This is a genomic window from Methylorubrum populi (assembly GCA_036946625.1).
Taxonomy (GTDB): Bacteria; Pseudomonadota; Alphaproteobacteria; order Rhizobiales; family Beijerinckiaceae; genus Methylobacterium; species Methylobacterium populi_C.
Map to the genome: position 1 here is coordinate 1 of JAQIIU010000002.1, position 112877 is coordinate 112877.

Below are 112877 nucleotides of genomic sequence, written 5' to 3' on the forward strand. Positions count from 1 at the left end.
ATCTCAAGACCGTCCCGACGGCAACCGGCCGCAAGGACCCGACGACCCGGCCGGCCCGACCCTCGATCGGAGAGGCTTGCGTGGCGAAGACGACGGCGGACACCGAGACCAAGCGGTTGGCCAAGCGCGCAGGCAAGGACGCCGGCCAAGCGCGCAAGTAAGCGCACGGGCAGGAAGGAAGCCCGGAAGGCCGTGAAGGACGCGGCCGGTGCGGCGGGATCGGCCGCCGCCGAGGCGGAGTCTCTCCATCACGAGGAGGATCTCGCCGTCGCCACCGTGCGCAAGGTGGCGCTGGACGGTCGAAGAACCCGCCCGGAGCACGACCTGCTCGGCGACGGCGAGGTGCCGGCGGACGCCCTGTGGGGCCTCCACACCAAGCGGGCGGTGGCGAACTTTCCCATCACCGGCGTGCCGGTGGGCCATTACCCGGACCTCGTGCGGGCGCTCGCCCTGGTGAAGCAGGCCGCGGCGCGGGCCAACCACCGGCTCGGCTACCTGCCGAAGGCGAAGGCGCGGATCATCGACGAGGCCTGCACCCTCGTCGCGAGCGACCCCCTTTACGCCGAAGCCTTCGTGGTCGACGTGATCCAGGGCGGGGCCGGCACCTCGACCAACATGAACGCCAACGAGGTGATCGCCAATGTGGGCCTGAGGCTGATGGGGCGGGCGCCCGGCGACTATGCCGCGCTGCACCCCAACGACGACGTCAACATGGCCCAATCCACCAACGACGCCTACCCGACCGCCCTGCGGCTCGCGGTGATCTTCGCCACGCGACCCCTGGTGAAGGCGCTCGACGACCTCGCCTACGCCTTCAAGAGCAAGGCGGTGGAGTTCGCCGACGTGCTGAAGATGGGCCGCACCCAGCTTCAGGTACGCGGTGCCGATGACGCTGGGCCAGGAATTCGACGGCTTCCACGCCACGATCAAGGAGGACGTGGCGCGGCTCACCGAGATCGTCGGCCTCTTTCGCGAGGTGAATCTCGGGGCGACCGCGATCGGCACCGGCATCAACGCCGACCCGCGCTACGCCGCGCTCGCGGTGGAGGAGCTGTCGCGGCTCTCCGGCCAGCCGATGGTGCTGGCCTCGAACCTGATCGAGGCGACCTCGGATCTCGGCGCCTTCGTTCTGTTCTCCGGCACCCTGAAGCGGGTCGCCGTGAAACTCTCCAAGATCTGCAACGACCTGCGCCTGCTCTCGTCCGGCCCCCGCACGGGCCTCGGCGAGATTCGGCTGCCCGCGGTGCAGGCCGGCTCCTCGATCATGCCGGGCAAGGTCAACCCGGTGATCCCGGAGGTGGTCAATCAGGTGGCCTACATGGTGATCGGCCACGACCTCACGGTGACGCTCTGCGCCGAGGGCGGCCAGCTCCAGCTCAACGCCTTCGAGCCGACCCTCGGCTACTGCGTGCTGAGCTCTTTGCGGATGCTCACGGCCGCCATCGACACCCTGACCAAGCGCTGCATCGAGGGGATCGAGGCCGACCGCGAGCGCTGCCGCAGCCTGGTCCAGGGCTCGGTCGGCCTCGTCACGGCGCTCGCGCCGACGCTGGGTTACGAGGCGAGTTCCCGCGTCGCCCGCCGGGCCCTGAAGGAGAACCGGCCGGTGGCCGAACTGGTGCTGGAGGAGGGCCTGCTGACGGAAGCCCAGCTCAATCAGCTTCTGGAACTCGAAGCCATGACCCACCCGACCCGGCGGCAGAAGGCCGGGACGGCGGGGTGAGGACGGGCCCGGTCGCGATCCGGCCGGCGAGCGCTATCGGATGACGGGCTACGCCTGGAGCCGCGCCAATGCCGACGGCCTCGGCGCCCGGCCGACCTCCCGGCGCCGGGCGGGCGCTCAGACCAAGCCGGTCAGGTAATAGACCCCGATCACGAAGAACACGGCCACGGTCTTGATGATCGTGATGGCGAAGATGTCGCCGTAGGACTGGCGGTGGGTCAGGCCGGTGACGGCGAGCAGCGTGATCACCGCGCCGTTGTGGGGCAGCGTGTCCATGCCGCCGCTCGCCATGGCGGCGACCCGGTGCATCACCTCCAGGGGGATGCCGGCCGCCTGCGCCGCCTCGACGAAGCGGCCCGACAGGGCGCCCAGCGCGATGGAGAGCCCGCCCGAGGCCGAGCCGGTGACGCCGGCCAGCACGTTGACCGTCACCGCCTCGTTGATCAGCGGGTTGGGGATCGCCGAGAGCGCGTCCGCGATCACCTTGAAGCCGGGCAGCGCGGCGATGACCGCGCCGAAGCCGTACTCGGTGGCGGTGTTCATGCCGGCCAGGAGCGAACCCGCCACCGCCGCCTTCGAGCCGTCGGAGAAGCGATCGGCGAGGTTGCGGTAGCCGAGGATCACGGTGGCGAGGATGCCGAGAAGCAGCGCGCCCTCCACCGCCCAGATCGCCGCCACCGTCCTGACCGGCACGGTGACGGGGTGGGCGGCCATCTCCGGGGTGAGCGCCGCGCTCGCCTGCTCGCCGTAGGCGCCGGTGATCCAGGCGAGCAGCAGCCGGTTGCCGATCCCGACGACGAGGAGCGGCAGCAGCGCGACCGCCGGGTGGATGACGACCCGGTCCTCGGCCGCCTGCGGCTCGTTGGCGTGGCCCTCGCCGTAGCCCTCGTCGCCGGCCCGGCGGCGGCGCCATTCGAGATAGGCGACGCCGACCGCGAACACGAACAGCGCGCCGACGATGCCGAGCCAGGGGGCGGCGTAGGCGTCGGTCTTGAAGAAGGAGGCCGGGATGATGTTCTGGATCTGCGGCGTGCCCGGCAGGGTGTCCATGGTGAAGGTGAAGGCGCCGAGCGCGATCGTGCCGGGAATCAGGCGCTTGGGGATGCGGCTGCGGCGGAACAGCTCGGCGGCGAAGGGATAGACCGCGAACACCGCCACGAACAGCGAGACGCCGCCGTAGGTGAGGATCGCGCCGACCAGCACGATGGCGACGATCGCCCGTCCCTCCCCCAGCAGCCCGGTGACGGCACCGACGATGGAGCGGGCGAAGCCCGAAATCTCCACGAGCTTGCCGAACACGGCGCCGAGCAGGAAGACGGGAAAATAGAGCTTCAGGAAGCCGACCAGCTTCTCCATGAACAGCCCGGAGAACAGGATCGGCACGGCGGCCGGATCGGTCAGCAGCACCGCGCCCATGGCGGCGACGGGCGCGAACAGGATCACCGAGAAGCCGCGATAGGCGATTCCCATCAGGAAGACGAGCGCCGCGAGGCAGATCAGGAAGCTCAAGGATGCGCCCTCCGGCGCACCGATTCTCTCTTCGCGTGCGCGACGGTCAGTCTGCCCGAAGCGCGGCCGTGTTCAATGGAGGGAGTCGTACGCCATCCGGTCGATGCGTTCGGCCTGTCCTGCGTCCTTGCGGGGCGAAGCCGTGGCCATCCAGGGCGCGGACATGCCCGCGCCCTGGATCGCTTCGCGGCCGCTCGCGATGACGGAGGGGGGCCAGACCCGAGGCGATCGATCGGAAACGGTATTACAGGCCCCGGTGCATCACCAGCGCGTCGACGGCCCCCCGCGCGGGATGGCGGAACACGCCGGGCAGGCGGCCGACCTCCTTGAGGCCGAGGCTCGTCCACAGGGCGACCGCGTGGGTGTTGGTGGCGACGACCAGATTGAACTGCATCGCCGTGAAGCCCAGCGTCCGGGCGGCCCCGAAGGAGTGCAGGCCCATGGCGCGGGCCACGCCCCGGCCCCGTGCCCGCGGATGCGTGGCGTAGGTGCCGTTGGCGACGTGGTCGCCGGGGCCGAGCTGGTTGGCGCGGACGTAGTAGCTGCCGAGGATGGCGCCCGCGCTTTCCGCGACGAAGACATGGTGGGCCGGCGAGAACCAGTAGGCGAGCGCCCGCTCCCGGTCCCAGTCCCGCGGCAGGGCGTAGGTCTCGCCCTCGCGCAGGATCGGCTCCAGGATCGACCAGATCGCGTCGTGGTCGCGGCTTTGCGCCGGGCGGATGGCAAGGTCGGTCATCGTGTTCGTGGTGTTCATTGGGAGCGCGCCGGTCTCGGAAGTCCGATCCGCGCGCTCGTATCACGGATCGGGCCCTGCGACCGCCCTTCGCCCGCGGCGCCCACCTGGGGCAAGGGGACCTTCTCGGTCGCCGACAGCCCGAAGCTGGATTGTGCCGGCCGGCGGCAGGGCGACGTGGCCCTTCCGGACCGGACGCCGTCGCGGCGCCGAGCCTCGTTCCGGGGCCGGCTCAACCGGAGACGGGACCGGGTGCCGGGCGGCGCTCCGGACCCGTCGTCGGGGCCGCCTTGTCCGCGTCGCCGCCGGGGATCAGGGTGATCCGGCCCCAGCCCGGCAGCTTCAGGGCCGGGCGGCGCCAGTCGAGGCCCGCCACCGCGCCGAGCAGGTTGATCTCGAACCCGTCCACCCAGCCCAGCGTCAGGCCGACATAGCCGCGCCAGGACAGGCGCAGGCCGGTGCCGCTCGGGGTGCGCTCGGCATAGCGGCCCGGGGGCGTCCAGTCCTTGCCGAGCGCGGTCGGCGGCAGCGGCACGTCGTTGCCGGGGATGCGCGCGACCACGTGGGCGGCGAAGGTGTTCGAGTTCGGGCCCGGCCACGCCCGGTAGGAGCCGAGGCTGCGGTAGGGATAGTCGGCCACCGCCGAGCGGATCTCGGGAATCGCCCGCGCCGCCGCGGCGCCGTCGAGCGCCAGCACGATCTCCGGCGCGTTGCCGAACCAGCGCCCGTCCGGCGCGTAGGCGTCGGTGCGCACCGGCCGGCCCCAGCCGACCACGTCGTAGCGGGTGTAGCGCGGGGCGTTCGCTTCCTTGACCACCACCCAACTGTGATGGGCGAAGATGCCCCGCCAGCGCCCGACCCGGGCGGCGTAGACCCGCACCATCGCCCCCGGCACGGCGGCGGCCGGCGGCAGCAGGCCCGCGCTCGACCAGTCCGCGCTCGACCAGTTCTCCGCGCGTCCGCCCTTCGCGGTCCACCACAGGGCGTGGGTCGCGAGCGGAACCAGGAAGAGAAGGACGAGGAGAGCGAGACCGAGGAGGAGGAAGCGGAGGGCGGGAAGAAGCACGTCGGCAGACATCGGGTTCCGGAGATGTCGAGGCCCCGGCAGGCGGCACCTGCCCTCCGGGAGACTCGATGTGGCCTCCGGCCCCGCTCGGCACAAGCGCCTGCGGTGCCGCGAACCGGCCTGATGCAGGCCGGCCACACACCGGGCCCGGATCGTCCCTGCCCGGGCAAGCGGAGCGGACAGGCCTTGCAACATTGTAACACCTCGGTAATGAAACATTGTAACGTAGCCAGGCTGGATCGACGGGAATGCGGCGCGGACGCTCGGGACGGATGCTGCTGGCGGCGGGGGCGGTGCTGACGGTCGCGCCCGGCACGGTTTCCACGGCGCGGGGGCAGGAAGCCGCCACGCTGGAGGAGATCGGCGTGACCTCGGTGAGCCCGATCCAGGCCGAACCGGCCGCCACGGCGGTCCCGCCGGCCACCCTCGCCGCGCGGGCGGCCGAGCTGCTGCCGGTGGTGACGAACACCTTCTCGCCGGTCACGGTGGTGCCGCAGGAGCGGATCGCCCGCGACCAGCCGCGCACGCTCGGCGACGCGCTGTTCGACCGGCCCGGCATCTCCGCCTCGACCTACGCGCCGGGGGCGGCCTCGCGGCCGATCATCCGCGGCCTCGACAACGCCCGGGTGCGCATCCAGGAGAACGGCATCGTCAACGGCGGCGTGTCGGATCTCGGCGAGGACCACGCGGTGCCGGTCAACCCGCTCAACGCCGGCCGGATCGAGGTGATCCGCGGCCCGGCGACGCTGCGCTACGGCTCGGGCGCGATCGGCGGCGTGGTCTCGGCCGAGAACAACCAGGTGCCGACCTTCATCCCCGCCCGCGGGATCACGGGGCAGGTCACGACCGGCACCACAAGCGTCGACAACGGCCGGACCGGGGCGGCCAGCGTCGATGCGGGGGCGAACGGCATCGCGGTCCACGCCGACGGGTTCAGGACCGCCACCGATTCCTACGCGATCCCCGGCGGCATCCAGCGCAACTCGGCCACGCAATCGCAGGGCGGCTCGGTCGGCATCTCGGCGATCGGCGAGCGCGGCTTCGTCGGCCTCGCGTTCAGCCACTACGACGCGCTCTACCAGATCCCCGGCGGCGAGGCCGAGGCGGCGCGCACCCGGCTGACCCCGAACCAGGACCGCCTGCTCGCCCGCGGCGAATATCGGCCGCTGAACGGGCCGTTCGAGGTGCTGCGGTTCTGGGCCGGCGGATCGGTCTACCGCCACGCGGAGATCGGCATCGGCGAGGACGGAGTCGAGGGGGTCCAGGCGATCTTCAAGAACCGCGAGGTCGAGGCCCGCTTCGAGGCGCAGCACGTCCCGGTCTTCACGGCGCTGGGCACGCTCACCGGCGCGGTCGGCGTGCAGGCGGGCCGGCGCGTGCTCAACTCGCAGCTCGAGAGCTTCCTGCCGAAGACCGAGTCGCGGATGCTCGCCGCCTACCTGTTCGAGGAACTGGCGGTGGGCGGAGGCCTGCGCTTCCAGGCGGCGGCCCGGATCGAGGGCGACCGGCTCAACAGCATCGCGACACTGTTTCCCGGCGATGACCTGCCCGACGGCACCGATCCGGCGAGCTTTGCCCTGACCCGCCGCTTCGCCCCGAAGAGCGCCAGCTTCGGCGCCCTGCAGGATCTGCCCTACGGCTTCGTGGCGAGCGTCAACGGCTCCTACGTCGAGCGCGCGCCGACCGGCTACGAGCTGTTCTCGCAAGGCCCGCACGACGCCACCGCGACCTTCGAGATCGGCGACCCGACCCTGCGGCTGGAGCGCGCCCGCACGGTCGAGATGTCCTTACGCCGGGCGGAAGGCCCCTTGCGCCTCGACGCCACCGGCTACGTCACGCGCTACACCGGCTTCGTCTACAAGCGCGACACCGGCAACCGCTGCGACGACGACTTCGCCTCCTGCGGCAGCGGCGACGAACTGCGCCAGGTCGTCTACTCGCAGGCCAACGCCACCTTCACCGGCGCCGAGATCGGCGCGCAGCTCGACCTGTTCGCCGTCGGCGACGGCTGGGCGGGGATCGAGGCGCAGTACGATTTCGTCCGGGCCCAGTTCGACGACGGAAGCTACGTGCCGCGCATCCCGCCGCACCGGCTCGGCGGCGGCGCCTTCGTGCGGGCGGGCGGCTGGTTCGCGCGGATCAACCTCCTGCACGCCTTCGACCACGTCGAGATCGCCCCGTTCGAGACGACGACCCCGGGCTGGAACGACCTGCGGGCCGAACTCGCCTACACCCAGGCCCTCGACCCGGCGATCTACGGCGCCACCGAGGTGACGCTCGGCCTCCAGGGCCGCAACCTGCTCGACGACGACATCCGCAACGCGGCCTCGTTCAAGAAGGACGAGATCCTGCTGCCGGGCCGCAACGTCCGCCTGTTCCTGACCGCGCGGTTCTAAAGGCCGCGCCCCTCCCCCCGCCCCTACTTGCCGCGGGCCGGCTTCACCGCCGGCCGCTCGGGCGGCGTGACGGCGCCGGCCGCCGTCCAGTGGCACACCGCCGTGCCCTTGAGCGCGAGGCAGTCGTAGGCGCGGCCGTTGAGGGCGACGTGGTCGGCGAGCCCCGTGACCGCCGCGCGGTCCACGGGGCTGCAGCCGAGATCGGATTTCGGATCGGCGGCGAGCGCGAGCGCGGCGGCCCGGTCCTCCCCCGTGCTGCGCAGGAGGCTGCGCAGATTGGCCAGCGAGGTGCAGCCGATCACGGCGGCGGGCCGGGCCGGCGCCTTCGGATCGCTCGTCCTCGCCCCCACTCCCTGCGCGGCGGCGCACGAGGCGGACAGCATCAGGGCGATGACGGCCGGGGCGGCCAGAGTCCGGAGGACGGAGAGCGGCAGGCGGGACATGGATCGGTCTCGGACGGCGGAAGCCTCGCCCCGAACGGCGGCTGCCGGCCCTCGGAACGGTGTGCTCACGCCCGGCATACCATGCCCGGCGCCCCGGACCGAGCGCCGCTCGCCCGTGGCCCCGTCCCCCTCTCACGAGGCCTCACGATCCCGCACGCGTCCCCTGCGCCCGCAGCTTGGCGTAGCGCTTGAGGGCCCGGTCGCGGCGCAGCCGGGTCAGCCGGTCGATCCAGAAGATACCGTCGAGCTGATCGATCTCGTGTTGCAGGCAGGCGGCGCGCAGGCCCTCGGCCTCCTCCTCGCGCCCGGCGCCGTCGAGGTCGCGGTAGCGCACCCGGATCCGGGCCGGCCGCTCCACCGGCTCGACCACGCCCGGCATCGAGACGCTCCCCTCCGGATGCGAGGCCCGCTCCGGCGAGGCCCAGACGACGGCGGGATCGACGTAGACCGCGTGCGGCTCGTCCGGCTGGAGGCGGATCACCACCACCCGCTCCGGACGCCCGACATGGATCGCGGTCAGCCCCATCGCCGAGACGGCTCCGAGAGTGTCGAGCACGTCCGCCGCGAGCGCGCGCAGGGCCTCGTCCGACACGGTGAGGGGACCGGCCGGGCGGTGCAGGCGCGCATCGGGATAGAGGATCAGCGGCAGGGCGGGCATGGGCACGGCTTCCGGGACACGAACGGCGCGGGGATGGGCGATGTCCGCGGCGGGACACGCTTCGATCCCCCCCCCATACCAGACGGTGAAAGGGTCCGATGCGCCGTCTCCGCCCCCGGGTCGGGCCTCCGTGATCGGCCGCGATGCCGGCCGCGGCAAGACCGGCCGCGGCAAGACCGGACACGTCCGGCCCGCAAACGAAAGATCGAAGAAACCCGCTTTGGCCGAGAGGGACCGCGATCGAGATCGATCTATCCGCGCCGATCCGGGAGGATCGGGCACATGTCGGAACCGCGGCGGCACCGATGCATTGGTTTCCCAAGCCCAGAGGGAGCACGACATCATGATGAAGACCGTGACGAGCCTGCTCGCCGGCACCATCGTTGCCGCGACCATGACCGCCGCGCTGCCGGCCTCCGCGCAGTCGATCATCATCGGCCCGGACGGACGGCCGGGGATCGATCTGCGGTCCCGGGCGCAGCGCGAACGCGATTTCCAGCGCGAGATGCGCATGCGCGACCGGGACGACTACTACCGCGAGCAGCGCTTCCGGGATCGCGACCGTCACGACCGCCGTTACGACCGGCGCGGCTACGATTACTGACCGGAGGCGGGACGGGTTCCGCACCCTCGGGGAGCGGTGCCTCGATCCACGGCGATCGGGCACGGCTTCCGCAGCGGAACGACGGGACGCGGCCGGGAGACCGGCCCCTTTTTCGGGCCCTGCACCGGCGCAGCCCCTTCCCGCATTCCGGACAACGGGTACGCGGCCCATTTGCCCAGCCCGCAACAAATGATGTCATAAGGCCGGCACTCGGTCGAAATTCGCACCATTTCAGCGTACTCGCCCCGAATGGCCAAGGTTCCGCCACGGATTTCCGTCCTGAACGCAGGGCCGCGTCGGCGGGAAACCTTTGCGCCGCTTGCACGGTTGTCTCATCGAACATAGCTTTGACTCGTCGATCGGTGGCCGACCCCGACAAGGCCCTCGATGTCCCCGGAAGGGGCGCGGCACCGGCTCATCTCCTCGCTCGCTTCGACGAACGGGACGGCCTTCCGGCCGATGGCGGGACGCGTTCCGCTTGGGGACGCTGCGGCGAGTGGAGGAGGAACCCGGATGAATACTGGTACGGTGAAGTGGTTCGACGAAATCAAGGGTTACGGGTTCATCCAGCCCGATAACGGCGGCAAGGACGTGTTCGTGCATATCTCCGCCGTCCAGCAGGCGGGCCTGCGCGGCCTCGCCGAAGGGCAGAAGGTCAGCTTCGACATCGAGAACGACCGTCGCAGCGGCAAGCCGGCCGCGGTCAACTTGCAGGCCTCCTGACGCGGCCGGCGGCCCGGGAGACCGACCCTGTACGGCAACAGGCTCGAAAAATGTCACCGAAGTCGCCCCGAACAGGGACGGCATCTGTTGCGTGTCGCGACGCACTCGTGCATCGACTGCGCCGGTTCTACAACGGCTCGCGCCGAGTCCCGGCCGCCCGGAACGTGATGGATCCGGCGGTCGGCCGTATCACCGCATGAGAAAGGTCATATGAGCGCATTCGACTTCAGAAACTTCGAAGACCGCCGTCAGAACTCCCAGGCCGCCAAGGCGGCATTGCTCGAAAAGTTCAAGGCTCGTCCGCCTCTGGATGATCCGGAGATAAGGGCCAAGGCCCAGGCCCGTGCCGAGGTCGCCCGCGCCCGCGGCGAACGCGCCCGCGAGCGCGAACGCATCCGCATCGAGACCGAGCGCAGGGCGGCGGAGGAGAAGCGTCAGCGTGAGGAGGCGGAACTCGCCGCCCAGATCGCCCGCGAGGCCGCCGAGGCCGCCGCGCTCGCCGAGCGCAAGGCTTCCGAAGCCGCGGAAAAGAAGGCACAGCGCGACGCGCGCTACGCCGCCCGCAAGGCCAAGGTGAAGATCCGCCGCTAGAGCATCGTCCCGAAAGACGGCCTCCGGCTTGTCTGAAAAGACGATGCAAAGTCTAAAACCGAGAGCCTCGTCCTGGATCCGATATCCAGGACGAGGCTCCGGATGCGTCGGTCCCGGCCTCCGGGACCCCCGCGGAATATCCGGCCGAGCAGTCGACCGCTTCGAGACGATTCTACGCGCCGGACGCTTCGAGCCCGGCGCGTTTTCTTTTGCCCGGCCCTATTCCCTGTGGGCAGCCTACGCAGGCTTCCGACGAAACCTCTTGGCAGCGCCCGGTAATCCGCAACCTTGTCCTCCATGCTTCCGAATCGCCGCAATCTCGTCGAGGCGAACCGGGAGCGAACGGGAAGGCCGAGGGACAGGCCCGTGAAGAGGGAAGGCCAAGTTTTGCGCAGCATCGTCTTGCGGACCATTCGCACCCGCCTCGGCCCTTCGGCGCCACGCCGACGGGGCTTGACCAAGAACTTGACCAAGAACTTGGCGACGAGCTTGGCGGCCGGCCTGCTCGTCGGTCTCGGAGCGGGCCTTGCCGTGTCGCCCGCTGCCGCGCAGTCCGAGCCGCCGATCCGCAGCGCGGAGGACGCGTTCTGCCGCAGCGAGGCCCGGGCCCAGGTCTTCTCCACGCCCGACCCGCTCAATCTCGGCCTGCGCGAGATCGGCCGCCGGATCTGGGCGAGCTGCATGGAGCGGACCAAGCGCAAGGGGCGGACACCCCACAGGCGCCGCCGGCACCGCTGACCCGCGGGAGAGGGCCGGTCCCGTCGTGCATCGCGGGTGGATTCCGGGTTTCGCTGCGCGACCCCGGAATGACGGGTCCGTGCAGGAGGACCTGCAAGAGGAGCGGTCGTCGAAAGCCGCCAACCCGGGTGCGCAGCCCTGCCGGTCGGCACCCAGCTCTTGCCTTCGCGAAAAAATCCCTTTAAGGGCGCGGCCTTCGCGTTCGCTCCGGCCGGGGGCTGAACGGGCGGTGCCGCAAGGGACGACCTCTCGCGGCACAGGGTTAAGTCACCACTGACCGATCCCGTCGTCCGGTGTTCCCGCCTTCGATCAACCGCTCGGGCCATCTTCACGGCTCGAAGGGCTTGGCGCCGAGAGAACGCGGGACGAACGGCCCGACACACCCGCGACACGCGGGCGGGCTTCCTTATGGCAAGGAAAGGCCCAGAAATGCCTCTCTACGAGCACGTCTTCCTGGCGCGCCAGGACGTGACGTCGCAGCAGGTCGAGACCATGGTCGAGACCTACAAGGGCGTCATCGAGGCGGCCGGCGGCACGATCGAGAAGATCGAGTCCTGGGGCGTCAAGTCCCTCGCCTACCGCATCAAGAAGAACCGCAAGGCGCATTTCACGCTCCTCAACATCTCCGCTCCCCCGGCCGCCCTGGCCGAGATGGAGCGCCAGATGCAGATCTCCGAGGACGTGCTGCGCTTCATGACCATCCGCGTCGAGCAGTTGGAGGCCGAGCCCTCCGCGATGATGCAGAAGCGCGACCGCGACGACCGCAAGGACCGCGACCGCGGCGACCGTCCCCGCCGCCGCGACGACGATTTCGGCGGCGACCGTGGTGACCGCGGCGACCGGCCCGAGCGCAACTTCGGCGGGGAGAACTGATCATGGCTTTCGGTGCTGGTGGCGGCGGTGGCCGTCGTCCGTTCTTCCGTCGTCGCAAGAGCTGCCCGTTCTCGGGCGAGAACGCTCCCAGGATCGACTACAAGGACGTGAAGCTGCTCTCCCGCTACGTCTCGGAGCGCGGCAAGATCGTTCCCTCCCGCATCACCGCGGTCTCGGCCAAGAAGCAGCGCGAACTCGCCCAGGCGATCAAGCGCTCCCGCTTCCTCGGCCTCCTGCCCTACGTCATCAAGTAGGCCTTTCTGCCCGGCCGTCTCCTCGGGCGGCCGGCGATCACCGCGAGGGCGGCTCTCCCGTAAAGGGGTCGCCCGATCGCTGGGGCATCAGCCCCTAACCCTGCCCATCTCAGGGACAGCGGGACAGCGGACTTCATGACCAAGGATATCCCCGTCGGCGCGGGCGCCGGCCTCGTGGCGGCACTGCTGTTCGGCGTGCTGCTCAAGGCCACGACGCTCGCCATCCTGCTCTACCTGCTCGCCCCGCTGCCGATCCTGATCGTCGGCTTGGGCTGGAGCCATCGCGCGGCGCTGGCCGCCGTCGTCGCGGGTGCGCTGGCGCTCGCCCTCGTCGTCTCGCCCTCTCTCGGACTGGCCTTCGCCGCCTATCTCGCGGTTCCCGCGTGGTGGCTCGCCTACCTCGCCGTGCTCGGCCGCCCGAGCGCGGACGGCGCCCTCGAATGGTACCCCACAGGCCGCCTGCTGGCCTGGGTGGCGGGCACCGCGGCGCTGGCCTTCGTGGCGATCGCCGTGATCGCCGCGCCCGACTACGACACGTTCCGCGCCCAGATCTCGGCGATGAGCCGCCGGGTGGTGCAAGTCCAGGTGCAGCGCGGCCGCATCCCCGCGCCGACGCAGGGCGATACCGCGAACGAATCGGCGGCCGGCACCGACGGGAAGGCCGCCGGGCCCCAGCCGCAGGGCGGTGGGCAGGACGGCGACCCCCAAGGAAAATCCGACGACCTCGCCGGCGAGGTTGCCGACGCGCTGGCCACCGTCGCGCCCGCGCTCGCCGCGCAGGGCCTCACCGTCCTGTTCACCTTCTACCTCTGGGCCGCCGCCCGCATCGTCCAGATCTCGGGGCGCCTGCTGCGGCCCTGGCCGGACCTGCCCGCGACCCTGATGCCGCGCACCGCCCTGCTGGTCTTCGCCGCCGCGCTGACGCTGGCGATGCTGTCGGGCTATCCGGGCGTGCTCGGCATCGCCCTGATCGGCGCCTTCAGCGCGGCCTTCGCCCTCCAGGGCCTCGCCGCCTTCCACGACCGCAGCCGCGGCCGGCCCGGGCGCTTCGCCCTGCTCGCCGGCCTCTACGTGCTGCTGTTCCTCACGCAAGGGGTGGCCATGCTCGCCCTGATCCTGTTCGGCATCGCCGACACCGCCCTCGACCGGCGCCGCCCGCAACCCCGCGGCGGCGCCTGATCGAAACCCGCTTCCGACAAACCCGAAGGAGAAGTCAGATGGAAGTCATCCTGCTCGAACGCGTCGCCAAGCTCGGCCAGATGGGCGAGACCGTGAACGTGCGCCCCGGCTACGCCCGCAACTTCCTGCTCGCCCGCGGCAAGGCCCTGCGCGCCACCGAGAACAACAAGAAGCACTTCGAGGCCCAGCGCGCTCAGCTCGAGGCGCGCAACCTCGAGCGCCGCAACGAGGCCCAGACGGTGGCCGAGAAGCTCGACGGCCAGAGCTTCGTGCTGATCCGCCAGTCCGGCGAGACCGGCGTGCTCTACGGCTCGGTCTCGACCCGCGATCTGGCCGAAGTCGTCACCAAGGAGGGCTTCACGGTCGAGCGCGGCCAGTTCGTCCTCAATCAGCCGATCAAGACGCTGGGCCTGCACACCGTGCCGGTGACCCTGCACCCCGAGGTCGAGGTGAAGGTGAGCGTCAACGTCGCCCGTTCGCCGGAAGAGGCCGAGCGCCAGGCTCGCGGCGAGTCGGTCACCGAGCGCGAGCAGTTCAACCTCGACGACCTCGGCCTCGAAGTCGGCCAGGCGCTGGCCGATGCCGGCGAGGGCGCCGACGACCGCGGCTAAGTCCGGGTTCCCAAAGGGATCATCCCTTTGGCGGGGTATCGGGGCGGCGCCCCGATGTTTTCCCAGGGCTCCGCCCTGGACCCGCGAAAGGGCTTGCCCTTTCGAAACCCCTGACTTCGGCCGCGCAAGCGGCATAAGCGGTGGAGAACGGGGATGCGCCGGCCTTCGGCGTTGACTTGTTCTCAATCCGTTCCAGCATGACGCTCGTGATTCCCGCTGCCGGGAGCCGCGGGCGTTGCAGCCGCCTCCAATCGGCTCGGCTAAGGAAGGCTTCACCATCCCGAGGCAAGGTCCGGCGGGCATGAGACGGGGCGGCCGATCGGGCCACCCTTCGAAACGGAGCGACGGACAAGCGCCATGGCCCTGCCCAACGCCCTCACGGCCAATCTGGAGGCGGTGCAGCCGGAATACCGGGTGCCGCCGCACAACATCGACGCGGAGCAGGCCCTGCTCGGCGCGATCATGGTCAACAACGACGCCTATTACCGCGTCTCGGACTTCCTTCTCCCTGAGCACTTCATGGAGGCGGTCCACCGCCAGATTTTTGAAGTCGCGGTCTCGCTGATCAAGGCGGGCAAGCTCGCCACGCCGATCACGCTCAAGACCTATCTGGGCGATGCCGATCTCGGCGGCGTCACGCCGATGCAGTACCTCGCCCGCCTCGCGGCGGAGGCCACCACCGTCATCAATGCGGGCGAGTACGGCCGCACCATCTACGACCTCGCGATCCGCCGCCGCCTCATCACCATCGGCGAGGATCTGGTCAACGGCGCCTACGAGGCGCCAGTGGAGGCCGCGCCCCGCGACCAGATCGAGGCGACCGAGCGCCGGCTCTACGAACTCGCCGAATCCGGCAAGTACGACGGCGGCTTCCAAAAATTCTCCGACGCGCTGACCGCGGCCGTCGACATGGCGGCGAAAGCCTATCAGCGCGACGGCAAGCTGTCGGGCATCGCCACGGGGCTCACCGACCTCGACGCCAAGATGGGCGGGCTCCAGCCCTCCGACCTCATCATCCTCGCGGGGCGCCCGGCCATGGGCAAGACCTCGCTCGTGACCAACATCGCCTTCAACATCGCCAAGGCCTATCGCGGCGAGAAACAGGCCGACGGCACCATGCTGACGGTGAACGGCGGCATCGTCGGCTTCTTCTCGCTCGAAATGTCGGCCGAGCAGTTGGCCACCCGCATCATCGCCGAGCAGTCCGGCGTGCCCTCCTACAAGATCCGCCGCGGCGACATCCGCCCCGAGGACTTCTACAAGATCACCGACGCGGCCCGGGACATGCAGACGATCCCGTTCTACATCGACCAGACCGGCGGCATCTCGATCGCCCAGCTCGCCGCGCGCGCCCGGCGCCTGAAGCGCCAGAAGGGCCTCGACCTCCTCATCGTCGACTACCTCCAGCTCCTGTCAGGGAGCGGCAGGCGCAGCGACAACCGCGTGCAGGAGATGACCGAGATCACCACCGGCATGAAGGCGCTGGCCAAGGAGCTGGGAGTGCCGATCATCGGCCTGTCGCAGCTCTCGCGTCAGGTCGAGAACCGCGACGACAAGCGCCCGCAGCTCGCGGACCTGCGCGAATCCGGCTCGATCGAACAGGACGCCGACGTGGTGATGTTCGTGTTCCGCGAGGAGTACTACGTCGGCAACAAGAAGCCGCGCGAGGGCACGGAGGAGTTCTTCGCCTGGGAGGCCGAGATGCAGCGCGTCCACGGCAAGGCCGAGGTCATTCTGGGCAAGCAGCGCCACGGCCCGACCGGCACGGTGGAGCTGCAGTTCGACGCCAACATCACCCGGTTCTCGAACCTCGCCCAAAGCGACCGGATGCCCGAGCGGATGTGATAGGGTCAGTCCGTGCAGACGGATCGGAGAGACGACTTGGCTCTCGCACCGAAGGCGCGGTCACCCGCGCATCCTACACTGAACGAGGTCTTCGAGGCCGAGCAGCAGCTTGTCGGCCTCATCCTGGCGGAGCCCGCCGTCCATGCCCGGATCGCCGCGATCCTGCGCGACGAGGATTGGACCGAGCGGCTGCATCGCGGCGTCTTCGAGGTCGCGGGACACTTCATCAGAGAAGGCCGGCCCGTCTCGCCCGACTCGGTGTTGCCGCGGGTCAGCGACGTGGCGCCCGATGGCGGACCGGCCGATCGCTATCTCGCGGCACGCGTCGCGAAGGCTCCGCCTCCAGCCCTCGCCGAGCCCCTCGCGCATCTCCTGGCCGAGGCTGCGCACGCCCGCACGGGTCCCGACCACCTCGACCGTGACCTCTATGCCTGGGCCTACGAGCAGGCCCAGGCGCTCCGCCGCGGGCAGTTCGCCGCCCTCGACGCGCTCAATCTGGCCGAGGAGATCGAGGATTTGGGCGGCGAGATCTACAACAAGCTGGAGAGCGCCTTTCGGATCATCCTGATGCATCTCCTGAAGTGGGATCATCAGCCAGGACGGCGTTCGCGGAGCTGGACGATCTCCATCCGCGTCAAGCGGGTCGATGCCGAGCTTCTTCTCGAACGCTTCCCGAGCCTCAAGCATCGCCTGCCGGGCGCCGTTCGCGACGCGTATCGCCGGGCGCGCATCGAGACGGCCGGCGAGACCGGCCTCGACGACGATGTGTTTCCGGCCGAATGCCCCTACACCTTCGAAGCGATCATGAACCGGCCGGTGCCATGGCCACCGGAGAGCGGGGAGTCCTGACCATCTCCGGAGACAGTCCCGTGCCCTCGGGCCACGGCGCCCGCCTGACGGTCGATCTCTCGGCTCTCGTCGCCAACTGGCGGACCCTCGGCGCCTGCGCCCCGCAGGCCGAATGCGGCGCCGTGGTGAAGGCCGACGCCTATGGCTGCGGCCTCGCCGCCGTCGCCCCGGCCCTGTGGCGGGCGGGCTGCCGGACGTTTTTCGTGGCTCACCTCTCCGAGGGGATCGCCGCGCGAAAAATCCTGCCGGACGCCGCCATCTACGTGCTCAACGGCCTGGTGCCCGGCAGCGCGGACATCTTCCGCGCCCATGCCTTGCGCCCGGTTCTCGGCAGCGGGGAAGAACTCGGTGAATGGGCCGGCGCCACGCGGGGCGCGTCACCGGCCGCGCTCCACGTCGATACCGGCATGAACCGGCTCGGCCTGCGGGCCGAGGAGGCCCTGGCGCTGGCGGGCGATCCGGTGATCGCGCGCGCCGGCATCGATCTCGTGATGAGCCACCTCGTCAGCGCGGAACGGGCCGACGATCCCGTCAACGCGCGGCAAGCCGCCGATTTTCTTCGCTTGCGGGACGCCTTCCCCCACTTGCGCGCCTCGCTCGCCAATTCCTCGGGCACCTGCATCGCGAAAAACGCGCGCCACGACCTGCTGCGGCCGGGCTACGCCCTGTTCGGCGGCAATCCGGAGCCGGGAAAACCGAACCCGATGCGGCCGGTGGTGCGGCTCGACGCGACGATCCTGCAGGTCCGCGACGTCGAGGCCGGCGAGACCTGCGGCTACAACGCCCGCTGGCGGGCGCCCGACCCGCGCCGGCTCGCCACGCTCTCGCTCGGCTACGCCGACGGCTATCCCCGCTCGGCCAGCGACGGCGGCCACGCCCTGGTCGGCGGCGTGCTCTGCCCGATCCTCGGCCTGATCTCGATGGATCTCATCATCCTCGACGTCACCCACGCGCCCGGGGCACGCCGCGGCGGCACCGCCACGCTGATCGGCGACAGCCTCGACATCGACACCGTGGGGCAGGCGGCGGGCACCATCGGCTACGAGATCCTCACCGGCCTGGGTTCCCGTTATGTTCGCTCTGCTGTAGAGTGACGCCGCAACCTGGTCGTCCCACCCCCGCCCTCATCCTGAGGTGCCGAAGCGCAGCGGAGGCCTCGAAGGGTCGTCCAGGGATCGCGCGCTTCCTGGAGGATCCTTCGAGGCTGCTTCGGCACCTCAGGATGAGGACGCGGGTTGGACGTCCCGAAAACGCTCGGCCCCGAAGACATCCTGCCCCATGGCCAAGATCCAACAGACCTTCGTCTGCCAGTCCTGCGGGGCGGTCTACAACCGCTGGCGCGGGCGCTGCGAGGCCTGCAACGGCTGGAACACGATCCAGGAGGAGGTTCCCAGCGCCGGCCCGCAATCCGGCCCGGCCGCGACCCGTCCGTCGCGGGCGCGGGGCCGCGTCTTCCCCCTCGAAGGCCTGACCGGCGAGGCCAAGGAGGCGCCGCGCACGCCCTCGGGGATCGACGAGCTCGACCGCGTCGCCGGCGGCGGCTTCGTGCGCGGCTCGGTGATCCTGCTCGGGGGCGATCCCGGCATCGGCAAGTCGACGCTGCTGATGCAGGCCTCCGCCGCCATGGCCAAGCGCGGCGAGCGCGTCGCCTACATCTCCGGCGAGGAGGCGGTGGGGCAGGTGCGCCTGCGCGCCGAGCGGCTGGGACTGGCAAGACACCCGGTGGAACTCGCGGCCCAGACCAATGTCGAGGACATCGTCGAGACGCTCTCGCAGGGGCATCCCCCTTCCCTCACGATCATCGACTCGATCCAGACGATGTGGACCGAGACGGTGGAATCGGCGCCGGGCACCGTGACGCAGGTGCGCTCCTCGGCCCAGGCCCTGATCCGCTTCGCCAAGACCACGGGCACGGCCGTCATCCTCGTCGGCCACGTCACCAAGGACGGGCAGATCGCCGGGCCCCGCGTGGTCGAGCACATGGTCGACGCGGTCGCCTCCTTCGAGGGCGACCAGGGCCACCACTTCCGCATCCTGCGCGCCGTGAAGAACCGGTTCGGGCCGACCGACGAGATCGGCGTGTTCGAGATGACCGATTCGGGGCTCGCCGAGGTGCCGAACCCCTCCGCCCTGTTCCTGGCCGGCCGCGATCACGCCGCGCCGGGCACCGCCGTCTTCGCCGGGATGGAGGGCACGCGGCCGCTGCTGGTCGAGATCCAGGCGCTGGTCGCCCCCTCCTCCCTCGGGATGCCGCGCCGGGCCGTGGTCGGCTGGGACCCGAACCGCCTGTCGATGGTGCTCGCCGTGCTGGAGGCCCATGGCGGCATCCGGCTGGGCGGCCACGACGTCTACCTCAACGTCGCGGGAGGCTTACGCATCTCCGAGCCCGCCGCCGATCTCGCGGTCGCCGCGGCCCTGGTCTCCTCGCTCTCCGGGGCGGCGCTCCCCTCCGACTCGGTCTATTTCGGCGAACTCGGCCTGTCGGGCGCGGTGCGGCCGGTCTCGCAGGCGCCCGCCCGGCTGAAGGAGGCGCTCAAGCTCGGCTTCGGCAAGGCGATCACCCCCCAGGGGCGGGGCGAGACCGGCGAGCGGGCGCTGCCGACGGAGGCCCTGCGCCACATCGCCGACCTCGTCGCCGGCATCGCCTCGGGCGCGCCGCGGCGCGTCGGGGGCAAGCGGGAGAGGGTGCGCGACCACGCGGTGCCGGACGATCCGTTCTGACGGGCGGCTCCGCATCTCGGGTCCTGCTCCTGCAAGGCGACAACCTTGATTTTGTGCTGCCCCGTGCGATGATCTCCCGGCAGACCGACGTGCGCGAACACTTCGGTCGTCCTCGGGATGCCATGGCACATCGGCTTCCCGAGGAGTGGGCCGAGAGACCGCGAAGTCTCCCGACCCGTGTGGTGATACCGCGACCCGAGCGATACGCGGAGGATCAGGTGAACGCTGGTCCTCCGCACTCGGCGGAACATCACACTCACGCGGATGCGTGGCACGAACCACATCATCGTTGTGCTCCTTCGTGCGATCAGACGATGCCGTCGCCCGCAGGCGCCCGGCGGCTCACCGGGCGCGAGGCCCGTTCCAGCCCTGGCGTCTCCGCGCAATCGCACGCGCAACCCTCGCGCGCACATGCCACAAGCTCAACCTTGGGGATTTGCATGCAGAGGCAGCCCGCATCGCCGTCCGCCCCGAAGGTGACGGCCGAGGTTCGCCGGGGTATATCGTTAAGGATCACTGAGGACGCGCGGGCCGGGGGAACCGTCGCGATCCGGCAAGGCTGCCTCGTCCCGCCCCTGCGAACGCGTATCCTGCAATGCCGTTTTCCGTCCTCGATCTCGCGGTGCTCGGCATCGTGCTCGTCTCGGCGCTGCTCGCCGCCGTGCGCGGCGTGACCCGCGAGGTGCTCGCGATCATCGCCTGGGTCGCCGCCGCCGCGGTGGCGTGGTCGCTGCACCCGCTGCTCCTGCCCACCGTCAAGCAGCACGTCTCCAGCGACACGGTGGCGCTGGTCGCCTCCATCGCCGCGATCTTCCTCGGCACCCTGATCGTGGTCTCGCTGGTGACGGTGAAGATCTCCGATCTCGTGCTCGATTCCCGCATCGGTGCGGTCGACCGGTCGCTCGGCTTCCTGTTCGGGGCCGGCCGCGGCTTCCTGATCTGCGTGATCGGCTGGGTGTTCCTGGCCTGGCTGGTCCAGGGCAAGGTGCCGGACTGGGCGGCGCAGGCCAAGAGCCGGCCGATCCTGGAGAGTTCGGGCGAGGCGCTGGTGGCGCAACTGCCCGACAATCCGGAAGGCTTCCTCAAGCAGTTCCGCAAGCCCAAGGGCGACGGAAAGGGCGACACCCCGGCCGAGGAGCCGCCGCCGGAGACCGACCTCCCCGCCCAGCGGCGCAGCGATGCCGGGCCTGCGCCGAAACGCTGATATGCTGGAACCGGTCTTGGTTGCGACGCGATCCGCGCCTAGGTAACGGTTTCACGACGGTCCCGGCGTAACCCCTCGCGGCAGAGGCCGCGGGCGGCGGCGCCTGCGGCCGTGCCGGACGTGAGGCTTGCGGTTCCGCGCCGCGCCCCCAGGATTCGAGATCGACATGTCAGTTGTCTGCGCGAGCGCCGATGTCCGCGACTGGGACATCGACGGGGACACGCTTCGCGAGGAATGCGGCGTGTTCGGCATCTACGGGCACGACGACGCCTCGGCCATCACCGCGCTCGGCCTGCACGCCCTGCAGCACCGCGGCCAGGAGGCGGCGGGCATCGTCTCCTACGACGAGGGCGTGTTCCATTCCGAGCGCCGCCAGGGCCTCGTCGGCGATTCCTTCTCCGACCGCGCCACGATCGAGCGGCTCGCCGGCCGCTCCGCCATCGGCCACGTGCGCTACTCGACCACCGGCGGCACCATCCTGCGCAACGTGCAGCCGCTGTTCGCCGAACTCGCCGGCGGCGGCCTGGCGGTCGCGCATAACGGCAACCTGACCAACGCGCTCTCGATCCGCCGCGATCTCGTGCGCGACGGCGCCATCACCCAATCGACCTCGGACACCGAGGTGATCCTGCACCTGGCCGCGCGCTCGCGCAAACCGCGCATCGTCGAGCGCTTCATCGACGCGCTGCAGCAGATCGAGGGCGCCTACGCCATCGTCGCGCTGACCAACAAGAAGCTGATCGGCGCCCGCGATCCCCTCGGCATCCGCCCGCTGGTGCTCGGCGAACTCGACGGGCGCTACATCCTCACCTCCGAGTCCTGCGCGCTCGACATCATCGGCGCCCGCTTCATCCGCGACGTGGAGAACGGCGAGGTGATCGTGATCTCGGAAGCCGGCGTCGAGTCGATCCGCTTCTGCGACAGGCAGCCGATGCGGCCCTGCATCTTCGAGTACATCTACTTCGCCCGCCCCGACTCGGTGGTGAACGGCAAGAGCGTCTACGCGGTGCGCAAAAGCATCGGCCAGGAACTCGCCCGCGAGGCGGCGCCGGAGGCCGACGTGGTGATCCCGGTGCCCGATTCCGGCGTGCCGGCGGCTTTGGGTTTCGCGCAGGAGGCCGGCCTGCCCTTCGAGATGGGCATCATCCGCAACCACTATGTCGGGCGCACCTTCATCCAGCCGACCCAGACCGTGCGCGAACTCGGCGTGCGCATGAAGCACTCGGCCAACCGCGCCGCGGTGGAGGGCAGGCGCATCGTGCTCGTCGACGACAGCCTCGTGCGCGGCACCACCTCGGTGAAGATCGTGCGGATGATGCGCGATGCCGGCGCCCGCGAGGTGCATTTCCGCATCGCCTCGCCGCCGATCACCTATCCCGACTTCTACGGCATCGACACGCCCGAGCGCGAGAAGCTGCTCGCCGCCACCCACGACTTGGAGGGCATGCGCCGATATATCGGCGCCGATTCGCTGGCCTTCCTGTCGATCCCCGGCCTCTATCGGGCGATGGGCGAGGAGGCGCGCAACGGCGCCTGCCCGCAATACACCGACCACTGCTTCACCGGCGACTACCCGACCGGCCTGACCGACCTCGCCATCGCCGGGCCGAAGCGCTTCGCGATGCTGGCCGAGGCGGACTGAAGCCGATGGCCGGCAGGATCCTCGACGGCCGCGTCGCCGTCGTCACCGGCGCCTCCCGCGGCATCGGCCGCGCCGCCGCGCTGGCGCTGGCTCAGGCCGGGGCCCACGTCGTCGCGGTGGCCCGCACGCAGGGCGGGCTGGAGGAACTCGACGACGCGATCCGTTCGGACGGCGGGAACGCGACCCTGGTGCCCCTCGACCTCACCGATTTCGACGCCATCGACCGCCTCGGCGCGGCGCTCGACGCGCGCTGGGGCCGGCTCGACGCGGTGGTCGGCAATGCCGGCATCCTCGGCAACCTGATGCCGGTCAGCCACGTCACGCCGAAGGTGTGGGAGCAGGTGATGGCGATCAACGTCACCGCGAACTGGCGCCTGATCCGCTCGTTCGACCCGCTGCTGCAGCGCTCGGATGCGGGCCGCGCCGTCTTCGTCTCCTCGGGCGCGGCCTCGAAATGCCGGGCCTATTGGGGGCCCTACTCCGCCTCGAAGGCGGCGCTCGAAGCGATGGTGCGCACCTACGCCGCCGAGAACGCGCGCACGAAGGTGCGCGCCATGCTGCTCAACCCGGGCCCCCTGCGCACGCGCATGCGCGCGGCGGCGATGCCGGGCGAGGACCCGGCGACGCTCAGGACCCCGGAGGATCTGAGCCCGCATTTCGTGCGCCTCGCCTCGCCCGCCTGGAACGAGACGGGCAAGCTCTACGATTTCCCCGGCGACCGGGTTCTGGATTTCCGCAGCCCCGCGTAAGGGGGTCCGGGGCCTCAGGCCCCGGCGGGGTTGCGGGCAGAGCCCGCTTTCTTTGTTTCTCGGGTTCCAGCCATGATCGACGTCCGCTGCATCTGCGCCATCGGCCAGCGGGGCCAGCTCGGCCTCGACGGGCAGCTCCCCTGGGAGGGCAACACCGATCCGGTCTTCGTCGAGGACGTGACGCGCTTCTTCGCGCTCACCATGGGCCACGTGCTGATCGCCGGCCCGAAGACCGTGGCCTCGGTGCCGGACTTCGCGTTCGAGGACCGCACCATCGACGTGATCCGCTCGCACGAGGATCCGGAAGCGGTGCTGAAGCGCTATCCCGGCCGGCGCATCTTCGTCGGCGGCGGCATCGCGGTCTGGAACGTCTACGCGCGCTACATCCAGCACTGGGACATCACCCGCCTGCCCTACGACGGCGAGGCCGACCGCTGGTTCGACCCGGCTTGGCTCGTCGGCGGCCCGCTGCGGGTGCGCTAGACTCTCGTTTTTGCATCGTCTTTTCAGACAAGCCGGCAACCCCCTTTCGGGACGATGCTCCCAGCGCCGCTCAGGCGCCTCGAATCCGTGTCGGAGCCTCACCTGTGCGCCCGGCGGCGGCCGAGCGCCTGGCCTGCCGGACGACCTCCTCGGGCGTCGGCGGGTTGGCCGGATGGTAGCTGAGACAGAGCGGCGTGCGCAGCTTGGCCGGCCGCCCCGAACCTTCGGTCGCGAAGTAGAACTCGCCCGCGCCGAGCTTGCCGATATCGGCGGCGGCTCCCCCGCTCGCGGCCAGAATCTCCTGGGCGGCCGCGATGGTCGCGGGTGCACTCTGCCGGCCGAAGAACTGCGTGGTGCAGTTGGAGACGACCTGATTGTGGATGCCGCGGGGCACCTGCGTCGCCACGATCATCCCGAGCCCGTACTTGCGGCCCTGCGCCACCAGCTTGATGCCGCTGCCGAGGCTCGGTGAGGCCTTCTGGGCGGGCAGGAAGGTCTGCGCCTCGTCGACCACGTAGAGCATGCCGCGCGGCGACGGGTTCTTCTTGATCCAGCCGAACAGCGTCATCTGGAGACGGTTCACGAAATCCTCGCGCGCCGCCTCCGAGGCGAGCCCCGACAGGTTGACGACCGAGATGCGGGTGCGGGCCGGGTCGGGCCCGAAGAACAGGTGGCGCGGGTCGAGCACCGTGCCCTCCACCTTCAGGAGCGGATTGGTCGCCACCGCGGCGTGAAGCTGATCCGCCATGCCGGCCCCGAGCCGGGCGGCATGGCCGATCCGGCTGATCCCGTCGGGCAGGTCGCCGAGCAGGGCGATGAGAGCGTCGAGGTTGCCTCCGTCCCGCTCCGCGAAGCGCCGCAGTGTATCGGCGAGCACGCCGCGCTGGAGCGCGTTCTTCGCGCCGGCGAGCGGCCCGAGGGTCTCGGCCGCCATTTCGATGGCCTGCTGGCGCTCGTCCCGGTCCCCGCTCAGGTCCGAGAAGTCGGGCAGGACGGAGAGGAACAGCGGGTTGCCGGCATGCACGCCCGGCGTCCAGACCACGACCTCGACCCGCGCCCGGTAGGCGGCGGCCTTGCGGTCATCCTCGTCGGAGAATCCCTTCGGCCGCTCGGGCCAGGGCGCGCCGAGCCGCGAGAGGTCGTTGTTGGGATCGATCACGATGGCCGGAAGCCCGGCCAGCGCGGCCTCCTCCACGAGGCGGCGCAGGAGCACGGTCTTGCCGGAGCCCGACCCCGCGATGATCGCGGTGTGACGAGGCAGCAGATGGAGCGGCAGTTCGACGCCGGATGCGTCGGGCGTGAGGCGATGCCCGACCGGGATCGCATCCGATCCGGCCCCGGTCGTCCGCGCTCCCGAAGCGGCGCGGATCGCGGTGACGGGTCCGGAGCCGTGCGCCGTCGGCGCACCGGTCTCCTCCGCGACGGGGCGGGACGCGTCGGACCCATCCGCCGCGCCTTCGCGGACGGAGTCGGCCGGGGCCGGGACATCCGGCGCCCCGCCCGCCAAGCCGGCTTCGCCGCTCGGGTCGTGAGCGAGACCGGCCATCCGGAAGAAGGACGTGTGCACGATCGGCTGCGCGGCGCGAAGCCAGCGCTCGAACCGGTCGGAGGCGCCCTCGGCCTGCGCCTGGCTCCGCAGATCGCGCAGGGCCACGAAGACTCGCAGATCCTCGTCCAAGGGGTCGATCAGCAGGCCGCCGGCCGCCGTGAAGGCGTCGACGAGCTGCCGCGTCTTGGCTCCGCCAGGCATCGGCCCGCGGCGGACCAGCAGCAGCGCGCGGTCGGGGATGCGCGCCGAGATGCCCGAGGCCGTGAGCGCCGCGCGCAGGCGGGCCTGGAACGCGATGGCGTTCCGGTGCTGGAGCGCCCGGTAGCAGACGTGGCGCTCGCGGTCGTTCTCGTCCCGATGGATGAAGATCAGTCGGCCGTGCAGCGGCGGGATCTTCTGGTCGGGCTCGCCCTTGCTCGCGACGTCGAGCGCGTCGTCCGGGTCGTCCTCCAGGGCGTAGAGGTCGAAGGCGCCGCGGAGCACCTGCCCGAGCCAAGTGTCCTCGTCGCTGCGGATGCCCGCGATGTCGGCCCGTTCGCACGCGGCGGCGAGGTCGAACTCGGAGGCCGGAGGCGGGGGCGCCGCGGCTTCCGAGGCTTCGACGAGGCTGTCGCAGACCGTGGCCGCCCCCGCCGCGAGGCAGCGGCGACGGAACGCGTCGCAGCGCATCAGCAGCGTGCGCGGCATCATCGCCGCGGCCGCGGCCTCGGCGATGGCGCGCTCGCTGAACGGCCATGTCGGGGATGGCGATGCGAAGCCCGCCTCCGCATAGGCCGGCTGCAACCGGCCGGCGATGAGCGCGATGGCCGCGGCCCGCTCGTTCATCCCGACGAGAAGCGTCGGCTCGGCGAAGCGCTGCAGCATCGGCTGCAGGCTGCGCGCGGCGAGGCGCTCCCAGGATTCCTGCAGGCAGGTCACCATCGTCATGCTGCGGTCGCAGACGACGTGGACCTCGAGGAGGCCCGCGGCGAGCACCTCGGCGAGACCGGCCTCCGCCTCGATCCCGTCCTCGGCCGCGAGCCGGCTCGTCTCGATGATCCCGTCGATCTGATCGACGGCGATGAGCGTCGGACCACTGAGCGCCATGATCCAGCCCATGCCGCGCACGAGTTCGACCGGGGCCGGCGGCGGCGTCCGGAAGCCCAGAGCGGCCCGCTCCGCCGGATCGGCCTCGTAGCCCTGGAGCCAGGCATGGGCGAGCCCGACCACGGCGAAATCCTGCGAGCGCAGCAGGCAGAGGGCGCGGAAGACGTCGAGATGCTTGAGCGCGCGGGCGGCATCCACGCTCATGAGCGCGCGCACCAGAACGTCGACGATCCGGCGCGCATCGATGTTCGGGGTGTTGAACGCGGCCTCGACCTGCGCCTCGACGCCGAAGCGGCGCGCCACGCCCGCGAGCACCGCATCCGACTGCCGCCGCCCGTCCGGCATGGTCTGCAGCAGGGCGGTGACGAAGCTCAAAGCCGCGCTGCGCCAGAAATCCGTGAGGCCGAGCACGTCGAGGGGCACGAACCAGCCGCCCGTGCGCCAAACCTCCTGCCGGAGCCGACCGACGAGATGGGTCTTGCCGACGCCGGATTGGCCGACGAGCACGCGGCCCATGGCACGGTCGGCCGGCGCCCGAGCCTTGCGGTGCAGCTCGGCGACGATCTCCGGGGCGAGCCGCTCGTTCGGGCCGCCGGTCGGCGGCGTGTCGATCCAGATGCTGTCGAGCGTGCGCACCCAGTCGAAATCGACCCGGCGCAGGGCGTCGAGGGCATCGCTCATGACTGGATCCAGATGATGTGGAAGGGCTCGCCCGCCGGGCCGAACGCCGCCTCGCGCTCGGCGGGGTTCAGCGACTTGGGATCGCTGAACTGGCTCAGGCGCGCCGTCTCGTCGCCGCGCAGGATGGCGGCGAGACCGGAATCGACCGTCGCACGGTCGAGGTCGCCGAGTTGGGCGCGCAGGGCACTCAGGCGCACGGCCTTGGCCTTCGCCCCGCCCGTCAGCGCGAGATAGGCGGCCTCGATCCGGGCACGGAGCTGCTTGGGGCCGAGTTTCTTCGGTCCCGACGTCGCGCCCTTGGCAGCAGGCTTGCGCGTTCGAGCGGGCGGGCCGGCCGGCGCCGGCTTCTCGGATGGTGTCCCGACGAGCTCGGCGAGCGTCCGTCCCGTCGCGGCCAGATCGGCCTGCATCCGCTCCAGCCAATCCTGCAACACGCGAAAACTCGGCGGCAGAGGCTCGCGCATATGCTCACCCGCCCAGTTCCAGCCTTTGTCGGTGACGGTCAAAAGCAGCGAGCGGCCCTGCTTCTCGGCCGCGAGATAGCGGCCGGCGATCAGGGCCTCGCGGTCCGCCTTGTCGATGCGCGGCACGAGCGCGCTCTGCAGGGCGCTGCCGTGCCGGCCGAGGAGACACCACAGGATCAGGGCCTGTTTCGGCGTCGGCGTCCCGCTCATCGCTCAACCCTCGTTCATGCCGCGCCGCAGGCGCACGACGGCGCGTATCTTCTCGATCGCCAGAGGCAGGTCGGCCGCGACCTGATCGTTGGTCAAGCGCAGCACGAGATAGCCGGCAGTCAGCAGTTCGTAATCCCGGTGACGGTCGTTGCCGAACTTCGGCTCGGCCCGGTGCTCGGGGCCGTCCAGTTCCACGACGACGCGATGCGCGCGGCAGAGCAGATCGACACGGGGCGCGGCGCCCCAGGCCCCGACCGGCACCGACGCGTTGCCGACGAACAGGCCGGCGAGGTCGGCATCCCGTTCCAGGGCGGCCGCGACCCGCCGCTCGATGTCGCTGGCAGGATGCGCTCCAGCCGGCGCGATGAAACGCGCGACCGCCGCGCGCTCTTCCCGGACGAGTTCGCAGGCGCTGTAGAGGATGCGGTCATAGGGAGTGATCTCGGGCGGCTCCACGGTCAGCGCCGTCACCACGGCCGCTCCATGCCGCATGCACCATTCCAGCGCCTCGATGACCGGACGGGCGCGCGCCGCCGAGGCGGGATCGATCTCCCAGACCAGAAGGACGCCGGCAGGATCGATCGCCCCCAGCAACTGAGCGAGTTCGAGCTCACGTGCCATCCGCCGGACGCGTGGCTTGAGCCCGAGCCTGGCACGCTTCGAGGCCGCCTTCAGCCAGGGATCTGCCGCGAGCGGATCGACGCTCTCATCTCGGCCATGCCATCGCGGCCAGTGGTCGAGCGCCAGTTCGGCGAGATCATCGAGAAGCCGGTCGATGAGGGCGGAGGCTGTGAGCGGCCCCTCGCACGAGACCAACAGCGCGCTGCGTCTGCGATCGGAGACCGCCGAGACGAGGTCGCCGATGCCCTCGCGGCCAATTCCTATGACGACCAAGCGCTCGCCCGGAGCCAAACGGGCGATGCCACGGGCGAGATCGTCTGCCGTGGTCTGCCGCCGCGTCGCAGCGTCGGGATGGGTAGACGATGACAAACTGAGACCGTGCTGCCGGGGCGACCGCCGACGTTCGAGCGTCGAGGCGTCTTCGTGCGCTGAGTTCAGCACAGGCTTTCGATCCTGGCTACCGGATTCGCATCCTCAGGTTGCCCGTGCTGTGGAGGCCGCCCTGATGCTTCTCCGAGGGCTTGGGCCTTTGCAATCGCCCGACGCTCTCGCACACGCCGTCCGCCTCCAAGCGCTTCAGCGGTGCCTCGATGGGCGTCCAGCGGCATGACGCGCACTCGACACGATTCGAACGTGTGACCTTTGCCTGAGGAGTATCACGTAGCCATGCCTTTGAGCGACCATGCCTTTGAGCGACCATGAGTTTCGATTGCCTCGATCAGCGCCGTTGCGTCGGCTGCCCAGTTGGGCTACTCACGAGCCACGGTCAGCACCCGTAGCTCAGCTGGATAGAGCGTTGCCCTCCGAAGGCAGAGGTCACAGGTTCGAATCCTGTCGGGTGCGCCATTTTTCTCTCATATTTGCGGTGGTTTAGCAAGGTCGGCCATGCCGGCCGAGCGACCTTATTTGGGCCACGGAAGCACTACGGAAGCAGGATCGCGCGCACGGAAGCGCGGGCTGGCGGAGGGAGGCCGGATAAAATCGGCGACTTCTCTTCGACCCGATCATGTTGGTTGCGTCAGCCGACCAGCCATTTGGCTAGGCGGATGTCGGTCTCGATCGACAGGCGTGACCTGCCTGTCAGGTGATTGAATGCCGCCTGCGATATTCAGCCGGGGTGACGCCGACTCGCCGTAGGAAGGCACGCCTGAGCGTGTCCGGCTCGTTGAAGCCGCAGGCGGCTGCAACCTGTTTCGGCACGACGTCGCCGCTTTCAAGCATCCGACGTACTGCCTCAATGCCCACGGTTTCTACAAAGACAGCCGAGGCGAGTCAGCGACGATCGGCAGCAGCCATTACGACGATCAGACGGCTCAGTTCGTCCTTAGCCTGCGAAGGCGTGATCTCTCCTGTCGCAGCAGCTTTCGACAGCGCCTCGGCCGCGCCTAGCATCGCCCAGAGACCGGCGGTCGTCACCTTGCCGCTTCCCGTAAGAGGGGCAAGCGCGGCACGACACTTTTCCATGAAGGCCACCAGATAGGCGCGCTTCGTAGCCTCCAGTTCCGGCGATCCGGCGAGCGCGGCTAACACGTCGGGGATCTCGCGCCCCTGCGTGAGCACGCAGTCGACATAGGACGAGGCGATCACGGCGGCCGTCTCCGAAAGCGTATGAACGCTCTTGGCCAGCGCCGCATCCATGATGGCGGTCTGGCGCCGGTCGAACGCCTCGTAGAGTGCGACCAGCAAACCGTTCCGCGTGCCGAAGTGGTCGTACACCACCGGCTTGGTGACACCGGCCTGTGCCGCGAGATGGCCGAGGGTCAGGGCATCGGTGCCCTCCTCGCGGATGATGCGCCACGATACGTCGAGGAGTTGTTGCAACCGGTCTTCGCGCGTGAGGCGAAGGCGGCGCGGTGAGGCAGGCGCGGTTGACATTGCTATGTACCGATCGTAACTTACCTTCAGTATATAGAGGTAAGGGCCGTGCTGCAACCCGCCGGAGCGATCCGCGCGGCACGGGCGGTCTTGCACCCACTGCCCGGAGACGCCCGACCATGACCGACGCCGCCATACCATCGTCTCGCAGGAGGTCGTGGCTCGGCCTTCTCACCGTGCTCAGCCTCGTGCTGCTCGTCGCGATGGACGGATCGGTCCTTTACCTGGCGATGCCGCGCATCATGGCCGCGATAAACCCGACGGCGGATCAGGCGCTCTGGATCCTCGATATCTACGGCTTCCTCGTCAGCTCGCTGCTGGTCGCCTTCGGCAACATCGGCGACCGCTACGGGCGTCTGAGGCTCATGATGGCCGGCGCCATCGTCTTCGGGCTGGGCTCGCTCGGAGCGGCTTTCTCTGAAACGCCCGCAGCGCTGATCGCATGTCGGGCGCTTATGGGGCTCGGCGGCGCGACCCTGCTCCCGTCCGGCCTCGCCATCGTCAGCGCGCTGTTTCCCGACCCTCGCGAGCGGGCGCAGGCGATCGGTATCTTCGCGGCGACCTTCGCGGCTGGGTTCGCGATCGGCCCGGTGCTCGGCGGCCTGCTGCTCCAATCCTCCGACTGGGGTGTCGTCTTCCTCATCAATGTGCCCGTCGTGCTCCTCTTCCTGATCGCGGCACCCGTTTTCCTGCGAGAGGTGCGGGCGACCGGCAGCGGCAAGATCGACCTCGCCAGCCTGTTGCTCTCTTTCGTCGGCCTGCTGCTCTTCGTCTGGTCGGTGAAGACGGCCGCCGCCTACGGGATCGGAGCTTCTCAAGCGGTGATCGGCATCGCTGGCCTCGGGGCGCTGACGCTGTTCGTCGACCGTCAGAGGCGGATCGACGACCCGTTGCTGGAGCTCGCCCTGTTCCGCGATCCGGTGTTTGCCATAGCTATCCTCACCGGTCTGCTGTCGCTCGTCGTTTGGTCGGCTACCGGCTATCTGTCGGGCATCTACCTGCAATCGGTGCTCGGACATCCGGTGCTCGGCGCGGCGTTGCTGACGCTGCCCGGTGCGATCACGCTCACCGTCACTTGCATCGGCACGAGCCGGATCGTCGAGCGCATCGGCCGCAAGGCGGCGCTGGTGGCGACGCACGTCCTGATCGGCTGCGGCGTCCTGCTGATCCTTCTTACCACCGTCGAAGCCGGCGCGGTCGTTCTCGTCGCCTCGACCGTCATAGCCGGTATCGGCTACGGCCTGTCGTTCAGCCTCGTAGCGGAGATCGCCGTGTCCGCCGTGCCCGTCGAGCGGGCCGGCGCGGCGGGCTCGATAGCCGAGACGAGCAACGAGCTGGGCAACGCGCTCGGCATCTCGCTGCTCGGATCGGTAGCGGCGGTCTGCTTCCGGCTCTTCGGTCCCGGCGTGGCTGGCACGCTCAACGAGACGCTGGCTCATCCTGGGATTTCGCCGGAAGCGATCTTTCAAGCCAAGCAGGCATTCCTGACCGGACTGCACGCCGCCGCCGGTATTGGAGGCGTCATCACGCTGCTCGTAGCGCTCGCCGCCTGGGCTTGGCTCCCCCGAAAGCTGCCGACGTGAGTGTCGATTCCCTACCTGCCATCATGATCGGGGAATAACATGTGGAGGGCGAAGCCGCTTTCCTCGATCGAGCTTCGCCACCTCCGCTATTTCCTCGCTGCCGCCGAGCATGGCAGCTTCCGCAAGGCCGGTATCGCGCTGGCAGTGCAGGAATCCTCGGTCAGCCGTCGTATTCGAGACCTTGAAGACCAGCTCGGCGCCTCGCTGTTCCAGCGGCACAACGGCGGTGTCGCCCTAACGCTAGCGGGCCAGCGCTTCCTCCTTCAAGCCCGCACCGCATTGAAGCATCTCGGGGACGGGGCGAAGGATGTCGGCGCGATCGGTCGAAGCGAGAGCGGCCACATTCGCGTCGGCATCTTCTCCTCGCTCGCCTCCGGTTTTCTCTGTGACCTGTTCCAGGCCTACGACGCGGAGCGGACGGATGTGCGGATCGATTTCAGCGATGGCCATCCGGCCGAGCACATCGCGGCGGTGCGCCTGCACCAGCTCGACGTCGCCTTCGTCACGGGGACGGCGGAGTACGCCGGGTGCGAGACCACGCAGCTCTGGTCGGAACAGGTGTTCGCCGTGCTGCCGGTGGCTCACCCTCTCGCCGAGCGGCCATCGCTCACATGGCCGGATCTGATCGGCGAGACGTTCATCGTCAGCGAGCAGGCGCCGGGACGCGAGATCCACGACTTCCTGGTCAAGCGCCTCTCCGACCTCGGACGCTATCCCGAGGTGTATCGGCAGAATGTCGGCCGCGACAACTTGATGTCGCTCGTAGCGATCGGGCGCGGACTTACGCTCACCAGCGAGGCGACGACGTCCACCTGCTTCCTCGGCCTGGTCTATCGGCCGATTGTTGGCGAGACGCTGCCGTTCAGCGCCGTGTGGTCGGCGAAGAACGACAACCCCGCCCTTCGCCGGCTGCTCAGCATGGCGCGTACCCGGCGCAAGGTCATCGAGCCGATCGAAATGCCGATAGTATTGCCTATCCGGCCGTCGAGCGCCGCGCCTTCGCGAACGCGCGATCGGTCGCCATGAAGCGCTCCAGCATGGGCGCGATCAGGCGGAGCGGATCGGCGGCAGGCTGCCCCGTGTCGCGGGCGAGCACCTCGGCATAGGCGGTGAGATCGCGATGGAGTTCCGCCGGCAGTTCCAGCGTGACCTTCACTGGCTTGTCGTCGGCGATGGGGCCGAGCTTCAGCTTCGTCATGTGTCAGTTCCGATAAGGTTCGAGGACGAGGTCGCGGGTGACGATGACGCGGACCGGGAAACCCGGCCGGATGGTGAGCGTCGGCGCGATGTCGAGCTGGCGGCCGACCACCTGCCGGCCGGTCTGACTGATGCCGTCCGACGCGCCTTGGCGGAGTGCGCGGACGAGGTCGCCCTGCTCGCCCGAGCTACCAGCCTGCGCGCCGACCGACAGGGATGATCCGCGCCGGCATCCGGGGATTGCCCTTGGCGAGAAGATACGCCTGCTCGTGCTCGTAGCGCAGGAACCGCGACGACGACGCATACCGCTTGCGGAACACCAGATGCCCGACGATGCGGAAGCCCGCCGCGCGCCACGCCTCCATGAACAGGTCGACCTTGTTCCAGCCGTAGAAGCTGACCGCGAACCCGCCGTCCTTCAGCACCCGGTGGCATCTCGGCGAAGGCGGGCTTGAGCCAGCGGCCGTTGTCGTCATTGGCGACGCTGCGACCCTGCCGGTCATGGTAGCGGGTGACGTAGGGCGGGTCGGTCAGGATGAAGTCGATGCTGCCGGTGTCGAACGCCTGCATCACATCGATGCAATCGCCGTTGAAGATCGTGTTGCGGGGAGCGCTGGCGGTGCCGGTCATGGCTTTGTCCTTTGGGTCTGAAGGTCAGCGTAGCGAAGCGCCGCGCCTGACCTTCTGGCCGTCGCCGAGACCGGGTGTGCAACCGGAGGGGCGTCTTCGCGGGGAACCGGCTGCACGAAGCCGCAGGCGTAGGAAGCTGGGCGGAAGATGATCCGAAGGGCGCCGAGGGCGGAGCCCTAAGCACCGGAGCGGAGCGAAAGAGCCAAGTCTCGCCAAAGGCGACCGCTCGGACTGGGGCGTTGCGGGTTTCTCCCGCAGAAGGGGTCGACCGAGACAGCAGGCTCGGGCGCAGGGGAAGGCCTTCCCCTCATCACCGAAAGCGGATTGTCGGAACCTCGGCTTTCCGGTTTTCAGGTTCTTCGGATGGCCTTATGCTCTTGGATTGATAGACCGAAACGGAAGCCAGGCATCGCAAAGCACAGGCTAAGCGCATCCTCTCCTGGACGTCTTTTGAGGAGTGGAACGATGCCGAGGGGCAAGCCAGTCGTTTTGGACACGCGATCATTTGACAACCAGAAGATGGCAACCGCGTTCTTCAAGTCGATGCTCAATAGATACCGGCCGAAGCAGCGGGTTTCAGACGAGGATGCGGCCGATCTTGCTGGGTTGCTGAAGCGCCATGCTGAGTATGAGGAGAAGGTCGGAGTTGGTATCGATCATTTCGAGGTGATGAGCGCGGAGTTCGGAACGCAGTGCTTCCGCTTGGTGCGCGTGGACGGCACGGGTGAGGACTTCTCTTACCCGCACTGCATCGCCGGCGGGCAGGCCAAGTGAGCCATCCGTTCGGGATTTATCTCCCGCGTGCCTAACTCCCCCATGCCCCCGCCGCTACTGCGGACTGTCGTCAAGCGCGTTCAAGATGTGCCGGGACTGGCTGGCGTTTGTGCGGGCTTCGAGGCGGGCGAGTGGCGCTACGACCAGTTGGCCGAGCACATCGTCGAGTGGTTGCCCGAATTCGCGTTGAACGAACGGGAGTTCAACGCCTTATCGGGCGCGAACGCGCGGCGGGCTCTCCGCGCGGCGGCCGAAACGATCTACAAGTCGGCCAAATACGCGACCCGTGGCGAGGTTGGCGAAATCCTGCTCCATGCCATCATCAGGCAGGAATTCGGCTCGGTGCCCGCGATCAGCAAGGTGTTCTTTAAGGATGCGCCGAACGACACCGTGAAAGGTTTCGATGCGGTCCATGTGGTCGAAGCGGCTGATGGGCTGGAGCTTTGGCTCGGCGAGGTCAAACTGTATCAGGATGTCGCGAGCGCCGTGCGCGACGTGGTTCAAGAGTTGAACCTGCACACGCGCATTCCATACTTGCGTTCCGAATTCGCCGCAATCTGGCGGAAAGTCAATCACGACCATCCCCACCGGCAGGCAATGGAACGATTGCTCGCGGGTAACGTGACGATGGACGAGGTGTTCGAACGCCTCTGCATTCCAGTCCTGCTGACCTACGACAGCACGACGGTAGCCGGTCACGCGCGAACAGACGCGATCTACGAGGCCGCGATCACGGCCGAGTTCGAGAAGCATCACAAGCGGTTCAGGAGCGCGCAGTTGCCTGGCGAAATCAGGATTATTCTGATCCTCCTGCCGATGAACAATAAGGCCAAGCTGCTTGAGCGCTTCGACGCGAAGCTGAAGGGCATGATGGCATGACCCTTGAGGAAACACTTACTGCCCTCAGAGCCCCGTCGCGTACATCCGGGCAGGCTTTCGCCATCTTGCAGGCAATCGCGCGAATGCTGGGCGAGAAGCCAGAAGATCCTGTTGCGCAATCGCTCCTGATTCGAGCCCTTGAACACCGCGAGGACTTCGCGGCCTGCTCTTCGTTTCTTAATGCGCTTCTGCGCGAAACGGGGCTGTATCCATATGCCGAGCCGAATGAGCTTTCGACGCGAGATCGATTGGCGTTCGAGTTTCATCGCCCAGACGGACGGTTGGCCGATGCCGGTATGGTCTTTCATCGCGTGCAAGCACAGGTTTACTGGAGACTTGTCGATGGCGAGAATGTCATCCTCAGCGCTCCAACCAGCTTCGGCAAGAGCTTGGTCATCGATGCGCTGATCGCATCGGGCAAATTCAGGCGTGTTGCGCTGGTCGTTCCGACGATCGCCCTCATCGACGAGACTCGCAAGCGACTTTCCCGCTTCGGGGATGCATACAAGATCGTCACACACGCATCGCAGCCGGCAGATCCGAAACGCGGCACGATCTACGTTCTGACGCAGGAGCGCGTGATCGAACGCGAGGACCTCGAAAGCCTCGACCTGTTCATTATCGACGAGTTCTACAAACTGGACCCGAGCGGCGGCGGTGCCGACCGCGCTGCAATTCTGAACCATGCCTTTTACAAGCTTTTGAAGACGACTCGGCAGTTATCTTCTTGGCCCCAATATCCGGACCGTGCCAACTGACTTCCAGGATCGGTTCGAAGCGAGGCTCATAGTCAGCGACTTCGTCACGGTGGCCAGTGACGTGCGGCGGGTAGACCAGACCGGAGGTGCTCGCGAGGCACTGGTTCGTCTGACCAAGGAGTTGGACGGATCGACGTTGATATACTGTCAGTCACCGGGCAGCGTGCGTCGTGTGGCCCAACTGATGGTCGAGCGTGAGGTATCGCCACCCGCGCCAGAGTTGAACGATGTGGTCGATTGGGTCGGGCGTCATTTCCACCCTGACTGGATCGTGGCACGATCTCTGGCACACGGCATCGGCGTTCACCACGGCCGGCTGCCGCGGGCGTTGGCCCAACTTCAGGTGCGTCTGTTCAATTCTGGTGCGCTCAAGTTTCTGATTTGTACGTCCACACTGATCGAGGGTGTGAACACGGCAGCGAAGCACGTTGTCATTTACGACAACAAGATTTCGAAGAAACCGTTTGACTACTTCACCTACCGGAACATCCTAGGGCGCTCCGGCCGCATGTTCAGGCACTTCGTCGGTACGGTCCATCTGTTCCATTCGCCACCGCAGGCGGACCTTCTCGACGTTGACTTTCCAGCGTTCAGTCAAATGGATGCGGCATCGGACGGACTGCTCGTTCAACTCGACGAGGACGATCTGGGCGGTGACAGCCTGCGGCGTGTCAACAAGCTGAAGGGGCAATTCGATCTCAGCATGGAGACAATCCGTGCGAATGCTCACGTCGATCCTCAGCAACAGATTAACCTTGCCCGCCATATTCGCTTGCATGCTCGTGAGCTTCATCCTGCGCTGTCCTGGCGCGGGGAGCCGTCGAATGACCAAATCTACAAGGTCTGCAATTTACTGTTCGAGACCTTGCTGGCAGGTGTCACCCGTGACGTGGTGCGCAACGATCGGCAACTCGCTTTCCTTATCACCCAGCTCCGGCAACTGGGGGCGACTGGATTCATTCAAGCGCAGGCTCATACGACGAATTCTCGGGCGCCCTCTGACCCGAGCGACCGTGTAGAGAATGCCTTGGAGTTCTTGCGGAACTGGGCGTCCTTTCATTTTCCACGCGCCCTTACGGCGCTGGAGCGCATCCAGGCTGAGGTATTCAGCCGGTTGGGTCTTCCTGTAGGCAGCTACGCATCGTTCGCGGTCAGGGTTGAAAATCTTATGCTGCCGCCGGCGTTGGCAGCGCTCGACGAGTATGGGTTGCCGCTCCAGCTTGTCGCCCGTCTTGAGGCACTGCTTCCGGCCGCCAGCGATCTCGACGCGGTTATCGCCGTGCTACGGCGGCTCGATACAAGTCAATTGCGGCTCAGTACATTCGAAAAAAACCTGCTTGATGAAGTAAAATCAACGCTATAATTGCACGACAGCTTCCGGATCTGAAGGCTGATCCACGCGACGGCGTACCCTCGAACCATCAGTTCAATCCATCGTCAGCCGATAATCTGTGCCATCACGTTCGTCACGAAGTGCGATGATGTTATCCGGCTCGGAGGCGAACCACGCGAAGCTTCGCCATGCCAATTGCGCGACCGTCTTCTTGAACCCGGCCGACTGACGATCCTGATAGGCAGTCAGGAAGGCGACATTGCGACGCTCGAACCCTGCGGCGTCCGTTAATGCATACAGCGCATCCTGCCGGCGCGGCGTGACGGCTCCATCGGTCGCCACCACCTCAATGAAAACGATCAAGGGTTCCTTCGGACCGAGATCGGCGAGGATCAGGTCCGGCAGATTCTTGTCGGCCTCGATCTTCAGGCCGATCGCACTGGCGAGCTGGTCGTCGCGCACGACGACCTTGTTGCCGCTCTCGCTCAGCCACAACACGGCCGGCGCTTCGAGAAAGCGCTTGGCGAAAACCTCCACCACGGCCTTGGCGATGAACGAGCTTGGACCGGGAGCGAGCTGCCGCGTCTCGCCGTTCGGAAACGTGACGAGGACACCGGAGGCGGTGGCGGCAGCCCCCGAGCGCATGATCGTCACGCGCGCGAGCGCGCTCTTGCTGAGATGGGTCGCCTGAAACCCAGCGATCGACTGTTCGAGCGCCGTTCCCTGAAGCAGCGGATCGAACAGTGCTGCGAAATCGGCCTTCAATGCGTAGCGGGGCAGCCCTGACGTGGTCGGAAGGTCTTCCCGGCGGGTCACGGCACCGATCGCGACCAGCCCGTCCCGCAACGTCTCGTCCCGGATGGGTTCGCGGGTGTTGTCGGCATACCAGCGTTGCCCCGGCACCTGCACCGTCTTCTTGAGAACCGCCGCAGCATATCCTTCGCGATCCGCAGCGCCCGCCTGGGCGGCCTGCTCGACCGTCATCCGATAGACATGGACCGGTCCGAGATATCGTCCGCTGCCCTCGACCGCGCCGATATAGAGAGCCGCGAACACCGTGCTCGCCGCCAGTTCGCGCACGCAATAGGTGCGGTTGGGCGTGCCATCGGGAAAGATCAGAGGCAGCCGTTCGGCGACCAGATCGCGGCTGACATAGGCGGGCAGCGTCATGCGGTGCCCCGGCCATAGAGGCGGTCGCACTCGGCCTGCACGGTGTCGGCTGCGGCACCGTCCGCAAGCATCGCGGCCAGCGGCGCCAACGCCGACGCATCCGGGAGGGGAAGCGCCTCCAGCTCGAAGGCTGACACGGCGACGCTGCCGTTCATGCAGCGGAACACCTGGTCGAGGACGTCGCTGTTCAACAGCGCTGCCACCACCGTGGGCGGCACTGCCGCATCGCCGTGCGCACGGACCATGTTGAGGTGATTTTCCACGACCACCCCGCCGTGATCCGTCACGAAGTCCGCAGGCAGTTCCGCCGCGATCAGCCGGCGTGCCTGTTCCTTGGCGGTGGTGCGCTGGACCAGGACACAAGGCCGGTCGACCAGCAGCCAATCGTCCCGCCGTTCCATCTTGAAGAAGGGTGCGTGGTTCTTCTTGAGCGCACGAAACAGGAAGCGGCCATCGGCGGTCACGCTCTCCGCCCAGACGAGCGGTCGGGTATCCTTTCCTGCCCGGTCGCGCAGTTGCGCCTTGAACCGGTTCCAGACCAGTGGGCCGGTCGACACCGAATAGCCCCAGTCGGCCAGGCGCGCGGACATGCCTTCGACGTGCCGGATAAGTTCGGCATGTTCGGGTGAGCGCGGAGCCAGCCACGGGTCGGCCGGATCGGCGGGCAAACCGATCGTTCCGTTGCGCGTGACATGGGCGTCGCATTCGCTCGCGACATGAAGATAATGGACCTGCGCCCGGCTGGCCGTCGCCCCCTTCCGATAGACCGCGAGCAGCGTCTCCTGCAGGACGTCCTCGAAGACGCCCTTGCGGGCATGGACGAAATCCACTGCGATCGGCGGTGCTTCCTGCGCCAGCAGGCGGCGGAGCGCCGAATAATATTGTCCTGCGAGGAAGCTGGTCGGGGTCAGATATGCGATCAGACCTCCGGCCTTCGCCCAGCGCACCGCGATGTCCGTGAAAACGCCGTAGAGATTGGCATGACCGAACAGGCCGCGCCGGAACTCGGTGCGCTGCGCCGGCGTCAACGCCACGCGGCCATAGGGCGGGTTACCGATGACGAGGTCGAAGCTGCCGTTCGGCTTCTCGGCCAGCGTATCGCAGACGCGGACGAAGTTCGGGACGGGCAGCTTCGCCGCCTTGGCCAGATCGGCAAGGACGATCTCCATCGCCGCCTGAGCGAGCGCAGCCGCATGTGGATCGATCTCCAGTCCGAGCAACCGGACGCCCATCTGGCGCAGAACGAAGGCCGGTTCGGCCCCCTTCAGTGCTTCGCGTATCCGGAGGGCTGTGCCGATGAGGAAAGCGCCCGCGCCAGCGGCCGGATCGAGCACCCGCGCCTGCGTCCAGTCCACGCCTTGCTCTTCCGCCTGGTCGAGCAGTCGGGCGGTCAAGCATGGTGGTGTATAGAACGCCCCCAACGCGCTGCGGTTGTTCGCCGTCAGCAGAAGCGGATACAGTCCGGTGACGAAGTGAAGCCCCTCGGCCAGCGGCAGATCGACGGCGTCCGCGCCGATCGTGACGGCAAGTCGCTCGGCGGCCCGGTCCAGACGTCTGGCCGGCGCGATCGGGGCGGCGGACAGCACGATATCCGCGTCGATCCTTGCCGCGAACGCCTCAAGCGCATGGCGCGCGAATTTCGCCGCCATCGTATCGCGCCGCGACGCGGGTACGGTTTCGATCCAGGCGCGGCACAGCGGGCGAGCGCGCGCGAGTTCACGACGCAGCTCGTCGACGGATCGGCTGTTCGGCCTGCGATCGGATTCGCGTGCTACGCCGCTGTTCTGCCTACCCATCCATATTCTCGTGAGACCACATCCGGTTCGCTTTTCGTTCCGAAACTGCCTGAGCCGCTACCCGATCGCAAGCGGATTGACGGCAGCGCGCATCGTCGCCGGCTGCATCGGTATATTATGCGGGGAAGCCGATAACACCGCACGCCATATCGGCAATGAAAACGCCGGGGGCTCACCCCCGGCGTCCATTGTTACGCCGCCTGCGCCTGCCGCACGGCACCGAGCGTCTGCTTGAACAGGCGGTCCATCGCCGCCTGCCGCGAGGCGCGATCAAGGGCGTAGGAGGTTCGCCGGAACTCGACACCATCCAGGAGTCCTCGGATGTACCCGGCCACGGCGTCAGCGGCCATCACCAATGCCGTATCGATGGTGTGGATGTAACGGCTGGTGATCGTCCCGCGCGAGTGGCCTACCAGCGCGGCTATGGTCGTCTCGGTGAAGCCGAGGTCGTTGGCGATGCTGGCGAAGCTGTGGCGCAGGACGTGCGGAGTGATGCCCTCCAGCGCCGAGCCCTTAAGCAGCTTGATCCACAGCTTCGGAAAGCCGATCAGCGGCTTGCCCTCCTCGGTGCCGGGGAAAACGTAGTCATCGTCACCCTCGGGCAGAAGCGGCTCCAGCAGTTCGATCACCGGCAGCCCGACCGGCCGGGTCGAAGCGCCTTCCTTGCTGTCGCGTAGCCGGATGCAGCTCCGTTCCAGATCGACCTCGCCGGAGCGAAGGCGCATGATCTCGCTCCGCCGGCATCCGGTCATGGCGATGGCGCGGATGATGCGCGTGGTGGTCGCAAACTGGGGGTCGTCGGCGCGAACGGTCAGGATTTCGCCGAGCAGCCGGTATTCCTGCTCGGACAGGCGCCGGTCGCGCACCTCGTCGGCCGCCTTGCGGATGCCATGCGCCGGGTTCTTCTCGATGATCCCCTCGCGGATCGCGTAGGTAAAAATGCCGCCGATCAGGCCGACGCCGCGCGTGCCGGTGCCGATCCCGCCGCGCACGATCGCGCGGCCGTGCTTGCCGGTCTTGATGTCGGCGCGAGTCTTGCCGTCCGCCACGTCGCGCAGGAAGCGGGTGATGTCGGTCGAGGTCAGATCCTTGACCCGCCGGTTGCCGAGCAGCGGCAGGATGTGGCGATTGATCCGGCTGCGATCGGTCGCCAGCGTCGAGGGGCGCTTGGGCCGGCGCCCCTTGCCCAACACCAGCCCGCGCTCGCAATCTGCGAGGTAGCGTTCGCACAGCTCACGCACGGTGATCGCCTGCGTGTCGAGGCTCTTCTGCTCGGCCGGGTTCTCGCCCTGCGCGATCCTGCCGAGCAGGACACGCGCCTCCTTCCGCGCGGTCTCTGGCGTCCAGACACCGTGTAATCCGATCGTGAACCGGCGGCTGCGTCCGGCCGAACGATACTGGACGAGGTAGCTGCGCTTGCCCGAGGTAAAGACGCGCAGACCGAAACCGGGCAGGTCGTCGTCCCAGATGAAATAATCCGCCGACCGCGGTTCGGACTGGTCGACGAGGCGCTTGCTGAGCTTTGCCATCTCACATACTCCACGGCACGAAGCCGCTTCCAAGGGTCATTCCGCGGAAGCACCACGGAAGCACTCGGAGGGAAATTCGCGGCTGTGACCGGATACGCATTTCGGAGTTGATGCAAGAAAAGATGTTGCATCGCAGTGGTTTAGCGTGCCGTAGCGTGCAAATAGAAACCGTGGCGAAAACCGTCTTTTCTAGCTCCGAAGGCAGAGGTCACAGGTTCGAATCCTGTCGGGTGCGCAAAATTTTCTTATTTGGAACAGTGACTTAGCCGATCTGCCGATGTGGCAGATCGGCGTTCCCCCACCAGCTGCAACCACACTGCAACCAATTGGGCCGGAATCACAGCGCTCTTGAGCGCGTTCGGGCGCCCCGTGGCGTACTGCTTTGATCGCAATGCCGCTCATGCCTCGGTCTCGATGCGGTAAACGGCGCCGCTGCCCAGCTCGCGGTAGAAATCGACGCGCGCGCCGTTCCAATGGTAGTCGAGGTGCCGCCCCTGAATGGGGTTCGCCGCCAGGTCGGGGTAGAACAGCGCGACGCACTCGCCCCCCGGCTGGCGGCAACTCGGATAAGCGATGCCGTCCGAGCCGGCCGCGCGCAGGTCGGCTGCCAACGCTTGGCTCTCAACGTAGCTGTCCGGCGTCAGCGCTTCGCCGAAGCGAGCCGGATCGCCGCGCAGATCGTGTGCCCGCAGGTCCACGTCGAGAACGATCTCGCGGAACTGCGATGTCCAGCCCTCCGGCTCGGCCGTGCTTTCCATGAAGCGCTCGTGGTGGTGGATGGTCTCGGCGAGCGCCGTCTCGAAGCGGTCGGCCGCGTAGAGCACGCCGTAGCCGCCGTTGGTGAAGCGGCTCGGACGGTCGGGGCTCACGTGCGTGAACGGCGCCATCAGGTAGCTCGCGCCAGGACCACCCACGCGGCGGGCGGCCGGAACAAGGTCGAGGTTGCCGATCGTCTCCATCAGCCGGGGGCTCGTCTTCTGCTCGGCCGAGATGAGCAGCGGCCAGTCTTCCGGGTCGGCGATGTCCTCGAACAGGTCGATCGGCGGATAGAGGCTGCGAATAATCCGACGCGCTCCAGCCCACGCGACCGGCGTGACCGGAACCGCTCCATGGTCGATCACCAGCCGCCGCGCTCGGCATCGAGCAGGCGGCGCACACGCATGAGGTCGGTCAGTTCGCCGCCGAGCATCACGTCGAGCGCAGAGCGGCCGCCGAAGCTGTTATTCCTTGCCCGGATCCAGCGGTAGCCGCGGTCAGCCTCGCTGAAGATAATGCGGAGCGCCTTGTGGATGCCCATGAGGTTAGAGAGCCGAGCCCGCGTGTCTCGGTTGATTCGACCCTGCTCCCCCGCCTTCCAGCGGGCATAGGTTCGGATCGGCAGATCGAGCAGCGTCGCCGCTTGCTCGTCGGTCAGTTCCCAGCGCCTGAACAGGTTGACGACGGCGCGGAACATAGCGGCAGCCTCTTCGGGGCTGATTGGTTCCGGCGCGAAGTCTCGCGGTCGGGTGTCAAGCAGGACAGCAACAGTCACGTCCGACTCCTCATCTGGCATAGATATTCCATTATGCCGCCAGTTGGCAACACATGCGTTGGTCGCTACGTCGTCCTCGACCTACAAGGCTGGGTGAGCAGTCGCAGGCACAAACCAACGGGAGCGGGTAACCCTCGACACGCTGAGCCCGGAGCGGGCGCTCAGATTGTCAACGCAGTTTCAACGGCCATCCTCGCATCATCGGTTCCGAGCGCTTGAAGACGTCCCGAGCCCCACCGCCAGACGGTATAGCCATCAGCCCCATGTTTGCCGATCTGACCCGTCTGGGCAATGTTCCACTGTCCTGCCGATATGAGGCGTAAAGCAATCCGCGCTCGTTCCCCCGTAGAGTCGATGTCGAAGAGCTTACGCCGACTATCCTCCGAGAGCAGATGGTCACCCTTAGTATCTATCGCCACGACGGTGCGATCGATCCAAACGAGAAAGTCCGGTCAGAAGGTCGCGGTCGACCCTCGGTCCAGCAGTGGGATGAAGTAGCCGGACCCTTCCGGGTTACGGCACCAGACCCGCTGCGTCCGGTCGAGCGCTCGGGCGATGTCGAGCTCCAGGTTGTTCAGCCCGCTGTAGTGACCGTGGAGCGCATTGGCGAACGTGACCGCGTCGGACGGATTGATCGCGACCGGGCCGACAGCATACGGCGGATCGTCGTCGTTCTGCAGCAGCCGGCTGTGCTCGATGTAAGCAGAGACGACCTCGGCCGCGATCTCGCGCACGTGCGTCGCCGCGAGGCTGTTGATCTCTACGAGGGCATCGAACTTGGGGAGCTCGATGTCCACCAGGTTCACCGGTCCCCCGGCGCGCCGGAGGCCGCCGGGGAAGAGCCGCTGGAGCTCGCGCCGGAAGATCGAACGGACAGTCACGCGATTGCTGTGCTCGCGCGCGTTACCTCGGCGGCACGCTCTGGACCGACTTCCGGCTCGGGCCGTTCGGGCTGCACGCCACCATGCGCGCGGCCCCAGGGACGCGGAGGCATGAACGACTACCGCCGGATCCGGAACGGACCTCGTTCGCGGCACCGGATCGAGCCGGGCGAGATCCTCGCCCTGCACCGGACCACGCGCGCGTTCCTGGAGGCGACGCTGGCGGCGGAGCACGACGGCCCGACTGTCGTCGTGACCCACCATGCCCCCACCCCGACAGCCTGCCGGGCCCGTACGCCGAGCTAGGCTGGTGCTACGCGTCCGACCTACGCGACCTGATCCACGCGCGGGGGCCGGACCTGTGGGTCCACGGTCATGTCCACCAAGCCGCCGACTACCGTGTCGGCCGAACCCGGATTGGCCTGCTGCCGGTTTCACGGACACCCGGTTTGGGTGTGATGATGAGACCGGAGGTACAGGATGCAGCGGCGCAAGTTCGGACGTGAGTTCAAGGTCGAGGCGGTTCGGCTGATCCGGGAGCGCGGGGTGAGCGTCGCCCAAGCGGCCCGCGACCTCGACGTGCACGAGACGGTGCTGCACCGCTGGGTGAAGCAGGCTGCGGCCGATCCGCAGCACGCCTTCCCCGGCCACGGGCAGATGCGGCCCGAGCAGGCCGAGATCGACCGGCTGTGCAAGGAGGTCTCCCGGCTGCGGGCGGAGCGTGATATCCTAAAAAAGGCCACCGCGTTCTTCGCGCGGGACGTGCTATGAGGTTCGCCTTCATCGCCAAGCACCGGACGGTCTGGCCGGTGGCCTGGATGTGCGCGGCGCTGAACGTCTCCCGTTCCGGCTTCCACGCTTGGCTCACTCGATCCCCCAGCCAGCGTGCCCGTGACGACGCGGCGATCCTGACCAAGGTGCACACGAGCTTCGTGGGCAGCGACCGCACCTACGGCGCGAGGCGGGTCTGGCACGACGTGCTGGCCGAGGGCGTGGCGTGCGGCCTGCACCGCATTGAGCGGATCATGCGCGAGAACGCGATGCGAGCTCGTCCGCGGCGACGGCGCGGGTTGCCGAAGGACGAGGGCGTGCGGGCTGCGGCGGCCGCCAACCTCCTGGAGCGGCAGTTCGCGGCCGATGGGCCGAACCGGAAGTGGATCGCCGACTTCACCTAGATACTGTCGGCGAATCAGGCGGCCTGTGCCAAGGCTGCGAAGCGTGTCGTGCGCGTCCTGGCTCGCGGCACTGCCGCCAACCAGTGTACGACCCGCGCGGCGTTCATCGCTGCGGCCACGCACACCTGCTGCAGTCCGGTCCTGGCTTGGCCGATGTATCGGCTCCTGCGTAGTCCGAAGGCCCGCACGCCCTGCGAGAGCGTGCCTTCGATCCCGGCGCGGATGCGATACCGCTGCTTCCAGGCTGGATCCTGCATCCGGTCTCGAGCGGCGTTCAGCGCCTCGTATTCCGGGCGCGGCAGGAAGTAGACGGAGCGGCGCGCCTCCTTCGACGCGGTGCAAAGCGCTCGCGTCGCGCAGGCGCCGCAATCGGTCCGGCTGAACACCGCCTGGAAGCGCGGGGCACCGACCTCGTCGCGGGTAGCGCGCCACGTCACTGACGTCTTGCCCTGGGGACAGGTGACCCGCTCGCCTTCCCAGTCGATTGCGAAGTGGCGCTGTTCATAGGTCTGCTCAGCCTGCGTCGCCCGCCTCGGCATGGCGCGGACCGGCCCTTCCAACGCGACGTCATGGTCGCGTCGGCTACCGACCAGCAGTCCCGCATCGACGTAGCCGGCATCCACGAAGTGCTCGGCCGGCAGAAGGTTCTTTGCCGCCAGCTGCTCGTGGATCGCGGCCGTGCTCGCCATGTCCGGCTGCATCGCCGGACAGGTCATCACGTTTGTGATCAGATGGGCCGCGTCCGCATCGCAGACTTCGGTGACGTGTACCTTGTAACCCGACCATTCCATCTGCCGCTTGGTGCTGTAGTGGACCTCCGGGTCGTAGGGAGACTGCAGTCGCTCGCCGACCGGCGGCAACTCGGCGCCGCTGCGCCACCGTGGCGGCCCGCTTCCCTCGCGGGCATAATGCACTCGCCATACATCGCGCAGCGTTCCCACCATCGGCACGGCCCGCACCTCAGGCGGTGCCGCCGGCGCGTCCAGCGCTTCGAGTAGGGCAAACCCGTCCGTACCGATCGCAAGAGCGAGTGCCTCGCGTTCCGTCCGAGCCCTGGGCAGGCGATAGTCCTCCACCCGGCGTCCATAGCGCTCGAACCAGACCGGTCGGCGTCGGCCGCTTGACGGTCGCTCAGGTGCTCGGAGAACTGGAGGACCGTGACCAGGGCCAGCCGCCAGGGCGCAAGACCGGGCTGGCCGCGGGTCGGATAGAGATCGCGGAAGTCCTCGTCCTGGTAGAGGGCGCTGAACTCATCGCGCAACCGCGTCGCGACCGTCCCTTTGGGGAAAGCCGCGCGCGCCACGCGCGCCGTCTCGACGGGGATCGCGCCGATCGGTTCCGGTCGCAGGCTCATCGCGCACCTCCGTGCCAACACCCCCGACCATCTGATTCGCCGACAGTATCTCACCTACATCTGGACGGCGGAGGGCTGGCTCTACGTCGCGGCCGTGATCGACCTGTTCTCGCGCCGCGTGGTCGGCTGGTCGATGCAGGCGAGCATGACGGCGCAACTCGTGGCGGACGCGCTCGTTATGGCGGTCTGGCGCAGGGGCAGGCCGGACGCGCTGCTGCATCACTCCGACCAGGGCAGTCAGTACACGAGCGAGCCGTTCCAGCGGCTGATGGCCGAGCACGGCATCGTCTGCTCGATGAGTCGGTCGGGCAACGTCTGGGACAACGCGGCGATGGAGAGCTTCTTCTCGTCGCTGAAGACCGAGCGAACGGTCCGGCGAACCTACCGCACGCGGGACGAGGCGCGAGCGGACGTGTTCGATTACATCGAGCGCTTCTACAATGCGGCACGGCGGCACTCGACGCTCGGCTACCTCAGCCCCGTCGAGTTCGAAAACCGAGCCAAACTAGCTTAGGCCGGCGTCCACCAAACCGGCAGCAGGCCAGGCGCGTAAACGGCTCGCTCGCGAGGTCCTCGCCCAGAGCCAACCGTACGATGTAAGCTTCCTCCGCCTCATTACGGCGTGCCGCCATGGTCGCCGCAGTAAAATCTCGAAGTATACGTTGCGCGTCATAGTAAAAACGTGAGCCGACGTGCGTCAACCATGTGCGACGCGTTGTGCGTTGTAAAAGCTTTACGCCAAGATCAGCTTCGAGGTTCCGGATTGATTGGCTGAGCGGCGACTGCTCCATCCTGAGCCGTTCAGCAGCACGGGCAAAATGCAGCTCTTCCGCAACAGCTACGAAGTGGCGGAGGTGACGCAGTTCCATTTCAGCACCTCACGATTTCGGTCACAGGGTCAACAATCGACGGTCCGGCGGTGTAGCCGGCCCTGTCGCCATGAATTTCATCAAGGCGTCGAAGCGATTAAGGCGATGGCGAAGGAGCTGCTCTCAGCCGCTCGATTGATTTCGGCGAACGATCAGCTCCGGCGCACCTCGCTATTGAATTGCGGCTGAAGGCCCAAGCGGCGACTTGCCGAGCGACGACCACTGAAGTCACGATCATTCAAGTATTAATCATCAAAATCTAAACCAAAGCAGGAGTTGATGATCGCCTCGATAGGTCTTTGCACCTCAAGTGGACTCGGCCAAGGCGCAGTGTTCGCCGCCCCCCGATGCCGGGCAGATAGTTCGTTTCCTAAAAGCGCGTACCACGCGGTACTTAGATCGAGCGCCCTACATGGTGATCTAGTCCCAGTACCACTCAATTCATTAGATTGGTCCTAAACCAGTCGATGGCGGCGCCCGAGGCGGTGTCAAACTCGCCCAGGTAAGGGTCGAAGTGGCCGCCGTTGATCATGACCAGCCTTTTCGGATGCAGCGCTTTCTCGTAGGCCTTCAGCGCCAAGTCGGTGACAGCGATGTGGTCCTGCTCGGCCACCAACATCAACAACGGCGTCGGGGACACCCGGTCCACGAAGTCGCCGGGCGCGTACATGCGGGCCCAGCGGGTGGAGCGCACGGTGATCTTGTTCTCCCACACGCCGGCGGGCATCGGGCGCAGGTAGAAACTGACCGCGTCGGCCGCGCTGTAGGACGGACTGTTGGCGACTTCCTCGCTGACGACGACCTGGGTCATTGGCGGCTCGCCGCGCAGCTGGGCGCGCTCATCCTCGGCGAACTTCTTCTCCAGATCGGCGATCGACTCCGGCGCTACGCGCCGCAGACCGGCGGCGAAGCCGTCGATGGTCGGCACTTGGGAGACCACAGCCTTCAGCCGGCGATCGGTGGCGCCCAGCACGATGGCGTGGCCACCGGCGAAACTGGTGCCCCACAGGCCGATGCGGCTCTCGTCCACTTCGGGGCGCTCCTGCAGGTAGGAGATGGCGCGCCGCCAGTCGGTGATCTGCTGCCAGGGATTGATGTCCTGGCGCGGCTCGCCGCCGCTGTCGCCGAAGCCGCGATGGTCGTGCACAAGAACCGCGAAGCCCTCCTTGGCGAAGGATGCCGCCATCGGCTCGATCCCGTGGTATTTGGTCCCGCCATAGCCGTGGGCCATGGTGATTCCGGGGTGGGGCCCAGCTCCTTCGGGCAGGAACAGCCAGGCCGACAGGTCGATCCCACCCTCAGCGGGGAAGCGCACGTCTTCTTTCTTGAAGTTGGACATCGGGGTCTCCTTAATCAGTCGGTCAAGGCGCCGAGCATGCGGCCGAGGTCCATCTCGGCGTCACGGGTTTGGAAGCCGCCCTTGAAGGCGGCCTGGATGCGCTGTTGCGCTTCAGGGTTCTTCACGCCCTCCCCGAACAGGTCGGAGTCGCGGCGGAAGTCTTCAGCCGGCGCCAGGGAGATCGCGTTGACCCGATCCTTGACCACGCCGTGGCCGGCGGCGGGGAAGCTGGCGATCCGCCGGGCGAGGTCAGCCACAAACGGACCAAGCGCCTCGGGATCGAAGCTGCGATTGACCCAGCCATAGCGTTCGGCCAGGTCGGCGTCGTAATCCTCGGCGCTAAGCATCACCTCAAGCGCCCGGCCACGGCCCATCAGCCGCACGAGGTGCTGCGCCGCCCCGCCGCCAGGAATAAGACCGAACGCCGGCTCCATCTGGGAAAAGACGGCCCGGCCGCGCGCTGCGAAGCGCATGTCGCAGCCCAAGATGAATTCGCTGCCGGCGCCGCGCACGCGACCCTCGACCTGGGCGATGGTCACCGCCTTGGTCTGCGACAGCCGAAGGAACAGCAGGGCGATGGACGCCTCACCAGTGAGCCTGGCTGCCTCCTCGCGATAGGCGGCAATCTTGGTCACGTCGACATGGGAGATGAAGTAGTCGGGGTCAGCGCTCTTGAAGACCACGACCTTGTGGGGCTCGCCGCGATCAAGGGTCTGGATCAGCGACACCAGGTCCCGCACCAGTTCCGGGCCCAGCATGTTCATCGGCGGAGCGTCGATGGTGGCGAACAGCACCGCGCCCCTCTGCTCCAGCTTGAGCGTTTCGTAGCCAGCGGCCATGAGAGCCTCCCGCTGTGGTTCTAAGATCGAACCGTTTGCGATGTAAGCCGAGCGGTTCTATATTGCAACCACTTTTGCTGCTCGTGATGGATTGGATTGTGAAAAGGACGCCGCTGACCCAGGACCCCTGTCCGATCGCCCGCTCGCTCGATCAGATCGGCGACTGGTGGACCCTGCTGATTGTGCGCAACGCGCTGCATGGGGCCCGCCGGTTCGGCGAGTTCCGGAAGGAACTCGGCGTGTCCAAGAGCATGCTGTCCACTCGCTTGGCTCAGATGGTTGAGCACGGCATCCTGGAGCAACGGCCGGACCCGAACGGCTCGGCTTATGGCGAGTACCACCTGACAGAGAAGGGGCGGCAGCTGTGGATGGTTCTGGTCGCGCTACGCCAATGGGGTGAAGCCAACCTCTTTCAGACGGGCGAGGCGATGACTGTCCTTCAGGACCGGCGCAATGGTTCACCCACCCGCCGCCTTGCCTTGATGGCGGCCGACGGCCAGGTGCTACAGCAAGCGGATACGGACGTGCGTTTAGGCGTCGCCGATATTGGACCGCGGTCTGAATCAGAAAAAGAGTTTTAGAATGCGGATGAATACGCGAGTTGTTCAATTTCAACAACTACTCATGACGTAGATCGCAAGATTATAATTTCTAAAATGGATATCTGGAGCGAGCTGCGCCGAAAGCATTCAGACTTTTACGTTGCGCAGACTGTGACGCTCGCTTATCCCGCATGTAGTCAATCGCCCTGCGGATGCGTTGCTCTCCGATGCTTTCACCGCGCGTCGCTCGCAGGGCTTTCGGTGTGTCGGCCGCCCAATGCAACAGGCGGATCGCAATCGCGCTGACCAACGATTCGGTCAGCAACCGTCCGGCACGCGGACCGCCGCTCTCATCCGCTCAACGGGATCGCGAGCATATGGTGGGTGAAGCCCGGAAGGGCGAAAGCCGGGCACATCCTTCAGAAATTCGACCACCACTACGCCGTCCCCGCGTACATCATGCACGCGCTCTGACGACACTCCCGTCGCGCTGACGTGTTCACGGGGGAGATAATTCGAGCCATGGCGCTGCTTCTGGCTGCGCTACCTTAGAAGTCCGAATTTTCCGACCACCTTGCCAACTGCCTTGCGCGAACCAAAGACTCCGACGCCCACATAGGTTAGCGCGTTGGTCTCCAATTCAGCGACGGCGGACCGAAACGCCTCGTAATCGGTGGTTTCTTGTCCCTGGCTAGGGAAATCCACCACGTCAAGTCCACGGCCGATAGCCTTCTCACGAAGAATTCCGAGCTCTCCCACAGGAGCGGCCAGCACGGCTATTCCGATAGGGATTAGTCCCGGATGCGCATTGTTTGACTTATCGATAAGGTCAATGCCGGCGAGGTGCGGATGGCGTTTGCCAAGTGTCAGGGCAATCACGGCGGCTGCGTTAGCGGCGCGGCCCACGGGAAGATCAGCATCGACCACAATCACGCAGCGCTGAAGTTCGCCTTCTTCCACAGCTTGCCTATCAGGCATTGTCAGCCTACATCCATAGTTATTGCGTTGCAATCTACAATCATCTCTAATCAATTGATTCGACGACTCGAGTTCATGAGCCGCTCTCAGCGCACTGGGATGTGTATGTCGAAGTCCCAAGGCATCACTGCGCCCCAGAACCTGTTGGCTCCTCGATTTTATGAGGCCGATTCTCGGGCAAATAACGCATTGCGATATTGCATCTTGTGTAACGTGCGCCGAATTCTCGCATGATGTCGCTGTCGTGCACAAAGCCGGCTTTTTCGTACAGATGCACAGCCGCAGCAGATTTCGAGTTACTCAGTAGGTAAAGTAACTCAGCACCCAGTGCCTCGGCGCGCTGAAGCACAGCCTGGAGTAGGAACTCTCCGGCCTTGCGGCCCCGTGCAGCCTCAAGAACTCCCATCTTGGTGAGCTCAAAGCGCCGTTCGCCCACTTTTTGCAGAGCGCATGTTCCAACTACTCCAAGCCCTTCTGCTTCTACAAAAAGAATTGTGCCGCCCCGCGAAATGATATGCTCTCGTGGATGCGACAGGATCTCGATATCTGTCGGTTCCAACCGATACATCGAGCCAATCCACTCTTCGTTGATCAAGCGGAAGTTATCCGCAAGCTCATCGCTGAATTCGAGAATACGAAGTCCGGATTGAGAGTGCGCAAGCATACGTGAGCCGAAGGACTTCTCGTCCATCCGGCTCTCCGCAACGGATACCTGATCCAGCATCGGCCCCGAAAGCCCCCCGAACAGCTCGCGCGCGACGGCTTCAACGTAGGGCCAAAGGACTGCACGGGCCTTCTCGAGTGTGCTCACGCCTTCTAAAGTTAAGGTGACAGTCTTACAGCGCTGATCCCGGCCTGCTTTGGTGACGGAGACGAGCCCAGCTTCAGCCAGCCGCCCGACCGCCCGCGTTACGCTCGGTTGGCTCACCTGCAAGGCGTCACTCAGCGCGCCAATCGTAATCGGGCCATACAAATCAAGCGTCAGTAGGATGGGATGCTGGCTTGGTTGCAGCTCCAGGCCAGCGCGACCACTGACCCGCACGATCTCCCCCTGCATCCGCTCGGCCAGGCGTTTCAGCCTACTGCCCAGGAAAAGGAATGGATATTCCTTGACGACGTCGCCAGGCATTATACACCTCTATATAACTAGTTATATATCGAGAGCGACCCAGGGGCAAGGGGTGCTCGCCGTCCCAGTTGGTTCTGGTCGGTATCAGAAACCCCGGCCGCATGCCGAATTGCAAGAAGTCCGCCGTGCCCAGGAGTGGCCGCTATGGAGAATGGAATCGCTTTTTGGCGAGACTCAGCGCTCGGTGTTCGCGGGGTCGACCTGCTTGTGGCACACGAAACTGGCCATCAATTTCCAGAACATTTTCACGACGAATTCGTCGTATCCGTATTCGAGGCTGGATGCCAGCGGCATAGGATCAGTAATCGAGAGTCCTTTGCTACGCCTGGAAGCCTCGTTGTAATCAGACCCGGCGAGCCACATACCGGCGAACCTGCTGTTAGCGGCGGAAAGTGGTCTCACAGAGCCTTCTACCCAGATGCCGAGACACTGACAGTTGTCGCGAACGCCACGTTCTCTGGACGTGAAACAAGCAACATCGATCTACCATCGACGGCGGTATTCGATAACTATAAGGTCAACGATCTCATCGCCGCCTGTCACCAAGCAATCTGCCACATGCCACTTGAGGTCGTTGGGCTTCAGCACGCCTTCATGAGGGCGATGGAGCTTCTGCTTGTCCACTACCTGTTTTCAGGTCGATCTCGTCGGAAGACCGGCTTTGAACCGCGTGCAGTTCAGGCTGCCGTCGACTGCATGCGCGCTCGTCTAGATGAGACCGATCTCAGTGTTGCCGATATAGCAGAATCAGCAGGGTTGAGTCGATTTTATTTCATGCGCAGCTTCCGCAAAACCACTGGAATGTCCGTGCACAAATATTTGACACAGATCAGGCTGAACGCGGCTCGAGGTCGTCTGGCCCGTGGGGAATCTGCCGCCGACGTCGCGTGTAACTGTGGCTTCTACGATCAAAGTCATCTGATCCGTCACTTCCGCTTGGCCTATGGCACTACGCCAGGCCGATACACCTGCGATTCGCGGAGACGTTGAGCTCGATCGTGCGCTGATTTTCCGCGATATGCAGGTCTCTCTGCTGGGTGGTGCTCAGTGTGAGAGCACTCTCGTCCAATCCTTATCATCGTTCGCTCGCGCACGGTGTGTCTTAACGCTCTTGGAGACGAAAAAGTGGCTGCTACTGTCGGAAGGCTGAAACGGATCGGCATCCTGGGGGGATCAAGCGATCAGGCAACCGTTGATTATTATGTTCGGACGAATAAGGCTATCAAGGATCGCCTTGGTGGCTTCAATACCGCTGAAATCCTCCTCAGCTCCATGAACTTTGCATTCAGCGCCAAATGCGTGATCGAAGGACTATGGGACGAGCTTGGCGCCTATTTAGCTGACCGAGCAGTGGCGCTTGAGAGGGGTGGCGCTGATCTGATCATTTGCGTGTCCAACACCTTGCACAAGACTGCGCCAACCTTCATGGCCGGCGTCGATATTCCCCTTCTGCACATCGTCGACCCTACCGCTCGGGCGATCCGGAGGCAGGGGCTGAAGAAAGTGGGCCTGCTTGGCACCAAGCCTGTGATGTCAGGGACCCATGTCAGCTCGCGCTACGAAGCGCTGTTCGGGATCGAGACCATCGCGCCCGACGTCGCGGGGCAGGATGTAGTCGATCGGGTCATATTCGACGAGCTTTGCGCAGGCGTCTTCACCGAGGCATCCAGGACGGCCTACCTCGATGTCATCTCCGGGCTGGAGAGGCGCGGAGCCGAGGGTGTCATCCTTGGCTGTACGGAAATCCCGCTTCTCTTGAAGCAGGAACATCGACCGGACTTCCCGATGTTCGACACCACCGAGCTACATGTAGAGAACGCGGTTGATTTCGCCCTGGGGGCCCCGTTGCGCGAGCCTGGGCTTTGACGGTCGAAGACCCCTATGCGCGGCTGGAGGCGCTCGGCCTGCAGTTGATCCCGGCAGGCGAGCCTGTCGGAAACTTCTTGCCCGCGGTCCAGATCGGGAATCTGCTCTTCCTTGCGGGCCAAGGCCCCTGCGACCACGACGGCAAGCTGAAGATCGGCCGGCTCGGAGACGGACTGAGCGTGGAGGCGGCGCGGTCCCACGCTCGTCTGGCCGCGTTCAACGTGGTGAGCATGCTTCACGATCACCTCGGCGATCTGCGGCGTGTTCGTAGGATCGTTCGGTGTGCTTGGCATGGTCAACGCAACGCCAGAATTCCGGCAGCATCCGGTGGTTGTCGACGGTGCCTCTGGGCTGTTCGTGGCGGTGTTCGGCGACGCGGGACGATACGCCCGCTCCGCTTTCGGCTTTGCGTCGCTGCCGTTCGGCATAAGCATCGAGATCGAGGCCATCTCCGAGATCGCGCCCTGACCCGGCTGTTTTCCGAACCCGCCCGAGCAACCGCGCGGGTTCGTCGGATCGGCTACACCCTCTCGCCCGCTGGGGCGCCGCAGGCTTAACTGTCCTGTCCGGAAACAAGGGTCGCAATCACCGCATCCGCGTCGATCCGGCCCTTCAGCGCCTTCGCACCGCCATCCTGGAACTCGATCCAGCCTTCGTTGAAGCCATCGAGCATGTTGATCCGCGGCAGCGGGTATCTCATCCCTTGTGATCGGAAGAGCGTTTCCCAGCCGGAGCGGGACACGATCTCGACGCGAACCACTTTGCCGAGCGCGCGCCCGAAGGCCAAAGCGATGTCGTTCGGTGAGACACGACGCGGCCCCTCCAGTTCCACGACCCGCATCCCGCTCCAGCACTTCTGGATCAGGTCTGCCGCCACTCGCCCGACGTCTTTTGTAGCGACCATGGCAAACAATTTGTCAGCTGGCTGCAGGAAGCTGTGAATCACGCCAGCATCGCGCGCCGAAGGTAAATCCCAGAGCGCATTCTCGATGAACCAAGCAGGCCGCAGGATGGTAACGGGGATCCCGACGGTCGCCACCGCTTTCTCCAACATCGTGCGCTGAGACAGAAGATTGTCGCGAGAAGCATCACCGCCGATCGTCGAGAGGCAAAGCACCCGTTCCGGCTTTGCCGCCCTCAGAGCGCTCACAACGCTATCGATTACGCGTTGCGCTTCCGGGTAGCCAGGCGCCGGATCAAATTCAGACGGCGGCAGGATGAACACACCCTCGGCGCCCACGAACGCCTCGGCCAGCGCCTCCGCGTCCTCCATCTCGGCCAAGGCAACTTCACAACCTAGCGCCTCCCAAATTCGCGCCTTCGAGACATCGCGGACAACGGCTCGAACCGGTCTGCCGTTGCCCAGAAGGGTCCGGGCTAACTCTCCTCCAACCTTACCTGTGATGCCTGTGATGGCGTACATATTCGCTCCCCGAAGGCTCGGCTGTGGTTGGGTCAAGACGCTCGATCGAGGCCAAGACCTTGACCGACCCATGCTCTAACCGAGCCGAGAGCATTGCCGACAGTGCTATAATGTCATAAGATTGGTGACATTATCGCAACGAGTTGGGCAATGGCGTTCGACGGTCGAGTTATTTCGAATGTTAGCGTGCTCGCGGCTATTGTAGAGGCTGGAAGCTTCTCCCGCGCGGGAGAGGCTCTGGGAATGTCTCGCTCTGGCGTTAGTCGAGCGGTGGGCCGCCTCGAAGCGCGATTGGGCGTTCAATTGCTGGATCGAACGACGCGCGTCGTGGCGCTCACCGACGAGGGTCGGCGATTTTACTCTAACGTCGCTCCTCTGCTCATCGGTATAGATGAGGCCGTGACAGCAACCTCCGACGCTGCCGTGTCAGTCCGAGGGCGCCTGCGTGTCAACGTCGACGCGTTCTTTTCAAGCCTTCTACTCGCGCCTATCATCGGCGACTTCCTGAACGACCATCCCGAGCTGACGCTGGACATCGTTGCGCGGGATCATCTAGGTGACCTGATCAGCGATTGCTTCGATGTTGCAGTTCGGTTTGGCACCCCGCCAGACTCCTCCTTGATAGCTCGGAAGCTGCTGGAAACCCGCACGATCACAGTTGCATCCCCCTCCTATCTTTCACGCTGCGAGAGACCTTCTACTCCGAATGATCTCCCGAACCATTCGTGCATCCAGGTAAGGGACTCGCTCACGGGCCAGCCAATCGAGTATTGGCAATTCACACGGGGAAAAGATGTCGAGCGCGTAAGTGTTCCTGGCCGACTAATGGTCGCCGATTTCGGTACTATGATTGGCGCATGCGTTTCGGGCGTTGGCATAGCTCGTGTGAAGGCGATAGGGGTGAGCTCATTGATTGAACGAGGCGCTCTCGTCGAGCTTCTGCCAAACTGGCTTGGCGAGAGCTTTTCACTATTTGCGCTCTACACTCCACGCAATCTGCCGCCCGCGAAGGTCGCGGCATTCGTCAAGTTCTTGATCAAACGCGCAGGGAAAACAGAAGTTCATAAAACGTAAGGCGAGACCCGCGCGTATGTCGCGTCTGCCAGAAACCGAAACGTAATATCTCTTCATGTTATTCATTTGGCATATCACTATATTGTAATAGTGATATGAAATTTGTTCTCTGATCATGGAGCCCATCAGAAATCGGCGATAGGTCGCGCGACGATGTTGCGTTATTCCTAATACAGCGTTATCGACCGCGGTGAACTCCAGTTGATTGCCCTCACCGGGTGGCTCTCCGTCGGGTTTGATGGATCAGGCTGCGAGGAGGAAGCGACGGCGCAGCAGGGCGAATTTGTCGCGGTCGTACATGGCGCGCTTGAGCATCTTAAGCCGGTTGACCTGTCCCTCGGCCTGCCCGCCGCCCCAGGGCAGCCAAAGGCCAGCGTGGACCGCGGGCGCATCCTGATGCAAACTGTCGGCGAAGCCCTCGACCACCCGCACGCCGCAGGCGCGGGCCTCGCCCAACCACGCATCGAAGGCGGTGATGATACCGGGCACGGCTTACGCGCCGCCGCAGCGACCACGCAAGATCCGGCAGAACCGACGGGCGCGCTCAACGACCCGGGCCGCCTCCTTATCCTGCACCACGCGCGCGACCGCCGCTGCGGCGCCGGTGTCGAGATCGTTCGGCTCGCACAGGAGATGCCAGGACAACTGCTTCAGGCGCGGGTGGACGCGGACGAGTCAGCGCTCGACCATCTGCCGGGTGTTGGGCAGGAGGTGCCGCCGGTCGGCGACCTCACGGCCTCGGGCGCGCTCAGCGCGGTGGCGCGGGCGTACTCGGTCGAGCGGTCGCGCACCACGAGCCGGACCTATGGCTCGCTGCGGAGCCAGGCGGCCCAGGTCCCGGCCGAACGGTCGGGCTGCAGTGCGAGGGGCCTGCGGCGTCCGAGGTCCACGCCGATGGTGGCGTAGGTCCGGCCGTTGCGCAACGCCCAGTCGTCGACGCCGACGACGTGCGGTGGGCCGGCGTCAGGCAGCGGTAGCTCCCGGATCGCCCGCAGCAGGGTGGTAGCGCCGGTCGGCATGACCAGATGCGTGAGCAGTCGTGCGGCGGGCAGCCCACCGAGGGCGGGACCGGTCGTGGTGTGCGCCCGGGCGAGGCGGCGCGTGCGCTGGGCGTGGTGGGCGAGCAGCTTCGGAAACCGCTCGGCGAAGGTGCGGCGGGGCAGGCCGGTTCGCGGCATTAGAAGCGCCGGACGGTCAACTGCAGCTGAACGACCTTGCCGCTGGCCGGCAGGTCAGCGGTCCGTCGCTTATACCGGCTATGGACCGAGGTGCTCAGGGTCCGGCACATTGGGCATCGGGCGTGATCGTGCCGAGCCTGGGCGACGACGATCAGGCCGGCGGGCCATCGCGCGCGACACGGACGAGGCGGCAGCCGGGCAGAGGGCAGAGGGCAGAGCAGGTCATGCCTCGATCTGGTCCTGGCGACGACCTTCGCCACGAGCCAGCCGTCACGTCGACCGTTCCACCAAACCCGACGGAGAGAACACTCAAAGGGGCCGGCTCAAGCGGCGCAGCACCGGTCGGCGCTGACCCGAGACGCCGTACCGGCGGGCGCTGCGCCATCGCTTTCCCCGACCGCTCTGCAACCAGCGTTGGCACGTCGAGAGTGGCTTCAGCCAGCACAAAGCGCCAACCTCGGATCGGCGCTCACCGCGCGCGACACCCCGTCCCAACGCCGCGAACTCGTCTCGTGTGCTGATCCCCAACCTCATGCGCCTCGCCGAAACTGCATGAGCCCTTCAACAGAGCATATCGAGCTCTGAAATGGGGAACTGAGGGCGAGGCTCAGGCGACGACGGACGTGAAGCGATTGAGCGGCACCTTCAGGAACGCGGTGCCGCAGCCCTCTTCGCCGGGCAGCCGGCCGCCGCGGATGTTGACTTGAAGGGCGGCCAGCATGAGGTCCGGCAGCGGCAGGGTGCGATCCCGCTCGCGGCGGGCGGCGACGAACGTCTCTTCGTCGATGCCGTCGCGGACGTGAACGTTGGCGCGGCGCTGCTCGGCGACGGTCGATCGGCCGAGGGGCTCCCGTCCGTCCTTCCCGTAATCGTGGCCCACATAGGTGACCGTTTCCGGAGGCAGGTCGAGGATCGCGCGGATGGAGCGCCACAGCGCGGCCGCATCGCCGCCCGGGAAATCGGCGCGGCTCGTGCCGCTGTCGGGCATCATCAGCGTGTCGTGGACGAAGGCGGCGTCTCCGATCAGGTAGCTGACCGAGGCGAGCGTATGGCCGGGCGACAGGCTGACATGGGCCTCGAGCTCGCCGATGCGGAAGCGCTCGCCGTCCGCGAACAGGTGGTCCCACTGGCTGCCGTCGACGGGCAGATCGGGCAGGCAGTAGATCTCCCGCCACAGCTTCTGGACGCGGACGATCTCGGCGCCGATCGCCGTGCGGGCGCCCGTCCTGCCGGCGAGATACGGGACGGCCGAGAAGTGATCGGCATGAGGGTGCGTATCGAGAACCCACTCGACCTCGAGCTTTCGCGAACGGACATGGTCGAGGAGGCGATCCGCGTTCGCGGTCGAGGTGACGCCGGCGCGCGGATCGAAGTCCAGCACCGGATCGATCACCGCGGCGGCGCGGGTCGCCTCGTCGGCGACGACGTACTGGAAGCTGCCGGTCCGGTCGTCGTGCAGCGAGGCGACGGTCATTCCCTGGTGGCGATGTTCGAGCATGTCGATCTCCATGATGGTCGTCGGCGGGCGCGGGACGGGCCGACGAGGATCGGCGGCGCCCCGGTCGCGGCGGGAGGGGAGAGGCGGTCCCGTCGCATGGTCAGAGCGCCGAAGCGCTGCTCCAGAGCATGTAGCCGGCGACCGCGAAGATCAGGATCGCGAAGACGGTGGTGAGCGCCCCCCGGCTCTCCGACAGGCGCCGGGACGCGATCGCTCCCAGGAGGCCGCCCGCGACGCCGCCCGCGACGAAGACGCCGGCGAGCGGCCAGTCCACGAGGCCGGAACGGGCGTAGTTCAGGGCGGTCGCCAGGCCGAAGGCCGCGACCGCGATCAGCGACGTGCCGACCGCATGGAGCATCGGCATCCGGGTCGCCGCGACCAGGCCCGGCACGACGAGAAAGCCGCCGCCGATGCCGAAGAAGCCCGAGAACAGCCCGGTGACGGTGCCGAAGCCGAGCACTCGCGGAGCGTTCTCGCGATCGCACCGCGCACCGGGAACGCCCTCCGCCTCGCGCCTGCGCAGCATCAGCACGCCGACCAGAACCATGACGAGCGCGAACAGGAACAGGAGCCGCGTCCCGTCGAACGCCTTGCCCGCGGTCGAGCCGGCGAGCGCGCCGACGACGCCGGCGGCGGCATACATCGCCCCGCACCGCCATTCGACGGTTCCGGCGCGGGCGTGGCCGATCAGTCCCGTGGTGGCGTTGACCGCGACCGCGAAGGCGCTGGTGCCGATCGCCGCGTGCGCGCTCGGCACGCCGACGAGGTAGACCATCAGCGGCACGGCGAGGATCGAGCCGCCGCCGCCGACCAGCCCCAGCGTGAAGCCGACCACCGCGCCGGACACGCCGCCGAGCAGGTACTGGGCCGGTTCGAGGGTCACGCGGCGCCGATCCGATGCGGCCGGGCCAGCGGTTCGCGGCCCTTGAGCATGGCGTGCCAATAGAGCGTCGGCAGCACGCGCTCCTTCAGCCACCAGGCCGCCCTGCTCGGGCGCGTGCCGTCCAGCAGCCACGCCGGGAAACTCGGCAGCAGCTTGCCGCCGTAACCGAACTCGGCGAGCACGATCCTGCCCCGCTCCACGGTGAGCGGGCACGAGCCGTAGCCGTCATAGTCGGCGACCGGCGGCTTGCCGTCGAGCGCGGCCAGCACGTTGACCGCCACCACCGGCGCCTGCTTGCGCGCCGCCGCGGCCGTCTTCGCGTTGCCGGTGCCGGCCGCGTCGCCCAGGGCGAAGACGTTCCGGTGGCGCTTGTGACGCAGCGTGGCCTCGTCGACGTCGACATAGCCGCCGGGCGCCGCAAGGGAACTGGTCGCCACCACGTCGTGCGAGACCTGCGGGGGCACGACGTGGAGCATGTCGAACCCGAGCTCGATCCGCTCGGACGCGCCGTCGGTCTTTCGCTCGAAGGTGGCGATCCGGCGGTCGCCGTCGACCGCGACCAGATTGGACTGAAGCCGGAGGTCGATCCCGTAGCGCTCGACATACGCCATCAGCGCCGGGACGTAGGCCGAAACGCCGAACAGGGCGGCGCCGGCGTTGTGGAACTCGACGTCGATCGCGGGCAGGACGCCGGCATCGCGCCAGATGTCGCAGGAGAGATACAGGGCCTTCTGCGGGGCGCCCGCGCATTTGATCGGCATGGGGGGCTGCGAGAACAGGGCACGGCCCTGCCGCAGCTGCCTGACCAGTCGGAAGGTGTAGGGCGCGAGATCGTAGCGATAGTTGGACGTGACGCCGGCCCGCCCGAGGGTCTCGGCGAGCCCCGCGATCTTTTCCCATGCGAGGCGCAGGCCCGGCGCCACGACGAGGACGCGGTAGGCGAGCAGGCCGCCGTCGTCGAGCTCGACGGCATTGCGTTCGGGATCGAAGCGCGTGGCCGCCGCCTGGAACCACTCGACGCCCTTCGGCATCACCGCGGCTTCGTCCCTGCGCGTCTGCTCGGCCGTGAAGACGCCGGCCCCCACCATCGTCCAGCCGGGCTGGTAGAAGTGGTCCCTGGCCGGATCGACGATCGCGATCGTGACCCTGGCGTCGCGCTTCAGGACGCTCGCCGCGGTGGCGATGCCGGCCGCGCCGCCCCCGACGACGACGACGTCGTAGGTCCTGCCGCGCGGCCGCGCCCGGCGCCGGAGCGCCGGCTCGAGCGCGGCGATGTCGTGACCGGCGGCCGACGCCCTTCGGACCAGCGTGGCGGCATCGTCCCTGCCGGCCCGGGCGAGCGCCCAGAGCGTCGTCGACCGCGCGCCGCTGCGGCAGAAGGCGAGAACGGGTCCCGGCAGCGTGTCGAGCGCCCGCGCCATCGCGTCGGCGTCGGTCGCCTTGCCGGGTTCGATCGGGATGTGGGCGAAGGCGAGACCGTGACGCTCGGCCTCGGCCCGGATGGCCGCGGCGGTCGGCTGCCCGGCCTCCTCCCCGTCCGGACGGTTCGAGATGATCGAGCGATAGCCCTCGCGCGCCGCCCGCGCGATGTCGCCGAGGCCGGGCTGCGGCGAGACGGAGAGGCGGTCATCCAGCCGCTTGAAGGTCATGCCGCGTCTCCTCTTGCCTGGTCCGGGGCTCCGGCAGCAGGCGGAACAGGCCGAATCCCGCCGCCATGCCGAGGCAGAAGACCGCCGCGGGGACGGGACGGATCGCCAGCGCCGCGATCGCGGGTCCGGGACACAGGCCCGCCAGCCCCCAGCCGGCGCCGAACAGCGCCGCACCCGCGATCAGGCGCGCGTCGACCGGCGTCGTCGCCGGCAGGTGGAACTCCGCCGCCGCCACGGGACGGGACCGGCGCCGGACGATCGCCCAGGCGAGCGCCATCGGCACGAGCGCGCCGCCCATGACGAAGGCCAGCGTCGGGTCCCATGCGCCGCCGACGTCGAGAAAGGCGCGGACCCGCGCGGGATCGATCATTCCAGAGATCGCGAGGCCGGCTCCGAAGAGGATGCCGCTCGCGAGCGACACGATCGTCTGCCGCATCATGCCGGCCACCCGGCGATCCGGAGCAGCGTCACGGTGGCGATCCCCGTCGCCATGAAGACGGCCGTCGCGGCCAGCGAGCGCGGCGACAGGCGCGCCATGCCGACCACGCCGTGTCCGCTGGTGCAGCCGGAGCCGAGGCGCGTGCCGAAGCCGACGACGAGCCCGGCGAGCGCCAGCAGGAGCAGCGAGCCCGGAAAGCGGGCCTGGACACCGCCGGCCGCGGCGATCAGGGCCGCGCCGAGCGGCAGGCCGGCCACGAAGGCGGCGGCGACGGCGCGTGGCGCGCCGTTCCGCGAAATCCCGGCCGCCCGCGCGAACAGGCCGCTGCAACCGGCGACGTGGCCGTTGCCGAGCAGCATCAACGCCGCCGCGACGCCGATCGTCAGTCCGCCGCCCAGGGCGGTGAGCGGCGTACCTGCGAACGTCTCGGTCATGCCGCGACTCCATGAATACATACTTAGCATATGTCTGTATACGTATTGCGTCAAGCGCCGGGCGCTGTCATGTTCCGGTGCATGATCGAGATCGACATCCCGCCGCGCCCCCTTCGGATCGGCGACGCGGCGCCGAACTTCGCGGCCCGGACCACGCGGGGAGACACGAGCCTCGATCGGTTCCGGGGGAACTGGCTGGTGTTCTTCTCTCACCCCGCGGACTTCACGCCGGTCTGCACGAGCGAGTTCATCGCGCTTGCCAAGGCGGCTCCGCGCTTCGAGGAAATCGGGTGCGCGCTGCTGGGCCTGTCCGTCGACAGTCTCTATTCGCACGTGGCCTGGATGCGGGCGATCCGGGAGCTCGCGGGGGTCGACGTGCCGTTTCCCGTGATCGAGGACCCGTCGATGGCGATCGGACGGGCCTATGGAATGCTGGACGCCGGCGCGACCGACTCCTCGGCGATCCGCGCGACCTACTTCATCGACCCCGAGGGCATCATCCGGGCGAACAGCTGGTATCCGATGAATGTCGGACGCTCGGTCGACGAGATGCTGCGGACGGTGACGGCGCTTCGGCGCGTCGCCGACGGCAGGGCGATGACGCCCGCCGACTGGCGGCCGGGTGACGACGTCCTCCTGCCGCCCGAGCTTCCGGCCGACGGGGCGGCCGACTGGTTCCACCGGCTGAGGCCCGACGTATGAGCGGGGCGTTGGATCGCGGCCGGGCGGACGCGATGGTCGAGCGCCTTCGCGCCCTGGCGCAGCCGCAGCGCCTCATGGTTCTCGCCCTGCTCCTCGAGGGAGAGCGCGCCGTCGGCGAGATCGAGGCGGCGACGGGCATCGGGCAACCCGCCCTCAGCCAGCAGCTCGCGGAGTTGCGCCGTGCGGGACTGGTGACGACCCGGCGCGAGGCGCGGATGATCTTCTACAGCATCGCCGACGACGGGGCGGAGGAGCACGTGCGAGCCTTGTTCGCGCTGTTCGGAGCCGGGCGCCTGCCGGAACGCGCCCGGCGGGCCGCCCCGTCCCGCGGCCGAGCCGCGTCCGGCCCGATCGGCGCCGCATCGTTCGCGCGCATCGGATAAGGGGGAACGTGCGAGCCGTCGTCCGGCTCACCGCCCGCACGAACTGGTGGTGTTGCCGACCAGCCCTCGGGACGCACCGCGCGTGCCGTCTCTGCGGTATGGTGCGGGTGGTCGGGCTCGAACCGACACTCCTTGCGGAACCGGATTTTGAATCCGGCGCGTCTACCAACTCCGCCACGCCCGCGTTTAACCGCTTAGCTTCCACGGTCTCGCGATACCGGTGCACACGTTTGATCGCCGACGGCCCGGTCGGCGAATCCCGAGCCAAGCGACGCGGAACTACGACGCACAACGCCGGAGCTCGCTCTGACTTTCCCTTTGAGGCTTACCTGATGCTTACCCAGTCTAAACGAAAAGGGCCGGGTAAGCACCCGGCCTCTCGCTAAACTATTGATAAAACTGGAGCGGGCGAAGGGATTCGAACCCTCGACCCCAACCTTGGCAAGGTTGTGCTCTACCCCTGAGCTACACCCGCTCTCTTGTCCGTCCGTTCGGCGCCCTGGGCGCCCCCGTCGGTGGCGCTGTCTAAACACCATTCCGGCGGGGGATGCAAGCGCCCGGTTCGAGATTCTTGCGTCGAGGTTCTTGCGTCGAGATGTGCGCGGCTCACCAGAACTCGGCCGGAGTGGTGCCGTCGCGGATCTCGGCGAGCCGGGCGCGGGTGGCGCGGGTGGTGTCCGGCGGCAGGGCGTCGAGGGGGAAGAAGCCGCTCTCGGCGATCTCCCGATCCGGTCGCTTCGGTCCCGCCACCGTGAAGGAAGGGGCGATGTAGAGGGCGATGTGGTCGCGGCGCTGCGCCCTCGGGTTCAGGAAGAAGCCGCACAGCCGCAAGGCGACGTCGGGGCCGACCACGACCTCGGCCTCCTCGCGGAACTCGCGGATCATCGCGGCGGGGCCGCTCTCGCCGGGCTCGATCCCGCCGCCGGGCAGGTGCCAGCCGCCGATATAGGTGTGGCGCACGAGGCATACCCGCCCCTGCCCGTCGACGGCGACGCCGCGCACGCCGAGCGTCATGCCGCGGGTGAGGAGCGCGGCGCGCAGGGTCAGACGCTGGAGCCAGGGACGGTCGAGGTTCACGATCATGCCCGGTTTCTGGACCGTCGCCCCGGATGCCGCATCCGGGGCGACGGTCCGGGTTTTCGATTGTGCATCGTCTTTTCAGACAAGCCGGCCGCCGCCCTTCGGGACGGTGCCGTCCCGACGGCAAAGGCGCGTCATGGCCGCGGTCTTGGGTGCGTCGCGGGCACGCCGCTCACACCACCCTGAGGCGGATCGCGCCCACGCCCTCGATCCGCGCGCTCATGGTCTCACCGCGCCGGACCGGGCCGACGCCCGAGGGCGTGCCGCTGAAGATCAGGTCGCCGGGATGCAGTTCGAAATAGGTCGAGAGCAGCGCGACCTGCTCCGGCACCGACCAGATCATCTCCGAGAGGTCGCCCCGCTGGCGCTCCGCCCCGTCGACGGACAACGTGATCGCCCCGGAGCGCGGATGCCCGACGACGCCCGCCGGTCGCAGCGGGCCGACCGGCGCGGAGAAGTCGGCCGCCTTGCCGAGCTCCCACGGCCGGGCCTGCCGCTTGGCCTCGTCCTGAAGGTCGCGCCGGGTCATGTCGAGGCCGACCGCGTAGCCGTAGACGCGGGTGCCGGCGCTCTCCACGGGGATGTCGCGCCCGCCCCGCCCGAGGGCGGCCACCAGTTCCACCTCGAAATGGTAGTTCCCGGTGCGCGGCGGGTAGGGATGTTCGGCCGTCCCGCCCTCGGGCACGGCTTGGAGCGTGTCGGCGGGCTTGAGGAAGAAGAAGGGCGGGTCGCGCTCGTCGGCACCCATCTCGCGGGCATGGGCCCGGTAGTTGCGGCCGATGCAATAGACGCGGCGCACGGGAAACAGGTCGGAACTGCCGTGGATCGGCAGGGTGGGGCGCGGCGGGTTCGGGATCACGGACAGCATGGCGCCTCAAGCCTCGGGTCGGAAGTCACGGTTCGAAAGTCGCTATCGCGCTTGGATCACTCTTGGATCGATCTCGGATCGCTCTTGGCGGCACGATGCGCCGCGGGAAGGAAACCCGGAAGTGCCCGGGATGTGCCATGCCGCCGCCCACCTCTCCCGCAGGTTCTCCCCCGGCATCGGCGGCCATGCGTGCAAAGGCCGTTCCTGCGACCTATCTGATGAGTGTCTCTTGAGTGTCTCTCGCAAAACTCCCGCCGCGCCGTCGTCGCCGGAGCGGGAACGGTCGGTGGCCGGGCGTTTTGTGAGGCACTCTCAAAGTCGGACGGACCCCGCCGATGACCGACGCCAGCCCCGCCCACGAACGTCTTCTCGCCGCGCTCACCGCGCGCCTCGGGGCGCGCCACGTCCGCACCGATCCGGCCGACCTGGCGCCGCATCTCGTCGAGCCGCGCGGACTCTATCGCGGCCATGCGACGGCGGTGGTCGCGCCGGGGACGACCGAGGAGGTCGCCTTCACGCTGCGGGCCTGCGGGCAGGCGGGTGTGCCGGTGGTGGCGCAGGGCGGCAATACCGGCCTCGTCGGCGGCGGCGTGCCCTTCGGCGGGATCGTGCTGTCGCTGAACCGCCTGACCCGGCTGCGGGCGATCGACCCGCTCGGGGGCAGCATGACGGTGGAGGCCGGCATGATCCTCGCCGACGTGCAGGCGGCGGCGGCGGAAGCCGGGATGCTGTTCCCGCTCTCCTGGGCGGCGGAGGGCACGGCGCGCATCGGCGGCGGCCTTTCCACCAATGCCGGTGGCCTGGCGGTGCTGGCCTACGGCAATGCCCGCGACCTCGTGCTGGGGCTCGAAGTCGTGCTCGCCGACGGGCGGGTCTGGAACGGGCTCAAGGCGCTTCGCAAGAACAATGCGGGCTACGACCTCAAGCACCTGTTCGTCGGCTCGGAGGGCACGCTCGGCATCATCACCGCCGCGACGCTGAAGCTGTTCCCCAAGCCCCTCTCGAAGAGCGTCGGCTTCGTCGGGCTGCCCTCGGCGCGGGCGGCGCTCGCCCTGTTCGAGCGGCTGCGGGCCGGCGCCGACCGGGGGCTGACGGCCTTCGAGTACATGTCCCGCTTCGGCCTGGAGATCGTGCTGCGGCACGGGGTCGGCCTGCGCCCGCCGCTCGCCGGCCCGCACGCCGCCTACGCCCTGGTCGAGCTTTCCTCCCCCCGTCCCGGCGCGGATGCCCGCGCCGAGATGGAGACGCGGCTGGCCGAGGCGATGGAGGCGGGACTGGTGGAGGACGCGGTGATCGGCGGCAGCGCCGCGCAGGACGCCGCCCTGTGGCGCCTGCGCGAGGCGCTGCCCGAGCTGCAGAAGGCGGAGGGCGGCTCGATCAAGCACGACGTCTCGCTGCCGCTCTCCCGGCTCGCCGACTTCCTGGAGGAGGCGAGCGCGGCCTGCGAGGCGGCGATGCCGGGCCTGCGCCCCTGCCCGTTCGGCCATTTCGGCGACGGCAACATCCATTTCAACCTGACCCAGCCGGCCGGCATGGAGAAGGCGGATTTCTTGAGCCGGTGGAGCCGCTTCAACGGCATCGTTCACGGCATCGTCGAGCGGATGGACGGCTCGATCGCCGCCGAGCACGGCATCGGCCTGATCAAGCGCGACGAACTCGCCCGCACCGCCGATCCCGTCGGCCTCGACCTGATGCGCCGGCTGAAAGCCGCGCTCGACCCGCACGACCTGCTCAATCCGGGAAAGGTCGTGGCCCTGTCGGACGATCCGCCGCCCGCGCTTCCCGTGTGATGCGACCATCCGGTCGATGCGTTCGGCCTGTCCCCACGTCCTTGCGAGGTGAAGCCGTGGCGATCCAGGGCGCGCCCTTTGCCGGACCTGTCGCGCCCTGGATCGCTTCGCGGCCGCTCGCGATGACGGCGTGGGGCGAAACCCGAAGCGATCGATCGGAAACGGTATGACGGGTCGGGGGGCGCGAGGAGAGGTGACGGGACGCACGCGGGAACGCCGAACCCCGCGAACCGGTTATTGTGCGACGCACAAGAAGGCGGCATGATCCGGTCCCGGAAGACGGGAATCAGCCTTGCGCGCAACCGGATTTTCTCGCCGGATGACCAAAACGTTAACCTGCGCGGCGCGACAATCGCCCTCCGCGGCGGTCGCGGACGGGATGGGCCGCCTCGGTTTCGTCGCATGACGTCTTTAGGCCCTCGTCCCACATATTGCAGTGCGGCGCCGCTTCCTCGGGAGGCGGCCCGCCGCACCGGCAGGAGACGGGGCGAACCATCCGGCGCGAGGGGGCCGGTGCCCCCTGCGGGCGCTCCCGCCGCACGCGATCCTCGAAGGAGACGACGATGCCCATCTCACAGGCCCGGGTCCCGACCGCACAGGCCAGCCGTTACCTGAAGCAGCTCTGCCGCCACTGGAGCCACAAGTTCCCGGTCGAGGAGAGCGGCGACCGCGGCCGGGTGCCCTTCGGCGAGGACCGGATCTGCACCTTCGAGGCGAGCCCCGACGCCCTGCTGATGCAGGTCGCCACCCCCCGACCCCGCCGGCCTGACGCGGCTCGAGAACGTGGTCTCGGACCACCTCCTGCGCTTTGCCTTCCGCGAGAATCTGGGCGACATCACGTGGTCGCGCGCGGCCTGAGCCGCGGTTCGGCCCGACGGGCCGGTCCGGGCCGGGGAGAACGGCGCGCGGCGGCACAGCCTGGAGACCCCATCCCATGAGCCAGATGCCGGGAACGGCCGCCCTCCCCTTCGCCGAGCGCCTCGACCGGCTCGCCGAGGTCGCCGTGAGGGTCGGCCTCGGGCTGCGGCCGGGCCAGGAACTGGTGCTGACCGCCCCGCTGGAGGCGGTGCCGCTCGCCCGTGCGATCACCGAGCACGCCTACAGGGCGGGGGCTTCGCTGGTCACCACCTTCTACGCGGACGACGCCGCGACGCTCGCCCGCTTCGCCCACGCCCCCGACGCGGCCTTCGACAAGGCCGCGGGCTGGCTCTACGCCGGCATGGCCGACGCCTACCGCAACGGGGCGGCCCGGCTCGCCGTCTCCGGCGACGACCCGTCCCTGCTGGCGGGCCAGGACCCGGCCAAGGTCGCCCGCGCCAACCGCGCGCGCTCGCAGGCCTACGTGCCGGCGCTGGAACTGATCGCGGGCTTCTCCACCAACTGGACCATCGTCTCGGCCGCGACCCGGCCCTGGGCCCGCACGGTCTTTCCCGACCTGCCCGAGGACGAGGCGCTGGCCCGCCTGTGGGACGCGGTGTTCTCCGCCTCCCGCATCGATTGCGCCGACCCCGTCGCCGCCTGGGGCGCGCACAACCGGGATCTCGGCCGCCGCACCGAGCGGCTCAACGGGCAGCGCTTCTCGGGCTTGCGCTTCCGCGGCCCCGGCACCGACCTGACCGTGGGCTTGGCCGACGACCACGAATGGTGCGGCGGCGCCGCCACCGCCAAGAACGGCATCGTCTGCAACGCCAACATCCCGACCGAGGAGGTGTTCACCACGCCCCACCGGGCGCGGGTGGAAGGGCACGTCGCCAGCACCAAGCCGCTGTCCTACCAGGGCACCCTGATCGACGGGATCCACGTGCGCTTCTCGGAGGGGCGCATCGTCGAGGCGCGGGCGCGCACCGGCCACGACGTGCTCGCCAAGGTGCTCGACACCGACGAGGGCGCGGCCCGCCTCGGCGAGGTGGCGCTGGTGCCCGCCTCCTCGGCGATCTCGGCCTCGGGGCTCCTGTTCTACAACACGCTCTACGACGAGAACGCCGCGAGCCACATCGCCCTGGGGCAGGCCTACTCGAAATGTTTTCGCAACGGCGGCGAGGGCCTGAGCGAGGCGGATCTCGCCGAGCGCGGCGCCAACCGCAGCCTGATCCACATCGACTGGATGATCGGCTCCGCCGACATCGACGTGGACGGCCTCACCGCCTCGGGCGACGAGGCGGTGCCGGTGATGCGCCGCGGCGAGTGGGCCGACTGAGACCGTTTCCGATCGATCGCTTCGGGGTTCGGCCATCCTCCGTCATCGCGAGCGGCCGCGAAGCGATCCACGGCGCGACAGGTCCGGAACGGTCGCGCCCTGGATCGCCACGGCTTCGCCTCGCGATGACACGGGAGAGGCCGATGCGGTCGATCGGATGTCGCATGAGACCAAGCGGCGGCGATTCCGACCGATGGTCGGGATCGTCGCATCCGGCGAAACGCCCGCCGCCGCGCCGTCGCGAGGGCAGCCGACGATGCGCGGCCCTCGTCGTCGCCTCACGCATAGGCATACGGCCCGCCCCGCTCCAGCGCCCGCCGGTAGGCGGGCCGCGCGTGGATGCGGGCCAGCCACGCCGTCAGCCTCGGGCCCGCTCCCGTCCCGCGGGCGTAGAACGCTTCGAGCGGAAAGCTCATCATGATGTCGGCGGCGGTGAAGGCGCTGCCGCAGAAATACGGGCGCTCCGCCAGTTCCGCCTCCCAATAGGCGGCGTGGCGGCGCAGTTCCGGGTCGACGAAGCCGCCGGTGACCTTGGCCGCGATCGTCCGCACCAGCGGGCGCAGCAGGGCGGGGCTGCCCGGCGCGAGCCGCGAGAACACGAGCTTGAGCAGCAGCGGCGGCATCGCCGAGCCCTCGGCATAGTGCAGGAAGTAGGTGTAGCGCGCCCGTTCCGGCGTGCCCGGCGGCGGCACCAGGGCGCCCTCGGCGCGGGCGGTGAGGAATTCCATGACCGCGCCGGTCTCCGCCACGACCTGACCGTCCGCCTCGATCACCGGCGACTTGCCGAGCGGATGGACCGCCCGCAACGCGCGCGGCGCCAGCATCGTGGCAGGGTCGCGCTCGTAGCGCTTCACCGTGTAGGGGAGCGCCAACTCCTCCAGCAGCCACAGCACCCGCTGCGAGCGGCTGTTCTCCAGATGGTGGACGGTGATCATCGGACGCCTTTCCTGTTCCGCGCCGACAACGCGGCAGGCGGCGCTTCGGGCCTCTTGCGCCCGCATCGGTTTTTCTGGGAAGCCGGGAAGACCGTTCGAACCGGGGCCGGCATGACCATCGACGTCGACGTTTCGCTCCGCCGCGACGGTTTCGCGCTGGAGGTCGCCTTCACCGCGGGGGCCGGGCTCACCGCCCTGTTCGGGCGCTCGGGCTCGGGCAAGACCACGGTGATCGACCTGATCGCCGGGCTGGCCCGGCCGCAGCGCGGGCGCATCGCCGTCGACGGCACGGTGCTGCTCGACACGGAGCGCGGCCTCCGCGTGCCGGTGCACCGGCGGCGGATCGGCTGCGTGTTCCAGGAGGCGCGGCTGATGCCGCATCTCAGCGTGCGGCAGAACCTGCGCTTCGGCCGTTTCTTTTCGGGTGGGACGGGCGGACCGGGCCTCGACGCGGTGGCGGACCTGCTCGGCATCGCGCCCTTGCTGGAGCAGCGCCCGGCCGGCCTGTCGGGGGGCGAGCGGCAGCGGGTGGCGATCGGCCGGGCGCTGCTGGCGCGCCCGCGGCTGCTGCTGATGGACGAGCCGCTCTCGGCCCTCGACGAGGCCCGCAAGCGCGAGATCCTGCCCTATATCGAGCGCCTGCGCGACGAGGCGGGCCTGCCGATCGTCTATGTCAGCCATTCCGTGGCGGAGGTGGCCCGCCTCGCCTCCACCGTGGTGGTGCTGGAAGGGGGCCGCGTGGCGGCGAGCGGCCCGGTCGACGCCGTGCTGCGCCGGCCCGACCTGATCCCCGACGGGACCGAAGCCGGCAGCGTGCTCGCCATGCGGGTCGAGCGCCACGATCCCGCGACCGGGCTGACGCGCCTGACCGGCCCGGCGGGACCCCTCGACCTGCCGCTGATCGACGCCCCCGAGGGCCGCCGGCTCAACCTGCGGATCCCGGCCCGCGACGTGCTGCTGGCGCTGGCCCGGCCCGAGCGCCTGAGCGCCCGCAACGTCCTGCCGGGCCGCGTCGCCGCCCTGCGGGAGGACGGCGCGGCCTGCCTCGTCGAGGTGACCTGCGGGCAGGCGACGCTCGCCGCCCGACTCACCCGCGCCTCCGCCCGCGACCTGGGGCTGACGGTCGGACGCCCGGTCTTCGCCGTCGTGAAGAGCGTGGCGCTCGATGCGGGAGGCGCGCCGGGGGGCGGGCGGATCGAGATTTGAGAGGTGGATGTCGGAGGTTTGGTTGCCGCCTCCAAGACATGTAACAAGAGCCTGTTCGACCAGCCGCCGTGTCTTCGTCGGGCCACGGCAAGGCGAGAGGAAGGTCCTACTCCCATCCCGACCCTCATCCTGAGGTGCCGGAGCGCAGCGGAGGCCTCGAAGGGGGCTCCAGGGATCGCAGCGGGATCTGGAGCACCCTTCGAGGCCGCTCACGCGGCACCTCAGGATGAGGGTCGAGAGGGGATCACTGCCGTCGAACAGGCTCTCAGACCGCCGCTAATTCCTGGCTTGTCTTACCGATTCAAAGATTCAACCAATCCCCCAAAACACCGCTGCGAACGGCGAAATCGCGCTATAAGCCCGCCCATGGCCCCCGACGACAGACCGCTTGCCCTCACCCTCGGCGACCCTTCCGGGATCGGGCCGGAGATCGCGCTGGCCGCGTGGCGGCTGCGGGGCGAGCGCGACGTGCCGCCGTTCCAGCTCGTCGGCGATCCGGACTTCGTCGAGGCGACCGCCCACCGGCTCGGCCTGTCGGTGCCGGTGGCCGCGGTCGAGCCGGACGATGCCGTCGAAGTGTTTTCGCGGGCGCTGCCGGTGCTGCCGCTGCCGAGTGGGGCCAAGGTAACGGCCACGCCCGGCGCGCCGGATTCGGCCCATGCCGGAGCGACCGTCGAATCGATCACCGCCGCCGTCGATCTGGTGCGCTCCGGCGCGGCCTCGGCAGTTGTGACCAACCCCATCGCCAAGTTCGTGCTGACCCGGGTCGGCTTCGCCCATCCGGGGCATACCGAGTTCCTGGCGGCGCTGGCTGCGAGGGAGGGCCGCGAGCCGCCGCTGCCGGTGATGATGCTGTGGAGCGACACGCTGGCCGTGGTGCCGGTGACGATCCACGTCGCCCTGCGCCGCGTGCCGGAACTGTTGACGCAGGAACGGGTCGAGCGCACCGCCCGCATCGTCCACGCCGACCTGCGCGCCCGCTTCGGCCTGGAAAAACCCCGCCTCGTGCTGTCGGGCCTCAACCCGCATGCGGGCGAGTCCGGCACCATGGGCACCGAGGACCGCGACGTGCTGGCGCCCGCGGTCGCGGCCCTGCGCGGCGAGGGCCTCGACATCCGCGGGCCTTTGCCGGCCGACACCCTGTTCCACGAGCGGGCGCGGGCGACCTACGACGTGGCGCTCACCCCCACCCACGATCAGGCGCTGATCCCGATCAAGACGCTGGCCTTCGACGAGGGCGTGAACGTCACGCTGGGGCTTCCCTTCGTGCGCACCTCGCCCGACCACGGCACCGCCTTCGACATCGCCGGCCAGGGCGTCGCCAAGCCCGACAGCCTGATCGCGGCCCTGCGGCTGGCGCGGCGCCTCGCGCAGGGCCCGGCGAAGGACGTCACGCCCTTCCCCGTCCGCGCCTGATCCTTTGCCGATGCGCACCGAAGCGACGAGCGCCGACGGCCTGCCCCCTTTGCGCGAGGTGGTGCGGCGGCACGGGCTGGAGCCGAAGAAGGCGCTCGGCCAGAATTTTCTGTTCGACCTCAACCTGACGGGCCGCATCGCCCGCGCGGCGGGCGCGCTCGACGGCGTGACGGTGGTGGAGGTCGGCCCCGGCCCCGGCGGCCTGACCCGGGCGCTGCTGGCGGCCGGCGCCCGACGCGTGGTCGCCGTCGAGCGCGACCCGCGGGCGCTGCCGGCCTTGGCCGAGATCGCCGCGCGCTACCCCGGACGGCTCGACGTGATCGACGCCGACGCGGTCGGCTTCGACCCGCGCCCCCTCGTCGGCGGCGGGCCGGTCCGAATCGTGGCCAACCTCCCCTACAACGTCGCCACCGTGCTGCTCACCGGCTGGCTCGGGGCCGAGAGGCGCGACGGCCGGACGGATGACCCTTGGCCGCCCTGGTGGGACTCGGCGACGCTGATGTTCCAGCGCGAGGTGGCCGAGCGCATCGTCGCCGACGAGACCGACCGGGCCCGTTACGGCCGGCTCGGGGTGCTGTGCGGCTGGCGCACGCAGGCCGCGATCCTGTTCGACGTGGCCGCGAGCGCCTTCGTGCCGCCGCCGAAGGTCACCTCCAGCATCGTCCACCTGCGCCCGCGCCCCGAGCCGCTGCCCTGCCGGATCGCCGACCTGGAGCGGGTGACCCGCGCCGCCTTCGGCCAGCGCCGCAAGATGCTGCGCCAGAGCCTGAAGGCCGCCACCCCCGACCCCGCCCGCCTCCTCGCCGCCGCCGGGCTGCCGGAGACGGCCCGGGCGGAGGAGATCCCGGTGGCGGGGTTCGTGGCGCTGGCCCGGGCGCTGGAAGCGGAGCGCTGAGCGCCCGGGCGTGGGGCCGGGGCGCAGCCTCGCCCGGCTCGGCCGCGGATGAAGGCCGGCAGCCCGAAGGCACCTCCCCAGGTGCCCGAGATCCTGTTCGACGACGAGAGGCGGTGATCGTCTTTAGCATAAGGCCGTTGGCGATGTGATACGCCATCCGGTTGCTGACTTCGGCCTCTCCTGCGTCATCGCGAGGCGAAGCCGTGGCGATCCAGGGCGCGCCCTTTCCGGACATGTCCGCGCCCTGGATCGCTTCGCGGCCGCTCGCGATGACGGAGGGGGGCGAAACCCGAAGCGATCGATCGGAAACGGTATGAGGCGTCGCGCCCGGGCGTCGAGGCGCTTCCCGGCCCGCTACAGCCACTTCTTCCAGCGGAAGAACACGTAGGGCAGCACGGCGGCCACCACCATCATGCCGACCGCGGCCGGGTAGCCGTAGGGCCAGTCGAGCTCCGGCATGACCTTGAAGTTCATGCCGTAGATCGAGGCGATCAGGGTCGGCGGCATGAACACCACCGCCATGACCGAGAACAGCTTGATGATGTTGTTCTGTTCCAGGTTGACGAGGCCCAGCGTCGCGTCGAGCAGGAACTGGATCTTGGCCGAGATGAACGTCGCGTGCTCTTCCAGCGATTGCAGGTCGCGCAAGGTCGAGCGCACGTCCTCGCGCAGCTCGCGCGGGGCCTTGGCCGTGCGGTAGGTGGCCGAGAGCGAGAGCAGGATGCGCTCCATCGAGACGAGGCTCTCGCGCTGCTTCGAGATCAGGTCGCCGTGCCGCCCGAGCGCCCGGAGCGTGTCCTGGAGCGCGGTGTTGCGCGAGGAGGGGTCGCCCTTGTCCTCGAAGATCTTTCGCGACAGGCGGTCGATCCGCTCGCCCTGGAGCTGGAGCACGTCCGCGGCGCGGTCGATCACCGCCTCGATCAGCCCGGCCAGGATCGATTCGCCGGAGACGGAGGCCGACGGCCCGTTGCCCGTCGCCCGGCCGGCGCGCTGGGTGTACATCCGGAAGGCCTGCGGCTCCTCGTAGCGCACGGTGATGAGCCGGTTGTCGCGCAGGATGAAGGTGATGCCGGCCAGCCCCGGCTCCTCGGAATCGCTGACGCGGGAGAGCACGCGGCCGGTCATGTAGCGGGCCCCGGCCTCGACGTAGAGCAGTTCGGAGGGCTCGATGTCCTTCATCTCCTCCCGCGTCGGCACGGTGATGCCGAGGAAGGATTCGACCTTCACCTCCTCCTCCCGGGTCGGGCGGACGAGGTCGAGCCAGACCGTGTCCTCGGGAATCGGCTCCTGCAGGTCGAGGTAGCGGCGCTCCAGCACCGTCTGGGGACCGCCCGCGACGGGCTTGTGGGTGAAGATCAAGGGGCGCGACCTGCTCGGGAGCCTCAGTCCAGCGCCCCGGGAGGCGCGACGCTCGTCTCCGGCACGAAGAAGTCCGGCGCAAGCGGGACGCCCGCTGTGACGCGGTATTTTGAAAAGTCCGTGACGCCCTCCTCGGCCAGGAAGGAGTCGTCGATCAGGAAGCGGCCCGTCGCGCTCCGCGCGTCCTTGAGGAACAGGGCGTGCGCGGCGTCCGCCATGATCTCCGGCGTGCGGCTCGCCTGCATCAGCGCGTCGCCGCCGAGGAGGTTGCGCACCGCGGCCGTGGCGATGGTGGTGCGCGGCCACAGGGCGTTGACGGCGATCCCCTTGCCTCCGATCCCCCTGCCGCGCAGCTCGCCGGCCAGCCCCAGCACGCACAGCGACATGCCGAACTTGGCCATGGTGTAGGCCAGATGCGGCGCGAACCACTTCTCCGCCATGTCGAGTGGCGGCGACAGCATCAGGATGTGCGGATTCTCCGCCCGCTCCAGATGCGGGATCGCGTACTTGCTCACCATGTAGGTGCCGCGCGCGTTGATCTGATGCATCAGGTCGAAGCGCTTCATCTCGGTGGCCGGCGTGTTCGACAGCGAGATCGCGCTGGCGTTGTTGACCACGATGTCGATCCCGCCGAATCTTTTCGCGGTCTCATCGAGCGCGTCCCGCACCGCCTCCTCGTCGCGCACGTCGACCGTCAGCGGCAGCGCCCGGCCGCCGGCCCGCTCGATCCGTTCGGCCGCCGTGAAGATCGTGCCCTCCAGCTTCGGATGCGGTTCGGCGGTCTTGGCGGCGATGGCGACGTTGGCGCCGTCGCGGGCGGCGCGCAGGCCGATGGCCAGCCCGATGCCGCGCGAGGCGCCGGTGATGAACAGGGTCTTGCCAGCTAAGTTCTTGCCCGCAAGGTTCTTGGCCGGACTCGTGCGATCGCTCATGTGTCGTGCTCTCCGATCCGGAAGCGCTCCGGCTGGCGGCCGTCGGCGTCGGTGAAGCCGTAGGCGCGGGCGAGGTCCCCGGCATGGACCGTCCGCCCGGATCGGTCCAGCACGCAAGGGTCGGCGGACAGCGCCGCGAGCGCCCGGCCGGCATAGAGCGGGCTCTCGGTGGCGCGGTCCGCCTCGCCGAGGTCGCGCACCCGCTCGGTGGCGACGAAGCCCGGCGAGAGGCCGAGCGCGCACACGCCGTGGGGAAGGAGTTCGGCGGCGCAGGCGAAGGCGAGGCGGTTCGTGGCCGCCTTGGCGAGGTCGTAATAGAGGTCGCCGAGATAGCTCTCGGTGCCGAAGGAGACGAAGGCGACCAGCCCCCGCTTCGCGGCGACCATGGCCGGGGCCACGGCGCGGGCCAGCAGCAGCGCCGGGTAAGGCCCCGTCCCCAGAAACCGCGAAAACGGCTCGGCCGAGCGGCGCCAGAACGGCGTGCCCCAGGCGGCGCCGTCGGGGTAGCGCGCGCCGTCGTAGCCCTCGTTGCCGCCCCAGACGCTCGACGCCGCGACGTCGATCCGCCCGAAGCGGCGCAGCGCCCAGTGCACGAGTCCGTCCACCGCCCGCTCGCTCGTGTGGTCGCACAGGTAGGGGTGCCCCTCGCCGCCGGCGGCGTCGACCGCGCGGGCGGTGTCCTCGATCGCTTCCGGCCGGGTCTCGGTGCGCCGCCCGGTCTCGGAGGAGCGGGCGGTGACGATCACCGTGGCGCCGGCCTCGCCCAGGCCGCGGGCGAGCCCCCGCCCGACACCGCGCGAGGCCCCGGCCACGAGGCAGACCTTTCCCCGCAACGGCTGCGGCATGGGGCCGTCAGGCCTTGCCCGAGAGGAAGCGGGCGAGCCTCCCTTGCGTCTCGGGATCGCGCAGGCCCGCCTCGAAGGCCTGCGCCTCCGCCTCGACCGCCGCCTCGACCTGCGCCTGCTCGCCCCGCATCAGCGCCCGGGTCGCCTGAACCGCGCGGCGCGGCAGGGCGGCGAGCCGGGCGGCCTGGGCCAGGGCATGCTCCTCCAGGAGAGCGGAGGGCACCAGCGCGTTGGCGAGGCCGAGCGAGACCGCCGCGTCGCCGTCGAAGGGCTCGCACAGCAGCATCAGCGCCGAGGCGCGGGCGAGCCCGATCCGGCGCGGCAGCAGGTGGCTGGCGGCGGCCTCCGGCACCACGCCGAGTTCCACGAACGGCATGCGGAAGCGCGCCTGCGGCCCGACATAGACGAGGTCGCAATGCAGCGTCAGCGTCGTGCCGACGCCGATGGCGAGCCCGTCCACCGCCGCGACCAGCGGCGTGCGGGTGCGGGCGAGCTGGCGGATGAAGCGCAGCGCCGGCATCTCCGTGAACGCGTCCCGCGGCACCGTGCCCGCAGACAAGAAGTCGGCGAGGTCGTTGCCGGCACAGAAGGCGCCGGGCAGCCCGGCGAACACCACCGCCCCGATGTTTTGCCCGATGTTTTGGGAGTCGTCGTCGGCGCCCGCCAGGGCGGCCGTGGCGGCGTCGTACATGGCGCCGGTCAGCGCGTTCTTCTTCTCCGGCCGGTTCCAGCGGATCAGCCGGACGCCGCCCGAACGATCCTCGATGGTGATGGCTTCGTTCATCCGCCCGCGCCTCACGCCTGTCCTGGTGGGTCCGCCCGCCTCCACCCTTCGGCCCCCGGCGACGCTTTGTCGAGGGGGCACCGGTGACACCTGGGCTGCGCCCGCCGCCTCACGGCGCTCGGCTCCCGCGCACCTCGCCCTCTCCCGTCGTTCCGGGTTCCGCTGCGCGGCCCCGGAACGACGGCGGCGTGGGCCGCCCGAGCCGAGGAGCCTTCGCGAGGCGCGCTGCGTCGATCCGCATGCGCGACCCGGGTATCCGCCGCGTCCGCCGCTCACGCGACCGTGACGGCACCGGCGAAACTTGGGCTGCTCACGTTCCGGATAAACGGGCTATGGGGTCACTCTACGCCCTGACGATCCTGGCCGGTCTCGCCAACGCGATCCAGCCGAGACAGAATGCGACGCTGTCGAAGTCGCTCGGCCTGCCGGTTACGGCGGCGTTGCTGACGCCGCTGGTCGGCACCGCCGCCTGCTCGCCGGTGGGCTTGCGCTCGGCAAGCTCGACATCTCCACCGGCGCGCAGCTCGGGCAGGTGCCATGGTGGGCCTGGCTCGGCGGTTTCTTGAGTATTCTGCTGATCCTGGCTCAGCTCTACGCCTCTCCTGCCATCTGCGCCGTGACGTTTTTGGGGATTATCGTGACTGTGGGCGTGCTCGCCTCGATCGTGCTCGACTATTTCGGGTGGGTTGGGTTCCCAGTGCACCCGGCGAGCTTTTGGAGGGTTGCCGGGGCGGTGTTGATGGTGGTTGGGGTGAAGTTGGTGGCGATTTTTTGAGATTAAATGTCTCTCGCCAACACCCCGCTGCGCTGTCGCGCTCGGAGGGAAACGGTCAGCGATCGGGAGTTTTGTGAGACACTCTAAGCTAACTCTAGCAGAAAATCGGTCGCTTAAAACATCGTACTGTCCACAGATTTACAGAGGGAATTGCATCGGTTTGTTGCGATCGCAATTCAATAATTTACATAAGTAATCCTCATAATTTATAATATACATATTTATTTCTCGTGATGATATTAATAAAATTGCTTTGTTAATCTTAGATTTACAGTATGGATTCGGAGTCGAAAGATTCAGGCGTCGCCGTGGACATGTGGGATGAAATGTATTGAATTGCTCATCTGAAGCAGAGCCAGTTGGAATAATTTTATGGCTTACCCAGTTTTGGTTGTGAGCGGTGAAAATCATAGGATAATAAATCTAGAAGAAAGGTCTACAAATGTTTTTGTAGGCGCTAATGGCTCGGGGAAAACACGGCTAGCTGTTAAGATTGAACAGACTTATCCCGTGATATCGCACAGAGTATCCGCACATAGGGCGCTTAATCTCGATCCAGAAGTTGAAAAAATTAGTGAAGAGCAAGCAGAGACAGCTCTCCGAAAAGGAGGTTTTAAAAATATGATGCATTTTACGCGCGAGCAAATGAGGTGGAAAAACAACCCGCACGTAAACATGCTGGATGACTTCAAGCACCTCATTCAACTGTTGTTTGCCGAGCAATCTAATACGGCGCTTATTACCCATGTAAATGCCCGATCAGGAAATTTCAATAACATACGTCAGACTAAATTCGAGGTGCTATCCAATATCTGGCATAAGCTAATCCCCCACAGAGAGCTGCATGTCACCGGCGACAATATTTTGGTTTCCGCGGGAGAAGGTAGAGATAAATATCCCGCCTCTGATTTGAGTGACGGAGAGCGCGCTTTATTTTATATAATTGGCCAAGTGATCGCTGCGAGTGTCGGTAGCATACTTATCTTTGATGAGCCCGAGTTGCATGTCCATAAATCCATATTGGCTAGAATGTGGGATGAATTAGAGGCGGCGCGATCAGATTGTACCTATGTAATTATCACACATGATCTTGAGTTTGCGGCATCACGGGTGGGGCAGAAATTCGTCATACGAGACTTCTCGCCGGCGCGAGGCTGGACAATCGAATCTGTGCCAGAGAATATAGGGTTTAGTGAGGAAATTACCACGCTGATTTTGGGTAGTCGCAGGCCTATTCTTTTCGTTGAGGGGCGCGCTACGAGTCTTGATCTTATGATCTATAGATCTTGCTACCCAGAGTGGACAGTAATCCCGCGGGAGTCGTGCGAGCAAGTTATCCATGCGGTTGCAACAATGCGGGCCAACCAGAGCCTGACGCGTGTGACCTGCTTCGGTATCGTTGACGCAGACGACCATGACGAAAGCTATCTTGCTACTCTGGGTGTTGCAGCGTTGCCGGTATCCGAAATCGAAAATTTGCTTCTTCTACCCGATATCGGCCGGGCAATTTTAGAGAAGGAAGGTTATGTTGGGGCTGAGGTTGATCAGCGTCTCAGTGCCCTTAAGCAAGAATTGTTCAATAAAGCCCAAGAAATAGGGGCGATTGATCGTGTAGTCGCGCGACACTGCCGTCGGCGGATTGATCGTATGCTCAAAAAAATCGATCTCAGCGCGGCTGTAACCTTAGCTGATATTTCAGCCGAGTATGGCCGGCAGACGGCTGCTCTTGACGTCGCTACCATCGGTGCGGAGGCAGAAGGCCGTATCCGACAAGCTATAAAAGAAGATAATCTGCCGGCATTCTTGCGGGCATATGATGATAAAAATTTCCTGGCAATCGCATCTAAACATTTAAAGGCCACTCATCCAAAAGACTTCATGGCTTGGCTCAGCCGTGTTTTGCGCAACGATAGCGTTCCCTCTCTAACGACGGCAATTCGAGGACACATCCCAGAAGTGACAGCACGATAGTTGCCATTGTTCAATTGTAGATTCTTGCTGTAAATGCTGGCGACTGGCGCGCGAAATGCGCGTTCGGAAAATCTCCTTGACATTCTAGACAAAAAATCCTACAACTCCGGCCGCTCGCCTCCCGGACCAACCGGGGGAGCTTTTCCGGTGACCGGCCGGCGAGGCTCGTTGGGAGGTGGGGCGGTTCCCGCGTCGGTGGCCCGGTCGCCATCGCCCCGGGCGCTGTGCGCGACACAACGCCGTCTCGGGAGGGGGCCATAGGCCGCTCTCGGATCGGCGCCCAGGAACAACCGGAGCCGGGTCCAATACGAGGTCCGGTGCGGACGAGTCCGCTCATAGCCGTCTGCCGAGGTTCCCTCTCCCCGTCCGGGGAGGCGGGCCGAGGGTCCCACAGGCGCATATGTCCGGGGTCGATGCCGGTGGAGCGACCGTGACGCGAAAACGGACGGGCGGCGCCCCGTGACAGGGAAGCCGACCGTCCGCGGGACGCCGGGAGACCGGCAAAGTTTCAAAAGAAATCCGGAGGTCTCGCGGCGTCCCGCGTCCCCCTCAGGTTTTTTCGGGAATGCGTACCCAGCCGGCCGATCGGCCCGCCGTCCTCCGGGCCCGTGTTCAGGGCCGCGGGGGTGAAGGTGTCTTGGAAAAAGGCTCTTTGACCGGTTGGAGGAAGCGCAGCGCGCATCCGGGCCTCGCCCTCATCCCGAGGGGCCGGCGCGCAGCGATCGATTCGGTCCCTCCCCTGTCCTTGCGAGGCTCCAGCCGAAGTCATCCGGCACTCCGCATCGTCCGGACCTGTCGCGCCCTGGATCGCTTCGCCGCCGCTCGCGAGGACGGCGCGGGGCGATAAGCCGAAGCGATCGACCGGACATCGTGGAACGGAGGCGCGTGAGCGGTCAGGCCACGCCGGTGCGCAGCAGGTCGTGGTAGTGCACGAGGCCGACGGGGCGGTCGGCCTCCACCACCACCAGGGCGGTGATCTTCATCGCCTCCTGGATCTGCAGCGCCTTGGCGAGCAGGGTCTCGGGGGGGATGGTGCGGGGGTTGCGGGTCATCACCGCCTCGACCGTCAGGCCCTCCAGGCCGGCATGCGAAAAGATCGCCCGGCGCACGTCGCCGTCGGTGACGATGCCGGCGAGCCGGCCGTCGGCCTCGACCACGAGGACGGAGCCGAACCCCTTGGCGTCGATCTCGGCGAGCGCCGCCCGCATCGGCGTGCCGAGCGCCACCACGGGCAGCCGCCCGCCGCCATGCATGACCTCGCGCACCTGCCGCAGGGAGGCGCCGAGCCGGCCGCCGGGATGGAACACGCTAAAATCGCGGGCGGAGAAGCCGCGGGCTTCGAGCAGGGCCACGGCCAGCGCGTCGCCCAGCGCGAGCTGCATCGCCGTCGAGGTGGTCGGCGCGAGCCCGTTCGGGCAGGCCTCGCGCGCCTTGGGCAGGGCGAGGCAGGTGTCGGCCTCGCGGCCGAGCGTCGAGGCGGCGTTGGAGGTGATCGCCACGAGGTCGACGCGGTAGCGGCGGGTGTAGCCGATGATGTCGGCCAGTTCCGTGGTCTCGCCCGACCACGACAGCGCCAGCACCACGTCGTCGGGCTGGATCATGCCGAGGTCGCCGTGGCTCGCCTCGGCCGGGTGGACGTAGAGGGCCGGCGTGCCGGTCGAGGCGAGCGTCGCCGCGATCTTGCGGGCGACGTGGCCGGACTTGCCCATGCCGGTGCAGATCACGCGGCCCCGCGCCGCCCCGATCCGCTCGACGGCCTGCGCGAAAAACTCGCCCAGGCCGTTGCCGATCGCCGCCATCAGGCAGGCCAGGCCCTCGCGCTCGGTCTCGATGGTGCGAAGCGCCGAGGCGATGGCGGGGGCGCGTACGGCCGCACCGTCCCGGTCCTCGATCCGCTGTGCCAGCGCCATGAAGCGGTTCCCGCGTCCCGTCTCGTCACGATTCGGGGGCTCTCTTCACCCGCGACTGTGGCCGCAAGGCGGCTGACCGGCGCGGGACGGGGCCGGCGGGCGGGGCGCAACCGGCCGTTAACCACGTTTCGCGTAGGCCAGTCGACCATGGCGGCCTCGCCGAGGAGCGGCGCCGGCCCTCGCAAAAAGGCCGTCGGCCGCATCAGGGAAAGAACGCTGCCGGTGTCACGCGAGCGGCCGAACGGGGACAGGCGCGAGGGACGCCGCGGCGCGGGCCCGCTCGCCCTCGCCCTGCTCCCGGCCCTGCTCGGCGCCCCCGCCCTCGCCCAGGACGGCAATGCCGGTCAGAACGACACGGGGCAGAACGACACGTCGTGGTCCGATCCCGGCCGGAGCGCCGCGCCGACGGCCGGGGGCCGGTCCCGCTCCGTCTTCGACGCGCCCACGGGCCTGCGCGGCGCCGGCGCCTTCGCCGCCCCCTCCCCGCTCGGGGCGAGCCCGGCGCCGGGCGCCGCAGCCTCCGAGGAGGCCGAGGAGGGCGTCTCGCGCCTGCCGCGCTTCCGCGCCGCGCCGAGCCTGCCGGGCTCCGCCGCCGCCCGCGGCACCCCGGCCCGGCCCTCGGTGCTGCGCCTGCGCGCGGCGCCCCCGCGCCGGTTCGGCTCGCCGACCCGCGCCATCACCCAGCGGCGCACGCAGGAAACCGTCACCGACCTGCGCCTGACGCCGGTCATCCAGACCCCCGTCTCCGGCGTGCCGCTGCCGACGCCGATCCTCGGGCTCGGCCTGCCCAACGCCGCCGGCTTCCTGCTCGGCACGGCGCTGCGCCGGCCGCTTCCCCCCGACACGGCCTACGCCCCGCTCGGCATCCAGCTCGGCACCTTCACCCTGCTGTCGGCCTTCACCCAGAGCGTCGGCTACGATTCGAACCCCGACCAGATCGGCTCGACCCGCCTGCGCCCCTCCCTGACCCTGCGCAGCGAGGCGGAACTGGCGCTGCGCAGCGCGTGGTCGGCGAGCGAGTTCACCGCCGAGATGAGCGGCAGCTACCTCGAATATCCGCAGAACCCGGAGGCGAGCCGCCCGAACGCGGTGGGCACCTCGCGGCTGCGCATCGACATCGACCGCGACACCCGCTTCGAGCTGGAGACCCGCTTCCTGCTCGACAGCCAGCGCCTCGGCAGCCCCGATCTCGGCACCGCGGCGACGACCCGGCCGATCTTCGCCACCTACGGCGCCACCGCGGGCGTGCAGGAGAGCTTCAACCGGCTGCAGCTCTCGCTGCGCGGCTCGATCGACCGCTCGACCTTCGAGGACGCGCAACTCGGCGACGGCACGCTGATCCGCCAGAGCGACCGCGACGCCAACCAGTACGGCCTGCGCCTGCGCGCGGGCTACGAGATCTCGCCGACGATCACGCCCTTCGTCGAGACCTTCCTCGACACCCGCATCTACGATTCGCCCGTCGACCAGTTCGGCCTGCGCCGCGATTCCGACGGCATCGCCTTCACCGCGGGCGCCACCGTCCAGCTCAACGGCGCGCTGACGGCGGAGGTCTCGGGCGGGCTCCAGCACCGTTCCTACGTCGACCGCACCCTCCAGGACATCGACGCGCCGCTGATCAACGCCGCACTGATCTGGTCGGTCTCGCCGCTCACCACGGTGCGCTTCAACCAGCAGACCGGGGTGGTCGAGACCGCGGTGCCCGGCTCCAGCGGCGCCTTCACCGACGCGGCGACGCTGGAAGTGCAGCACGACCTCTTGCGCAACCTGTCGATCACGCTGGGCGGCGCCTACCTGTCCAACACCTACGACGGCGTGAACATCCGCGAGCGAGGCTTTTCCGCCACCGCCCGGTTCGACTACCGCTTCAACCGCTGGCTCGCGCTGCGCGGCAGCTACATCTACTCGACGCTGACGAGCACCCTCCCGCTCTCGAGCTACGAGGCGCACACGGTGCTGCTCGGCGTGCGGGTGAATCCCTGAGGTCGAAGCATCATCCCGAAAGGCGGCCGCCGGCTTTCGGAAAAGATGATGCGACAGCAACGATGCTTCAGCGCGCGAGCGAGAGCGGCGCGCCGGACTTCGACAGGGCGCCGTCGAGGCTGCCGCCGGCTTGGCGCAGGCGCGCGGCGACGGTGCCGCCCGGCTGGTAGAGGTAGACCTCGCCGTCGCGAAAATCCCAGGCCGAGACCTTGGCGAGATCCTTGTTGGCGCAACCCGCGGCCGAGGCCTTGTAGAGGTCGAGCGACGGCGTGCTCGACAGGGAGAGCTTGCAGCTTCCCGACGCGTCGGTGGCGGTCCACGAGCCGACCACCGAGGAACGGCCGGTCGCCACCACGGGCGGCGGGGCGGGTGGAGGCGGCTCGATCGCCGGGGACGGCGCCGCGGCCACGCTCGGCAGCGGTTCGGCGGGGGCCGAGGCGGCGCCGGGCGGGGGAGCGAGCGGCTCGCTCGTCACCGTGCCGGCGGGCAGCGCGGGCGTGGCGGGTTCCAGCGCCGCCTGCGGCCGCGGACGCTCGCGCGGTCCCTCGAAGCGGTTCGAGGCGCAGGCGCCGACGCTCGCGGCGAGCGCGAGACAGGCGGCTTTCGACAGGAACCCACGCGTCATCAACGACCCCTCCCCCGGAACACGCAACAGTCGCGCTTGCCCTCTTGGGCAAATGCGCTTGCGGCAAGGCAAGCTGCACGGTGGGGCCGGGAAAAGCCGTCCCCAGGCCGGTTTTCGGAGCGGTGTGGCGGTCCTGCCTCAGTCGATCGGCGCGACTTCCAGGGGCTTCGAAACGGCGAGGGCCGCGCCCGGTTCGGACGCGGCCCTCGCGAGCGGCAAGTGCGAGCGGCAAGTGCGAGAGAAGGATCAGACCTCGCGCTCGACCATCATCTTCTTGATCTCGGCGATGGCCTTGGCCGGGTTCAGGTTCTTCGGGCAGGTGTTGGCGCAGTTCATGATCGTGTGGCAGCGGTAGAGCCGGAACGGGTCGTGCAGTCCGTCGAGGCGTTCGCCGGTGTTCTCGTCGCGCGAGTCGATCAGCCAGCGATAGGCCTGGAGCAGGGCCGCGGGCCCGAGAAACTTGTCGCCGTTCCACCAGTAGCTCGGGCAGCTCGTGGTGCAGCAGGCGCACAGGATGCATTCGTAGAGGCCGTCGAGCCGGGCGCGGTCCTCGGGCGCCTGCTTCCACTCCTTTTCCGGGGCGGGTGTCTCGGTCTGGAGCCAGGGCTCGATCGCCGCGTGCTGGGCGTAGAAGTTGGTCAGATCCGGCACGAGATCCTTGAGCACCGGCATGTGCGGCAGCGGGTAGATCCGCACCGCGCCGTCCTTGTCCTTGCGGGTGAGGAACGGCAGGGCGTTGTCGGGCGACTTGCACGCGTCGATGCCCATGGTGCAGGCGAGCCCGTTCTGGCCCTCGATGTTCATGGCGCAGGAGCCGCAGATGCCCTCGCGGCAGGAGCGGCGGAAGACCAGCGTCGGGTCGATCTTGTTCTTGATCCACAGGAGCGCGTCGAGGATCATCGGGCCGCAATCGTCGCGGTCGACGTGATAGGTGTCGATGCGCGGGTTCTTCCCGTCGTCCGGGTTCCAGCGATAGATCCGGAAGGTCTGGACGTTCTGGGCGCCGTTCGGCGCCGGCCAGGTCTTGCCTTCGGTGACCTGGGAATTCTTGGGGAGATTGAACTGGGCCATCGCTCGTGCCTTTCCGGGGGCAGCGGCCTCGCGGCGCGCTCCGATCTTGAGAAAAATCCTATTGCCGACCGAGCCAGCCGGTCATGACCCGCTCGGCCTCCGCCTTCGGCGGCTGCTGCGCGGCCGGGCCGGACAGGCGGAACTTGACGAATTGGCCGCGCAGGCCGGTGAGGCAGAGCAGGCTCCCGGTGGGGCCGAGGGCCGGGTGGTCGATGGTGAAGGCGCGGCAGGTCAGCTTGGCGCCCGGCACGCGCACCGCGCCGCGATCCTCGCTGCCGCGGTAGACGCCCTGCGCCACCGCCGTCCTGATGTCGCCGGCCGCCTGCGTGAGCTGCCCGGCGACCGCGGGTGAGGACGCTCCGTCGGGGATGTTCGCGACGCCGCCATCGTAGACGTGGATATCCGCCTTCCAGCGGCCGTCGGTGTAGACGACGGAGTAGCCGAGCCCCGGTGCCCGAGCCTCGTAATCGGTGCGCGGGCCCCGGGCGAAGCCGGCGACCTCCGCGGGAAAGGCGAAGTCGGGCCCTCGTGCCACCGCCGGCAGAGCCAGCACCACTGCCGCGGCGCATAGGGCGATGTGGACGACAAGGTATCGAGAGAAGATCATCACTCGGAAGCCTGTCGATCAACCATATGCGGAGGCGCCAGCCCCTCGCTGCAGGCCGCCTGTGACTCTTCGTGAAAAGTGAACCGAGTCATATGCTTGTGCCCTCAGTGGAATCCGCCAGGGGCGTGTTGCGATCGAGGATGCGCACCCGTGCCTGGCGGGTTAGGGTGATGCCGAAATCGAGGTTACGGGTGAGGACGACAGCTTGGTTCGCCCGCGCCCAGGCCATGATCGCGTCGTCGGCGGCATCCTGAGGACCGATCGTGCTCCAGTGCACCGCCTCGACTCCTCCTTCCTGCAACGCGGCCGTCCGGTCGATCGACGAGTTCATATCGATGACGACCTTCATTCCGCCGCGACCAGAGCGACGTCGCGGAAGCCGGCCGGCGACGCGCCGAAGCGCAGCGCCTCCAGCACGTCCCCGCGCGTCAGGTATGGGTAGCCCGCGAGCAGTTCGTCGATCGTCGTCCCTTCCCCCAACTCGCCGAGAATCATGCCGACCGTGACACGCAGGCCCCGGATGCAGGGCTTGCCCCCCATGACCTCGGGATTGACCGAGATCCGGGGGAAACCTTCGAAGGTATGTGTCATGGCAGACCTCCTCTGAAGAGGATACGAGTGCCGTTCAGTACACCCGTGCCTTCGGCTCGATATATTGGATGTCGTTCGACATCGTGTAGGTATGCACCGGCCGGTAGTCGATCTCGATCGAGTGCTTGCTCGGCTCGAGCCACGCCAGGGTGTGCTTCATCCACTCCTTGTCGTCGCGGTCGGGGAAGTCCTCGCGGGCATGCGCCCCGCGGCTCTCCTTGCGGTTGACGGCCGATTCCATGGTCACGACCGCCTGACCGATCAGGTTGTCGAATTCCAGGGTCTCGAGCAGGTCGGTGTTCCACACGAGCGAGCGGTCGGTGACCGCGATGTCGGCGACACCGCGCCAGACGTCGTGGATCAGGCCCTTGCCCTCCTCCAGCACCTCGCCGGTGCGGAAGACGGCGCAGTTGTTCTGCATCGTACGCTGCATCCGGTCGCGCAACTGCGCGGTCGGGGTGCCGCCGTCGGCGTAGCGGAAGCGGTCGAGGCGCGAGAGCGCCTTGTCACCTGAGTCCTTCGGCAGTTCCGGCTGGCGGGCATCGGCCTCGACGATGTCGGCGCAGCGCAGGCCGGCGGCGCGGCCGAACACCACGAGGTCGATTAGCGAGTTCGAGCCGAGGCGGTTGGCGCCGTGCACCGAGACGCAGGCGGCCTCGCCGAGCGCCATCAGGCCCGGCACCACCGTGTCGGGGTCGCCGTTCTTCAGGGTCAGCACCTCGCCGTGGAAGTTCGTCGGGATGCCGCCCATGTTGTAGTGGACGGTGGGCAGGACCGGGATCGGCTCCTTGGTCACGTCCACGCCCGCGAAGATCTTTGCCGATTCCGAGATGCCGGGCAGGCGCTCGTGCAGGATCTTCGGATCGAGATGGTCGAGGTGCAGGAAGATGTGGTCGCCTTCCTTGCCGACGCCGCGGCCGTCGCGGATCTCCATGGTCATCGAGCGCGAGACCACGTCGCGGGAGGCGAGATCCTTGGCCGAGGGCGCGTAGCGCTCCATGAAGCGCTCGCCTTCCGAGTTCGTCAGGTAGCCGCCCTCCCCGCGGGCGCCCTCGGTGATGAGGCAGCCGGCGCCGTAGATGCCGGTCGGGTGGAACTGCACGAACTCCATGTCCTGCAGCGGCAGGCCGGCGCGCAGCACCATGGCGTTGCCGTCGCCGGTGCAGGTGTGCGCCGAGGTCGCCGAGAAGTAGGCGCGGCCGTAGCCGCCGGTGGCGAGGATGGTCTGCTGGGCGCGGAAGCGGTGGATCTCCCCCGTGGCCTGATCGATGGCGATGACCCCGCGGCAGCGGCCCTCCTCGTCCATGATCAGGTCGAGGGCGAAGTATTCGATGAAGAACTGGGTCTTGTTCTTCACCGCCTGCCCGTAGAGGGTGTGGAGCATGGCGTGGCCGGTGCGGTCGGCCGCGGCGCAGGTGCGCTGGGCGGTGCCCTTGCCGTAATCGGTGGTCATGCCGCCGAAGGGCCGCTGGTAGATCTTGCCCTCTTCCGTGCGGGAGAAGGGCACGCCCCAGTGCTCCAACTCGTAGACCGCGGCGGGGGCGTTGCGCACGAGGTACTCGATCGCGTCCTGGTCGCCGAGCCAGTCCGAGCCCTTCACGGTGTCGTACATGTGCCAGCGCCAGTCGTCCGGGCCCATGTTGCCGAGCGAGGCCGAGATGCCGCCCTGCGCCGCCACGGTGTGCGAGCGGGTCGGGAAGACCTTGGTGATGCAGGCGGTGCGCAGGCCCGCTTGGCTGCAGCCGACCGTGGCGCGCAGGCCCGCGCCGCCGGCGCCGACGATCACCACGTCGAAGGTGTGGTCGATGATGGCGTAGGCGGGCGCGCCGCCGTTCGATCCGTTGGAGGCCATGGGCGATGAATCCTCGGTTTTACGTGACGGCGGTCAGGCGAGGCCGCCCAGGCTCACGCGGATGATCGCGTAGAGGCAGGCGGCGGCCACCGCGACCGCGTAGAAGGTGTTGGCGATGAGCGCCGCGAACTTGAGGCCGTGGCTGTGCACGTAGTCCTCGATCACGGTCTGCATGCCGAGCCGCATGTGGATCGTCACCGAAACCACGGCGAGGATCAGGACGATCGCCACCAGCGGGTGCGACACCAGCGCGACCGCCTGCGGGTAGGTCCGGCCGGCCGTCATCGCGATGATGACGACGAAGGCGAGCATCAGCAGGGCGTTGGAGGCGCCGGTCAGGCGCTGCAGCCAGAAATGGCCGGCGCCGTGGCCCGAGGCGCCGAGGCCCTTCACCCGGGCGCGCGGGGTGCGCATCGAGAGCGCGGTGTTCTGGCGGTTGTCGATCTGGGACATGGCGAGCCTCTCAGCGCACGAGCAGGGCGAGCGCCCAGATCACGACGGTCAGGATCACGGAGCCGATCAGCGTGGCGCGGGCGAGCCCGAGGCGCCGGTCGCGGTCGAAGCCGTAGCCCGCGTCCCAGATGAAGTGGCGGATGCCGCCGAGCATGTGGTGCATCAGCACCCAGGTGTAGGCGAACAGGATGGCGCGCCCGATCCACGAGCCGAAGAACCACGCCACCGCGTCGTAGGCCCGCGGGCCGGAGGCGAGCGCCACCAGCCACACCGCGACGAGGAAGGTGCCGCCGTAGAGCGCCGTACCGGTGATGCGGTGGAACACCGACATCGCCATGGTCCAGGTCCAGCGGTAGATCTGGAGATGGGGCGAGAGCGGCTGGGCGACCGTAGGTCTGACGGTTGGGGCCATCGCGGTTTACGATCCTCGCGTCAAAGGTTGGATGAATTCCAGGGAAGGGTTAGGGCGTGGCCCTCCGGCCGGCAATGCCCGTGCTGCAGTGCAGCATATGTCGGGCTGACGATCGCGCGGATCTGTCTCACGCCAGCCTCCCGGTCAGCCGGAGCCAAAGATAGGCGAGTGGAGTCGCGACGAGGAGCGAGGCGAAGCCGGTCGCCAGCGTCAGCTTGGTGGCGTCGGCCAGCGACAGGCGGCCGAGGTCCATCGCCATGATGATCGGCGGCGCCTGATAGGGCAGGAACAGCGTCGAATAGCCGACCACCTGCACCATCAGCACGCTCATCAGGTCGAAGCCGCTGGCGCGTGAAAACTCTTCCGCCATCGCCGTGTAGAGGGCGGGCGCGCCGTTGGCGGTGGCGGCGAACAGGAAGCCGATCGACAGGCCGGTGAGCGTCGCGAAGTTTCTTACGGATGCGCCCGGCTCCAGCGGGGCGATCGCGAGGAGCGCGTGGCCGAGCCGGGCGCCGAGGCCGGTCTCGTTGACGATCGCGGTCAGTCCGAACAGGGCGGCGACGTAGAAGCAGGTCCGTAAGGGGATCTCGCCGAAGCTGTTCGCGGGCAGGACGCCCACGCCCGGCAGCAGGCAGACCACGGCCGCCGCCAGCCCGATCCAGGCCGGCGGGATGCCGTGCCACCCGTCGCTCAGCCATAGCCCCAGCATCACGGCGAGGATCGCCGCGAGGCGCCGCTCTCCGCCCGAGAGCGGCGGCAGCGGGGGCAGGTCCGGCCGCTTGCCGTCGAGCCGATCGGGAAAGATCGCCACCGTGCAGGCGACGAGCAGCGCGCCCTTGACGAGGCCCAGAACCGGCGCGTGCAGAAACAGATACGGCAGATAGTTGAGGTGGATGCCGAACAGGGTCTCGGCGGTGCCGGCCATGACGAGGTTCGGAACGTTGGCGGGCAGGATTGCCGCCGAGAGCATCGGCGTGGCGATGCCGAAGGCCAGCAGCGCCCCCGTCCGGCCCGGGCGCCCGGGTTCGAGCCCGAACGCGTCGCAAAGCGCGATCAGCACGGGCACCATCAGGGCGATGCGTCCGAGATTGGACGGCATCACGAAGGCGAGCAGGAAGGAGAAGGCGACGAGGCCCGCGATGAACCCGGGATAGGAGGCGGGCAGCCGTGCCGCGAGCGCGCGGGCGAGGCGGTCGCCCAGCCCCGTGCGGTTCATGGCGAGCCCGACCACCATGCCGCCGGTCACCAGCCAGAAGGCCGAGGAGGCGAATCCGGAAAACACCGTCTGCGCGGGAGCCAGCTTGAGCAGCATCGCCAGGGCGAAGAACATCAGCGCCGTGACGATCTCGGCCACGAGGCCGGTCGCCCATAGCCCCATGCACAGCACGAGCAGGGCCCCGGCCGCGACGGCCGTGCCCTGTCCCCCGATGATGTTGGCTGATGCGGCACCCATGAGCGCGCTTCAAACGCGAATTGGAACCGTTCGCAATTCGGCTTTCGTGGTGGGTGCCTTCGCGGGTCGCGAAGGCTGACAGGATGCTCACGCTGTCGTGATCGCTCGTGGGGCAGGACTTGGCTGCGCCGCGCGCGAATGCGAGGGCGAGGAACTCGCGTTCGGCCCAACGATGATGCGCTTCGATCTCGTCGACCTGAACCTGTTCCGCCACGTGGTCGAGGCCGGCTCGATCACCCATGGGGCGGAGCGGGCGAACCTCGCGCTCGCCGCCGCCTCGGCGCGGGTGCGGGCGATGGAGGACTCGCTCGGCGCGGCGCTGCTGCTGCGGGGACGCCAGGGCGTGACGCCGACGCCCGCCGGCCGCGCCCTGCTCGCCCATGCCCGCGAGATCCTGGGCCAGATCGAGCGGCTGCAGGGCGATCTGTCCGTGTTCGCGGGCGGCGCCGTCGGCCAGATCCGGGTTCTGTCGAACACCAATGCGCTGACCGAATTCCTGCCCGAGGCGCTCTCGGCCTACCTCGCCCTGCACACGGGCGTGAGCGTCGACATCGAGGAGCGCACCTCCGACGAGATCGTCGGGATGGTGGCCGACGGGGCGGCCGATCTCGGCATCGTCGCGGGCACGGTCGATACCGGCGCGCTCCAGACCTTCCCCTTCCGCCACGACCGCTTCGTCGTGGTGGTGGCCGCGGGCCACGCGCTCGCCGGCCGCCGCAGTCTCGGCTTCGCGGAGGTGCTGGAGCACGACCTCGTCGGCCTCGACCGGCCGAGCGCCCTGACCCGATTCCTCGCCGACAAGGCCTCCCGCATCGGCCGGCCGATGCGCCTGCGGGTGCAGTTGCGCAGCTTCGACGCGGTCTGCCGCCTCGTCGAGTGCGGCGTCGGCCTCGGCATCGTGCCGGAGACCACGGCGCGGCGGGCGTGGCGCACGGTGCGGATCGCCCTCGTTCCGCTCGAAGACCCCTGGGCCGCCCGCGACCTCAAGCTCTGCCTGCGCGATCTCACCGCCCTGCCGCCCTTCGCGCAGGACTTCGTGGCCCATCTTCGCGCGGCCGAGGCCTGAGGCGAGGGCGGATGTCAGCCGCCCGCGAGCGTGTCGGCGAGGAGTTTGAGATTCAGGACTACGATGATCGCGGCAATCGCCCAGGACAGGCCCTTCAGCCAGCCCGGGATCGTGAAGCTGCCCATCAGCCGCCGGTCGGAGACGAAGCGCACCAGCGGGATCACCGCGAAGGGGAGCTGCATCGACAGCACGACCTGGCTCAGCACGAGGAGGCGGGCGGTGCCCTGCTCGCCGTAGAGGACGGTGACGATCACGACGGGCACGATGGCGATGCCGCGCGTGACGAGCCGCCGCGCCCAGTTCGGCAGGCGCAAGCGCAAAAAGCCCTCCATCACGATCTGGCCGGCGAGTGTCGCGGTCACCGTCGAGTTGAGGCCCGAGGCCAGCAGCGCCACGGCGAACAGCGTCGAAGCGAGGCCGACGCCGAGCAGCGGCGAGAGCAGCTCGTAGGCCTGCTCGATCTCCTCCACGTCCGTGCGCCCGCCCGCGTGGAACACCGCCGCCGCCATGATCAGGATCGCCGCGTTGACGAACAGCGCCAGCATCAGCGCCACCGTCGAGTCGGCGACGGCGAAGCGCAGGGCCTCGCGCCGTCCGGCTTCCGTGCGGGGATAGGCCCGCGTCTGCACGATCGAGGAGTGGAGGTAGAGGTTGTGCGGCATCACCGTGGCGCCGATGATGCCGATGGCGATGTAGAGCGCGGCCGGATTGGTCACGATCTCCCGCGAGGGCACGAAGCCGCCGAGCAGCGCCTGGACCGGGGGCGCGGCCATCGCGATCTGCAGGCCGAAGCAGACGAAGACGATCGTCAGGAGGCCGATCACGAAAGCCTCCAGCGCCCGAAAACCCCGCCGCAGCAGCAGCAGCACCACGAACACGTCGAGCGCGGTGACGATCGCGCCGAGCGTCAGCGGAATGCCGAACAAGAGCTTGAGGGCGATCGCCGTGCCGATCACCTCGGCGAGGTCGCAGGCGATGATCGCCGCCTCGCAGATCAGCCACAGGGCGATGGCGACCGGCCGCGAGGTCCGCTCGCGGCAGGCCTGGGCGAGGTCGAGGCCGGTGGCGATGCCGAGCCGCGCGGCGAGCGCCTGCAGCACGATCGCCATCAGGTTCGAGAGCAGGATGACGCAGAGCAGCGTGTAGCCGAACCGGGCACCGCCCGCGATGTCGGTCGCCCAGTTGCCCGGGTCCATGTAGCCGACCGAGACCATGTAGCCCGGCCCCAGGAAGGCGACGAGCCGCCGCGGCCACGACCCCTCCGCCCGCACGGGGACGCTGGCGTTCAGCGCGCCGAGGCTCGCTTCCGGGGAGGCTTGCGCGGAAACTCGCACCGGTGGTGCCGGCCGAACCTGATCCATCACCGCTTCCATTCGCATCGGGCGCCGCACCCGTTCGCCCCTGCCCGGCCCGCCTCCCCGCAGGAACGGGGAGCGGGAAGACGAGGCGGAGCGGCGGAACCGGTCGCGTCGCCCGCACCGGTATCGCCGGCACCATCGTATAGCATCAGCTATAAGGGCGCGCCGAAGCTGGGATCAAGGGGCGCCTGACCGGGCTCCCACCCCCGGCGCGTATCGGTTAAACAGGCAGCTCGGATCGCCCCACGACACGCCCGACGACCGCAAGCCTTCGCCGGAGCGAGGCCGGTGCGGCGGGTGTGGCATGGACGTCGTTGGACAGATCTCACGAGGCGCAGGTCGACAGGCCACGCCTGGGAACGGAGGAGCCTGCCGCCCCCATGCAGGAAGCGTCGCGCGATTCGGGACAGAAGCCGGTACGGGACTCGGGCCGGGGGGACGCGGATGCGCCGCTCGTCGATGCGGAGGTCCATGTCGAGAGCTTCCGTCAGGCCCGTGAGGCCCGCCGCCTCGAACTCGTGGAGGATTACGTCGAGCTGATCGCCGATCTGATCGGCGATGGCGGCGAGGCGCGGCAGGTCGACATCGCCGCCCGCCTCGGGGTCGCCCAGCCGACGGTCGCCAAGATGCTCAAGCGTCTGGCCGAGGAGGGCCTCGTGCAGCAGCGGCCCTATCGCGGCGTGTTCCTCACCGCGGCGGGGCAGGCGCTGGCCGAGCAGTCGCGGGAACGCCATCGCATCGTCGAACGCTTCCTGCGCGCCGTGGGCGTCAGCGCCGAGACGGCGCGACGCGACGCGGAGGGCATCGAGCACCATGTCAGCGCCGAGACGCTGGAGGCGTTCCGGCGCTTTGCCGACGCGCGCCGTGAATCCTGACGAAGGCTCTCGCGGACTTGGATGCGAACTCGGATCACGGACCCGGATCGATGGACCAGAACCAGCAGCTCGCGGCGCTCGCCGCCGTCAGCGCCCGGCACGACGCGGCCGTGACGAACCTCGCCGAGGGGCTCGCCGAACTCGGTGCCAAGCAGGTCGCCCAGCAGATGGCCTTGGGCTTCCTGGCCAGCGTCCTGCGCTCGATCGATTCCGATCATTACGACGAGCGCCTCGAAGGCTATCTCGCCATGCTGCGCGACGTGCTGTTCCGCGACGATCCGGACGCGGCGCTCGCACATACGGTGCTGGAGACCGTCGAGCGCTCGCTGCGCCCCGCTCAGGATCAGGACGAGACCTGAGGCCGGTCACCGGCTGCCGTTCCATCGTCGGGGAGGGTGTGCCGCGGTGCTACGGCCCGAAGACCTACGGAACCTTCGAGGAGGCTCGCTGCGCTGCGCAGGTCCGAGACTGCGCCAATTGATCTTCGAGTGGCAGCTCATCGGCTCCTGATGCGCCCTATCCCACGCGGGCGGAATCGGCTGTGCGGGCGTACTCGACCAGCGCGGCCATCTGAGCGGGCGCCCGGAACACCCGACCGTCCGTCGTCTCGACATAGACGTCCGAAGCGCCCATGCTCGCGAAGGTCATCGCCCTTTCGGCGGCCCTGAGGCCCAGGGCATGCGGCTCCGTGGAAGGGCCTGAAGGCGCGGTCCAGTGAACGGTGTAGCGCATGTCGTTCTCCTGTTCGGGCCTTCGAGCATAGGCCAAGCGGAAACGGATCGCGAGGGACGGTTTTGCGCAGTGCCTGCGCGATCATCTCGTCATGCGGCCCTTCGGTTCGGAGCCATTGTCGCAACGGATGTGCTCCGGGATGCCGATGCCGTCGGGCCTTGGCCGAAGCCGTCACGGGTCTTGAGGCCATCCGCGACGAAGAGGGCCGGATACCGACTTCGCCTATCCCGAGCATGGGATCGCTGGAAGCCCGCGAGGGCTGGGCCTTCTGACTCCGCCTCTCACGAGCGCGCGCAGACCGTGCGGGATGCCCTGGCGCGCGTGATGGCGATCATGGAGGATCGGTCGCCGCCACCTTCGTGAATCGCAGCGCGCCAGTGCGAACCGGACTATCCGCCACCCGTCTACCTCATGCCCGCTTCGACGACGGGCGCCTCCTCAGCCCCGCCCGGTTCGCCGGAGCGGGGTTTTTCGTGCGCGATCCCTGCCGGCCGTGGCGTCGGGTCGAACCACGAATGGCCGTTCGATGCCACCGGAGCGCCCCTTCCGGGCTTGTCGAAAGCCCCTCCCCCGGGTACTCAAAATGGCGGTTTCTGTGAGGATTTCCGTAGACGAAACCGAAAGTCTATACCAAGTCGTTGAAATATAACAGTTAGGGCCTGTAGCTCAATGGTTAGAGCCGACCGCTCATAACGGTCTGGTTGCAGGTTCGAGTCCTGCCGGGCCCACCACTTTTCTCCTCTGTAGAGCGCTGTTTTTCGTCCTTCCCCGAAAACTGTGGGTGGGAACTTCGGAATAAAAACGCAGCGTGACGCGGCTCTGGCAATGTGGGCAACGCATAGGTGGGACGCGGCTTAGGTTCAGCCGCCGATCTGCACCCGTGTCCACGGTGCGGATATCGCTGCAATCGGTTCGATCCCGTCCACCGCGGTCGCTCCCTGGCCGAGGGACGCCTCCGGCGGCGCGGATCCAGCGTTTTCGGCGAAAGGGGTCTCGAGGCCGGTACGGGCGGTGCCGGGTTTCAGCCGAGCCGAGTCTCCGCCGCGGCGAGAAGGCGCCCGAGCTGCATCGCCGAGCGGACGACGGTGCGCCGGCCGCAAGTGAGCGGGCAGTACGGTTGGGATGTGGTGAGCCCCTGGGCTGCCGCGTGAAAATGTGAGCGGGCGGCAGGATGGAGTTCCTGCCGCCCGCCTCAATCGTGATGGAATGCGTCGATCGCGCCAGGGACTGCGGGAAGCTCAGTCCTTGAGGTCGGCCGGCACCTTGCCGCCGTTCTCTTCGAGCTTCTTGATGACCTGCTTGTGCAGCCAGACATTCATCGAGGCCGAGTCGTTCTTGTCGCCGGTATAGTGCAGTTCGTCCGCGAGTTGCTGGCGCGCGTGCAGGCTCGAATCGAGGTCGAGCAGCTTCAGCAGGTCGACGATCGAGGTGCGCCAGTTCAGCGTCTGCGGGTTCTTCGCGGCGAGGTCGTTGAGCACCGCCTCGACATCGACCGATCCGCCCGAGGCCGTGCCGCCGCCGCCGGTGGACGTGGAGGCCGGCGCGCCGCCGCCGCCGGAGGACGGCTGGGCCTGGGTTTCGGAGGCCTGCGCTTCCGACGCGCCGAACGGGTGGAGGATCTTGCTGACGATGTTGCCGATGAGGCTCATGGGATGAGGTTTCCTGTCGTCTGCGCAGCGTGGATGCCGCCGTCGGTTGAGTAAACGGCAGGGAGACCGGGCCGTTCCGTCGCAGGCCGGCAAAGCTTCGAGGCCCGATCATGCCGCCGCGATTGGAAGATCGTGCCCGCTGTGCCATGGGGATGACCGTCCGGCTCCCCTGGAACCCGTCTCGATGCACAATCTCTTCAAGGCCTTCGCCCTGATCGGGGGGCTTCTCGCCCTCCCCGCCCCGCTCGCCGCCCAGACCGTGCCCGTGCGCATCGGCGTGATCCCGGTGGTCGGCGCGGCGCCCGTCTTCGTCGCCGACGGCGAGGGGTGGCTCAGGGAGGCCGGGCTGGCGCCCGCCTTCACCACCTTCGAATCCGGTCCCAACATGATCCAGGCGCTGGCATCCGGCACCATCGACGTCTACGTCGCCGGCATCGCCCCGCTGGCGGTCGCCCGCACCAAGGGCATCGACGTGCGGGTCGTGGCCGCCACCGCCATCGAGGAGATGGTGTTCGTGGCGGCCCCCAAGCTCGCCCCCTACTTCGCCTCGGCGCCGAGCAAGGCGGAGGCGTTCAAGCAGTTCAAGACCAGGGAAGGCCGCCCGGCCCGGCTCGCCACGCAGCCGCCGGGCTCGGTGCCCAACACCACGCTGCAGCACTGGCTCTGGCAGGTGGCCAAGGCCGACAAGGCCGATGTCGAGATCGCCTCGATGGGCATCGACGCGACCCAGCAGGCGCTGCTCGCCGGCGCCGTCGACGGCGCCTCGATCCGCGAGCCGGCGCTGACCATCGTCCAGGGCCGCAACCCGAAGATCACGCTGATCGCCACCGGCGGGGAGATGTTCCCCGATCAGCCCGGGACGGTGGTCGCCGTCTACGGCAGGTTCGCCGACGCCAACCCGAAGGCGGTCGAGGGTCTGGTCTCGGCGCTCGTGCGGGCGACCGAGCTCCTGAAGACCGATCCGGCCCGTGCCGCCCCGCCGGTCGAGGCCGCGCTCGGCAAGGGCATCACGGACGTGGCGACCATCCGGAAGGCCCTCTCCTCGCCGGCCGCCAGGTTCGTCGCCGATCCGCGCACGATCATCGAGGCGACCAAGCGGATGCAGGCCTACCAGGTCTCGATCGGCACCCTCGACAAGGAGGCGCCGACCGACGGCCTGTTCGACGCCAAACCGTTCGACGCGGTCAAGAAGCCCTGATCCCGAAGCGCATTCCATGACCTCGTTCCGCTCGGCCGTCCTCGCGGTCGCGGGGCTTGCCGCCTTCCTCGCCCTGTGGGAGGCGGCGCCCCGGCTCGACCTCGTCAACCCGGCCTTCCTGCCGCCGCCCTCCTCCCTCCCCGCGGCCTTCGCCCGGGAGATCTCCGGCGGCGCGTGGCCGAAGGCCGTCGTCGAGAGCCTGAGCCACTACGGGGTCGGGCTCGGGGTCGGGGCGGGCGCGGGCATCGCGCTGGGCCTCCTCTCCGGCATGTTCCGCTGGTTCGAGAGCCTGACCGCCTGGGTCGTGCGGCTCCTGCGCCCCATCCCCGGCCTCGCCTGGGTGCCCTTCGCGATCATCTGGTTCGGCGTCCAGCCCTCGGCCGCCGTGTTCATCATCGCGGTCGGCGTGTTCTGGATCGTGTTCTTCGCGACCCAAGGCGCGGTGCGCGGGGTCGACCGCGATCTGGTCGAGGTGGCCCAGGCCTTCGGATTCCGCGGCGCATGGGCCCGGCTCACCAAGATCCTTCTGCCCGCCGCGACGCCCGGCATCCTCGTCGGCCTGCGCACGGCTCTGGGGCAGGCCTGGATGGCCGTGGTCGCCGCCGAGATCTTCGGGGTGCCCGGCATCGGCGCGCGCATGATGCAGGCCTCCTCGCTCCTCTCCACCGACATCGTCGTGGTCTACATGCTCACCATGGCCGGGCTGTACGGCCTGTTCGACACCGGCTTCGTCGCCCTGCAGGGCTGGCTGCTGCGGTGGCGCGCATGAGCCCGACCGACATGAGCACGGCGTCCCCTCCCATCGTCGACATCCGCGGCTTGAGCCTCGCCTACGCGCGCGACGGGCGGCGCACCGAGATCCTGTCCGCCCTCGATCTCGCCGTGCCGCGCGGGCAGTTCCTCGTCATCGTCGGCGAATCCGGCGTCGGCAAATCGACGCTCCTGCGCGTGCTGATCGATCTGGCGAAACCCAGCGCCGGCACGGTCCATCTCGGCACCGATCCCCAAAAAACCCGCACGCCGATGGCGCTCGTGTTCCAGGACGCGCGGCTGCTGCCCTGGCGGCGGGTGATCGACAACGTCGCCTTCGGGCTGGAGCGGCACGGCCTGTCGAAGTCCGAACGCCGCGAGCGGGCGGCGGCGATGCTCAGGCTCGTCGGACTGTCCGATCTCGCCGGGCGCTGGCCGCACCAGCTTTCCGGCGGCCAGCGCCAGCGCATCGCCATCGCCCGCGCGCTCGCGGTCGAGCCCGAAGTGCTGCTGATGGACGAGCCGTTCTCGGCCCTCGACAGCTTCACCCGCGAAGGACTTCAGGACGAGATCCAGCGCATCAAGGCGCAGACGGGCAAGACCGTGCTGTTCGTGACCCATGACATCGACGAGGCGGTCTACCTCGCCGACCGGATCGTGGTGCTGGCCGGCAGTCCCGGCCGGATCGCGGCGGACGTCGCCATCGCCCTGCCCCGCCCGCGCCAGCGCCGGGACGCGGCCCTGATCGAGGCGGCCCGGCACCTGCGGGCGGAGCTGTCGCGGCGCTCGGCGGAACTCTGAAGGCTCCGTCCGCCTTGCCGTCTTGACGGTTCGCCGGTCGCGTTGGAACCATCGGCCGTCGCTGCACGGGGGCGGCTCGGGGAGGGCAGGATGGGGTTTTTTCAGGACGCGCTCGTCCGCTTCAACCGGGTGGTGATGTCCTACGCGGGCGATGCCGTCTTCATGCAGGCGGCGGTCTCGGCCGCCGCCAACGTCATCGTCGCCGACGGCGACACCGACGAGGAGGAGATCGAGGCGGCCCTCGTCAGCATGCGGGCGAACCCGATCCTCGAAAAATCCTACGACACCCTCGCCCTGGAGAAGGCGCTGTTCGAGGCGCTGGCCCGGGCCGAGCTGCGGGCCGGGCGCCTGGAGAACGTCCAGCAGGTGGCGGCCATCGCCGACCGCCCGCCGGAGCAGCGCCAGCACGTCTTCCTCATCGCGGCGGACGTGGCCGACAAGGGCGGCATCACCGAGAGCGAGCACCGGGCGCTCGACGAGCTGGCCCGCGCGCTCGACGTGGACAAGGCGATCCTGCTCGGCTGAGGGTCCTGTTCGTTCCCTTGTGGATGGGCTTGATAAATAATCTCAAGATCTTCAGAGAATAATGTTTTCATTACAAGTGCAAATATAAAATCATTCTCCCCTGCTTCGATGATAAAAGCTTCGTATATTGGAGTGCTTGGATCGAAGTGAGAGGGTTTGGATGCGTTCGATCGTCGGAGGCCATCCGTGATAAGGTCGTGTTTTTTCGCGGCCGTATTCTTCGCCGTCACTCCCGCTGCCTGGGCTCAGACGCTGCCCCAAGCGTCGTCCACACTGCCAAAGGTGCCCTTCTTCACCCTTTACGACGCGCTCGGCAGGCCGTCGAACTGGAAGATCGGCGGAACGCTCCGGCCGCGGGCCGAGGTGCTTGGCGGCCAGTTTCGGCCTGCCCCTTCATCGCCCAGCACCGAGCTGTTTTCCCTCCAGACCTCGCTGTTCGCCGAGTACGACGCCGGGCCCGCGCGGATCGGCGGGGAACTGATCGACAGCCGCGCCTACTTCCAGCGGCGCAATTCCCCTTCCATCGCCACAACGGAGGTGAACGCGCTGGAACTCGGTCAGATCTATCTCGGCCTCGATCTGGAGGACGCCGTCGGGGCCGGCACGGTGAGCACGCTGACGCTCGGCCGTTTCACCCAGAACGTCGGCTCGCGCCGCCTCGTCGCCCGCAACCAGTTCCGCAACACCATCAACGCCTTCACCGGCATCGCCTACGACTGGCAGAACGCCGGGAAGGACAAGCTGCGCCTGTTCTACACCCTGCCGCACTATCGCCTGCCCGATGACCGCGCCGGGATCCTGGCCAACGGCATCGTCTGGGACCGGGAAGGCTTCAACCTTCAGTTCTTCGGTGGCAGCTACACGAGGACGGGCGTGCTCGGCGGCACGCTCGAGGTCTACGGCTACGGCCTCCTGGAGGAGGATACGGGTTCGCAACTGGAAGGCATCCAGACGCGGAACCGCAGGCTGTTCACGCCGGGCTTCCGGCTCGCCCGGCTGCCGAAGCCCGGTGCCTGGGATCACGACATCGAGGCCATCTACCAAACCGGTCAGGCCCGCGAGACGGTGGCGTTCACCGACATGACCGATCTGCCCGTCTCGGCCTACTTCGTCCATGCCGAGGTGGGCTACACCTTCGACGTACCATGGGCTCCGCGGGTGTCGCTGCACTACGACCACGCCAGCGGCGACGGCTCCGACCGCACCGGTTATAGCCGGTTCGACACTTTGTTCGGTGCCCGGCGCTGGGAATACGGCCCGACCAGCCTCTACGGGCCCGTCCAGCGCGCGAACCTGATCTCACCGGGCTTGCGGTTCGACATCGCGCCGGACCCGTACTGGGACGCCTCCATCGAGTACCGGGGGCTCTGGCTGGAGGACCCGACCGACAGCTTCGCCGCCACCGGCGTGCGCGACCGGACCGGTCGTTCGGGCCGCTTCGCGGGCCAGCAGCTCGAAGGGCGCTTCCGCTACTGGCTCGTGCCGAGGGCGGTGCAGCTCGATGCCGGGGCCGCCTACCTCATCAAGGGCGACTTCCTGAGAAACGCGCCGAACGCGCCCGACACCGGCGACACGATCTACGGCTATCTCAGCACGACGATCTTCTTCTGAGCCTCTCTCCTCTCGTGCGGCGCCCGCTGCTCCGTCCTGTGCGGAGCACGCACGTCGCCGCTCGGCGGAAGAGCAGGCCTTGGAAAAGAGCAGGTCTTGGAGAAGACCTGGGAACCGGCACGGCCCGGCTTCCGAGACATCGCGCTGTCACCGAGCCGGCGCCCCGGCCCTCACGCTCGGCCGCTCACGCCGCCCGCTTCTGGTAATCCTTCACGTCCGTGAACCGGATCTTCTCCCAGCGCTCCTCCTCGTAGCGCAGCGAGAAGGCGGTGGTGGCCATGAAGACCGGCGCGCCGTCGAGGTCGCTCGCCATGGCCGAGCCGTGGGTGTTCACGAATCGATCGATCTCCGCGTCCGATTCCGCCTCGATCCAGCGGCAGACCGAGAACCGGGTGGTCTCGTAGTCGATCGGCAGGCCGTACTCCGCCTGCAGCCGCTCCTTCAGCACGTCGAGCTGCAGCGCGCCGACCACGCCGACGATGGCGGGCGAGCCGTCCTGCGGGATGAACACCTGGACGACGCCCTCCTCACCCATCTGCTGGAGGGCCTCGCGCAGCTTCTTGGCCTTCATCGCGTCGGTGAGCTTGATCCGTCGCATGATCTCGGGGGCGAAGCTCGGCACGCCGCGGAAGACGAGCTCCTCGCCCTCGGTCAGCGTGTCGCCGATGCGCAGGGTCCCGTGGTTGGGGATGCCGACCACGTCGCCGGCAAAGGCCTCGTCGGCGATGGCCCGGTCCTGGGCGAAGAAGAATTGCGGCGCCGAGAGCGACATCGGCTTGCCCGTGCGCACGAGCTTGGCCTTCATCCCGCGGCGGAGCATCCCTGAGCAGACCCGCATGAAGGCGATGCGGTCGCGGTGGTTCGGGTCCATGTTCGCCTGGATCTTGAACACGAAGCCGGTCATCTTCGGCTCGGTCGGTGCCACGGCGCGCTTGTCGGCCTCCTGGCCGCGCGGCGGCGGGGCGAAGCGGGCGAGCCCGTCGATGAGGTCGCGCACCCCGAAATTGCGTAAGGCGCTGCCGAAGAACACCGGCGTCAGGTGCCCCTCGCGGAAGGCGGCGAGATCGAAGGTCTTCAGGCCGCCCTCGGCCAGTTCCACCTCGTCGCGCCAGCCCTGCGCCGCGCCGTCCTCGGTCAGCAATGTGTCGAACAGCCGATCGCCGGGGCCCGAGACGGGGATCGTGCCGGCATCGTCCGCCGCGTCGAGCCGGCGCACGCGCCCTCCCCCGAGCTCGTAGGTGCCGGCGAAGTTGCGGCCCAAGCCGATCGGCCAGGTCACGGGCGCGACGTCGAGCGCCAGGGTCTTCTCGATCTCGTCGAGGAGATCGAACGGATCGCGCGCCTCGCGGTCGAGCTTGTTCACGAAGGTGACGATCGGGATGTCGCGAAGCCGGCACACCTCGAACAGTTTTCGCGTGCGCGCCTCGATGCCCTTGGCGGCATCGATCACCATCACGGCCGAGTCGACCGCCGTCAGCGTGCGGTAGGTGTCTTCCGAGAAGTCCTCGTGGCCCGGCGTGTCGAGCAGGTTGAAGATGCAGTCGCCGTACTCGAAGGTCATCACCGAGGTGACCACCGAGATGCCGCGCTCCTTCTCGATGCCCATCCAGTCGGAACGGGTCGAAACCCGGTTGCGCTTGGCCTTGACCTCGCCCGCGAGCTGGATGGCGCCGCCGAACAGCAGCAATTTCTCCGTCAGCGTGGTCTTGCCCGCGTCCGGGTGCGAGATGATGGCGAAGGTGCGCCGCCGCGCGACCGGGTCGGCCTTCGCGTCGGACCCTTCGGGGTCGGCGGGGTTGGGGGCGGTCTGCATCAGCATGGCGGGCACCGGCCGCCGCGGGGCAGGCGGCCGCTCGTCTCGGGAGGTCTCTCGGAATCGGCCCTGCTCTCTACGCGTTCCGCGCCCCCGGCGCAAAGCCGCCGGCGCCGGCGGCGTGCCGACGCGCCCTATCCCCGTCCGACATAGGGCATGCCGGACGCCATCACCGTCATGGACAGGACGATGGCCGAGAGCGGCAGCCCGGCCATGTAGACGACCGCCTCCGAGACGCCGAGCACGCGGGCCGGTTCGATGGTCTGACGGTGGAACTCAGCGGGATAGGGCGGCCGTGTGGGGGGGCATCGCATGCACCTCGTGGAAAAGCCTGACAGGCTCCACGAGAGCGGGGCAACATCATCGTCCACGACCACCGCTATGGGCTTGGGAGCGCTGCCACCGCTCATGTCCATCTTCACCGGCCTTGCGGCGGAGTAGCATTCGGCTGGTTGGACGCGGGATCGGGCGGCGTTGGTACGTCCGGGTTCTGCGGGGCGTTCGTCTGCGGCGGCGGTTGCTGTTGCGGCTGCCCCTCATTGAGGGTTTGGTTGGCCTCCGTCTGTATCTTGTCGGCGGTCTGTTGGCTGATGAGCCCGTAGGAGACGGCAGCGGCGAGAGCCACGGCGATGACGGCGCCGAGCAGGGTTCTCTTGAGCTTGTCCGGCATCAGGGGCGGCCCTCGCGTCAGCGCGGCTGTGAGCGCGCAATCTCAGCAAGAGAACAGGGTGTGTGACGATGCGTTCCGGTGGTCGCGCGGGACAGGGGAACCCGCCACCCGAAGAACCACGGAATGCGAACCCGCCGGGACGCTGAAAGGGCACCTAGGGCCGTGATCTGCGTTGGTTGAGCCTGTGTCGGCCCCTTCCGCAACCGCTTCAAAGCTCCATCCGCGACCGCATGGCGGCTTCGGGCTTCGGCGATGTCCTTGGTCCGGAGAGATGCCTGGATGGCGTCACCGGCCTTCACGATGATGAAGGCATCGCCCACCGGCAGGGCCACGCTCTGACCCTTCACGCTGTGGAGAAGGTCAAGCGGCGTGCGCTGGCGTAGGCAGTGCGTGCCGGTCTTCGGGTGCTTCCACGGTGGGGCTGTCATGAGGGCCATGCGTGAAACCGCTGTGTGAAAGCGCGGTCTTCACCAAGCCCTTGTAGCAACCAACCTTTCGACTTCCATCAGGAAACAGGTTGGTGCGGCCAAGAGGACTCGAACCTCCACCCCTCGCGGGACTAGCACCTCAAGCTAGCGCGTCTACCAATTCCGCCATGGCCGCCCTTGCCGCCGTGCCGCCGCAGGGCGGCCGGTTTCCGTGTGGGCGGCGCAGCGGATAACAGAAGCCCGGGGCGGGCACAAGCGCCGGATTCGCTTCTTCGACTTTTGCCGCCTCGGAGCGGCTCAGGGCCCGGCCTCGGCGTCGTCCAGAATCGGCACGGCGCCCTCGCCGATCGTCACGCCGGGGGTGCGCACGACATCGGCCTTGCGGATCAGCTCGGTCACCTCGACGGAAATGCGGTTGCCGGTCACCACGATCTGCCCGCGGGCGATCGGGTGGTCGTTGGCGAGGATCTCGACCATGTCGGTGTCGGTCGCTTCCAGTTCGATCACCGCGCCGCGGCCCATGCGCAGCAGCATGTGCAGCGGCATGTGGCTGCGCCCCAGCACGACCTTGAGATCGACCTGCAATTCGTCCAGGACCGCCATGCGCGGATGCTCCGTTTCTCGACTTACGGAAAACCTTCCGCGCGCGATGGTGAAGCCTTGGTAAACAATTCCTTCGCGGCGCCTGCCTCCCGGCTTTCGGTCGCGCCCGCGACATTCCTGCCGCGCCGGGATGCGCCGCCGGTGGCGTGGCGCGTCACCGACACGCCGGTCGGCTACGAGGCGGCGGTGGCCGCGATGGAGGCCCGCGCCGCGGCGATCGCCCGGGGCGAGGCGGACGAACTGGTGTGGCTCCTGGAGCATCCGCCGCTCTACACCGCGGGCACCTCGGCCCGGGCCGCCGACCTCGTGGAGCCGGAGCGGTTTCCGGTCCACCGCACGGGGCGGGGGGGACAATACACCTATCACGGGCCGGGCCAGCGCATCGCCTACGTGATGCTCGACCTCAACCGGCGCCGGCCGGACCTGCGGGCCTACGTGGCGAGCCTGGAGGCGTGGCTGATCGCGACGCTGGACGCCTTCACCGTGCGGGCCGAGCGCCGCGAGGATCGGGTCGGGGTGTGGGTTCGCCGGCCGGAGAAGGGCGCAGCGAACGGTGTCTGCGTCGAGGACAAGATCGCGGCGATCGGCATCCGGGTCCGGCGCTGGGTGAGCCTGCACGGCATCAGCCTCAACGTCGAGCCGGACCTCACCCACTTCTCCGGCATCGTGCCCTGCGGCGTGCGCGAGCACGGCGTCACCAGCCTGGCCGATCTCGGCCGCATCGTCAGCCTGCCCGAGGTCGACATGGCGCTCCGCGCCGCCTTCGAGCCGGTCTTCGGCCCCACCCGCGACGAGGCGGCATAGGCCGCCTCGGCCAAAGTCAGGGGTTTCGAAAGGGCAGGCCCTTTCGCGGGTCCAGGGCGGAGCCCTGGTTGAAGGGAAGCCGGGACTTACGCGTCGGCTGTCGCAGCGGGCACGTCCGGAAGCGTGGCGGCGGGCGCAGCCCGGCGCAGGCGCAAGCCCACGCGCAGCAGCGGCAGCACGAAGCGGGCGAGGCGGATCTGGCCGGGGAGCTGCCTCGGCATCAGCGGGTGATAGGCGAGGCGCGGGCTGGCGCGATCCACCGCCGCGACGATCTCGCCGACCCGCGGCAGGGCGGCGATGCGGCGGGCCTCGGCTTCGGGGATGCCGAGCCGGCGCGCCCAGGCGAGATCGCGGGACAACCGCCCCTCGCCGTGCAGGCGACGCAGGCGCGCCCGCCAGGCGTAGCGGTGGAGCGCGCGCGGCACCGCCTCCATGCGGGCATCGCACAGGGCGTCGGGCTCCTCGCAGCGGGAGCGGATCGTGTCGGCGACGCCGCCGGCCGCCCGGCCGGTGAGCCGGGCCGAGATCAGCACCCGCACCGCCCGGTCATGGCGCACGCGAAAACCCCGCTGCAGTAGGGCGCCGACGAAGGCGCCGTCCTCGCCGAGCGGGATCTCCGGCATGCCGCCGACTTGCGTGTAGGCCGAGAGGCGCACGGCGAGCGAGGCGCCGATGGTGGTGCGGTGGCAGGGCCACGGATCGTGCGGATCGGGATCGATGCGCGCCTCCATCTCTGTGATGAGCGCGTCGTAGGCATCCTCCAGCCGGCCGCGGGCGGGGAGCGAGGGTGGCAGCAGGGCCGCCTCCTCCGGGATCAGCTCGACCCGGCCGGCGACCGCGTCGGCGCCCGCCGCCAGGGCGGCGAGGTTGGCCGCGGCCCAGTCCGGCGGCACGATGCTGTCGGCATCGGTCGTCAGCAGCGTGCCCGCGGCGGCCGCCCCTTCCGCGTCGAGCCATGCCGCCGCCGCGTCCATCGCCGCCCGGCGGGCCCAGCCCGCATGCGCCCCGGCACAGGTCCGCTCGATCACCCGGACGGGGATCGACATCTCCGGCACGAGCCCGGCGACGATCTCCGCCGTGCCGTCGGTGCAGTTGTTCAGGAACAGCACGAGCCCGAGCCGGCCGGGAGCGAGGCCGGTCTGCCCGCCGACCGCCCTCAGGCAGCGGGCGATCCGCTCGGCCTCGTTGCGGACGGGGATGGCGATGATCGTGTCGAGGGAGACGGGCGGCACGGACGGGCTCCGGGAAAGCCGAACGGGAGGCGCCGGGTGCGGGCTTTTCCGCGCGGCGCGTGCGCCGTCCTTCTAAGCCGCGCTTGATGAACCGCGGCTGATGGCCCCGCGCCACGGAACAGAGCCGGCCTCCCCCGGTTTCCCGGGCATCCCGCGACCTGTCAGCAAGGAGCCTCCCATGTCGGCACCCGGCAGCTTCAAGGACGTCTATCTCGACGAGATGAAGGACCTCTGGTCGGCCAACGACCAGATGACGCGCGCCGTGCAGCAATTGAGCGAGCAGGCCAGCGCCCCCAAGCTGAAGGAGCCGTTCACCCGCACGAAGTGCACGGCGCCGAAGACCTGACGAGCTTTTCCCAGGCGTTCGCCCGCCACAGGCCAGCGACTGCGGTAAACGTGCGCGACCGGTGATCGGCGCCGCACGATGTCTTCCGCATGCGCCGCATCGCGTTCGGACGGACCCACGACCTGCCCGATAAGAAAGCCCTACGGCGACAGCTTGTCGATCAGCCCCTGGATCCTGCCCGGCAGCGGTGTGCCGTCCTGCCGGGCGTAGAGATCGCGCAACTGCCGGCCGATCTCGGACAGGCTCATCGTGCCCTTGACGATGAGCCGGTCGGCCTGCCGGCCGAGGCTCTCCTTCTCCGAGGGCGTGATCTCCTTGGCGGTGAGCACCACCACGGGGATGCCGCCGCCGTCCGGGCGCCCGCGCAGGGCCCGCAGGAAGGCGAAGCCGTCCATCACCGGCATCATCAGGTCGAGCAGGATCAGGCTCGGTCGGGCGTGATCGAGGCTCTCCAGGGCGGCGGCGCCGTTCTCGGCCTCGCGCACCTGCCAGCCGTCGCGCTGGAGCGTGCGGCGCATCCGCTCGCGGGCGTCGGCGTCGTCGTCCACCACGAGAACGCTGCCCTCGCGATCGACGGGGCGGTAGCGCTCCATCGCGTCCTTGAGCGCGCCCCAGTCGATCGGCTTGACCATGTAGTCGGTGGCGCCGAGCACGTGCGCGAGGCTGAACTCGTTGACGACGCTGGTGATGATGACCGGCGTGTCGGCGATCTCGGGGTCGGTGCGGATCGCGTGCAGCACCGCCCAGCCGTCCATGCGCGGCATCTCGATGTCGAGCAGGATCGCCCGCGGCTTCAGCGCCCGGGCGAGCGTCAGCCCGGCCCGGCCGTCGTTGGCGGTGCGTACCCGGAACCCCTCGCGTTCGAGGAAGCGCTGGAGCAGGTCGCGGGCGGCCGGGTCGTCGTCGACGAGCAGCACCACGTCGTGCAGGTGCGCCTCGCCCTCGGTGATCTCGTGGACGCGGGCGGTGACGCTCTGCGCCTCGACCTCCTCCTCGTGGGCGGCGAGTTCGGCCGGCAGGCGGATCGTGAAGGTCGCGCCCGCGCCGAAGGTGCTCTCGACGCCGATCGTGCCGCCCATCCGCTCGATGAAGGCGCGGGTGATGGCGAGCCCCAGGCCGGTGCCGCCGAACTGGCGCGTGGTCGATTCGTCGGCCTGGGAGAAGCGCTCGAACAGCCGGCCGATCTGCTCCTGGGTCAGCCCGATGCCGGTATCCGAGACGGCAAAGCTCAGCCGGTCGGCGCCGTCTTCCCGGAAGCGGCGCACGGCGAGGACGATCTCGCCGTCCTCCGAGAACTTGGCCGCGTTGCCGATCAGGTTGATCAGCGACTGGCGCAGCTTCAACTGGTCCTGATGCATCGCGCCGAGGCCGATTTTCGGATCGCCCTCGACGTCGAGGCGGAAGCGGTTGCGCTTCTTCGTGATCAGGCTCTGCGTGGCGGCGGTGACGTCCTCGATCAGGGACACGACGTCGAAGCGCTCCGCCGCGAGCGTCAGGCGCCCGGCCTCGATCTTGGAGATGTCGAGCACGTCGTTGATGAGCCCGAGCAGGTGGCGGGCGGACGATTCGATCTTGCGCAGGTCCGGCAGCAGCGCGGCATGGCCCCGATCCTCCAATTCCTCGCCGAGCATCTCGGAATAGCCGATCACCGCCGAGAGGGGCGTGCGCAGTTCGTGGCTCATGTTGGCCAGGAACTGGCTTTTCGCGAGGTTGGCGGCTTCCGCCGCGGCGCGGGCCTGCTCGATCGCGGCCTCGGCCTCCTTGCGGGCGGTGATGTCGATGTTGAGCCCGACCCATTCGCGGATCGTGCCGTCCTCGGCGAGCACCGGCACCCCGCGCACCTCCATGTCGCGCCAGGCGCCGTCGTGGCGGCGCAGGCGGTACTCGACCGCGTAGACCTTCACCGCCTCGACGCATTCGGCCCAGACCTCCGCGGCCCGGGCCCGGTCGTCGGGATGGACCGCATCGACCCAGCCCCAGCCCTGGTAGGCCTCCTCGCCCTGTCCGGTATAGGCGGCCCAGCGCGGCTGGGGCGGCATCAGCTCGCCTTGCGCCGTCGTGTTCCAGATCACGGCGGCGGAGGCGTCCACCAGGGCCCGGAAGCGCTGCTCGGAATGGCCGAGCGCTTCCTGGGCGAGGCGCGTCGCGGTGATGTCGGTGTTGGTGCCGTACCAGCGCACGATGACGCCATCCGGGTTGCGCACCGGCTCGGCCAGGGACAGGAACCAGCGGTAGCGGCCGTCCTTGCCGCGCAAGGGGAAGGTGTCCTGCCACGACGCGCCCGCGGCGATGCAGGCGGAAAAGCGCGCCGCGGCGCGGTCGAGATGATCGGGGTGATGCAGCTTGCGCCAGCCGTGGTCGGCCATCTCGGCGGGCGTCGTGCCGGTGTAGTCGTACCAGCGGCGATTGTACCAGACGAGGTTGCCGTCGGCCTCGGCGATCCAGGCGAGCTGCGGCAGCGCGTCGGCGAGGTTGCGGAAATCCGCCATGGTCGGCCCGGTGGCCGGCACCTTCCCGTCCTGTACGGTCACGGTGATGTCTCCCGTCATGGCATGGCCATCATGGCATCCTCCCGAACGGCAGTCGCCGGATTCCGGGACGATGCGAAACCAAAAAGATCAACGCCGTAACCGGTTGCCGAGGACGAAGCCGAACAGGCCCATCAGCACGATCCCCGCCGCGCCCTGAAGCCCGACCAGCAGGTTGGTGACGCGGCCCTGCGGCTTCACGCCGATCTCCGGCGGGTTGGCGGTCATCATGTTGAGCGCGCTGTAGCTGACGAGGTCGAGCGGGTTGTAGGTCGGCGTGTTCTCGCCCTCCCGGGTGAGGCCGCCGGCCGCCCCGTAGGCCGCGGCGAACAGCAGGATGCCGACGAGGAAGGCGCGGGCGATCCGCGACAGGCTCTCGCCGTAGTCGCACAGCCACTCGACGAAACGGTCGGCGACCCAGCGGTAGCCGTGGCTCAGCGTTCCCCGCAGGTCGCGGGTCGAAAAGGCCTCGCGGGCGCGCACGCCGGCGTGGCGGCGGCCCATGCGGCGCCCGCGCTTGTAGGCCCAGCTCGCACCCGCGTGGCTGCCGATGCCGAGGAGGTTGCGCTCCAGCGCGAGATAGCTCGCCTGCGCCGCCTCGTATTCCCCTGCGATCTCCTCGCCGACCGCCCCGTCGAGCTGCTCGACCGAGAGCCGCACGCCTTCGAGCCACGCCCCGGCGAAGCGCGCGTGGCGCAGCCTGCACGCCGTGAGGTCGAGGCGCACGAGGCCGGTGCGGGAGAAGTCGGCCCCCGACAGGTCCGCCCCGTCGAGGCGCGCACCGGAAAAGTTGGCGCCCCGCAGCCGCGAGCCGGCGAGCCGCGCCTTCTTGAGGCTCGCGCCCTCGAAATCCGCGCCGGTCAGGTTGCAGTCGGAGAGGTCGGCCTCGTCGAGCCGGGCCTTGCGGAACACGGAATCGTCGGCGTCGGCCCCGGTGAAATCGGTGCCCCACAGGTCGGCGCCCTCGAAGCGGGCACCGTCGAGCAGCGCCTTGTCGAGCCGGGCGAAGCGCATCGTCGCGCCGGAGAAGTCGGCATCCTCCAGCATCGCCTCGCGAAAGGAGGCCTGCCCGCCGGCGATGCCCGTGAAGTGCGCGCCGCTGAGGTCGGCGCCGGCAAGATCCGCCTCCTCCAGGCAGGCGTTCGCGAAGCCGGCGGAGCGGGCGAGCGCTCCGGCAAGCGAGGCCCGCCGCAGGTTGGCGCCCGACAGGTCCGTCGCCTCCAGCCGGGCATCGGCGAGGTCGGCCTCCGCCAGATCGAGGCCGCCCGACCCTTGCGCCCACCAGCGCGGCGGCGCCTGGGGATCGATCCGCGGGCTCAGGGCCGCGCGCCCGAGGGGGAGCCCGGCGAGGTCGTCGCGCCCACGAATCGAGAACGGCGCCTCGCGCTCCGAAAGCTGCGCGAGCAGCGCCGCGACGCGCGGATCACCATCCTCCGCCCCGCCATCCCGCACCGCGCAAGCCCCGCATGATCCGACCCCGGAGGCCCCCTTAACCGTGTGCACCTGCGCGAGACAAGCTGAGGGACATGACAAGGGATAAGGATTGCGCGCGGCCCCATGACACCGCAACGGCTTTCCGCGCGTTAGGTCGCGGAAAGCGCGTGCGGCGCGGGAAGGGGTTTCGAAGCGTGTCGGGAAAGATCCTGCTGGTGGAAGACCACGAGGAAATCTGGGACTTCCTGTCCCGCCGGCTCAAACGCCGCGGCTACGAGGTGGTGCTCGCCCATGACGGCGAGGCGGGGGTGCAGCAGGCCCGTGCCGCCCGGCCCGACGTGATCCTGCTCGACATGAACCTGCCGATCCTCGACGGCTGGTCCACGGCCCGCGCCCTGAAGGCCGCGACCGACACCCGCGCCATCCCGATCATCGCGCTCACCGCCCACGCCATGTCGGGCGACCGCGACAAGGCGATCCAGGCCGGCTGCGACGACTACCACCCGAAGCCGATCGACTTCCCCAAGCTGCTCACCCAGATCGGCACGG

General features: G+C 68.3%; 100 protein-coding genes, 6 tRNA genes and 13 pseudogenes (1 of these 119 running past the window's edge). 57 read left to right on the top strand and 62 right to left on the bottom strand.

Annotated elements, in window-relative coordinates; all coding sequences use genetic code 11:
- The first annotated feature begins 276 nt into the window (after window positions 1-276).
- Window positions 277-1723 (top strand): annotated as a pseudogene (locus PGN25_01620) (aspartate ammonia-lyase).
- A 117-nt stretch (window positions 1724-1840) separates the two neighbouring features.
- Here PGN25_01620 and PGN25_01625 read toward each other — a convergent pair.
- The 3 genes from PGN25_01625 to PGN25_01635 all read right to left on the bottom strand — a co-directional run bounded on the left by PGN25_01625 (window position 1841) and on the right by PGN25_01635 (window position 5043).
- Complete coding sequence (locus PGN25_01625; protein ID MEH3116340.1) at window positions 1841-3232, bottom strand: GntP family permease; 1392 nt, start codon at window positions 3230-3232, stop codon at window positions 1841-1843.
- A gap of 244 nt (window positions 3233-3476) precedes the next feature.
- A complete protein-coding gene (locus tag PGN25_01630) occupies window positions 3477-3968 on the bottom strand; it encodes an N-acetyltransferase (GenBank protein MEH3116341.1) in 492 nt (163 codons plus the stop codon).
- Between the two features lie 229 nt (window positions 3969-4197).
- Window positions 4198-5043 (bottom strand): DUF3750 domain-containing protein, encoded by an 846-nt coding sequence (locus tag PGN25_01635; protein MEH3116342.1) that lies wholly within the window; start codon window positions 5041-5043, stop codon window positions 4198-4200.
- Window positions 5044-5303: 260 nt separating this feature from the next.
- Here PGN25_01635 and PGN25_01640 point away from each other — a divergent pair, with 260 nt between their 5' ends.
- Window positions 5304-7427: a TonB-dependent receptor gene (locus tag PGN25_01640; GenBank protein ID MEH3116343.1), complete on the top strand. Its 2124-nt coding sequence runs from the start codon at window positions 5304-5306 to the stop codon at window positions 7425-7427.
- Between the two features lie 23 nt (window positions 7428-7450).
- Here PGN25_01640 and PGN25_01645 read toward each other — a convergent pair whose 3' ends face one another.
- Together PGN25_01645 and PGN25_01650 are read right to left on the bottom strand one after the other, a co-directional pair.
- Window positions 7451-7870, bottom strand: a complete 420-nt coding sequence (locus tag PGN25_01645) for a hypothetical protein (GenBank protein MEH3116344.1) — start codon at window positions 7868-7870, stop codon at window positions 7451-7453.
- A gap of 142 nt (window positions 7871-8012) precedes the next feature.
- Window positions 8013-8528, bottom strand: coding sequence for a peptide deformylase (locus PGN25_01650; GenBank protein MEH3116345.1), 516 nt, complete (start codon window positions 8526-8528; stop codon window positions 8013-8015).
- 130 nt (window positions 8529-8658) lie between these two features.
- On the opposite strand from PGN25_01650, the gene PGN25_01655 reads away from it, so the two are divergent.
- The 16 genes from PGN25_01655 to PGN25_01730 all read left to right on the top strand — a co-directional run bounded on the left by PGN25_01655 (window position 8659) and on the right by PGN25_01730 (window position 23594).
- Window positions 8659-9132 (top strand): hypothetical protein, encoded by a 474-nt coding sequence (locus tag PGN25_01655; GenBank protein ID MEH3116346.1) that lies wholly within the window; start codon window positions 8659-8661, stop codon window positions 9130-9132.
- Between the two features lie 513 nt (window positions 9133-9645).
- Window positions 9646-9855 (top strand): cold-shock protein, encoded by a 210-nt coding sequence (locus PGN25_01660; GenBank protein ID MEH3116347.1) that lies wholly within the window; start codon window positions 9646-9648, stop codon window positions 9853-9855.
- Window positions 9856-10065: 210 nt separating this feature from the next.
- Window positions 10066-10446, top strand: a complete 381-nt coding sequence (locus tag PGN25_01665; GenBank protein MEH3116348.1) for a DUF6481 family protein — start codon at window positions 10066-10068, stop codon at window positions 10444-10446.
- 453 nt (window positions 10447-10899) lie between these two features.
- Window positions 10900-11184, top strand: coding sequence for a hypothetical protein (locus PGN25_01670; GenBank protein ID MEH3116349.1), 285 nt, complete (start codon window positions 10900-10902; stop codon window positions 11182-11184).
- A 429-nt stretch (window positions 11185-11613) separates the two neighbouring features.
- Window positions 11614-12057, top strand: a complete 444-nt coding sequence (gene rpsF / locus PGN25_01675; protein MEH3116350.1) for a 30S ribosomal protein S6 — start codon at window positions 11614-11616, stop codon at window positions 12055-12057.
- Between the two features lie 2 nt (window positions 12058-12059).
- Window positions 12060-12311: a 30S ribosomal protein S18 gene (rpsR, locus tag PGN25_01680; protein ID MEH3116351.1), complete on the top strand. Its 252-nt coding sequence runs from the start codon at window positions 12060-12062 to the stop codon at window positions 12309-12311.
- A gap of 135 nt (window positions 12312-12446) precedes the next feature.
- Window positions 12447-13490, top strand: coding sequence for a hypothetical protein (locus PGN25_01685; protein MEH3116352.1), 1044 nt, complete (start codon window positions 12447-12449; stop codon window positions 13488-13490).
- Between the two features lie 38 nt (window positions 13491-13528).
- The gene (gene rplI / locus PGN25_01690; protein MEH3116353.1) at window positions 13529-14101 is read left to right on the top strand and encodes a 50S ribosomal protein L9; all 573 of its coding nucleotides are present in this window, start codon (window positions 13529-13531) and stop codon (window positions 14099-14101) included.
- Window positions 14102-14458: 357 nt separating this feature from the next.
- Entirely contained in the window at window positions 14459-15946 is a 1488-nt protein-coding gene (locus PGN25_01695) for a replicative DNA helicase (GenBank protein MEH3116354.1), read from the top strand.
- Between the two features lie 36 nt (window positions 15947-15982).
- Window positions 15983-16795, top strand: coding sequence for a DUF29 family protein (locus tag PGN25_01700; protein ID MEH3116355.1), 813 nt, complete (start codon window positions 15983-15985; stop codon window positions 16793-16795).
- A complete protein-coding gene (gene alr, locus PGN25_01705; protein MEH3116356.1) occupies window positions 16768-17889 on the top strand; it encodes an alanine racemase in 1122 nt (373 codons plus the stop codon). Before PGN25_01700 ends, alr begins: the two co-directional genes overlap by 28 nt.
- A 184-nt stretch (window positions 17890-18073) precedes the next feature.
- Window positions 18074-19516, top strand: a complete 1443-nt coding sequence (gene radA / locus PGN25_01710) for a DNA repair protein RadA (protein MEH3116357.1) — start codon at window positions 18074-18076, stop codon at window positions 19514-19516.
- A gap of 595 nt (window positions 19517-20111) precedes the next feature.
- Window positions 20112-20720, top strand: a complete 609-nt coding sequence (locus PGN25_01715; GenBank protein MEH3116358.1) for a CvpA family protein — start codon at window positions 20112-20114, stop codon at window positions 20718-20720.
- Window positions 20721-20886: 166 nt separating this feature from the next.
- The gene (purF, locus tag PGN25_01720) at window positions 20887-22362 is read left to right on the top strand and encodes an amidophosphoribosyltransferase (protein MEH3116359.1); all 1476 of its coding nucleotides are present in this window, start codon (window positions 20887-20889) and stop codon (window positions 22360-22362) included.
- A gap of 5 nt (window positions 22363-22367) precedes the next feature.
- A complete protein-coding gene (locus PGN25_01725; protein ID MEH3116360.1) occupies window positions 22368-23111 on the top strand; it encodes an SDR family NAD(P)-dependent oxidoreductase in 744 nt (247 codons plus the stop codon).
- A 72-nt stretch (window positions 23112-23183) separates the two neighbouring features.
- The gene (locus PGN25_01730; protein MEH3116361.1) at window positions 23184-23594 is read left to right on the top strand and encodes a dihydrofolate reductase; all 411 of its coding nucleotides are present in this window, start codon (window positions 23184-23186) and stop codon (window positions 23592-23594) included.
- Between the two features lie 70 nt (window positions 23595-23664).
- Here PGN25_01730 and PGN25_01735 read toward each other — a convergent pair whose 3' ends face one another.
- From PGN25_01735 to PGN25_01745, 3 genes are read right to left on the bottom strand one after another with little or no spacing between them, the layout of a single operon-like run.
- Window positions 23665-26910 (bottom strand): ATP-binding protein, encoded by a 3246-nt coding sequence (locus tag PGN25_01735; GenBank protein MEH3116362.1) that lies wholly within the window; start codon window positions 26908-26910, stop codon window positions 23665-23667.
- On the bottom strand, window positions 26907-27584 hold the full coding sequence (locus PGN25_01740) for a hypothetical protein (protein MEH3116363.1): 678 nt from the start codon (window positions 27582-27584) through the stop codon (window positions 26907-26909). The genes PGN25_01735 and PGN25_01740 overlap by 4 nt, the downstream gene beginning before the upstream one ends.
- Before the next feature lie 3 nt (window positions 27585-27587).
- Entirely contained in the window at window positions 27588-28646 is a 1059-nt protein-coding gene (locus PGN25_01745) for a DUF559 domain-containing protein (GenBank protein ID MEH3116364.1), read from the bottom strand.
- Between the two features lie 328 nt (window positions 28647-28974).
- Here PGN25_01745 and PGN25_01750 point away from each other — a divergent pair.
- A tRNA-Arg gene (locus PGN25_01750) sits at window positions 28975-29051 on the top strand.
- A 234-nt stretch (window positions 29052-29285) separates the two neighbouring features.
- On the opposite strand, the pseudogene PGN25_01755 reads toward PGN25_01750, so the two are convergent.
- Window positions 29286-29468, bottom strand: a pseudogene (locus PGN25_01755) (helix-turn-helix domain-containing protein).
- 9 nt (window positions 29469-29477) lie between these two features.
- Entirely contained in the window at window positions 29478-30080 is a 603-nt protein-coding gene (locus PGN25_01760) for a TetR/AcrR family transcriptional regulator (protein ID MEH3116365.1), read from the bottom strand.
- 119 nt (window positions 30081-30199) lie between these two features.
- Here PGN25_01760 and PGN25_01765 point away from each other — a divergent pair, with 119 nt between their 5' ends.
- Together PGN25_01765 and PGN25_01770 are read left to right on the top strand one after the other, a co-directional pair.
- On the top strand, window positions 30200-31663 hold the full coding sequence (locus PGN25_01765; GenBank protein MEH3116366.1) for an MFS transporter: 1464 nt from the start codon (window positions 30200-30202) through the stop codon (window positions 31661-31663).
- 39 nt (window positions 31664-31702) lie between these two features.
- The gene (locus PGN25_01770) at window positions 31703-32689 is read left to right on the top strand and encodes a LysR family transcriptional regulator (GenBank protein MEH3116367.1); all 987 of its coding nucleotides are present in this window, start codon (window positions 31703-31705) and stop codon (window positions 32687-32689) included.
- Here PGN25_01770 and PGN25_01775 read toward each other — a convergent pair.
- The 3 genes and pseudogenes from PGN25_01775 to PGN25_01785 form a co-directional block, all read right to left on the bottom strand.
- Window positions 32637-32861, bottom strand: a complete 225-nt coding sequence (locus tag PGN25_01775) for a DUF2274 domain-containing protein (GenBank protein MEH3116368.1) — start codon at window positions 32859-32861, stop codon at window positions 32637-32639. The two genes, PGN25_01770 and PGN25_01775, sit on opposite strands and share 53 nt — an antisense overlap.
- A gap of 3 nt (window positions 32862-32864) precedes the next feature.
- A pseudogene (locus PGN25_01780) lies at window positions 32865-33080 on the bottom strand (conjugal transfer protein TraI).
- The gene (locus PGN25_01785) at window positions 33049-33285 is read right to left on the bottom strand and encodes a hypothetical protein (GenBank protein ID MEH3116369.1); all 237 of its coding nucleotides are present in this window, start codon (window positions 33283-33285) and stop codon (window positions 33049-33051) included. The pseudogene PGN25_01780 and the gene PGN25_01785 overlap by 32 nt, the downstream one beginning before the upstream one ends.
- A gap of 670 nt (window positions 33286-33955) precedes the next feature.
- Here PGN25_01785 and PGN25_01790 point away from each other — a divergent pair.
- The 4 genes from PGN25_01790 to PGN25_01805 are packed head-to-tail and all read left to right on the top strand — an operon-like array spanning window position 33956 to window position 37264.
- Window positions 33956-34264, top strand: a complete 309-nt coding sequence (locus PGN25_01790; protein MEH3116370.1) for a DCL family protein — start codon at window positions 33956-33958, stop codon at window positions 34262-34264.
- 27 nt (window positions 34265-34291) lie between these two features.
- The gene (locus tag PGN25_01795) at window positions 34292-35143 is read left to right on the top strand and encodes a DUF1837 domain-containing protein (protein MEH3116371.1); all 852 of its coding nucleotides are present in this window, start codon (window positions 34292-34294) and stop codon (window positions 35141-35143) included.
- Entirely contained in the window at window positions 35140-35901 is a 762-nt protein-coding gene (locus PGN25_01800; GenBank protein MEH3116372.1) for a DEAD/DEAH box helicase, read from the top strand. Before PGN25_01795 ends, PGN25_01800 begins: the two co-directional genes overlap by 4 nt.
- Window positions 35891-37264, top strand: coding sequence for a helicase-related protein (locus PGN25_01805; protein ID MEH3116373.1), 1374 nt, complete (start codon window positions 35891-35893; stop codon window positions 37262-37264). Before PGN25_01800 ends, PGN25_01805 begins: the two co-directional genes overlap by 11 nt.
- 63 nt (window positions 37265-37327) lie before the next feature.
- Here the strand turns inward: PGN25_01805 and PGN25_01810 are convergent, their stop codons facing one another.
- The 3 genes from PGN25_01810 to PGN25_01820 all read right to left on the bottom strand — a co-directional run bounded on the left by PGN25_01810 (window position 37328) and on the right by PGN25_01820 (window position 41729).
- Window positions 37328-38404 carry a BsuBI/PstI family type II restriction endonuclease gene (locus tag PGN25_01810; GenBank protein MEH3116374.1) on the bottom strand — a complete coding sequence of 359 codons (1077 nt, stop codon included), beginning with the start codon at window positions 38402-38404 and terminating at the stop codon, window positions 37328-37330.
- Window positions 38401-40200, bottom strand: a complete 1800-nt coding sequence (locus tag PGN25_01815) for an N-6 DNA methylase (protein ID MEH3116375.1) — start codon at window positions 40198-40200, stop codon at window positions 38401-38403. Before PGN25_01815 ends, PGN25_01810 begins: the two co-directional genes overlap by 4 nt.
- A 191-nt stretch (window positions 40201-40391) precedes the next feature.
- Window positions 40392-41729 (bottom strand): site-specific integrase, encoded by a 1338-nt coding sequence (locus PGN25_01820; GenBank protein ID MEH3116376.1) that lies wholly within the window; start codon window positions 41727-41729, stop codon window positions 40392-40394.
- Between the two features lie 132 nt (window positions 41730-41861).
- Here PGN25_01820 and PGN25_01825 point away from each other — a divergent pair.
- A tRNA-OTHER gene (locus PGN25_01825) sits at window positions 41862-41964 on the top strand.
- 163 nt (window positions 41965-42127) lie between these two features.
- Here PGN25_01825 and PGN25_01830 read toward each other — a convergent pair.
- The 3 genes from PGN25_01830 to PGN25_01840 all read right to left on the bottom strand — a co-directional run bounded on the left by PGN25_01830 (window position 42128) and on the right by PGN25_01840 (window position 44141).
- Window positions 42128-42847, bottom strand: coding sequence for an RES family NAD+ phosphorylase (locus PGN25_01830; GenBank protein ID MEH3116377.1), 720 nt, complete (start codon window positions 42845-42847; stop codon window positions 42128-42130).
- Window positions 42847-43182 carry an MbcA/ParS/Xre antitoxin family protein gene (locus tag PGN25_01835; GenBank protein MEH3116378.1) on the bottom strand — a complete coding sequence of 112 codons (336 nt, stop codon included), beginning with the start codon at window positions 43180-43182 and terminating at the stop codon, window positions 42847-42849. Before PGN25_01835 ends, PGN25_01830 begins: the two co-directional genes overlap by 1 nt.
- 530 nt (window positions 43183-43712) lie before the next feature.
- The gene (locus PGN25_01840; GenBank protein ID MEH3116379.1) at window positions 43713-44141 is read right to left on the bottom strand and encodes a hypothetical protein; all 429 of its coding nucleotides are present in this window, start codon (window positions 44139-44141) and stop codon (window positions 43713-43715) included.
- Window positions 44142-44161: 20 nt separating this feature from the next.
- Here PGN25_01840 and PGN25_01845 point away from each other — a divergent pair.
- A pseudogene (locus tag PGN25_01845) lies at window positions 44162-44647 on the top strand (phosphatase).
- Window positions 44622-45313: pseudogene (locus PGN25_01850) on the top strand (IS3 family transposase). Before PGN25_01845 ends, PGN25_01850 begins: the two co-directional pseudogenes overlap by 26 nt.
- 17 nt (window positions 45314-45330) lie before the next feature.
- Here PGN25_01850 and PGN25_01855 read toward each other — a convergent pair.
- Window positions 45331-46392: a transposase gene (locus PGN25_01855; GenBank protein MEH3116380.1), complete on the bottom strand. Its 1062-nt coding sequence runs from the start codon at window positions 46390-46392 to the stop codon at window positions 45331-45333.
- A 327-nt stretch (window positions 46393-46719) separates the two neighbouring features.
- Here PGN25_01855 and PGN25_01860 point away from each other — a divergent pair.
- Window positions 46720-47184: pseudogene (locus PGN25_01860) on the top strand (IS3 family transposase).
- Between the two features lie 139 nt (window positions 47185-47323).
- Here the strand turns inward: PGN25_01860 and PGN25_01865 are convergent.
- The 3 genes and pseudogenes from PGN25_01865 to PGN25_01875 form a co-directional block, all read right to left on the bottom strand.
- Window positions 47324-47539 (bottom strand): annotated as a pseudogene (locus PGN25_01865) (LysR family transcriptional regulator).
- 436 nt (window positions 47540-47975) lie between these two features.
- Window positions 47976-48878: an alpha/beta fold hydrolase gene (locus tag PGN25_01870; protein ID MEH3116381.1), complete on the bottom strand. Its 903-nt coding sequence runs from the start codon at window positions 48876-48878 to the stop codon at window positions 47976-47978.
- 14 nt (window positions 48879-48892) lie between these two features.
- A complete protein-coding gene (locus PGN25_01875) occupies window positions 48893-49717 on the bottom strand; it encodes an enoyl-CoA hydratase/isomerase family protein (GenBank protein MEH3116382.1) in 825 nt (274 codons plus the stop codon).
- A gap of 95 nt (window positions 49718-49812) precedes the next feature.
- Between PGN25_01875 and PGN25_01880 the strand changes: the two genes are divergently transcribed.
- Entirely contained in the window at window positions 49813-50298 is a 486-nt protein-coding gene (locus PGN25_01880; protein MEH3116383.1) for a helix-turn-helix domain-containing protein, read from the top strand.
- A 504-nt stretch (window positions 50299-50802) separates the two neighbouring features.
- Here the strand turns inward: PGN25_01880 and PGN25_01885 are convergent.
- Window positions 50803-51237, bottom strand: coding sequence for a DUF2000 domain-containing protein (locus tag PGN25_01885; protein ID MEH3116384.1), 435 nt, complete (start codon window positions 51235-51237; stop codon window positions 50803-50805).
- Window positions 51238-51361: 124 nt separating this feature from the next.
- A complete protein-coding gene (locus PGN25_01890; protein ID MEH3116385.1) occupies window positions 51362-52366 on the bottom strand; it encodes a bifunctional helix-turn-helix transcriptional regulator/GNAT family N-acetyltransferase in 1005 nt (334 codons plus the stop codon).
- Window positions 52367-52510: 144 nt separating this feature from the next.
- On the opposite strand from PGN25_01890, the gene PGN25_01895 reads away from it, so the two are divergent.
- The 3 genes and pseudogenes from PGN25_01895 (at window position 52511) to PGN25_01905 (ending at window position 54700) form a co-directional block, all read left to right on the top strand.
- Complete coding sequence (locus tag PGN25_01895) at window positions 52511-53356, top strand: AraC family transcriptional regulator (GenBank protein ID MEH3116386.1); 846 nt, start codon at window positions 52511-52513, stop codon at window positions 53354-53356.
- 135 nt (window positions 53357-53491) lie between these two features.
- Complete coding sequence (locus tag PGN25_01900) at window positions 53492-54232, top strand: amino acid racemase (GenBank protein MEH3116387.1); 741 nt, start codon at window positions 53492-53494, stop codon at window positions 54230-54232.
- A pseudogene (locus PGN25_01905) lies at window positions 54229-54700 on the top strand (RidA family protein). The gene PGN25_01900 and the pseudogene PGN25_01905 overlap by 4 nt, the downstream one beginning before the upstream one ends.
- Before the next feature lie 85 nt (window positions 54701-54785).
- Here PGN25_01905 and PGN25_01910 read toward each other — a convergent pair.
- Window positions 54786-55655, bottom strand: a complete 870-nt coding sequence (locus PGN25_01910) for an NmrA family NAD(P)-binding protein (GenBank protein ID MEH3116388.1) — start codon at window positions 55653-55655, stop codon at window positions 54786-54788.
- A 150-nt stretch (window positions 55656-55805) separates the two neighbouring features.
- Here PGN25_01910 and PGN25_01915 point away from each other — a divergent pair, with 150 nt between their 5' ends.
- Complete coding sequence (locus PGN25_01915; protein MEH3116389.1) at window positions 55806-56729, top strand: LysR family transcriptional regulator; 924 nt, start codon at window positions 55806-55808, stop codon at window positions 56727-56729.
- A gap of 243 nt (window positions 56730-56972) precedes the next feature.
- Here PGN25_01915 and PGN25_01920 read toward each other — a convergent pair.
- The 6 genes and pseudogenes from PGN25_01920 to PGN25_01945 all read right to left on the bottom strand — a co-directional run bounded on the left by PGN25_01920 (window position 56973) and on the right by PGN25_01945 (window position 62810).
- Window positions 56973-58133, bottom strand: a pseudogene (locus tag PGN25_01920) (ISL3 family transposase).
- Window positions 58134-58514: 381 nt separating this feature from the next.
- Window positions 58515-59360: pseudogene (locus PGN25_01925) on the bottom strand (MBL fold metallo-hydrolase).
- A gap of 145 nt (window positions 59361-59505) precedes the next feature.
- Window positions 59506-60288 carry a sulfite exporter TauE/SafE family protein gene (locus PGN25_01930; protein MEH3116390.1) on the bottom strand — a complete coding sequence of 261 codons (783 nt, stop codon included), beginning with the start codon at window positions 60286-60288 and terminating at the stop codon, window positions 59506-59508.
- Window positions 60285-61937 carry a TIGR01244 family sulfur transferase gene (locus PGN25_01935; protein MEH3116391.1) on the bottom strand — a complete coding sequence of 551 codons (1653 nt, stop codon included), beginning with the start codon at window positions 61935-61937 and terminating at the stop codon, window positions 60285-60287. The genes PGN25_01930 and PGN25_01935 overlap by 4 nt, the downstream gene beginning before the upstream one ends.
- Window positions 61915-62373, bottom strand: a complete 459-nt coding sequence (locus PGN25_01940) for a YeeE/YedE family protein (protein ID MEH3116392.1) — start codon at window positions 62371-62373, stop codon at window positions 61915-61917. The genes PGN25_01935 and PGN25_01940 overlap by 23 nt, the downstream gene beginning before the upstream one ends.
- Entirely contained in the window at window positions 62373-62810 is a 438-nt protein-coding gene (locus PGN25_01945) for a YeeE/YedE thiosulfate transporter family protein (protein ID MEH3116393.1), read from the bottom strand. Before PGN25_01945 ends, PGN25_01940 begins: the two co-directional genes overlap by 1 nt.
- 81 nt (window positions 62811-62891) lie before the next feature.
- On the opposite strand from PGN25_01945, the gene PGN25_01950 reads away from it, so the two are divergent.
- Both PGN25_01950 and PGN25_01955 read left to right on the top strand, forming a co-directional pair.
- Window positions 62892-63512, top strand: a complete 621-nt coding sequence (locus PGN25_01950) for a peroxiredoxin (GenBank protein MEH3116394.1) — start codon at window positions 62892-62894, stop codon at window positions 63510-63512.
- Complete coding sequence (locus PGN25_01955; GenBank protein ID MEH3116395.1) at window positions 63509-63895, top strand: metalloregulator ArsR/SmtB family transcription factor; 387 nt, start codon at window positions 63509-63511, stop codon at window positions 63893-63895. The genes PGN25_01950 and PGN25_01955 overlap by 4 nt, the downstream gene beginning before the upstream one ends.
- A 99-nt stretch (window positions 63896-63994) precedes the next feature.
- On the opposite strand, the gene PGN25_01960 is transcribed toward PGN25_01955, so the two are convergent.
- The 4 genes from PGN25_01960 to PGN25_01975 form a co-directional block, all read right to left on the bottom strand.
- A tRNA-Leu gene (locus PGN25_01960) sits at window positions 63995-64079 on the bottom strand.
- A gap of 216 nt (window positions 64080-64295) precedes the next feature.
- Window positions 64296-64370, bottom strand: a tRNA-Gly gene (locus PGN25_01965).
- 131 nt (window positions 64371-64501) lie between these two features.
- Window positions 64502-64978: an NUDIX domain-containing protein gene (locus PGN25_01970; protein MEH3116396.1), complete on the bottom strand. Its 477-nt coding sequence runs from the start codon at window positions 64976-64978 to the stop codon at window positions 64502-64504.
- A gap of 169 nt (window positions 64979-65147) precedes the next feature.
- Window positions 65148-65843 (bottom strand): fumarylacetoacetate hydrolase family protein, encoded by a 696-nt coding sequence (locus tag PGN25_01975; protein ID MEH3116397.1) that lies wholly within the window; start codon window positions 65841-65843, stop codon window positions 65148-65150.
- Window positions 65844-66178: 335 nt separating this feature from the next.
- Here PGN25_01975 and PGN25_01980 point away from each other — a divergent pair, with 335 nt between their 5' ends.
- The 3 genes and pseudogenes from PGN25_01980 (at window position 66179) to PGN25_01990 (ending at window position 69830) form a co-directional block, all read left to right on the top strand.
- Window positions 66179-67633, top strand: a complete 1455-nt coding sequence (locus PGN25_01980; GenBank protein ID MEH3116398.1) for an FAD-binding oxidoreductase — start codon at window positions 66179-66181, stop codon at window positions 67631-67633.
- A 563-nt stretch (window positions 67634-68196) separates the two neighbouring features.
- Window positions 68197-68491, top strand: a pseudogene (locus PGN25_01985) (DUF2218 domain-containing protein).
- Window positions 68492-68567: 76 nt separating this feature from the next.
- Window positions 68568-69830 (top strand): aminopeptidase, encoded by a 1263-nt coding sequence (locus PGN25_01990; protein ID MEH3116399.1) that lies wholly within the window; start codon window positions 68568-68570, stop codon window positions 69828-69830.
- A gap of 278 nt (window positions 69831-70108) precedes the next feature.
- Here the strand turns inward: PGN25_01990 and PGN25_01995 are convergent, their stop codons facing one another.
- Window positions 70109-70765: a glutathione S-transferase gene (locus PGN25_01995; GenBank protein MEH3116400.1), complete on the bottom strand. Its 657-nt coding sequence runs from the start codon at window positions 70763-70765 to the stop codon at window positions 70109-70111.
- 111 nt (window positions 70766-70876) lie between these two features.
- Between PGN25_01995 and modC the strand changes: the two genes are divergently transcribed.
- From modC to rsmA, 3 genes are all read left to right on the top strand, one after another.
- Complete coding sequence (modC, locus tag PGN25_02000; GenBank protein ID MEH3116401.1) at window positions 70877-71971, top strand: molybdenum ABC transporter ATP-binding protein; 1095 nt, start codon at window positions 70877-70879, stop codon at window positions 71969-71971.
- A gap of 366 nt (window positions 71972-72337) precedes the next feature.
- On the top strand, window positions 72338-73387 hold the full coding sequence (gene pdxA, locus PGN25_02005) for a 4-hydroxythreonine-4-phosphate dehydrogenase PdxA (GenBank protein MEH3116402.1): 1050 nt from the start codon (window positions 72338-72340) through the stop codon (window positions 73385-73387).
- Window positions 73388-73397: 10 nt separating this feature from the next.
- Window positions 73398-74282 carry a 16S rRNA (adenine(1518)-N(6)/adenine(1519)-N(6))-dimethyltransferase RsmA gene (rsmA, locus tag PGN25_02010; protein MEH3116403.1) on the top strand — a complete coding sequence of 295 codons (885 nt, stop codon included), beginning with the start codon at window positions 73398-73400 and terminating at the stop codon, window positions 74280-74282.
- Between the two features lie 354 nt (window positions 74283-74636).
- Here the strand turns inward: rsmA and PGN25_02015 are convergent, their stop codons facing one another.
- From PGN25_02015 to PGN25_02030, 4 genes are read right to left on the bottom strand one after another with little or no spacing between them, the layout of a single operon-like run.
- Entirely contained in the window at window positions 74637-75641 is a 1005-nt protein-coding gene (locus PGN25_02015) for a magnesium transporter CorA family protein (protein MEH3116404.1), read from the bottom strand.
- A gap of 23 nt (window positions 75642-75664) precedes the next feature.
- Window positions 75665-76573 carry an NAD(P)-dependent oxidoreductase gene (locus PGN25_02020; GenBank protein MEH3116405.1) on the bottom strand — a complete coding sequence of 303 codons (909 nt, stop codon included), beginning with the start codon at window positions 76571-76573 and terminating at the stop codon, window positions 75665-75667.
- Window positions 76570-77418, bottom strand: a complete 849-nt coding sequence (locus tag PGN25_02025; GenBank protein MEH3116406.1) for an SDR family NAD(P)-dependent oxidoreductase — start codon at window positions 77416-77418, stop codon at window positions 76570-76572. Before PGN25_02025 ends, PGN25_02020 begins: the two co-directional genes overlap by 4 nt.
- Window positions 77419-77425: 7 nt before the next feature.
- The gene (locus PGN25_02030) at window positions 77426-78202 is read right to left on the bottom strand and encodes an enoyl-CoA hydratase-related protein (GenBank protein MEH3116407.1); all 777 of its coding nucleotides are present in this window, start codon (window positions 78200-78202) and stop codon (window positions 77426-77428) included.
- Between the two features lie 332 nt (window positions 78203-78534).
- Here PGN25_02030 and PGN25_02035 point away from each other — a divergent pair.
- Together PGN25_02035 and PGN25_02040 are read left to right on the top strand one after the other, a co-directional pair.
- Window positions 78535-78977, top strand: a pseudogene (locus tag PGN25_02035) (DMT family transporter).
- A gap of 372 nt (window positions 78978-79349) precedes the next feature.
- The gene (locus PGN25_02040) at window positions 79350-80948 is read left to right on the top strand and encodes an AAA family ATPase (protein MEH3116408.1); all 1599 of its coding nucleotides are present in this window, start codon (window positions 79350-79352) and stop codon (window positions 80946-80948) included.
- 893 nt (window positions 80949-81841) lie between these two features.
- Here PGN25_02040 and PGN25_02045 read toward each other — a convergent pair.
- Complete coding sequence (locus PGN25_02045) at window positions 81842-82858, bottom strand: KpsF/GutQ family sugar-phosphate isomerase (GenBank protein MEH3116409.1); 1017 nt, start codon at window positions 82856-82858, stop codon at window positions 81842-81844.
- Between the two features lie 222 nt (window positions 82859-83080).
- Between PGN25_02045 and PGN25_02050 the strand changes: the two genes are divergently transcribed.
- Window positions 83081-84841 (top strand): outer membrane beta-barrel protein, encoded by a 1761-nt coding sequence (locus tag PGN25_02050; protein ID MEH3116410.1) that lies wholly within the window; start codon window positions 83081-83083, stop codon window positions 84839-84841.
- Between the two features lie 67 nt (window positions 84842-84908).
- On the opposite strand, the gene PGN25_02055 is transcribed toward PGN25_02050, so the two are convergent.
- From PGN25_02055 to PGN25_02095, 9 genes are all read right to left on the bottom strand, one after another.
- A complete protein-coding gene (locus PGN25_02055) occupies window positions 84909-85466 on the bottom strand; it encodes an AprI/Inh family metalloprotease inhibitor (GenBank protein ID MEH3116411.1) in 558 nt (185 codons plus the stop codon).
- Window positions 85467-85712: 246 nt separating this feature from the next.
- On the bottom strand, window positions 85713-86537 hold the full coding sequence (locus PGN25_02060) for a succinate dehydrogenase iron-sulfur subunit (protein MEH3116412.1): 825 nt from the start codon (window positions 86535-86537) through the stop codon (window positions 85713-85715).
- A 58-nt stretch (window positions 86538-86595) separates the two neighbouring features.
- Complete coding sequence (locus tag PGN25_02065; protein MEH3116413.1) at window positions 86596-87144, bottom strand: hypothetical protein; 549 nt, start codon at window positions 87142-87144, stop codon at window positions 86596-86598.
- Window positions 87145-87232: 88 nt separating this feature from the next.
- The gene (locus PGN25_02070; protein ID MEH3116414.1) at window positions 87233-87493 is read right to left on the bottom strand and encodes a DUF5615 family PIN-like protein; all 261 of its coding nucleotides are present in this window, start codon (window positions 87491-87493) and stop codon (window positions 87233-87235) included.
- Window positions 87490-87735, bottom strand: a complete 246-nt coding sequence (locus tag PGN25_02075; GenBank protein MEH3116415.1) for a DUF433 domain-containing protein — start codon at window positions 87733-87735, stop codon at window positions 87490-87492. The genes PGN25_02070 and PGN25_02075 overlap by 4 nt, the downstream gene beginning before the upstream one ends.
- Before the next feature lie 34 nt (window positions 87736-87769).
- Window positions 87770-89587 (bottom strand): succinate dehydrogenase flavoprotein subunit, encoded by a 1818-nt coding sequence (gene sdhA, locus PGN25_02080; GenBank protein MEH3116416.1) that lies wholly within the window; start codon window positions 89585-89587, stop codon window positions 87770-87772.
- A gap of 33 nt (window positions 89588-89620) precedes the next feature.
- Window positions 89621-90040, bottom strand: coding sequence for a succinate dehydrogenase, hydrophobic membrane anchor protein (sdhD, locus tag PGN25_02085; protein ID MEH3116417.1), 420 nt, complete (start codon window positions 90038-90040; stop codon window positions 89621-89623).
- Between the two features lie 10 nt (window positions 90041-90050).
- Window positions 90051-90452, bottom strand: a complete 402-nt coding sequence (sdhC, locus tag PGN25_02090; protein ID MEH3116418.1) for a succinate dehydrogenase, cytochrome b556 subunit — start codon at window positions 90450-90452, stop codon at window positions 90051-90053.
- A gap of 127 nt (window positions 90453-90579) precedes the next feature.
- A complete protein-coding gene (locus PGN25_02095) occupies window positions 90580-91905 on the bottom strand; it encodes an SLC13 family permease (protein ID MEH3116419.1) in 1326 nt (441 codons plus the stop codon).
- A 175-nt stretch (window positions 91906-92080) separates the two neighbouring features.
- On the opposite strand from PGN25_02095, the gene PGN25_02100 reads away from it, so the two are divergent.
- Window positions 92081-92971, top strand: a complete 891-nt coding sequence (locus PGN25_02100; protein ID MEH3116420.1) for a LysR substrate-binding domain-containing protein — start codon at window positions 92081-92083, stop codon at window positions 92969-92971.
- A 14-nt stretch (window positions 92972-92985) separates the two neighbouring features.
- Here PGN25_02100 and PGN25_02105 read toward each other — a convergent pair whose 3' ends face one another.
- The gene (locus PGN25_02105; GenBank protein MEH3116421.1) at window positions 92986-94332 is read right to left on the bottom strand and encodes an Nramp family divalent metal transporter; all 1347 of its coding nucleotides are present in this window, start codon (window positions 94330-94332) and stop codon (window positions 92986-92988) included.
- A gap of 377 nt (window positions 94333-94709) precedes the next feature.
- Here PGN25_02105 and mntR point away from each other — a divergent pair, with 377 nt between their 5' ends.
- Entirely contained in the window at window positions 94710-95204 is a 495-nt protein-coding gene (gene mntR / locus PGN25_02110; protein ID MEH3116422.1) for a manganese-binding transcriptional regulator MntR, read from the top strand.
- 50 nt (window positions 95205-95254) lie between these two features.
- Window positions 95255-95563, top strand: coding sequence for a hypothetical protein (locus PGN25_02115; protein ID MEH3116423.1), 309 nt, complete (start codon window positions 95255-95257; stop codon window positions 95561-95563).
- A 157-nt stretch (window positions 95564-95720) separates the two neighbouring features.
- Here the strand turns inward: PGN25_02115 and PGN25_02120 are convergent, their stop codons facing one another.
- A complete protein-coding gene (locus PGN25_02120; protein ID MEH3116424.1) occupies window positions 95721-95936 on the bottom strand; it encodes a hypothetical protein in 216 nt (71 codons plus the stop codon).
- 655 nt (window positions 95937-96591) lie between these two features.
- On the opposite strand from PGN25_02120, the gene PGN25_02125 reads away from it, so the two are divergent.
- Window positions 96592-96667: transfer RNA gene (locus PGN25_02125), tRNA-Ile, on the top strand.
- A 507-nt stretch (window positions 96668-97174) separates the two neighbouring features.
- On the opposite strand, the gene PGN25_02130 is transcribed toward PGN25_02125, so the two are convergent.
- Window positions 97175-97585: a DUF3597 domain-containing protein gene (locus tag PGN25_02130; GenBank protein ID MEH3116425.1), complete on the bottom strand. Its 411-nt coding sequence runs from the start codon at window positions 97583-97585 to the stop codon at window positions 97175-97177.
- Window positions 97586-97769: 184 nt separating this feature from the next.
- Between PGN25_02130 and PGN25_02135 the strand changes: the two genes are divergently transcribed.
- The 5 genes from PGN25_02135 to PGN25_02155 all read left to right on the top strand — a co-directional run bounded on the left by PGN25_02135 (window position 97770) and on the right by PGN25_02155 (window position 102470).
- Window positions 97770-98783, top strand: a complete 1014-nt coding sequence (locus PGN25_02135; GenBank protein ID MEH3116426.1) for an ABC transporter substrate-binding protein — start codon at window positions 97770-97772, stop codon at window positions 98781-98783.
- A gap of 16 nt (window positions 98784-98799) precedes the next feature.
- Window positions 98800-99552 (top strand): ABC transporter permease subunit, encoded by a 753-nt coding sequence (locus PGN25_02140; protein MEH3116427.1) that lies wholly within the window; start codon window positions 98800-98802, stop codon window positions 99550-99552.
- Between the two features lie 11 nt (window positions 99553-99563).
- Complete coding sequence (locus tag PGN25_02145; protein MEH3116428.1) at window positions 99564-100334, top strand: ABC transporter ATP-binding protein; 771 nt, start codon at window positions 99564-99566, stop codon at window positions 100332-100334.
- Between the two features lie 90 nt (window positions 100335-100424).
- The gene (locus tag PGN25_02150) at window positions 100425-100859 is read left to right on the top strand and encodes a tellurite resistance TerB family protein (protein MEH3116429.1); all 435 of its coding nucleotides are present in this window, start codon (window positions 100425-100427) and stop codon (window positions 100857-100859) included.
- Between the two features lie 252 nt (window positions 100860-101111).
- Window positions 101112-102470, top strand: coding sequence for an alginate export family protein (locus tag PGN25_02155; GenBank protein ID MEH3116430.1), 1359 nt, complete (start codon window positions 101112-101114; stop codon window positions 102468-102470).
- A 184-nt stretch (window positions 102471-102654) separates the two neighbouring features.
- Here PGN25_02155 and PGN25_02160 read toward each other — a convergent pair whose 3' ends face one another.
- From PGN25_02160 to PGN25_02180, 5 genes and pseudogenes are all read right to left on the bottom strand, one after another.
- Window positions 102655-104289 (bottom strand): peptide chain release factor 3, encoded by a 1635-nt coding sequence (locus PGN25_02160; protein MEH3116431.1) that lies wholly within the window; start codon window positions 104287-104289, stop codon window positions 102655-102657.
- A gap of 128 nt (window positions 104290-104417) precedes the next feature.
- Window positions 104418-104519: pseudogene (locus PGN25_02165) on the bottom strand (short-chain dehydrogenase).
- Between the two features lie 182 nt (window positions 104520-104701).
- Window positions 104702-104953, bottom strand: coding sequence for a hypothetical protein (locus PGN25_02170; protein ID MEH3116432.1), 252 nt, complete (start codon window positions 104951-104953; stop codon window positions 104702-104704).
- 518 nt (window positions 104954-105471) lie between these two features.
- Window positions 105472-105556: transfer RNA gene (locus PGN25_02175), tRNA-Leu, on the bottom strand.
- Between the two features lie 122 nt (window positions 105557-105678).
- On the bottom strand, window positions 105679-105984 hold the full coding sequence (locus PGN25_02180) for a FliM/FliN family flagellar motor switch protein (GenBank protein MEH3116433.1): 306 nt from the start codon (window positions 105982-105984) through the stop codon (window positions 105679-105681).
- Between the two features lie 57 nt (window positions 105985-106041).
- Here PGN25_02180 and lipB point away from each other — a divergent pair, with 57 nt between their 5' ends.
- Complete coding sequence (gene lipB / locus PGN25_02185) at window positions 106042-106788, top strand: lipoyl(octanoyl) transferase LipB (protein ID MEH3116434.1); 747 nt, start codon at window positions 106042-106044, stop codon at window positions 106786-106788.
- Window positions 106789-106874: 86 nt separating this feature from the next.
- Here the strand turns inward: lipB and PGN25_02190 are convergent, their stop codons facing one another.
- Window positions 106875-108020 carry a glycosyltransferase family A protein gene (locus PGN25_02190; protein ID MEH3116435.1) on the bottom strand — a complete coding sequence of 382 codons (1146 nt, stop codon included), beginning with the start codon at window positions 108018-108020 and terminating at the stop codon, window positions 106875-106877.
- A gap of 178 nt (window positions 108021-108198) precedes the next feature.
- Between PGN25_02190 and PGN25_02195 the strand changes: the two genes are divergently transcribed.
- Complete coding sequence (locus PGN25_02195) at window positions 108199-108366, top strand: DUF892 family protein (GenBank protein MEH3116436.1); 168 nt, start codon at window positions 108199-108201, stop codon at window positions 108364-108366.
- Window positions 108367-108506: 140 nt separating this feature from the next.
- On the opposite strand, the gene PGN25_02200 is transcribed toward PGN25_02195, so the two are convergent.
- Together PGN25_02200 and PGN25_02205 are read right to left on the bottom strand one after the other, a co-directional pair.
- On the bottom strand, window positions 108507-110915 hold the full coding sequence (locus PGN25_02200) for a response regulator (GenBank protein ID MEH3116437.1): 2409 nt from the start codon (window positions 110913-110915) through the stop codon (window positions 108507-108509).
- A gap of 69 nt (window positions 110916-110984) precedes the next feature.
- Entirely contained in the window at window positions 110985-112346 is a 1362-nt protein-coding gene (locus PGN25_02205) for a pentapeptide repeat-containing protein (protein ID MEH3116438.1), read from the bottom strand.
- Between the two features lie 176 nt (window positions 112347-112522).
- On the opposite strand from PGN25_02205, the gene PGN25_02210 reads away from it, so the two are divergent.
- A protein-coding gene (locus PGN25_02210) for a response regulator (protein ID MEH3116439.1) crosses the window boundary here: on the top strand, window positions 112523-112877 show its 5' portion. Its footprint extends 20 nt past the window's final position; the window shows 355 of its 375 coding nt (coding positions 1-355); it begins with the start codon at window positions 112523-112525; its stop codon lies off the right edge, out of view.

Excerpts from the sequence above, each read along its gene's own strand:
- PGN25_01630 (MEH3116341.1), bottom strand. The coding sequence starts at position 3,968 with ATGACCGACCTTGCCATCCGCCCGGCGCAAAGCCGCGACCACGACGCG.
- PGN25_01635 (MEH3116342.1), bottom strand. The coding sequence starts at position 5,043 with ATGTCTGCCGACGTGCTTCTTCCCGCCCTCCGCTTCCTCCTCCTCGGT.
- PGN25_01640 (MEH3116343.1), top strand. The coding sequence starts at position 5,304 with ATGCTGCTGGCGGCGGGGGCGGTGCTGACGGTCGCGCCCGGCACGGTT.
- PGN25_01645 (MEH3116344.1), bottom strand. The coding sequence starts at position 7,870 with ATGTCCCGCCTGCCGCTCTCCGTCCTCCGGACTCTGGCCGCCCCGGCC.
- PGN25_01650 (MEH3116345.1), bottom strand. The coding sequence starts at position 8,528 with ATGCCCGCCCTGCCGCTGATCCTCTATCCCGATGCGCGCCTGCACCGC.
- PGN25_01660 (MEH3116347.1), top strand. The coding sequence starts at position 9,646 with ATGAATACTGGTACGGTGAAGTGGTTCGACGAAATCAAGGGTTACGGG.
- PGN25_01665 (MEH3116348.1), top strand. The coding sequence starts at position 10,066 with ATGAGCGCATTCGACTTCAGAAACTTCGAAGACCGCCGTCAGAACTCC.
- rpsF (MEH3116350.1), top strand. The coding sequence starts at position 11,614 with ATGCCTCTCTACGAGCACGTCTTCCTGGCGCGCCAGGACGTGACGTCG.
- rpsR (MEH3116351.1), top strand. The coding sequence starts at position 12,060 with ATGGCTTTCGGTGCTGGTGGCGGCGGTGGCCGTCGTCCGTTCTTCCGT.
- PGN25_01685 (MEH3116352.1), top strand. The coding sequence starts at position 12,447 with ATGACCAAGGATATCCCCGTCGGCGCGGGCGCCGGCCTCGTGGCGGCA.
- rplI (MEH3116353.1), top strand. The coding sequence starts at position 13,529 with ATGGAAGTCATCCTGCTCGAACGCGTCGCCAAGCTCGGCCAGATGGGC.
- PGN25_01695 (MEH3116354.1), top strand. The coding sequence starts at position 14,459 with ATGGCCCTGCCCAACGCCCTCACGGCCAATCTGGAGGCGGTGCAGCCG.
- alr (MEH3116356.1), top strand. The coding sequence starts at position 16,768 with ATGGCCACCGGAGAGCGGGGAGTCCTGACCATCTCCGGAGACAGTCCC.
- radA (MEH3116357.1), top strand. The coding sequence starts at position 18,074 with ATGGCCAAGATCCAACAGACCTTCGTCTGCCAGTCCTGCGGGGCGGTC.
- PGN25_01715 (MEH3116358.1), top strand. The coding sequence starts at position 20,112 with ATGCCGTTTTCCGTCCTCGATCTCGCGGTGCTCGGCATCGTGCTCGTC.
- purF (MEH3116359.1), top strand. The coding sequence starts at position 20,887 with ATGTCAGTTGTCTGCGCGAGCGCCGATGTCCGCGACTGGGACATCGAC.
- PGN25_01725 (MEH3116360.1), top strand. The coding sequence starts at position 22,368 with ATGGCCGGCAGGATCCTCGACGGCCGCGTCGCCGTCGTCACCGGCGCC.
- PGN25_01730 (MEH3116361.1), top strand. The coding sequence starts at position 23,184 with ATGATCGACGTCCGCTGCATCTGCGCCATCGGCCAGCGGGGCCAGCTC.
- PGN25_01735 (MEH3116362.1), bottom strand. The coding sequence starts at position 26,910 with ATGAGCGATGCCCTCGACGCCCTGCGCCGGGTCGATTTCGACTGGGTG.
- PGN25_01740 (MEH3116363.1), bottom strand. The coding sequence starts at position 27,584 with ATGAGCGGGACGCCGACGCCGAAACAGGCCCTGATCCTGTGGTGTCTC.
- PGN25_01760 (MEH3116365.1), bottom strand. The coding sequence starts at position 30,080 with ATGTCAACCGCGCCTGCCTCACCGCGCCGCCTTCGCCTCACGCGCGAA.
- PGN25_01765 (MEH3116366.1), top strand. The coding sequence starts at position 30,200 with ATGACCGACGCCGCCATACCATCGTCTCGCAGGAGGTCGTGGCTCGGC.
- PGN25_01770 (MEH3116367.1), top strand. The coding sequence starts at position 31,703 with ATGTGGAGGGCGAAGCCGCTTTCCTCGATCGAGCTTCGCCACCTCCGC.
- PGN25_01775 (MEH3116368.1), bottom strand. The coding sequence starts at position 32,861 with ATGACGAAGCTGAAGCTCGGCCCCATCGCCGACGACAAGCCAGTGAAG.
- PGN25_01790 (MEH3116370.1), top strand. The coding sequence starts at position 33,956 with ATGCCGAGGGGCAAGCCAGTCGTTTTGGACACGCGATCATTTGACAAC.
- PGN25_01800 (MEH3116372.1), top strand. The coding sequence starts at position 35,140 with ATGACCCTTGAGGAAACACTTACTGCCCTCAGAGCCCCGTCGCGTACA.
- PGN25_01810 (MEH3116374.1), bottom strand. The coding sequence starts at position 38,404 with ATGACGCTGCCCGCCTATGTCAGCCGCGATCTGGTCGCCGAACGGCTG.
- PGN25_01815 (MEH3116375.1), bottom strand. The coding sequence starts at position 40,200 with ATGGGTAGGCAGAACAGCGGCGTAGCACGCGAATCCGATCGCAGGCCG.
- PGN25_01820 (MEH3116376.1), bottom strand. The coding sequence starts at position 41,729 with ATGGCAAAGCTCAGCAAGCGCCTCGTCGACCAGTCCGAACCGCGGTCG.
- PGN25_01835 (MEH3116378.1), bottom strand. The coding sequence starts at position 43,182 with ATGTTCCGCGCCGTCGTCAACCTGTTCAGGCGCTGGGAACTGACCGAC.
- PGN25_01870 (MEH3116381.1), bottom strand. The coding sequence starts at position 48,878 with ATGTCCAACTTCAAGAAAGAAGACGTGCGCTTCCCCGCTGAGGGTGGG.
- PGN25_01875 (MEH3116382.1), bottom strand. The coding sequence starts at position 49,717 with ATGGCCGCTGGCTACGAAACGCTCAAGCTGGAGCAGAGGGGCGCGGTG.
- PGN25_01885 (MEH3116384.1), bottom strand. The coding sequence starts at position 51,237 with ATGCCTGATAGGCAAGCTGTGGAAGAAGGCGAACTTCAGCGCTGCGTG.
- PGN25_01890 (MEH3116385.1), bottom strand. The coding sequence starts at position 52,366 with ATGCCTGGCGACGTCGTCAAGGAATATCCATTCCTTTTCCTGGGCAGT.
- PGN25_01895 (MEH3116386.1), top strand. The coding sequence starts at position 52,511 with ATGGAGAATGGAATCGCTTTTTGGCGAGACTCAGCGCTCGGTGTTCGC.
- PGN25_01910 (MEH3116388.1), bottom strand. The coding sequence starts at position 55,655 with ATGTACGCCATCACAGGCATCACAGGTAAGGTTGGAGGAGAGTTAGCC.
- PGN25_01915 (MEH3116389.1), top strand. The coding sequence starts at position 55,806 with ATGGCGTTCGACGGTCGAGTTATTTCGAATGTTAGCGTGCTCGCGGCT.
- PGN25_01935 (MEH3116391.1), bottom strand. The coding sequence starts at position 61,937 with ATGACCTTCAAGCGGCTGGATGACCGCCTCTCCGTCTCGCCGCAGCCC.
- PGN25_01940 (MEH3116392.1), bottom strand. The coding sequence starts at position 62,373 with ATGCGGCAGACGATCGTGTCGCTCGCGAGCGGCATCCTCTTCGGAGCC.
- PGN25_01945 (MEH3116393.1), bottom strand. The coding sequence starts at position 62,810 with ATGACCGAGACGTTCGCAGGTACGCCGCTCACCGCCCTGGGCGGCGGA.
- PGN25_01950 (MEH3116394.1), top strand. The coding sequence starts at position 62,892 with ATGATCGAGATCGACATCCCGCCGCGCCCCCTTCGGATCGGCGACGCG.
- PGN25_01955 (MEH3116395.1), top strand. The coding sequence starts at position 63,509 with ATGAGCGGGGCGTTGGATCGCGGCCGGGCGGACGCGATGGTCGAGCGC.
- PGN25_01970 (MEH3116396.1), bottom strand. The coding sequence starts at position 64,978 with ATGATCGTGAACCTCGACCGTCCCTGGCTCCAGCGTCTGACCCTGCGC.
- PGN25_01975 (MEH3116397.1), bottom strand. The coding sequence starts at position 65,843 with ATGCTGTCCGTGATCCCGAACCCGCCGCGCCCCACCCTGCCGATCCAC.
- PGN25_01980 (MEH3116398.1), top strand. The coding sequence starts at position 66,179 with ATGACCGACGCCAGCCCCGCCCACGAACGTCTTCTCGCCGCGCTCACC.
- PGN25_01990 (MEH3116399.1), top strand. The coding sequence starts at position 68,568 with ATGAGCCAGATGCCGGGAACGGCCGCCCTCCCCTTCGCCGAGCGCCTC.
- PGN25_01995 (MEH3116400.1), bottom strand. The coding sequence starts at position 70,765 with ATGATCACCGTCCACCATCTGGAGAACAGCCGCTCGCAGCGGGTGCTG.
- modC (MEH3116401.1), top strand. The coding sequence starts at position 70,877 with ATGACCATCGACGTCGACGTTTCGCTCCGCCGCGACGGTTTCGCGCTG.
- pdxA (MEH3116402.1), top strand. The coding sequence starts at position 72,338 with ATGGCCCCCGACGACAGACCGCTTGCCCTCACCCTCGGCGACCCTTCC.
- rsmA (MEH3116403.1), top strand. The coding sequence starts at position 73,398 with ATGCGCACCGAAGCGACGAGCGCCGACGGCCTGCCCCCTTTGCGCGAG.
- PGN25_02020 (MEH3116405.1), bottom strand. The coding sequence starts at position 76,573 with ATGAGCGATCGCACGAGTCCGGCCAAGAACCTTGCGGGCAAGAACTTA.
- PGN25_02025 (MEH3116406.1), bottom strand. The coding sequence starts at position 77,418 with ATGCCGCAGCCGTTGCGGGGAAAGGTCTGCCTCGTGGCCGGGGCCTCG.
- PGN25_02030 (MEH3116407.1), bottom strand. The coding sequence starts at position 78,202 with ATGAACGAAGCCATCACCATCGAGGATCGTTCGGGCGGCGTCCGGCTG.
- PGN25_02040 (MEH3116408.1), top strand. The coding sequence starts at position 79,350 with ATGGCTTACCCAGTTTTGGTTGTGAGCGGTGAAAATCATAGGATAATA.
- PGN25_02045 (MEH3116409.1), bottom strand. The coding sequence starts at position 82,858 with ATGGCGCTGGCACAGCGGATCGAGGACCGGGACGGTGCGGCCGTACGC.
- PGN25_02055 (MEH3116411.1), bottom strand. The coding sequence starts at position 85,466 with ATGACGCGTGGGTTCCTGTCGAAAGCCGCCTGTCTCGCGCTCGCCGCG.
- PGN25_02060 (MEH3116412.1), bottom strand. The coding sequence starts at position 86,537 with ATGGCCCAGTTCAATCTCCCCAAGAATTCCCAGGTCACCGAAGGCAAG.
- PGN25_02065 (MEH3116413.1), bottom strand. The coding sequence starts at position 87,144 with ATGATCTTCTCTCGATACCTTGTCGTCCACATCGCCCTATGCGCCGCG.
- PGN25_02070 (MEH3116414.1), bottom strand. The coding sequence starts at position 87,493 with ATGAAGGTCGTCATCGATATGAACTCGTCGATCGACCGGACGGCCGCG.
- PGN25_02075 (MEH3116415.1), bottom strand. The coding sequence starts at position 87,735 with ATGACACATACCTTCGAAGGTTTCCCCCGGATCTCGGTCAATCCCGAG.
- sdhA (MEH3116416.1), bottom strand. The coding sequence starts at position 89,587 with ATGGCCTCCAACGGATCGAACGGCGGCGCGCCCGCCTACGCCATCATC.
- sdhD (MEH3116417.1), bottom strand. The coding sequence starts at position 90,040 with ATGTCCCAGATCGACAACCGCCAGAACACCGCGCTCTCGATGCGCACC.
- sdhC (MEH3116418.1), bottom strand. The coding sequence starts at position 90,452 with ATGGCCCCAACCGTCAGACCTACGGTCGCCCAGCCGCTCTCGCCCCAT.
- PGN25_02095 (MEH3116419.1), bottom strand. The coding sequence starts at position 91,905 with ATGGGTGCCGCATCAGCCAACATCATCGGGGGACAGGGCACGGCCGTC.
- PGN25_02100 (MEH3116420.1), top strand. The coding sequence starts at position 92,081 with ATGCGCTTCGATCTCGTCGACCTGAACCTGTTCCGCCACGTGGTCGAG.
- PGN25_02105 (MEH3116421.1), bottom strand. The coding sequence starts at position 94,332 with ATGGATCAGGTTCGGCCGGCACCACCGGTGCGAGTTTCCGCGCAAGCC.
- mntR (MEH3116422.1), top strand. The coding sequence starts at position 94,710 with ATGCAGGAAGCGTCGCGCGATTCGGGACAGAAGCCGGTACGGGACTCG.
- PGN25_02115 (MEH3116423.1), top strand. The coding sequence starts at position 95,255 with ATGGACCAGAACCAGCAGCTCGCGGCGCTCGCCGCCGTCAGCGCCCGG.
- PGN25_02120 (MEH3116424.1), bottom strand. The coding sequence starts at position 95,936 with ATGCGCTACACCGTTCACTGGACCGCGCCTTCAGGCCCTTCCACGGAG.
- PGN25_02130 (MEH3116425.1), bottom strand. The coding sequence starts at position 97,585 with ATGAGCCTCATCGGCAACATCGTCAGCAAGATCCTCCACCCGTTCGGC.
- PGN25_02135 (MEH3116426.1), top strand. The coding sequence starts at position 97,770 with ATGCACAATCTCTTCAAGGCCTTCGCCCTGATCGGGGGGCTTCTCGCC.
- PGN25_02140 (MEH3116427.1), top strand. The coding sequence starts at position 98,800 with ATGACCTCGTTCCGCTCGGCCGTCCTCGCGGTCGCGGGGCTTGCCGCC.
- PGN25_02145 (MEH3116428.1), top strand. The coding sequence starts at position 99,564 with ATGAGCACGGCGTCCCCTCCCATCGTCGACATCCGCGGCTTGAGCCTC.
- PGN25_02150 (MEH3116429.1), top strand. The coding sequence starts at position 100,425 with ATGGGGTTTTTTCAGGACGCGCTCGTCCGCTTCAACCGGGTGGTGATG.
- PGN25_02160 (MEH3116431.1), bottom strand. The coding sequence starts at position 104,289 with ATGCTGATGCAGACCGCCCCCAACCCCGCCGACCCCGAAGGGTCCGAC.
- PGN25_02170 (MEH3116432.1), bottom strand. The coding sequence starts at position 104,953 with ATGCCGGACAAGCTCAAGAGAACCCTGCTCGGCGCCGTCATCGCCGTG.
- PGN25_02180 (MEH3116433.1), bottom strand. The coding sequence starts at position 105,984 with ATGGCGGTCCTGGACGAATTGCAGGTCGATCTCAAGGTCGTGCTGGGG.
- PGN25_02195 (MEH3116436.1), top strand. The coding sequence starts at position 108,199 with ATGTCGGCACCCGGCAGCTTCAAGGACGTCTATCTCGACGAGATGAAG.
- PGN25_02200 (MEH3116437.1), bottom strand. The coding sequence starts at position 110,915 with ATGACGGGAGACATCACCGTGACCGTACAGGACGGGAAGGTGCCGGCC.